At 33.4% G+C, this 115,343-nt stretch carries 96 protein-coding genes and 3 tRNA genes (1 of these 99 running past the window's edge); 59 read left to right on the top strand and 40 right to left on the bottom strand.

Features of this window, described 5'->3' with window-relative positions; all coding sequences use genetic code 11:
- The 12 genes from V7M80_RS02310 to V7M80_RS02255 form a co-directional block, all read right to left on the bottom strand.
- Positions 1 to 275 carry the beginning of an adenylosuccinate synthase gene (locus tag V7M80_RS02310; protein WP_333693750.1) on the bottom strand. Its footprint begins 1,000 nt before the window's first position, so 275 of the gene's 1,275 nt are visible here — the first part of the coding sequence; it begins with the start codon at positions 273 to 275; its stop codon lies off the left edge, out of view.
- Positions 276 to 314: 39 nt separating this feature from the next.
- Positions 315 to 764 carry a Fur family transcriptional regulator gene (locus V7M80_RS02305; RefSeq protein WP_333693749.1) on the bottom strand — a complete coding sequence of 150 codons (450 nt, stop codon included), beginning with the start codon at positions 762 to 764 and terminating at the stop codon, positions 315 to 317.
- Positions 765 to 858: 94 nt separating this feature from the next.
- On the bottom strand, positions 859 to 3,072 hold the full coding sequence (locus V7M80_RS02300; RefSeq protein ID WP_333693748.1) for a RelA/SpoT family protein: 2,214 nt from the start codon (positions 3,070 to 3,072) through the stop codon (positions 859 to 861).
- Between the two features lie 81 nt (positions 3,073 to 3,153).
- Positions 3,154 to 3,948, bottom strand: a complete 795-nt coding sequence (locus V7M80_RS02295; protein ID WP_333693747.1) for a TrmH family RNA methyltransferase — start codon at positions 3,946 to 3,948, stop codon at positions 3,154 to 3,156.
- A 98-nt stretch (positions 3,949 to 4,046) separates the two neighbouring features.
- A complete protein-coding gene (locus tag V7M80_RS02290; protein ID WP_333693746.1) occupies positions 4,047 to 5,357 on the bottom strand; it encodes an amidohydrolase family protein in 1,311 nt (436 codons plus the stop codon).
- A gap of 13 nt (positions 5,358 to 5,370) precedes the next feature.
- Entirely contained in the window at positions 5,371 to 8,361 is a 2,991-nt protein-coding gene (locus tag V7M80_RS02285; protein ID WP_333693745.1) for an amidohydrolase family protein, read from the bottom strand.
- An 81-nt stretch (positions 8,362 to 8,442) separates the two neighbouring features.
- Positions 8,443 to 9,777, bottom strand: a complete 1,335-nt coding sequence (locus tag V7M80_RS02280; RefSeq protein WP_333693744.1) for a DUF58 domain-containing protein — start codon at positions 9,775 to 9,777, stop codon at positions 8,443 to 8,445.
- Between the two features lie 12 nt (positions 9,778 to 9,789).
- Positions 9,790 to 10,797, bottom strand: coding sequence for an AAA family ATPase (locus V7M80_RS02275; RefSeq protein WP_333693743.1), 1,008 nt, complete (start codon positions 10,795 to 10,797; stop codon positions 9,790 to 9,792).
- Positions 10,798 to 10,803: 6 nt separating this feature from the next.
- On the bottom strand, positions 10,804 to 12,009 hold the full coding sequence (locus V7M80_RS02270) for a DUF4350 domain-containing protein (RefSeq protein ID WP_333693742.1): 1,206 nt from the start codon (positions 12,007 to 12,009) through the stop codon (positions 10,804 to 10,806).
- Entirely contained in the window at positions 12,010 to 12,750 is a 741-nt protein-coding gene (locus tag V7M80_RS02265) for a DUF4129 domain-containing protein (protein ID WP_333693741.1), read from the bottom strand.
- Positions 12,743 to 13,687 (bottom strand): hypothetical protein, encoded by a 945-nt coding sequence (locus V7M80_RS02260; protein WP_333693740.1) that lies wholly within the window; start codon positions 13,685 to 13,687, stop codon positions 12,743 to 12,745. Before V7M80_RS02260 ends, V7M80_RS02265 begins: the two co-directional genes overlap by 8 nt.
- Before the next feature lie 4 nt (positions 13,688 to 13,691).
- Positions 13,692 to 14,669, bottom strand: a complete 978-nt coding sequence (locus V7M80_RS02255; RefSeq protein WP_333693739.1) for a stage II sporulation protein M — start codon at positions 14,667 to 14,669, stop codon at positions 13,692 to 13,694.
- Between the two features lie 20 nt (positions 14,670 to 14,689).
- Between V7M80_RS02255 and V7M80_RS02250 the strand changes: the two genes are divergently transcribed.
- Positions 14,690 to 15,433, top strand: coding sequence for an RDD family protein (locus V7M80_RS02250; protein WP_333693738.1), 744 nt, complete (start codon positions 14,690 to 14,692; stop codon positions 15,431 to 15,433).
- Entirely contained in the window at positions 15,433 to 16,059 is a 627-nt protein-coding gene (locus V7M80_RS02245) for a trimeric intracellular cation channel family protein (RefSeq protein ID WP_333693737.1), read from the top strand. Before V7M80_RS02250 ends, V7M80_RS02245 begins: the two co-directional genes overlap by 1 nt.
- 2 nt (positions 16,060 to 16,061) lie before the next feature.
- Here the strand turns inward: V7M80_RS02245 and V7M80_RS02240 are convergent, their stop codons facing one another.
- Positions 16,062 to 17,861 carry a gliding motility-associated C-terminal domain-containing protein gene (locus V7M80_RS02240; RefSeq protein WP_333693736.1) on the bottom strand — a complete coding sequence of 600 codons (1,800 nt, stop codon included), beginning with the start codon at positions 17,859 to 17,861 and terminating at the stop codon, positions 16,062 to 16,064.
- Positions 17,862 to 17,938: 77 nt separating this feature from the next.
- On the opposite strand from V7M80_RS02240, the gene V7M80_RS02235 reads away from it, so the two are divergent.
- Genes V7M80_RS02235 through V7M80_RS02220 form a run of 4 tightly spaced genes read left to right on the top strand, consistent with a single transcriptional unit; the run spans position 17,939 to position 21,820 of the window.
- Positions 17,939 to 18,889 carry a FemAB family protein gene (locus V7M80_RS02235; protein ID WP_333693735.1) on the top strand — a complete coding sequence of 317 codons (951 nt, stop codon included), beginning with the start codon at positions 17,939 to 17,941 and terminating at the stop codon, positions 18,887 to 18,889.
- Entirely contained in the window at positions 18,886 to 19,974 is a 1,089-nt protein-coding gene (locus tag V7M80_RS02230) for a DegT/DnrJ/EryC1/StrS family aminotransferase (RefSeq protein ID WP_333693734.1), read from the top strand. The genes V7M80_RS02235 and V7M80_RS02230 overlap by 4 nt, the downstream gene beginning before the upstream one ends.
- The gene (locus V7M80_RS02225; protein ID WP_333693733.1) at positions 19,974 to 20,543 is read left to right on the top strand and encodes an acyltransferase; all 570 of its coding nucleotides are present in this window, start codon (positions 19,974 to 19,976) and stop codon (positions 20,541 to 20,543) included. The genes V7M80_RS02230 and V7M80_RS02225 overlap by 1 nt, the downstream gene beginning before the upstream one ends.
- Entirely contained in the window at positions 20,540 to 21,820 is a 1,281-nt protein-coding gene (locus tag V7M80_RS02220; protein WP_333693732.1) for an O-antigen translocase, read from the top strand. The genes V7M80_RS02225 and V7M80_RS02220 overlap by 4 nt, the downstream gene beginning before the upstream one ends.
- On the opposite strand, the gene V7M80_RS02215 is transcribed toward V7M80_RS02220, so the two are convergent.
- On the bottom strand, positions 21,817 to 22,950 hold the full coding sequence (locus V7M80_RS02215) for a glycosyltransferase family protein (RefSeq protein ID WP_333693731.1): 1,134 nt from the start codon (positions 22,948 to 22,950) through the stop codon (positions 21,817 to 21,819). The genes V7M80_RS02220 and V7M80_RS02215 overlap by 4 nt on opposite strands.
- A gap of 37 nt (positions 22,951 to 22,987) precedes the next feature.
- Here V7M80_RS02215 and V7M80_RS02210 point away from each other — a divergent pair, with 37 nt between their 5' ends.
- Both V7M80_RS02210 and V7M80_RS02205 read left to right on the top strand, forming a co-directional pair.
- Positions 22,988 to 24,070 carry a glycosyltransferase gene (locus V7M80_RS02210; protein WP_333693730.1) on the top strand — a complete coding sequence of 361 codons (1,083 nt, stop codon included), beginning with the start codon at positions 22,988 to 22,990 and terminating at the stop codon, positions 24,068 to 24,070.
- Between the two features lie 7 nt (positions 24,071 to 24,077).
- Positions 24,078 to 24,470, top strand: a complete 393-nt coding sequence (locus tag V7M80_RS02205; protein WP_333693729.1) for a sugar 3,4-ketoisomerase — start codon at positions 24,078 to 24,080, stop codon at positions 24,468 to 24,470.
- On the opposite strand, the gene V7M80_RS02200 is transcribed toward V7M80_RS02205, so the two are convergent.
- The 3 genes from V7M80_RS02200 to V7M80_RS02190 are packed head-to-tail and all read right to left on the bottom strand — an operon-like array spanning position 24,467 to position 26,981.
- Entirely contained in the window at positions 24,467 to 25,414 is a 948-nt protein-coding gene (locus tag V7M80_RS02200) for a glycosyltransferase family 2 protein (RefSeq protein WP_333693728.1), read from the bottom strand. The genes V7M80_RS02205 and V7M80_RS02200 overlap by 4 nt on opposite strands.
- A gap of 4 nt (positions 25,415 to 25,418) precedes the next feature.
- Positions 25,419 to 26,297: a glycosyltransferase family 2 protein gene (locus V7M80_RS02195; protein ID WP_333693727.1), complete on the bottom strand. Its 879-nt coding sequence runs from the start codon at positions 26,295 to 26,297 to the stop codon at positions 25,419 to 25,421.
- Entirely contained in the window at positions 26,298 to 26,981 is a 684-nt protein-coding gene (locus V7M80_RS02190; RefSeq protein WP_333693726.1) for a cell division ATP-binding protein FtsE, read from the bottom strand.
- 217 nt (positions 26,982 to 27,198) lie between these two features.
- On the opposite strand from V7M80_RS02190, the gene V7M80_RS02185 reads away from it, so the two are divergent.
- The 7 genes from V7M80_RS02185 (at position 27,199) to secDF (ending at position 40,565) form a co-directional block, all read left to right on the top strand.
- Positions 27,199 to 30,213: a tetratricopeptide repeat protein gene (locus tag V7M80_RS02185; RefSeq protein ID WP_333693725.1), complete on the top strand. Its 3,015-nt coding sequence runs from the start codon at positions 27,199 to 27,201 to the stop codon at positions 30,211 to 30,213.
- 22 nt (positions 30,214 to 30,235) lie between these two features.
- Positions 30,236 to 31,999, top strand: coding sequence for a TonB-dependent receptor (locus V7M80_RS02180; protein ID WP_333693724.1), 1,764 nt, complete (start codon positions 30,236 to 30,238; stop codon positions 31,997 to 31,999).
- A 63-nt stretch (positions 32,000 to 32,062) separates the two neighbouring features.
- Complete coding sequence (locus V7M80_RS02175) at positions 32,063 to 32,506, top strand: hypothetical protein (protein WP_333693723.1); 444 nt, start codon at positions 32,063 to 32,065, stop codon at positions 32,504 to 32,506.
- A gap of 164 nt (positions 32,507 to 32,670) precedes the next feature.
- Entirely contained in the window at positions 32,671 to 34,287 is a 1,617-nt protein-coding gene (asnB, locus tag V7M80_RS02170) for an asparagine synthase B (protein ID WP_333693722.1), read from the top strand.
- 221 nt (positions 34,288 to 34,508) lie between these two features.
- A complete protein-coding gene (gene gyrB / locus V7M80_RS02165; protein WP_333693721.1) occupies positions 34,509 to 36,449 on the top strand; it encodes a DNA topoisomerase (ATP-hydrolyzing) subunit B in 1,941 nt (646 codons plus the stop codon).
- A gap of 26 nt (positions 36,450 to 36,475) precedes the next feature.
- Positions 36,476 to 37,411, top strand: coding sequence for a malate dehydrogenase (gene mdh / locus V7M80_RS02160; RefSeq protein WP_333693720.1), 936 nt, complete (start codon positions 36,476 to 36,478; stop codon positions 37,409 to 37,411).
- 193 nt (positions 37,412 to 37,604) lie between these two features.
- The gene (gene secDF, locus V7M80_RS02155; RefSeq protein ID WP_333693719.1) at positions 37,605 to 40,565 is read left to right on the top strand and encodes a protein translocase subunit SecDF; all 2,961 of its coding nucleotides are present in this window, start codon (positions 37,605 to 37,607) and stop codon (positions 40,563 to 40,565) included.
- Positions 40,566 to 40,621: 56 nt separating this feature from the next.
- Here the strand turns inward: secDF and V7M80_RS02150 are convergent, their stop codons facing one another.
- Positions 40,622 to 41,383 (bottom strand): C40 family peptidase, encoded by a 762-nt coding sequence (locus V7M80_RS02150; RefSeq protein WP_333693718.1) that lies wholly within the window; start codon positions 41,381 to 41,383, stop codon positions 40,622 to 40,624.
- Positions 41,384 to 41,409: 26 nt separating this feature from the next.
- On the bottom strand, positions 41,410 to 42,588 hold the full coding sequence (locus V7M80_RS02145; RefSeq protein WP_333693717.1) for an acetyl-CoA C-acyltransferase: 1,179 nt from the start codon (positions 42,586 to 42,588) through the stop codon (positions 41,410 to 41,412).
- A 295-nt stretch (positions 42,589 to 42,883) separates the two neighbouring features.
- Between V7M80_RS02145 and V7M80_RS02140 the strand changes: the two genes are divergently transcribed.
- From V7M80_RS02140 to V7M80_RS02120, 5 genes are all read left to right on the top strand, one after another.
- Positions 42,884 to 42,967: transfer RNA gene (locus V7M80_RS02140), tRNA-Ser, on the top strand.
- A gap of 11 nt (positions 42,968 to 42,978) precedes the next feature.
- Positions 42,979 to 43,053: transfer RNA gene (locus V7M80_RS02135), tRNA-Pro, on the top strand.
- Between the two features lie 14 nt (positions 43,054 to 43,067).
- A tRNA-Arg gene (locus tag V7M80_RS02130) sits at positions 43,068 to 43,141 on the top strand.
- A gap of 219 nt (positions 43,142 to 43,360) precedes the next feature.
- A complete protein-coding gene (locus V7M80_RS02125; protein ID WP_333693715.1) occupies positions 43,361 to 43,849 on the top strand; it encodes a hypothetical protein in 489 nt (162 codons plus the stop codon).
- A 19-nt stretch (positions 43,850 to 43,868) separates the two neighbouring features.
- Positions 43,869 to 44,516, top strand: coding sequence for a M15 family metallopeptidase (locus tag V7M80_RS02120; protein ID WP_442902337.1), 648 nt, complete (start codon positions 43,869 to 43,871; stop codon positions 44,514 to 44,516).
- On the opposite strand, the gene V7M80_RS02115 is transcribed toward V7M80_RS02120, so the two are convergent.
- From V7M80_RS02115 to tsaD, 7 genes are all read right to left on the bottom strand, one after another.
- Positions 44,513 to 45,085 carry a hypothetical protein gene (locus tag V7M80_RS02115; protein ID WP_333693713.1) on the bottom strand — a complete coding sequence of 191 codons (573 nt, stop codon included), beginning with the start codon at positions 45,083 to 45,085 and terminating at the stop codon, positions 44,513 to 44,515. The two genes, V7M80_RS02120 and V7M80_RS02115, sit on opposite strands and share 4 nt — an antisense overlap.
- A gap of 2 nt (positions 45,086 to 45,087) precedes the next feature.
- Positions 45,088 to 46,269: a THUMP-like domain-containing protein gene (locus V7M80_RS02110; protein WP_333693712.1), complete on the bottom strand. Its 1,182-nt coding sequence runs from the start codon at positions 46,267 to 46,269 to the stop codon at positions 45,088 to 45,090.
- A 14-nt stretch (positions 46,270 to 46,283) separates the two neighbouring features.
- A complete protein-coding gene (locus tag V7M80_RS02105) occupies positions 46,284 to 47,372 on the bottom strand; it encodes an AI-2E family transporter (RefSeq protein ID WP_333693711.1) in 1,089 nt (362 codons plus the stop codon).
- Positions 47,373 to 47,446: 74 nt separating this feature from the next.
- Positions 47,447 to 48,403: a zinc metalloprotease gene (locus tag V7M80_RS02100; protein ID WP_333693710.1), complete on the bottom strand. Its 957-nt coding sequence runs from the start codon at positions 48,401 to 48,403 to the stop codon at positions 47,447 to 47,449.
- Positions 48,404 to 48,535: 132 nt separating this feature from the next.
- A complete protein-coding gene (locus tag V7M80_RS02095) occupies positions 48,536 to 49,177 on the bottom strand; it encodes a DUF4159 domain-containing protein (RefSeq protein ID WP_333694001.1) in 642 nt (213 codons plus the stop codon).
- 13 nt (positions 49,178 to 49,190) lie between these two features.
- A complete protein-coding gene (locus V7M80_RS02090; RefSeq protein ID WP_333693709.1) occupies positions 49,191 to 49,898 on the bottom strand; it encodes a 16S rRNA (uracil(1498)-N(3))-methyltransferase in 708 nt (235 codons plus the stop codon).
- The gene (gene tsaD / locus V7M80_RS02085; protein WP_333693708.1) at positions 49,898 to 50,920 is read right to left on the bottom strand and encodes a tRNA (adenosine(37)-N6)-threonylcarbamoyltransferase complex transferase subunit TsaD; all 1,023 of its coding nucleotides are present in this window, start codon (positions 50,918 to 50,920) and stop codon (positions 49,898 to 49,900) included. The genes V7M80_RS02090 and tsaD overlap by 1 nt, the downstream gene beginning before the upstream one ends.
- A gap of 179 nt (positions 50,921 to 51,099) precedes the next feature.
- On the opposite strand from tsaD, the gene V7M80_RS02080 reads away from it, so the two are divergent.
- The 5 genes from V7M80_RS02080 (at position 51,100) to V7M80_RS02060 (ending at position 59,063) form a co-directional block, all read left to right on the top strand.
- Entirely contained in the window at positions 51,100 to 55,548 is a 4,449-nt protein-coding gene (locus V7M80_RS02080) for a translocation/assembly module TamB domain-containing protein (protein ID WP_333693707.1), read from the top strand.
- A gap of 137 nt (positions 55,549 to 55,685) precedes the next feature.
- The gene (gene pfkA / locus V7M80_RS02075) at positions 55,686 to 56,672 is read left to right on the top strand and encodes a 6-phosphofructokinase (RefSeq protein WP_333693706.1); all 987 of its coding nucleotides are present in this window, start codon (positions 55,686 to 55,688) and stop codon (positions 56,670 to 56,672) included.
- Positions 56,673 to 56,734: 62 nt separating this feature from the next.
- Positions 56,735 to 57,742: a type I glyceraldehyde-3-phosphate dehydrogenase gene (gene gap, locus V7M80_RS02070; protein WP_333693705.1), complete on the top strand. Its 1,008-nt coding sequence runs from the start codon at positions 56,735 to 56,737 to the stop codon at positions 57,740 to 57,742.
- Positions 57,743 to 57,803: 61 nt separating this feature from the next.
- On the top strand, positions 57,804 to 58,655 hold the full coding sequence (locus V7M80_RS02065) for a BadF/BadG/BcrA/BcrD ATPase family protein (protein WP_333693704.1): 852 nt from the start codon (positions 57,804 to 57,806) through the stop codon (positions 58,653 to 58,655).
- A gap of 42 nt (positions 58,656 to 58,697) precedes the next feature.
- Positions 58,698 to 59,063, top strand: a complete 366-nt coding sequence (locus tag V7M80_RS02060; protein ID WP_333693703.1) for a methylglyoxal synthase — start codon at positions 58,698 to 58,700, stop codon at positions 59,061 to 59,063.
- A 2-nt stretch (positions 59,064 to 59,065) separates the two neighbouring features.
- Here V7M80_RS02060 and V7M80_RS02055 read toward each other — a convergent pair whose 3' ends face one another.
- Both V7M80_RS02055 and V7M80_RS02050 read right to left on the bottom strand, forming a co-directional pair.
- Complete coding sequence (locus tag V7M80_RS02055) at positions 59,066 to 59,449, bottom strand: RidA family protein (protein ID WP_333693702.1); 384 nt, start codon at positions 59,447 to 59,449, stop codon at positions 59,066 to 59,068.
- A gap of 3 nt (positions 59,450 to 59,452) precedes the next feature.
- A complete protein-coding gene (locus V7M80_RS02050) occupies positions 59,453 to 62,164 on the bottom strand; it encodes a putative LPS assembly protein LptD (RefSeq protein WP_333693701.1) in 2,712 nt (903 codons plus the stop codon).
- Positions 62,165 to 62,246: 82 nt separating this feature from the next.
- On the opposite strand from V7M80_RS02050, the gene V7M80_RS02045 reads away from it, so the two are divergent.
- From V7M80_RS02045 to V7M80_RS02015, 7 genes are all read left to right on the top strand, one after another.
- Positions 62,247 to 63,440: an N-acetylmuramoyl-L-alanine amidase gene (locus tag V7M80_RS02045; protein WP_333693700.1), complete on the top strand. Its 1,194-nt coding sequence runs from the start codon at positions 62,247 to 62,249 to the stop codon at positions 63,438 to 63,440.
- Positions 63,441 to 63,482: 42 nt separating this feature from the next.
- Positions 63,483 to 64,448 (top strand): MlaD family protein, encoded by a 966-nt coding sequence (locus V7M80_RS02040; protein WP_333693699.1) that lies wholly within the window; start codon positions 63,483 to 63,485, stop codon positions 64,446 to 64,448.
- A 6-nt stretch (positions 64,449 to 64,454) separates the two neighbouring features.
- Entirely contained in the window at positions 64,455 to 65,780 is a 1,326-nt protein-coding gene (locus V7M80_RS02035) for a (Fe-S)-binding protein (RefSeq protein WP_333693697.1), read from the top strand.
- Positions 65,781 to 65,858: 78 nt separating this feature from the next.
- Positions 65,859 to 66,305: an LNS2 domain-containing protein gene (locus tag V7M80_RS02030; RefSeq protein ID WP_026709953.1), complete on the top strand. Its 447-nt coding sequence runs from the start codon at positions 65,859 to 65,861 to the stop codon at positions 66,303 to 66,305.
- Positions 66,306 to 66,390: 85 nt separating this feature from the next.
- Positions 66,391 to 67,182 carry a (Fe-S)-binding protein gene (locus V7M80_RS02025; RefSeq protein WP_333693695.1) on the top strand — a complete coding sequence of 264 codons (792 nt, stop codon included), beginning with the start codon at positions 66,391 to 66,393 and terminating at the stop codon, positions 67,180 to 67,182.
- Positions 67,183 to 67,266: 84 nt separating this feature from the next.
- Complete coding sequence (locus V7M80_RS02020; protein ID WP_333693694.1) at positions 67,267 to 67,749, top strand: ABC transporter ATPase; 483 nt, start codon at positions 67,267 to 67,269, stop codon at positions 67,747 to 67,749.
- An 83-nt stretch (positions 67,750 to 67,832) separates the two neighbouring features.
- The gene (locus tag V7M80_RS02015; RefSeq protein ID WP_333693693.1) at positions 67,833 to 70,841 is read left to right on the top strand and encodes a glycoside hydrolase family 3 N-terminal domain-containing protein; all 3,009 of its coding nucleotides are present in this window, start codon (positions 67,833 to 67,835) and stop codon (positions 70,839 to 70,841) included.
- Here the strand turns inward: V7M80_RS02015 and V7M80_RS02010 are convergent.
- The 3 genes from V7M80_RS02010 to pyrE form a co-directional block, all read right to left on the bottom strand.
- Positions 70,838 to 72,193, bottom strand: a complete 1,356-nt coding sequence (locus V7M80_RS02010; protein ID WP_333693691.1) for a M28 family metallopeptidase — start codon at positions 72,191 to 72,193, stop codon at positions 70,838 to 70,840. The two genes, V7M80_RS02015 and V7M80_RS02010, sit on opposite strands and share 4 nt — an antisense overlap.
- 72 nt (positions 72,194 to 72,265) lie before the next feature.
- Positions 72,266 to 72,658: an SRPBCC family protein gene (locus V7M80_RS02005; protein ID WP_333693689.1), complete on the bottom strand. Its 393-nt coding sequence runs from the start codon at positions 72,656 to 72,658 to the stop codon at positions 72,266 to 72,268.
- Positions 72,659 to 72,714: 56 nt separating this feature from the next.
- On the bottom strand, positions 72,715 to 73,362 hold the full coding sequence (gene pyrE / locus V7M80_RS02000) for an orotate phosphoribosyltransferase (protein ID WP_333693687.1): 648 nt from the start codon (positions 73,360 to 73,362) through the stop codon (positions 72,715 to 72,717).
- 7 nt (positions 73,363 to 73,369) lie between these two features.
- On the opposite strand from pyrE, the gene V7M80_RS01995 reads away from it, so the two are divergent.
- Positions 73,370 to 73,966 carry an NUDIX hydrolase gene (locus tag V7M80_RS01995; protein ID WP_333693686.1) on the top strand — a complete coding sequence of 199 codons (597 nt, stop codon included), beginning with the start codon at positions 73,370 to 73,372 and terminating at the stop codon, positions 73,964 to 73,966.
- On the opposite strand, the gene V7M80_RS01990 is transcribed toward V7M80_RS01995, so the two are convergent.
- From V7M80_RS01990 to V7M80_RS01980, 3 genes are read right to left on the bottom strand one after another with little or no spacing between them, the layout of a single operon-like run.
- Complete coding sequence (locus V7M80_RS01990; RefSeq protein ID WP_333693684.1) at positions 73,963 to 75,696, bottom strand: M14 family metallopeptidase; 1,734 nt, start codon at positions 75,694 to 75,696, stop codon at positions 73,963 to 73,965. The genes V7M80_RS01995 and V7M80_RS01990 overlap by 4 nt on opposite strands.
- Before the next feature lie 4 nt (positions 75,697 to 75,700).
- Positions 75,701 to 76,156: a pantetheine-phosphate adenylyltransferase gene (coaD, locus tag V7M80_RS01985; protein WP_026709945.1), complete on the bottom strand. Its 456-nt coding sequence runs from the start codon at positions 76,154 to 76,156 to the stop codon at positions 75,701 to 75,703.
- A 2-nt stretch (positions 76,157 to 76,158) separates the two neighbouring features.
- Complete coding sequence (locus V7M80_RS01980) at positions 76,159 to 77,136, bottom strand: D-alanine--D-alanine ligase (RefSeq protein ID WP_333693682.1); 978 nt, start codon at positions 77,134 to 77,136, stop codon at positions 76,159 to 76,161.
- Positions 77,137 to 77,241: 105 nt separating this feature from the next.
- Between V7M80_RS01980 and V7M80_RS01975 the strand changes: the two genes are divergently transcribed.
- From V7M80_RS01975 to mce, 5 genes are all read left to right on the top strand, one after another.
- Positions 77,242 to 77,850 (top strand): PASTA domain-containing protein, encoded by a 609-nt coding sequence (locus V7M80_RS01975; protein WP_333693681.1) that lies wholly within the window; start codon positions 77,242 to 77,244, stop codon positions 77,848 to 77,850.
- Entirely contained in the window at positions 77,843 to 78,883 is a 1,041-nt protein-coding gene (locus V7M80_RS01970) for an RluA family pseudouridine synthase (RefSeq protein WP_333693680.1), read from the top strand. Before V7M80_RS01975 ends, V7M80_RS01970 begins: the two co-directional genes overlap by 8 nt.
- A gap of 75 nt (positions 78,884 to 78,958) precedes the next feature.
- Complete coding sequence (locus tag V7M80_RS01965) at positions 78,959 to 80,629, top strand: formate--tetrahydrofolate ligase (RefSeq protein WP_333693678.1); 1,671 nt, start codon at positions 78,959 to 78,961, stop codon at positions 80,627 to 80,629.
- 46 nt (positions 80,630 to 80,675) lie between these two features.
- Entirely contained in the window at positions 80,676 to 81,560 is an 885-nt protein-coding gene (locus V7M80_RS01960) for a phospholipase A (RefSeq protein WP_333693677.1), read from the top strand.
- 15 nt (positions 81,561 to 81,575) lie between these two features.
- On the top strand, positions 81,576 to 81,989 hold the full coding sequence (mce, locus tag V7M80_RS01955) for a methylmalonyl-CoA epimerase (RefSeq protein ID WP_333693676.1): 414 nt from the start codon (positions 81,576 to 81,578) through the stop codon (positions 81,987 to 81,989).
- A 2-nt stretch (positions 81,990 to 81,991) separates the two neighbouring features.
- On the opposite strand, the gene V7M80_RS01950 is transcribed toward mce, so the two are convergent.
- On the bottom strand, positions 81,992 to 82,246 hold the full coding sequence (locus V7M80_RS01950) for a hypothetical protein (RefSeq protein WP_333693675.1): 255 nt from the start codon (positions 82,244 to 82,246) through the stop codon (positions 81,992 to 81,994).
- Between the two features lie 197 nt (positions 82,247 to 82,443).
- Between V7M80_RS01950 and V7M80_RS01945 the strand changes: the two genes are divergently transcribed.
- The 5 genes from V7M80_RS01945 (at position 82,444) to V7M80_RS01925 (ending at position 86,686) form a co-directional block, all read left to right on the top strand.
- Complete coding sequence (locus V7M80_RS01945; RefSeq protein WP_333693673.1) at positions 82,444 to 84,087, top strand: FISUMP domain-containing protein; 1,644 nt, start codon at positions 82,444 to 82,446, stop codon at positions 84,085 to 84,087.
- Positions 84,088 to 85,083: 996 nt separating this feature from the next.
- Positions 85,084 to 85,839 (top strand): hypothetical protein, encoded by a 756-nt coding sequence (locus V7M80_RS01940; RefSeq protein ID WP_333693671.1) that lies wholly within the window; start codon positions 85,084 to 85,086, stop codon positions 85,837 to 85,839.
- A gap of 34 nt (positions 85,840 to 85,873) precedes the next feature.
- A complete protein-coding gene (locus V7M80_RS01935) occupies positions 85,874 to 86,266 on the top strand; it encodes a DUF5675 family protein (RefSeq protein WP_333693669.1) in 393 nt (130 codons plus the stop codon).
- A gap of 29 nt (positions 86,267 to 86,295) precedes the next feature.
- The gene (locus tag V7M80_RS01930; protein ID WP_333693667.1) at positions 86,296 to 86,517 is read left to right on the top strand and encodes a hypothetical protein; all 222 of its coding nucleotides are present in this window, start codon (positions 86,296 to 86,298) and stop codon (positions 86,515 to 86,517) included.
- On the top strand, positions 86,501 to 86,686 hold the full coding sequence (locus tag V7M80_RS01925; protein WP_333693665.1) for a hypothetical protein: 186 nt from the start codon (positions 86,501 to 86,503) through the stop codon (positions 86,684 to 86,686). The genes V7M80_RS01930 and V7M80_RS01925 overlap by 17 nt, the downstream gene beginning before the upstream one ends.
- A gap of 64 nt (positions 86,687 to 86,750) precedes the next feature.
- Here V7M80_RS01925 and V7M80_RS01920 read toward each other — a convergent pair whose 3' ends face one another.
- Complete coding sequence (locus V7M80_RS01920) at positions 86,751 to 86,945, bottom strand: hypothetical protein (RefSeq protein ID WP_333693663.1); 195 nt, start codon at positions 86,943 to 86,945, stop codon at positions 86,751 to 86,753.
- An 892-nt stretch (positions 86,946 to 87,837) separates the two neighbouring features.
- On the opposite strand from V7M80_RS01920, the gene V7M80_RS01915 reads away from it, so the two are divergent.
- The 3 genes from V7M80_RS01915 to V7M80_RS01905 all read left to right on the top strand — a co-directional run bounded on the left by V7M80_RS01915 (position 87,838) and on the right by V7M80_RS01905 (position 94,263).
- Entirely contained in the window at positions 87,838 to 88,626 is a 789-nt protein-coding gene (locus tag V7M80_RS01915) for a PKD domain-containing protein (protein ID WP_333693661.1), read from the top strand.
- Between the two features lie 90 nt (positions 88,627 to 88,716).
- On the top strand, positions 88,717 to 92,832 hold the full coding sequence (locus V7M80_RS01910) for a T9SS type A sorting domain-containing protein (protein ID WP_333693660.1): 4,116 nt from the start codon (positions 88,717 to 88,719) through the stop codon (positions 92,830 to 92,832).
- Between the two features lie 48 nt (positions 92,833 to 92,880).
- Positions 92,881 to 94,263: a T9SS type A sorting domain-containing protein gene (locus tag V7M80_RS01905; RefSeq protein WP_333693658.1), complete on the top strand. Its 1,383-nt coding sequence runs from the start codon at positions 92,881 to 92,883 to the stop codon at positions 94,261 to 94,263.
- A gap of 82 nt (positions 94,264 to 94,345) precedes the next feature.
- Here the strand turns inward: V7M80_RS01905 and V7M80_RS13155 are convergent, their stop codons facing one another.
- Positions 94,346 to 94,768: a DUF6943 family protein gene (locus V7M80_RS13155; protein ID WP_442902336.1), complete on the bottom strand. Its 423-nt coding sequence runs from the start codon at positions 94,766 to 94,768 to the stop codon at positions 94,346 to 94,348.
- Between the two features lie 1,767 nt (positions 94,769 to 96,535).
- Between V7M80_RS13155 and V7M80_RS01900 the strand changes: the two genes are divergently transcribed.
- Positions 96,536 to 96,835, top strand: coding sequence for an ankyrin repeat domain-containing protein (locus V7M80_RS01900; protein WP_333693656.1), 300 nt, complete (start codon positions 96,536 to 96,538; stop codon positions 96,833 to 96,835).
- Positions 96,836 to 96,837: 2 nt separating this feature from the next.
- Here the strand turns inward: V7M80_RS01900 and V7M80_RS01895 are convergent, their stop codons facing one another.
- Together V7M80_RS01895 and V7M80_RS01890 are read right to left on the bottom strand one after the other, a co-directional pair.
- Positions 96,838 to 97,470, bottom strand: coding sequence for a response regulator transcription factor (locus V7M80_RS01895; RefSeq protein ID WP_333693654.1), 633 nt, complete (start codon positions 97,468 to 97,470; stop codon positions 96,838 to 96,840).
- Positions 97,463 to 99,457 (bottom strand): tetratricopeptide repeat-containing sensor histidine kinase, encoded by a 1,995-nt coding sequence (locus V7M80_RS01890; RefSeq protein ID WP_333693652.1) that lies wholly within the window; start codon positions 99,455 to 99,457, stop codon positions 97,463 to 97,465. The genes V7M80_RS01895 and V7M80_RS01890 overlap by 8 nt, the downstream gene beginning before the upstream one ends.
- A 129-nt stretch (positions 99,458 to 99,586) precedes the next feature.
- On the opposite strand from V7M80_RS01890, the gene V7M80_RS01885 reads away from it, so the two are divergent.
- The 6 genes from V7M80_RS01885 (at position 99,587) to V7M80_RS01860 (ending at position 104,348) form a co-directional block, all read left to right on the top strand.
- Complete coding sequence (locus V7M80_RS01885; protein ID WP_333693650.1) at positions 99,587 to 100,096, top strand: hypothetical protein; 510 nt, start codon at positions 99,587 to 99,589, stop codon at positions 100,094 to 100,096.
- Positions 100,083 to 101,108, top strand: coding sequence for a hypothetical protein (locus tag V7M80_RS01880; protein ID WP_333693648.1), 1,026 nt, complete (start codon positions 100,083 to 100,085; stop codon positions 101,106 to 101,108). The genes V7M80_RS01885 and V7M80_RS01880 overlap by 14 nt, the downstream gene beginning before the upstream one ends.
- Before the next feature lie 67 nt (positions 101,109 to 101,175).
- A complete protein-coding gene (locus tag V7M80_RS01875; protein ID WP_333693647.1) occupies positions 101,176 to 101,964 on the top strand; it encodes an APH(3') family aminoglycoside O-phosphotransferase in 789 nt (262 codons plus the stop codon).
- A gap of 152 nt (positions 101,965 to 102,116) precedes the next feature.
- Positions 102,117 to 102,653 (top strand): DUF2975 domain-containing protein, encoded by a 537-nt coding sequence (locus tag V7M80_RS01870; RefSeq protein WP_333693645.1) that lies wholly within the window; start codon positions 102,117 to 102,119, stop codon positions 102,651 to 102,653.
- A 3-nt stretch (positions 102,654 to 102,656) separates the two neighbouring features.
- A complete protein-coding gene (locus tag V7M80_RS01865; protein WP_333693644.1) occupies positions 102,657 to 102,872 on the top strand; it encodes a helix-turn-helix domain-containing protein in 216 nt (71 codons plus the stop codon).
- A gap of 6 nt (positions 102,873 to 102,878) precedes the next feature.
- Entirely contained in the window at positions 102,879 to 104,348 is a 1,470-nt protein-coding gene (locus tag V7M80_RS01860; RefSeq protein WP_333693643.1) for an alpha/beta hydrolase-fold protein, read from the top strand.
- A 209-nt stretch (positions 104,349 to 104,557) separates the two neighbouring features.
- On the opposite strand, the gene V7M80_RS01855 is transcribed toward V7M80_RS01860, so the two are convergent.
- A complete protein-coding gene (locus tag V7M80_RS01855; protein WP_333693642.1) occupies positions 104,558 to 105,610 on the bottom strand; it encodes a trypsin-like serine protease in 1,053 nt (350 codons plus the stop codon).
- A 249-nt stretch (positions 105,611 to 105,859) separates the two neighbouring features.
- On the opposite strand from V7M80_RS01855, the gene V7M80_RS01850 reads away from it, so the two are divergent.
- From V7M80_RS01850 to V7M80_RS01825, 6 genes are all read left to right on the top strand, one after another.
- Positions 105,860 to 108,946 carry a T9SS type A sorting domain-containing protein gene (locus V7M80_RS01850; RefSeq protein ID WP_333693640.1) on the top strand — a complete coding sequence of 1,029 codons (3,087 nt, stop codon included), beginning with the start codon at positions 105,860 to 105,862 and terminating at the stop codon, positions 108,944 to 108,946.
- A 46-nt stretch (positions 108,947 to 108,992) separates the two neighbouring features.
- Entirely contained in the window at positions 108,993 to 111,176 is a 2,184-nt protein-coding gene (locus V7M80_RS01845; RefSeq protein WP_333693639.1) for a T9SS type A sorting domain-containing protein, read from the top strand.
- Between the two features lie 41 nt (positions 111,177 to 111,217).
- Positions 111,218 to 112,060, top strand: a complete 843-nt coding sequence (locus tag V7M80_RS01840) for a helix-turn-helix domain-containing protein (protein ID WP_333693638.1) — start codon at positions 111,218 to 111,220, stop codon at positions 112,058 to 112,060.
- Positions 112,061 to 112,303: 243 nt separating this feature from the next.
- Positions 112,304 to 113,446, top strand: coding sequence for a TlpA disulfide reductase family protein (locus V7M80_RS01835; protein ID WP_333693636.1), 1,143 nt, complete (start codon positions 112,304 to 112,306; stop codon positions 113,444 to 113,446).
- Between the two features lie 36 nt (positions 113,447 to 113,482).
- Positions 113,483 to 114,490 carry a hypothetical protein gene (locus V7M80_RS01830; RefSeq protein ID WP_333693635.1) on the top strand — a complete coding sequence of 336 codons (1,008 nt, stop codon included), beginning with the start codon at positions 113,483 to 113,485 and terminating at the stop codon, positions 114,488 to 114,490.
- Between the two features lie 4 nt (positions 114,491 to 114,494).
- Entirely contained in the window at positions 114,495 to 115,199 is a 705-nt protein-coding gene (locus V7M80_RS01825; protein WP_333693634.1) for a CPBP family intramembrane glutamic endopeptidase, read from the top strand.
- Positions 115,200 to 115,343 lie beyond the last annotated feature (144 nt).

Here is a 115,343-nt window from a genome sequence, read left to right as displayed (position 1 = left end):
TCCATTTGGAACTTTTCTAATCCTTCCAGTTCTTTTTGAAATACAACCGGATCAATCACAACTCCGTTACCTATGATATTTTGGGCATTGGGATGAAAAATACCCGATGGAATAGTTCTGAGAACATGTTTGATTCCGTCAAATTCTAATGTATGTCCAGCATTAGGACCTCCTTGAAACCGGGCAATTATATCGTATTTTGAAGTAAGTACATCTACGATTTTTCCTTTTCCTTCATCGCCCCATTGTAGGCCTAACAGTAAATCAACAGTCATTTTAGTTTGTGTTATTGTAGTTATTTAAGTAGTTATTTGTTATTCTTTTGAGGTGCTTTTTTTGCTTCCGTAGAGGTAAAGTGAATGGTTGTGTATGTCTATATTGAAGATTTCCTCTATGGTCTTTTTAATTTGTTGGATTCTTGGATCGCAAAATTCGATTACCTCTCCGGTATCGGTCATTATAATATGATCATGCTGTTTATCAAAGTATGATTTTTCATAATGAGCTTGATTTTGACCAAATTGATGTCTTCTCACCAATCCACATTCCAAGAGTAATTCTATTGTATTGTACAAAGTAGCTCTACTTACTCTGTAGTTTTTATTTTTCATTTTGATGTAAAGTGATTCAATATCAAAATGCTCTAAACTATCGTATATTTCTTGGAGAATAGCATATCTTTCCGGAGTTTTACGATGTCCTTTTTCTTCCAAAAATTTGGTAAAAACATTTTTTACAATGTCTTGATTTTTGTTATTTTCCATTGGATTCATGATATCTGCAAAGATACATTATTTTTATGTTTTTATATCTAATGCCCATTTTTTTGCTGTGAGTTTATTAACATAAATTGGCGAGTTAATTATTCACACGAACCACTTTGTCAATTCCGTCTATTTTTTTAATATTTTCTATAAGTCGTTTTAAAATGGTGTTATTTTGAACAACAACTGTAACTTGTCCATTAAAAATTCCGGCTTCTCCACTTAATGAAATGCTTTGAATGTTAACATGCATTTGGTTGGAAATTACTCTTGTAAGTTCATTGGTAAGCCCAAGTGTGTCCATTCCGGTAATTTTTAAAATGGCTTTAAAATCTTCTTGAGAAGAGTCTATCCATTTTGCTTGTATGATTCGATAGGCATAATTGGATTGTAAACTAATGGCGTTTGGACAATCTTTTCGATGTACTTTAATACCATCATTTATAGTTAAGAAACCAAAAACTTCATCACCCGGAATGGGATTACAACAACTGGAAAGTTTGTAATCCAACTTGTCTTGTTCTGACCCAAAAACCAGCATGTCAAAATTTTTACTGATTTCATTTTTTTGAATTTGTTCCGGAGCCACAGAGGGCGAACGTTTTATTTTTTTAAAAAAATTGATTAAAGTGTTGCTTTTTTGAGAGGCATAATCTTTGAGTTGTTGGTTATCGATCGTTCCAATTCCCACTCTGTAAAATAAGTCTAAGCTGGTTTTTAATTTAAAATAGTTTACGAGTTCATTAACTGTTGTTTCATTTAAGGTAATTTTTAAATGGCGTAATTTTCGGTTTAATAATTCTTTACCATCTTCGGCAATTTTTTTGGTATCCTCGTTTAAAACATTTTTAATTTTATTTTTGGCTCTTGATGTCGTAACATAATCTAGCCAATGGGAGTTGGGCTTTTGATTAGGTGAGGTTATTACTTCAATTTGGTCTCCGCTATTTAATACATGATTCAATGGAACTAATTTACCATTTACTCTAGTTCCGCGGGTGCGAACTCCAATTTCGGAGTGAATACTAAAAGCAAAATCAAGCGAAGTTGCTCCTTTGGGCAAAGATTTGATTTCTCCTTTTGGGGTAAAAACATAGATTTCTTTGGAATATAAATTTAATTTGAAGTCTTCTACAAAATCTACGGCATTGGTAGTTGAGTTTTCCAATGCTTCTTTTAAAAGATTTAACCAAGTATCTAAAGTGTTTTCCTCTGTAATACCTTGTTTGTATTTGTAATGAGCAGCATATCCTTTTTCTGCAATTTCATCCATGCGTTCACTTCGAACCTGAATTTCAACCCAACGTCCTTTTGGCCCCATAACAGTTATGTGAAGGGCTTCATATCCGGTTGTTTTGGGTGATGAAATCCAATCTCTTAATCTACTAGGGCTGGGTCTATAGTGATCGGTTACAATGGAGTAGATTTTCCAGGCAATGAATTTTTCGTCATGTGGTTTGGATTTGTATACAATGCGTAGAGCAAATTTGTCATACACTTCGTCAAAACTTACGCCTTGTGCCAGCATTTTTCGACGAATGGAATAAATAGATTTGGGTCTGCCTTTTATGGTATATTCAATGCCTTCTTCGTCTAAAGACTTTTGAAGGATTTGGGATATAGAATTAATATAAGCTTCTTGTTCCTCTTTGCTTTCTTTCATTTTGCTCACAATGTCAGCATAAACATCCGGCTCTGTGTATTTTAATCCTAAATCTTCTAACTTCGTCTTAATGTTATACAATCCGAGTCTGTGAGCTAGAGGAGCATATATGTAAAGGGTTTCAGAAGCAATTTTAGCTTGTTTGTAATCTGCCATTGATTCCATGGTTTGCATATTGTGCAAACGGTCGGCCAATTTGATTAATATTACACGCACATCATCATTCAAAGTCAATAACATTTTTCGGAAATTTTCAGCTTGCATAGAAATTTCCTGATCTGTTTTCACTTTGGCAATTTTGGTCAATCCGTCTACGAGTTGTGCAATTTTCGGATTGAACATTTTTTCCAAATCGGCTACAGTAATAGGCGAATCTTCAACAACATCGTGCATTAAAGCAGCTGCAATAGCTGTTGCACCCAATCCAATTTCGGAAGCCACAATTTTGGCTACAGCAATAGGATGGAAAATATAGGCTTCTCCCGATTTTCTTCTTTGGTCTTTATGGGCTTCAACGGCAACATCAAAAGCTTTACGAATAATCTTTTTGTCTTCGGCCGAAAGAGTTTGGTAACTAATACGGAGAAGCTCTTTATATTCTTGGGCAATAGCCTTATTTTCTTGTTCAATTTCAATTTCAGTCATAGCAATAGAATAACCTACTAAAAGTAGGGTAAAAATAATTAATTTGCAAATGGGATTGCAATTCGTCTGAAATATCTATTTTTAAATTGATTTGTTAAAACCCCTTTGTCTTTTTGCTTCAAAAAGAAGGATGGCTGCAGCCACAGAAACATTCATAGAATCTATTTCACCTTGCATAGGTATAATTATATTTTGGGTACTTTCTGTTCTCCAAATTTTGCTAAGTCCTGTAGCTTCTGTTCCCACAACAAGTGCAGTTGGTTTGGTATAATCTTCTACGTGATAGGGATTTGAGTTTTGAAGTGTGGCAGCATAGATTGCTATATGCTTTAATTTGAGAAAATCAATTATTTCTTCACTACTGCCTATTGCAATTTGATTGGTAAACAAGCAACCAACACTCGACCGGATTATATTGGGATTGTATAAATCGGTTTTCGGATCGGCAATAAGTATTGCATCAATATTCGCTGCATCTGCTGTTCGAAGTATTGCACCAAGATTCCCCGGTTTTTCTATACTCTCTGCAATAAGCAACAACGGATTGGCACTGAGTTTTATTTCAGACAAGGCATGTGTTTTTGATTTTGTTACCGCAATTATACCTTCTGTTGTATCTCTGTAGGCCAACTTTTGATAAATCTCACGAGTAATTTCTATACACTTTTCTTTGGGAAATTGGTTTAATTCAGTTTGAGTAAAGAAATCCCGAACTATAAAATAGGTTTCAATTTCATAGTTACCTTTATGAGCTAATTCAATTTCTCTTTTTCCCTCAATAAGAAATGTACCGGTTTGTTTTCTTACTTTTGATTTCTCTTGGAGTTGTAAAAGTGATTTGATGATCGGGTTTTGTATAGATGTAATTTGTTTCAAAATAGAACACTTTGGGGCGAAGTTAAATTATTTTTCATCAAATTGCCGATTTTTAGTTCAAAAAAAAGCACTCTTAAAAGAGTGCTTAGTATTGGGGTTTATTTTTTATTTTTTTTAGCCAATTTGTACTTGCCTTTGTAACGCTCATACAATTCGTTTTGGCGGTTGCCCAAACTTATAATTCTTCCATCTATAAAAGCAGCAACTAAGTTGTTGGTTTTCATATCTAATGCATCACCTTCCGAGATAAATAAAGTTGCACTTTTACCGGCTTCCAAAGAACCGTATAAGGCATCAATACCCAATATTTTGGCTGCATTTAAAGTAATCAATTGCAAAGCTATTTCTTTATCAAGACCCCAAGCTGCACACGTACCGGCATAAAATGGTAAGTTTCGTACTTGCATTCTTTCCATTTCGCCTTCGTTTTGAAGAGCAGTGAGCACACCGGCTTCTACCAACATTTTAGCATTTTTATAGGGTAAATTAACATCTTCATCCTCTAAAAGAGGTAAAGCATGAACTCTTTTCAACAAAACCGAAACACCATTACTTTTAAGTAAATCGGCTACTTTGTAAGCATAATATCCTCCAATAATGGTCATTTTGGTAATATTGTTTTTGGTTTTAAAGAGTAGAGCATCTCTGATTTCTTTTTCTCCGTCTGCATGGATATATAAGGTTTTAGTACCCTCTAGCAATCCTTTCATAGCTTCCAACGGAATATCCTTTAATTTGGGTTTATTTGAATGATAAGCTTTTGAATTATCAAAAAAGTCTTGAATATCTTTCAATTGGTTATCGTAATTTTTATTGGCTTCAATACTACCGGGTTCGGCCCACCATCCTCCACGAGAATAACTTCTGGGCCAATTCAAATGAATTCCGTCATCGGTTTTAATAGCGGCATCTTCCCAATTCCATGCATCCAACTGAACCACAGATGAAGTCCCGGAAATGCGTCCTCCTCTTGGTGTTATTTGAGCTAACAGCACACCATTTGGTCGAGCTGTTTCTGTAATCAAAGACTCAGAATTATAAGCTATTATACTTCGAATATGAGGATTCATTTCGCCAATTTCTCTCACATCATCCGATGCCCGTACGGCATCAACTTCAACCAATCCAAGCGTTGCATTGGGAGCAATAAAGCCCGGATATATATGTTTTCCGTAAGCATCTATCACTATATCGTGTTTGGCTGGTTTTGCAAATGTTCCATCAGAAATAGAAGCAATTTTACCATCTTTGATAGAGATTAAACTATTTTCTACAACAGTACCGTTACCCAAATGGGCTGTGCCTCCCATAATTAGGATGGTCTGAGTTTGTTCTGGAGCCGGAGTTTGCTGAGCTATTGCTGTAAATGTACTGCAAAGAAAACTAAGGTATATTGTTATTTTTTTCATGATTTAATTTCAATTAAAATTCTTCTAAAGTATCGCAGTGGTAATGCTTCACTTCTTTTCTTTTGGGCGTTTGGGTTTTCATTCCTTGATTTTTGGTTTCAAGAAGTAGTTGTATTAACTCCATTCGCTCTTTTTGAATCGTTTCGGTTAGAGTTTGTTCTTTTTCTAAATCGTAAAAAACGATTCCGTCAACTACCGTTTTTTCTACTTTGGAATAAATAGATAATGGACTTTCACTCCATAAAACAACATCGGCATCTTTTCCTATTTTGATACTTCCCACACGATCGTCAACTTGAAGAAGTTTTGCCGGATGTAAGGTAACGAAGTTCCAAGCGGTTTCTTCATCAACACCTCCATATTTCACAGTTTTTGCAGCTTCTTGATTGAGTCTTCGGGACATTTCTGCATCATCCGAATTGATTGACACAACAACACCTTCACCATTCATTAAGGCCGCATTGTACGGAATAGCATCTTTAACTTCAAATTTATATCCCCACCAATCAGAGAAAGTAGAACCTCCTACGCCATGCGATGCCATTTTGTCGGCCAATTTATAACCTTCTAAAATGTGGGTAAATGTTTGAATTTTAAAGTTGTATCTATCTGCCAATTTCATCAACATATTGATTTCAGATTGAACGTAAGAATGACAGGTAATAAATCTTTTTTTATTTAAAATTTCTACGAGAACTTCCATTTCAATATCAAATCTTGGTTTGATTTTGGTTTTACTTTTAGAAGCTTCATATTCTTTCCATTCTTGTTGGTAAGCCAGTGCTCTTGTGAAGTAGTCTTCGTAAACTTGTTCTACACCCATTCTCGATTGTGGAAATCTGTTGCGAGACATATCGCCCCAGTTGGATTGTTTAACATTTTCTCCAAGGGCAAACTTGATGTATTTGGGAGCACTTTTAACCAACATTTCATCAGGTGAGAACCCCCATTTGAGTTTGATAAAAGCGGCTCTACCACCAATTGGATTTGCCGACCCATGTAACAAATTTGCCGATGTTACACCACCCGATAAATTTCTATAAATATTGATATCTTCCGAATTAACAACATCTTCAATGGTTACTTCTGCAGAAGAATTTTGACCTCCTTCATTTACGCCACTAGAGATGGCTATATGAGAATGTTCATCAATAATACCAGCTGTTAAATGTTTGCCGGTAGCATCTATTACTTTAGCTTCTTTTACTGTAATGTTTTTTCCAATTTGAATAATTTTTCCATTTTGAATTAGTACATCGGTTTCTTTGAGAATACCGTCTTTTTCTCCAGTCCAAACGGTTGCATTTTTAAACAAAAGCGTTTCTTGCTTTGGTTTTTCTGTAAAACCAAAGGGTGCATTTGGATAGGTTAGAGGATACATATCCGGAATTTTACTAGACTTTTGGTTTGCTGCTTTTGGAGTAAATGTTTGGGTTCGTGTTGCTGTCCAATCTACTTGTTTGCCATCAGAGAAAGAGGCAATCCCACTAAATTTATCACCTGAAAAAGTTCCGGTAAGTCGGGAAAAACTATTTTTGGCAGTATCTTTCTCTTTAATTAAAAGCGTAATCCAAGGATCTGAAAATTGAATTTTTGTATCCAAATTTAAACTATCCACAGTAGTTTTTCCTTCCAATTTAGAAAGTTCACCTTCAATTTTTAATTCCCATTTTTGATTATTAAGCGAAACTTCATAAGTACCGCGAATATCTGGAGCATCGATTTTTTCTATACTGTAGCGTGTACCTTGAACCCAATTTTCTTGAATTTGGGTTTTGGTTTCAAACAAATCGCCATTGGTTACAATAAAATTGGCCAACATCCCTTTTTGAAGCGTACCTAACTGTTTACTCTGGTTTAATAATTTGGCCGGATTTTCGGTTAACGCAGCTAATGCGGTCTCTTTGGGTAACCCATATTGAACTGCTTTACGTAAGTTGGAAAGAAAATCTTTTGGATTTTTTAAGTCGGATGCTGTAATTACAAAAGGAATTTTTTGTTCGGCTAAGATTTTTAGGTTGAATGGAGCTTGATTCCAAAATTTCATATCACTTACACTTACCTGATAGGCCAAAAAGGGATTTGATACATCATAGGCATCCGGAAATTGAATAGGGATAATGAGAGTGGCCCCGGTTTTTTTGATTTCTTCAATTCTTTCAAATTCGTTTCCACTTCCTTTGATGAGGTAATTTACACCCATTTCTTTGCCTAGCTTTGCTGCACGAAGAATATTTAATTTATCTCCGGCATTAAAGATTTGGATTAAATTTTTGTTTTGGTTAAAATGTTCAAGCGTTACATCCAAGGTTTTTGAACTTCCCTGACTGTACCATGCCGCATCATGATAAACTTGACGAATTAAGGCCATACTTCCCATTAGAGAAGAAGGATAAGACTGTCTACTGTTACTACTTCTTCGAAATGTAAAATGTTGGGAAATTTTTGGGTTTAAAACCCGTACACTATTTTTTTCTGTATCATTTAGTGTCCAAAGAACTCCGGTTCCCGCAACAATTCCATCGTTTTGATGACTTAAAAGGGTTCCAAAACCTATTTCTCTAAGACCACCTGCTGTTTTTGAATCGTAATTTAAGTTGTCAAAAGCATTGTAATCGGCTTTGATATGATCGTTCCAATAGTATCCTTCTCTAGCCGAATCGTATTGAGGAGCTCCTCCGGAAGTTCGATTGGCTTGAGGCTTTTGAATACCAAATTCACTGTACAAATCTATAAACGAGGGATAAATGGTTTTTCCTTTGGCATCTAGTATTTGTGCTCCTTTAGGAAGGGTCACATTAGTTCCAATTTCTACTATTTTGTCTTTATAAATAAGTAGTGTTGCTTTTTCCAATTTTTGTGTAGACGATACATAAATGGTTGCATTTATTAAGGCAACAGGATTTTTGAATGTAGTAAATACTCCATCGTTTTTGGGAAAATACTCCTGACTATAAACCAGGCTATTTACAAGTAATAGAAGGTAGAGTAGTTTGTTTTTCATATAACTTTTAGTTGATTAAATGCTAAAAGTATAATAAAACCCTCAATTAAATCGAAAGAAAATGTTAAAGTAGATGGCGTATTATAAAATTCCGCGAGACTTTATTTCAAGGTATTTATTAATTGTATCCAAGGTTAAATTTTCCGGCTGAGTTAAAACAGAAAAAATACCGTATTTTTTGAGTTCGTTTACAATTAACCTTTTTTCAAAAGCAAATTTTTCAGCTATGATTTTATCGTAAACTTCTTGTACAGTTTCAGATTTTTGTTCGATTAATTGGTCTAATTCGGTATTTTGAAAAAAAACAACCACCAACAGATGACTTTTGGCAATTGCTTTTAAATAGGGAAGTTGACGGTGTAAACTATCTAAAGTTTCAAAATTGGTATACAACATTACTAAACTTCTGTGCGTTATGTTTTTTTTGATATCAACATACAACCTGCTGTAATCACTTTCATAAAAATCGGTTTTGATGTTGTACAAATTTTCCATAATCAATTGCATTTGCGATGATCTTTTTTCGGCGGCAACTCGATTTTCTACTTTTTTTGAAAAAGTAAACATTCCGGCTTTGTCGTGTTTTTTCAATATCACATTAGACAAAACCAGTGAAGCGTTTATGGCATAATCTAATAGACTTAATTTATTGAACGGCATTTTCATTACTCTACCTTTATCAATAATCATGTATACCGATTGGGATTTTTCATCTTGGAATTGATTTACCATTAGACTGTTTTTTTTTGCAGTAGCCTTCCAGTTTAAGGTACGCATATCATCACCTTGAACATATTCTTTTATTTGTTCAAATTCTAGGGTATGCCCAATTTTTCTAATTTTTTTTACGCCGTATTGAAAGAGATGATTTGAAAAGGCCATCAAATCATATTTTCGCAATTGAATGTAAGAAGGATAGGTGGGTACTGTTTGATCTTTGGCAAAAACAAATCGTCTGGAAACCAACTGAAATGGAGAAGAAGCATAGATATTTAGAGCTCCAAATTGGTATTCACCTCTACTTACCGGTCTGAGATGATAGGCAATATCTTTTACGGTTGAAGCTTTTAGCTTAAGAGGAATTTGAAAATCACGAACCTGAAATTGAAATGGAATTTCATCAATTACCTTAAGGTAAATGGAAAAAGTATAAAAATTTTGGATTGTTAAAGTAATTTGATTTTCATCTCCATTAGACAATTTTTCAGGACAAATTCGGGTAGCCGAAATTCCTTGTTGGGTTTGAAACAATAGGAGTATATCAAAAGCTAGAAAAGTAAGAATCAGTATCAAAAAATACCATGCCGGTGTATACAAAAAAGGAAAAAAGAAGCTCAATACAAAGAGTGTAATGTTTACTCCCAATGCATTGAAAAGTCTGTTTTTTAGATATAAATTTTTTAATACTTTTTTCAAAATATACTTTTTTTAGCGAGGAATTTCAACAGAATCAATAATTTGTTTGATGATTTCAACAGAGCTTACACCTTCCATTTCTCGCTCTGGAGTAACAATTACCCGATGTTGCAATACCGGAATGGCAGCTTCCTTGATATCTTCTGGAGTTACAAAATCTCTACCATTAAGAGCCGCAAACCCTTTTGAAGCATTAAGTATAGCAATTGACGCCCTTGGAGAAGCCCCAAGGTATAAAAATCCGTTTTCTCTTGTGCTTACTACCAATTTAGCTATATATTCAATAAGATGTGGCTCAACTCGAATTTGTTTCACCAATTCTTGGTATTTGGTGATGGATTGTGCATCTAATTGAGAATGGACCAAATCTAATTTGGTTCCCGAAAGTAAGGCGTGTTCTTTTTGTAAAATAATTACTTCGTCGTTGAGCTTGGGATAGTCTATACTAATTTTGAACAAAAAACGATCCAGTTGTGCTTCTGGTAAACGATAGGTTCCTTCTTGCTCTATTGGATTTTGCGTAGCAACTACCAAAAATGGACTTTGTAAAGTGTAGGTAACCCCATCCATTGTAATTTGACGTTCTTCCATAACTTCAAATAATGCAGCTTGGGTTTTGGCAGGAGCTCTGTTTATTTCATCAATTAAAATTAAGTTCGAGAAAATGGGTCCTTTTTTAAATTCAAATTCCGATTTTTTCAAGTCAAATATTGAAGTTCCCAATATATCTGAGGGCATTAAATCTGGAGTAAATTGAATTCTGCTAAACCCGATGTTCATGGTTTTTGCTAATAATTTTGCAGTTATGGTTTTGGCTACACCGGGAACACCTTCTAACAAGACGTGTCCGTTTGCCAATAACGCTACCAACAATTGGTCTATCATTTTATGCTGGCCAACAATTACGGCGTTTAATTCATTTTTTAAAAGGGTTAACGTTTCTTGTAGCGGTGCTAAATCCAAACGATTTTCAAAATTTACAGATTCCTCAGAGGGGTTGTTATTTGTATGTTCTTCCATGATGGGTTATTTTTTTGTGGGTTCAATAATTTTTTCAATAACAGAGTTCAACTCGATCAAGTCAGCTTCCGAGTTATTCTGGGTTTGTCTATGTTTTTTGATTAAATGTATAGCTTTTTCAATAAGTTCGAGATCTTTGCCGGTTTTATTATGAAGTTTTTGGCAAAAATCGGTATCCAATTTCTGAGTATCCAATCCGTATTCTTGTCTAATTTTTTCAAGAAAAAAGATACTCTTTTTTTCCATCATCGTGTTGTGATTTCCTTCTTGATAGTATAAATTTCCAATGGTTTTAATAAATTCTACCGTAGTATTGGGAAGCGGTTTCAAAATGGGTATTATTCGTTGGGTTCTTTTGGCTCTAAAAATCATAAAAAACAACATACTTATAAGAAAAAGATACCAAGCCCATCTCAAACCGGGTTGATTTAGAATGAATCGAAGAGGAGAGTTTGAAATTCCGGAGTTTAATCTTTTATTAGGGTACCAATATAAATTTCCTTTGGGTATATAAGATAAAACCGATTCGGTATAGGAGTAATTGTTTTTCTTCAGAAGATAATAATTGGTAAAAGCTACTGGTTGTAAGTGCAGCAAGACCTGACCTTTGCCGTAATTTATTTGGATAAAATTGGGATACAAAGTGTTTTCCAATTTTAGATTACCCAGTACTTGCGTATTTAGAGTATCGTAAGATACAAAAGCATAGCCATGGGCTCCGGTACTAAAGGTATATTCCTGGAAAGAGTTTGATTTCCCCTTAATATTCATCGAGATGTTATCTTGAAAATAGATATTTTGCAAATCAAACCGCAATGAATCTTTTAAATACTTAGGGAATGTTTTCATACTTAAGAAAGCGGTATTTCCTTGGTCTACAAAGGTTAAAATCTCATTACTTGAAGTTGGATCTATAGTGTAGTTTTCATCTATTGCCATGAAATTCCCAGAAATAGAATAACCTTCATCTTCGTCTTCGTAGTTGTAATGGGCATCAAAAAATTCAAACGGACTTTCATTTAACGTATAAATTGAGTCTTTAAAAAGAGCCTCTTTTTCTTGATTAAAAATAAAAAGTCCAAAAGGTGTTTTACTGTAAGATTCAAAATTTTCTGTCCAATCAATAGGTTTCGGTCTGTTACTATCTACCCATGTGATTACAGCAAACAGTAAAACCAAAATAAAAATATATATTTTAAGACTTTTATTCATTTAGATAGATTGGATTGTTTTTTCAAAAGTGGATTTAACTTTAGAAAATGCTTCATCATTCAAATCAAATTCGCCATACCAAATGTAGTCATACAAATAGGAAGCATAACTGAATTTTTCTTTTAGTTTTGGGTCTTGAATTTCGTAGCTGTACTCAGAATTGGTTTTTTCGGCATCCCATTCAATGATGTTTTTATCGGCCATTTTCTTTAACAACCATAAGTGATAATATCTAATACACACTCTTTTTTCGTTTGATTTTAATGCGTCTTGAATGAGTTTTTCAAAATCAACAGTGTGAATATTCAGTTCAATTTCCTCATAACTTATGATTTTCTTATCCGAAGATTTTCCAAAAATCCAGCTACCTTCTTCATTCATTATAGTTTTGACAATCAAGTAAATAACATAGATTATAAGAAGAACAGCTAAAGATTTTAAAAGAAAATCTACCAAATCCATTGAAGCATTTTCATCTGTCATGCGAAGGATTTTTCTAAAAAAGGAAGCCATCGATTCTTTAAATCTATCCCAAAACCCTTTTTCGGCTACTTGGGTTTCATAAATGAAATCATTTTGATTGTATTTGGATTGGAAATTTTCTTCAAAAACTTTTTCTTCATAAAGCCATAGTGTATCGGAGGATATTAAATTCTGATTACCTGATGATTCAAAATCAATATCCTGAGCACTGATTACAGAACTCACGAGTAGAAAAAGAAAGAGTACTAATTTATTCACTTTGAGATCCAATTAAATCAATATCGTTTAAAGTTGAATTCCCTTCAATTTCTTCTTGAATAGTATAATACACTATCCCACTATTCACTACCAATAAGTTATTCATTATGTAACTAATTAAAATACTGATACACATGACAATTACCATTATTATAGTAAACAAAGAGAAAGTATCTCCATTGGGTGCATCTCCATTTTCTATACTCGTAAACAAATTAAATACTCCAATAATGTAGGGAATAAGCGAAAAAAGGGTAGTTACAGCTTGTACTATTAAATACATGACAATAGTTGAACCCACTATGGGCCAAAACTTATTTTTGGTATATTCAAATCCCAATCGAAATGCCTCTACTGTAGAAGTTGAAGTGTTTAAATAAATATAGAACGAAAGTTGAATCCAAGCCATAAAAGCCGGTAATACAATGACCAATATGGGAATTCCAATGATGGAAATCATGAGTAAAATACACAACCCCAGAAAAAGAAGCCCAATTGTTAATCCAAAAACAATTAAAGCTACAAAAAAGCGACTAATTTTTGCAAAGTTTCCTTTTAAGGCAATCAAAATATCTTTTGTTGTAAAGTTAATTCCTTTTTTTTCTATGTAAAGTTTGAAATACAAAATAGGATAACAGTAGCTTAGTAATGAAACAAATAGGGTTAGGATAATAAAAAACAATACGACACCTATAACCAGAGGTAAATTATTTTCAAAATAGTGCTCCATATAATTTGTAGAATTACCCCCAATATTAGAAAACATAATTTCAAAATAAACTTTGAATACAAAGTATGACAACCCCAACAAAACAAGTAAAAAACCACCATTTATAATAAAATAATGGCGTAAAAAATGAGTCCCGTTTGTTCTGAAAAACAAAAACGTATCACTAATCAATTCACCTAATGTTCTTTTTTTATAGAGTGTAAGCATAATTTTAAGTGGTTTTTAAGCTAGAACTTAATTTTGAGTTAATAAATCTTGGGTAAATAAGATAATAAAAAGCAATACAACTTAATGTGCCTAATATGATAGTTACATTGAGCCAATTGGGCATTTCTTTAGAATAACGGGTTACAAAACCTTCTAAAAAACCGGCAGCAATGGTAAAGGGGATGGTACTCAAAAATATTTTGAGTCCGGTTTTAAATCCAATTTTAAAGGAATTAAAGCGAGAGTAGGTTTTAGGAAATAAGATGGATGCACCCAAGATAAATCCGGCTGCAGTTTCTATAACTATGGCAAAAATTTCCATAGAGCCATGAATCCAGATTCCCTGAACACTTTCCCAAAAAACACCTTGTTGGTAAAAGAAATATTGAAAAGATCCCAGCATGATGCAATTTCGAAGAAAAATATAAAAAGTACCTATGCCTAAAAAGAGTCCCCATATAAAACATTGAGCACCCACGTATAGGTTGTTCATTGTTATAGCAATAAAGCCACCCCAATTACTACCGCTTTTGTAAACTGCTACCGGATCTTGTTTAGAAATATTCTCTAATGTCATATTTACATAGGCGTCTCCCATTATCAATCGGACAAAATTCAAATCGTAATGAGCAGATAGAGCTCCAATTCCGGTTAAGATAAAAAATAAAACAAAGGCATAAGTCACATATCTACGGTATTCATAAACCAATAGTGGCACTTCTTCGGCAAAGAAATAAACGATTCGATTTCGCTCTGTTCGTTTGGTTTTGTATATTTTTTGATAGATTTGAGAAGCTAGATAATTGAGGTATACAACCGTTTTACTTTTAGGATAATACGTTTGAGCATAAGATAAATCGTTGACAAGATGTATATACAAACTTGCCATTTCATCAGGATTTTTCTTAGCTTTACCAAAAATTGCTTGTTCAAACTCAAGCCATTTTTCTTTATTTTGCTTTATAAATGCAATTTCTCTCATGGATTGCTAAAATATAAAATATGTCAGAATTATCTATAACTACAACCCAAAATGTGAATATAAATTTTACAGCAGCCTCTGTATCAGACAGAATGCTTGCTTATTTATTGGATTTGTTAGTCAAATTGGCTTACGCAACTGTTGTTTGGGGCATATTCTTTAAGTCCTTAGGATTAACAAAGTACATGGAAAATTTGGATACATGGTCTTTTGCCGCAATTGTAATTGTTCTGTTTTTGCCGGTTATTTTTTATTCTTTGATTCAAGAAAGTTTAATGGAAGGTCAAACCCTAGGAAAAAAAATATTGAAAATTAAAGTGGTAAAAATAGATGGCTATCAAGCTAGTTTTGGCGATTATATTATTCGATGGTTATTTCGAATAATAGATGTCAATCTCAGTTGGGGTGTTATAGGATTAATAACTCTTGTTGTAAGTGAAAAAACCCAACGATTGGGTGATATAACGGCCGGAACTGCGGTAATCAGTTTGAAAAATAATATTTCAATAAACCATACTATTTTAATGGATTTGGATCAGGCTTATGTTCCTACCTATCCCTTAGTAATCAAATTGTCTGATAATGATGCCCGTATTATCAAAGAAACTTACCAGAATGCTGTTGCCAAAAGAGATTTTGCTACTTTGATAAAACTTCGTCAAAAAATTGAACAAGTAACGGGAATCAAGAATATTTCCGGTAATGATACTGATTTTATCAACACGGTTCTTAAAGATTACAACTTTTACACCCAATCTATGTAATGAATTTGACCTTTGAAACTTCGACTCTTTTTTATGCTTTAGATGGCATTGGAACTCTGGCTTTTGCCATTTCGGGTGTATTAACAGCATTTCATAAAAAACTCGATTTATTTGGAGTCTTTATCATAGCTTTTGTAACGGCTGTGGGTGGTGGTACATTGCGTGATGTATTAATTGGAAGAACTCCGGTGGGGTGGATGACAGATTTGAACGTAGTTTATACTATTGTGTTGGGTTTTGCCATAGCAGTTCTTTTGAGAACTCAATTGGATAAGTTGCGGAAATCACTTTTCTTGTTTGATACTATCGGATTAGGAGTATTTACTCTAATTGGTCTTGAAAAAGGAATCAATAGTGGTTTACATCCTGTAATTTGTATTGCTTTGGGTACAATGACAGCATGTTTTGGTGGTGTAATTCGAGATATATTGTGTAATGAAATTCCAATAATTTTTAGAAGAGAAATTTATGCCACGGTGTGTATTGTTGGAGGTTTAGTCTTTTTTACTTTGAAATTTTTCAATCTGGATAATGATTTGATTTATGTTATGACTACATTAGTCATTATTTCAATACGGTTATTAGCTGTGCGTTACCATTGGTATTTACCTAAGATGGAAGTGTAAATTTATCGGGTAAGGTATAAAAAGCCCGTAAACGGGTTGGGGTAATCGGGATCGTTTAAATCTAATACGTAAAAATAAGTGCCGTCTGGGGCTGTAGCACCAGACCAACTTCTAAAATGAATAACTTCACCTTTCCAATTTTCGGTTTGTTGGTTTCCGGTCCATACTTTTATTCCCCATCTATTGTATATGGAAATACTGAAATTTAAGAAAACATCCCGTAATCCGGAGATGTAAAAACTATCGTTATACCCATCATTGTTGGCAGATATCCAGTTGTAGACTATAGGCGGACAGTTTTTAACTCGCAAGATTATGGAAATGAGGGTTTCACAATGTATGTTCTGAACTTTTACATAAAGTGTAATTTGGTTTTGAACTTCAAAAAGTCCTGTATGAGAAATTGGATTCTCGCCACTTAATGCTTCAGCTTCTGTGTAATGAAAAGTGAGAATATCCGTAGTTGTTGTTAATAGAGTCAAAGCGATTTCATTTAAATCAAAATTACCCTTACCAAAACCCAAATTGCAAGTTTCAAAATACCTGTTGGTTTCCAAAATAGGAGATACCCACAAACTCAGATTGGCTGAATCTGTATTGTTGTTTTCATTAATTTCCATTACAATTCCGGTTCCGTTGCCTATATCATCAACGCTAACAATTAATTCAAAATCGGAATCTATTGTGTTGGGTATATTTAAAACTACGGTACCGGATTCACTTCCACCAATGGGTATAATTTGTTGGGTTTGATTTGTAGCTATCAATTGCCCATTGGCATAAAAAGCAATGGGAGTTTGAGCTGGAAGGGGATTGGTAGCATTAACATTAAAAACTGTATAACTAACTTCAATCAAGCGGGAGTCACATTTTTGCTCCCATTGATTTATGACTACTGTAGCGTCTGGAATCTGACTGTTTAGTTTAGTAACTACAGCATTTATCATTACAAAATCTTGATCTGATGTGAGCGTAATCTCTGCCGAAGTATCTCCCGGTTGAATATTGTCTTGAATGGTATAAATATCCAAGTCCATATTGTATGTAGAACTGGAACCTGTTACACTATTCGTTCCATTAAACGCATTATTGGCCGGGTTAAGTGGGGGATTGCTCAAAATAGTGCCGTTAATACGAAGGGTTTCGTTTACAGCAATTCCCACATCGCCTTCCCATGCTAAAAAACCTATTTTGGCATCTTGGTTATCAATTACATTCAATGAACTTAGAGTAATTTCTAAGCTTTCAGGTACAGCTTGCAAACCATCGTAAAGATTGATTTGATTGAGCGGTAAATCCGGATTGGAATAAACCAAAATGATGGCCCAACCGGCAAAATTGGTTCGTCTTTGGAAATGAAGCGGTAAAAACGAAGTATTATCCAATCCCGAAAAAATGTATTCGCCATTACCATTTTGATTAACATAGTCTGTTATATCACAAAATGCACTAAAATAGGTAAACAAAACCCCATTGATATCTCGAATTAAACTAAATGAACGTTCGGCAACAAATTCGGTATCATTTAAAAATACTTCAAAATCACCATCTCCCGAACCTGCCCAATAAAGATAGGCTTTTAATAAAGTATCGTCAGAATTTAAAGAAATATTGGCTTGCGATTGTGTTAGGATATTTGGAAAAATTTGAAAAGTATTTTCTTGAGGATTTAAAGTATTGCCCACAAAAGTAAAATCATACCTACCATTGAATTGTTCAAACAATGAAACATTTTGACCTTGTACTGACAAGATGAAAAAATGTAGAGCTAGTAACAGAAAATAGTTGTATTTTCGTTTCATAATGAGGTAGGGTTTCCCTAAAACAGATTCTAAAGATACATTTTATCTCACAACTAAAAAAATTCTAGTAAAGCTTGATGGAAAAAGCAAGTCAATATCGAGTGCGAGATTATGCAACAACCGATTTCCTTAAATGGAATGCATTTGTTGCCAAGGCTCCAAATGCTACTTTCTTGTTTCATCGGGATTTTATGGAATACCATCAAGATCGATTCACAGATTATTCTCTGATAGTAGAAGATGATAATGATTGGGTTGCTGTCTTACCGGCCAACATAGTTGATACTATTGTATATTCGCATCAAGGGTTAACCTATGGCGGATTGGTTGTGAAACCGGAAATGAGTGGTTCTGAAATTCCGATGATTTGGGACTCCATTTTTCTATACTTGCAAGCGAATCATATTTCAAAGTGGATTTACAAACCCATACTTCATTTTTACAGTTCAAATCAAGAAGAAGTTTTGGATTTCCACCTCAATCAAAAAGGTAAACTTTTTAGAAAAGATTTAGGCATGGTAATTCATTTTAATGAACCTTTTACTGTTGCAAAAGCGAAACGCAAACACCATAAGAAGGCTCATCAAAAAGGACTCTTTATGCAATTAGAAAATGACCTAAAGCCTTTTTGGAACGAGGTTTTAATTCCTCGATTAATGGAAAAATACCAAGCTCAACCTGTTCATACTTTGACTGAAATTCAATATTTGAAAGAAAAATTTCCGGAAAATATTCTGCAATATTCGGCCTATTGTGAAGATCAAATTGTGGCCGGAATTACATTGTTTGTTTTCAAAAACGGAATTAAATCACAGTACGGAGCTACAACTTTAAAAGGGGAAGAAACCAGAGCTTTAGATTTTTTGTTTGTCAATTTAATTGAAAAATATAAAAAAGAGTTTGCTTTTTTTGATATGGGAACTGTATCTTCCAACGATAATAAATCAATAAATAAGGGTTTATTTGATCAAAAGAAAGAGTACGGTTGTGTAGCTTATGAACAAAAATTTTACGAATTTTCACTATGATAAAATTCTACGATTTACAAAAAATCAACCAGCGGTATGAGAAAGCTTTCCATGAAAAAACGGAACAGTTTCTGCAACGCGGTTGGTATATTTTAGGAGATGAAGTCAAATTGTTCGAAGAAAATTTCGCATCCTTTTGTCAGTCAAAACATTGTATCGGAGTTGGAAATGGTTTAGATGCTTTGGTGTTGATTTTTAAAGCCTATATCGAATTGGGAAAACTCCAAAAAGGCGATGAAGTGATTGTTCCGGCAAATACATATATTGCCAGTATATTAGCCATTATACAAGCTGATTTTATTCCCGTATTAGTTGAACCGAAGTTGGAAACCTATAATTTGAATCCGGATTTAATTGCTGAAAAAATCACTTCCAAAACCAAAGCCATTTTGGTGGTTCATTTATATGGTCAATTAGCAGAAATGGATAAAATTGAGGCAATTGCTAAGCAACACAATTTATTGATTGTTGAAGATGCTGCACAGTCGCACGGAGCCCATTACCCATTACCGATTACCGATTACCCAAAAGCTTACAGTTTTTATCCTTCCAAAAATTTAGGCTGTTTAGGCGATGGAGGTGCAGTTGTGACAAATGATGATGATTTGAATAAAATCATACGTGCCATGCGAAATTACGGTTCAGAGCAAAAATATGTGAATGATTTTATAGGCATCAATTCGCGTTTGGATGAATTGCAAGCGGCTTTTTTGAATGTTAAATTACCGGATTTAGCATTGGATAATCAAAAACGTAGACAAATTGCCAAACGTTATTTGTCCGAAATTAAAAACGATAAAATTGTATTACCTTTTTACGATGGTTCAGCAAATCATGTCTTTCATTTGTTTGTCATTCGTACCGAAAATAGAAATGAATTGCAGGAATATTTAAATGAAAATGGAATACAGACCTTGATTCATTATCCTATTCCACCACATCAACAAAAAGCTTTGGCAGTATTTAATGCGTTATCTTTTCCTATTACCGAAAAAATACATAGAGAAGTATTAAGTTTGCCCCTGAGTCCGGTGTTGACAAAAGAAGAAGTAAGTAGTATTATTCAAGTTTTAAATTCATATTAATGGGTGTTTTTTACAAAATAAAGGAATTCCTTTTCGTAGAACTTCGAATTTTAAAGTATCGAATTTTATCCGATTGTAAAAAGATAAAAGGAAAACCAACGCTTTATCATCCTTTATTATTAAAAGGCAAAGGAACAGTTCAATTTGGTGATCAGGTTCAAATAGGAGTAAAGGCATCGCCCTATTTTTACTCCCATTATGCCTATATAGAAGCAAGATTTGAATCAAGTCAAATTATTATTGGAAATAATGTAGCTATAAATAATGCCCTCTCCCTAGTTTCTTATTCAAAAATAGTCATTGGCAATAACGTTTTGATTGGGACTCATTGCAACATGATGGATAATGATGCTCATCAATTGCACAGTGAAAAGCGAAATGAGTTACCCGAGTCCTCTGAAATTCATATAGAGGATAATGTTTTTATTGGGTCAAATGTTACCCTTTTAAAAGGAGTTCGAATTGGGAAAAATAGTGTAATTGGAAACGGTTCAATAGTCACAAAATCAATTCCCCCAAATACTGTAGCTGCCGGAAATCCTATTCGAATTATTAAAAGTATACCGTGATAGATTTTTTAAAAAAGAATGCTTTACTCAAGGTTTTTTCATTGAATTCGGTTTCAGTGTTGGTTAACTTTGTGTTGGGTATTTTTTCCTTGAAAATTATTTCCTATTACTTAGGATCACCTGGAATGGCACTTGTTGGTAGTTATCGGAATTTTACAACTCTATTCAAATCGGTTGCAACTAATGGATTTTCGCAAGCCTTACTCAAATTATTCGTAGAAAATAAAGAAGATAAGAAAGAAGTTCAAATTGTTATTTCTACCTTTTTTTGGCTTTTTTTATTACTGTCTGTTTTTTTGGGAATTCTCCTTTTTGTATTTTCAGAATCCATTAGTTTTTTTATTTTAAGGGATGAACAATATGGTTTTTATATCAAATTATTTGGACTTGTTTTGCCGTTTTTTGCTTTACAAACGTATTTGACTTCTATTTTTAATGGATTGTTATGGTACAAAAAAATAGTTTTTGCTCAAATTCTATCCGCCCTAATCGTTTTTCTAATAACCGTTCTCTTAATTTACTACAAACAGTTACAAGGAGCCTTCATAGCAATAGCGGTAGCTGATGTAGTTCTATTTGGAGCTATTTTAGCAATTGCGATTCGCCACCAAAAAGGGATGTACTTTGATTTACAAAAAGTGATTTCAAAAAAATATTGGAGTGCTATTGGTAAATTCTCAAGTATGGCATTGTTCAGCGGTGTTATTGTACCTCTTAATTTCATTTTAATTCGCAATTTAATCATCGATTTCCATTCTATAGAAGAAGCCGGAATTTGGGATGCTGTTAACCGAATTTCAGGATTTTACATGATGTTTTTCACAACCGGTTTTTCATTTTATTATTTACCCAAATTGGCTTCAATTCAAACCCAATCGGCATTTAAATTCGAATTAGTAAATTTTTATAAAACGGTAATTCCATTATTTATAATTCTAATAGTTGGACTTTATTGGGTAAAAGATTTGATAGTAAAATGGGTTTTAACTTCAGAATTTCAAGAAGTTAATAGTTTACTTTTAGGGCAATTAGGAGGTGATTTTTTTAAGGTTCTAACTTTAGCTTTTGGTTATCAAATAGTAGTTAAAACGCTCATTAAAAGGTATTTTATTATCGAGATATTTTACAATCTCACCTTTTATTTGTTAGCTCATTTGTGGGTAGTTGAGTTATCGGCTAATGGAGCGGTACAAGCTTATTTTGTAGCCAACCTTTTGAACTTTTTACTTATACTCTTATTGTTCAGAAAAACACTAATTGGTTCAAAAGACTTTTAGTTCCACACTTCCAAATACTTTTTGGCAATTTTAAGATAATCATGTTCTTTTTCAATAAATACCCTTGCATTTTTACCAATTTCAATGATTTCTTGAGGATTTTCTACTAAGAAAGACAAATCAGAAACGAGTTGTCCTACATTGGGTGGTGCATGAAATGCAACCCGGTTTTTGATTTGGTAATGATTGTGAAATGCTTCTCCAGCTCCCGTAAACACGACTTTTCCTTTGGCCATAGCTTCTAAAGCATTATATCCTTGATCTTGAGCAAACACTTGGTCTAGAAGAATATGAGCTTTGTTGTAGAGCTGAATATATTCTTGATACGGAATATTTTCTGTACAAATGATTTCCACTCGCTCTCCATATTTTTGACGAATCTGGGCTAGAGCTTGTTCAAAATACACAATCCCTTTTTTGACATAATTATGCCGATTGATACCCAAGAAAATAACAATCTTGTCCTTTATTTCAGTAGACATAAAGGCTATTTTTGAATGATTAATGGGATTGGGAATGATTCCTAAATATTTTTCATTTCCCAAAAGTGGGGGTACATAGTCAAAATCTGTAGCAATAACCCCTTCAATTTTTCGAAACAAATATCTATGAAGTTTCATGTGTTTTGTTGAAACATATTTTAATATATGAGTATATTCTGTACTTACATTCGGATTTTCCAAATAAGGTGTTAGAATGGAATACGCTATTTTTTTATTTAACAGAAAAGATATACTAAGGGCATCGGCACCTGAAGAAAGTAAATATAAAGTTCCATTTTTTTGCATCAGTTTTCGGAGTAAAAAGATTTCGTAAACTGCTATAGTATTTATGGAAGATTCATTTATGAGTTGAACAACATCAAAACCTTTTAATCTGGAAAGAAGAAAATGAAATCGGATACCTTGTTCAATTTGGATAATATCAAATTTGAATAATTTATGAATCGCTTTTCGGAATAAACGAAAAGGGTTGCTAGCCAACCATTTAGCCCTATAGCTATAATCATTCGGATAATTTTTAAAACTATCGCCATCACTCACTAAAGTAACCTCATGACCAAGAGCCAGAAGTCCTTCTTTTAAGGAATTATGCAAGCGACTGTATTCTCCGACTAATAAGATTCGCATGAATCAATTATATTTGTAAAATTTAAATTAAAAACGATTGCAAGATAAGAAAATAAAAATTGCTTTATTGGGAACAAGTCTGTCTCATGGTGGTGTAAATAAAATGCAAGCTTTATATTCCATCGCATTTGAAAATGCAGGCTATGAGGTGCATCATATCTTGGTTAATCCGGAAATTGAATTTGATTATCGTGGAAAAGTATTTCATTTAAGTCCATACAAAAATGGAGTATTTAATCGATTGAGACGGTTTTTTATACTTCGAAATTTCATTAGAAATGAAAAATTTGATTTTTTAATAGATTTTCGAGGTAGAACTAAGCCGCTAATGGAGTTCTTGTTGACCAAATTCGTTTTTACATCTCGTTATATTCCTACCGTACATAATTACAAATTAGATTTTTACTTTCCAAAAAACAATTGGATTAGTAAATTGTTGTATCAAAAAACTTTTAAAATAGTAACGATTTCTAAAGCCATTGAAGATAAAATAATCGATTTGTATGGTTTCTCAAACGTTACTACTATTTACAATCCAATTGATTATGATACTATTCAGCTACTGGCGGATAAACCAATTTCGATAAATTTTCCTTACATCTTGGCGGCTGGAAGAATGGATGAGGACAACATCAAACAATTTGATAAATTAATTGAAACTTACGCACAATCCGATTTGGCCACATCGGCTTATCATTTGGTTTTTTTGGGAGATGGAGTTTTACGTTCTCAATTTGAACAATTAGTTGAGCGTTTACAATTGAAGGAAAAAATTCATTTTTACGGATTTCAATCGAATCCATATCCGTTCATGAATAAAGCACATTTTTTGGTTTTGTGTAGTAAAAATGAAGGTTATCCAACCGTTTTAACAGAAACTTTAGCATGCGGAACTCCAGTTATTTCATTCGATTGTGCCTCCGGACCCAATGAAATAATTAAATCCAATGAAAATGGTTTGTTGGTTGAAAATCAAAACTTTGAAGCCCTGAAAATTGTTATGGAGCGAATGATTTCGGATAAAGAATTGTATGCAAAATGTAAAAAAAATGCTCAAAATCAAAAAGATTTGCATTCCTTTGAACAGTTTATTAAAGATTGGAAAACAATTTTAACTTAACCTAAAGATGAATATCAAACGCATTCCAATTCCAAAAATTGAAGATCCGAGAGGGAATTTATCAGTTATTGAAAAAGAAGTAGTTCCTTTTGATATCAAAAGGGTTTACTATCTGTATGATGTTCCGGCAGGAGCAGAGCGGGGTGGTCATGCTCATATTCAACAACGCGAATTTTTAATTGCTTTGAGTGGTAGTTTTGATGTTATTTTGAACGATGGAAAAGCAGAAGAAACAGTTACATTAAATAAACCGTTTGAAGGTTTAATGATTAACGAAGGCATTTGGCGGGAATTAAAAAACTTTTCTTCCGGTTCAGTTTGTTTAGTGGTTGCTTCTGATGTGTTTGAAGAAGCAGATTACATCAGGGATTTCCAAGCCTTTTTAGATTCAAAAGCTTAATGATAGGCACTGGTTTGAATATTAAATAATTCTAATTTCTTTTTCAAATTATATAAAAACTGCAAAATAGGAATTGGAAGTTGAAATAGGAGTTGCGTTTTCCAATGCAAATTTTCTTTTGAAATAGCATTTTTATAAAAGTGAAAGGATTTTATATCACCAACCAATTTGTGTTTCAAAGCAAACTCTGTACGATACAAGTCCAAGTATTTTTTTAAGGAGGAATTAGATTGTTCTTCATTTGAAAATTTATCCAAAGTTGAAAATTTTCTTTCTACTGTTTTGCTCAACGAAATACGGTTTTCAGTTTCCATTTGATAATTTGCACTGACTTCATTATCAAAAGCAACCGGATATTTTAAAGCAATTCGAATCCATAAATCAGTATCTTCACCCGCTCCAAGGGTAATGTTTTCATCGAAATTGCCAATATCATCAAGAACTTTTTTAGGTACAACTACCGCACTGGTCCAAGCGATTCGGTATTTCATACTCGAATGAAAAAAATCCGGAACAATTCCGCTCCATTTTTCTATTGGTATTCCCTCAAAAACAGGCTGAATGATTTTTTTATCCGAATAATAAAATTGGTAATTAGTGGCTAATAATCCGGCTTCAGGGAAATTTTGGTATAATTGAAATAAAGATTGTAAATGATTCGGAAACCAATAATCATCTGCGTCCAAAAATGCAATTAACTTTCCTTTTGATTCATTAATCCCTAAATTTCTGGCTTGTGATACGCCTCTGTTTTCTGAGGAAATCAAGCGTAATCGTTCGTCTGAAAAACGTTTTACTTTTTCTTCGCTTTTATCCGTTGAACCATCATTGATTACAAGTATTTCATAATCCGTAAACGATTGATGAAAAACACTTTTTAGGGTTTTTTCAATCGCTTTTTCTTTGTTATAAAGCGGAATAATTATAGAAAAGTAAGGTTCCATTAGATTACTTTAGCGAACAAATATAACCCAAACGATACAAATCGAAATAAATTAATTTAGGATTGTTAGAGAGAATTTTATTTCGTAAAAATTTTTCAAATACATCAAATCCAATACGAAATATTGGTGCCAATCTCCATTTTTTTAAAATTATATAATAGCTTAATAATGCATTAATTTGATAAATATTGGGATAGTCCATCAAAAGTTTTTTACGTGAAACTACACTATCTAATGCTTTTTCAAAAAATACGATATTGTTTTCTAAACCTAGATGATATACTGTATTATCTATGGGGATTATATTTATTTTGCGTATGAATAATTGGTAACTGAAGTAAATGTCCATGCCATAAAAATTATGATTTTCAGAATAATTTAATTCTAAAAACAGTTTTTTTTCTATCATCATATTGCCGGAAAAGACAAATTGGTATGGGTTTTTTAATCGTTCTGAAATTGAACTTTCTTCTCTTTCTTTTCCGTAGGTATAACGAAGAATTTGAGAACTATTAGGTTTTTTATCTTCATAAATATGACCTCCAAAAAAAACGGAATTATTTGTTTTATGGGCTATATAATTTTCAATAAAATTATCAGCTACCGGCATAACATCGGCATCTAGAAATAACAACCAATCATACTGAGCATGTTCAGCCAATCGATGTCGGGTTTGCGTTCTGCCTAAATTGGTTGGATTTAGGCTGTAATTGCAAAAGGATAAAGATTCAATACTTCGGTTTTCCATCAGATATTCATCAGAAGAGCCGTCTTCCAATACTCGTATTTCAAATGGAATTCCAGAACGGGAAACTTGTTCGTGTAACTTTTGAACAAGATTTTTAATAGAACAATTATATGTTGGAATTAGAATAGAAATCATCTAAACCGTTCTTTGCACTACCTCAAAGATAGTGCTGTCTTCACATTTTAAAGTCTTAGACGGGAATTTCATAATCAACGCATAATCATGGGTAGCCATGATAATCGTTTTTCCGTTTTGGTTGATTTTACGCAATACTTCCATGACTTCCACACTGGTTTGAGGGTCTAGATTTCCAGTGGGTTCATCGGCCAAAATCAACTCGGGGTCATTCAACAAGGCTCGAGCAATTGCAACTCGCTGTTGTTCACCTCCGGATAGTTGGTGTGGCATTTTGTGAACCATAGATTTCATACCTACTTTTTCTAAAACTTCATCAATTTTGAATTGCATTTCGGCTTTTTCTTTCCAACCGGTGGCTTTCAATACAAACTCCAAATTTTCAAAAATACTGCGGTCTGGAAGTAATTTAAAATCTTGGAAAACGATGCCTATTTTTCTTCTCAAATACGGAATCTCTTTTTCTTTGAGTTGTTTTAAATCAAAATCAACTATATTTCCTTCGCCACTTTTTAAAGGTAAATCGGCATATAAGGTTTTCATAAAACTACTTTTCCCGGTTCCTGTTTTCCCAATTATGTAGATAAAATCGCCCCGATTTACTTCTAAAGAAATATTTTGAAGCACCATATTTTCATCTTGAAAAATAGTTACATTTTGAAGCGATACAATAGGCTGTGACATGCTGTTGATTTTAAGTTGGGTAAAAGTAGTAACAATAACAAGTTTTTCAAAATTTTATTTCAAATAGTATTTCCATTCTACTTGAGGCATGAATTTTGATAAGTGATTTTGAATTTTTTAAGAATTGTTTACAAACTTGTTCATAATAAACTTAATTCTAAACCCGTTTGTAATTTTGTGAAACCCTAAATTTGTTACTTAAACAAAATCTTGTCTTATGCGAAATAAAAATTGGATTTTATCTCTTTCTTTTCTGTTTCTTCAGTTTATTTCTTATGCCCAAAAAACGGAAATCTATACGCACATTTCTGCCGAATACAACAGAGCGGTAGAATTGTATAAAGAAAAACAATACCTCTCGGCTCAAAATTTGTTTAAAAAGGCTATAGAGCAAGAAGTTTCTGAGGATATAAAATCAGATTGTGCCTATTATATTGCCAATTGTGCTATTCGTTTGAATCAACCCAATGCAGATGTTTTAATGGAGTCTTTTGTAGCAAATTATCCTACGAGTTCCAGACACAATCAAGCTTTTATTGAAGTGGCTCATTATTATTTTGATGAAGGAAAATATCCGCAAGCTTTACAATGGTTTGAAAAAGTAGATGAAAACAGCTTATCGAATGCTCAAAAAGAAAAATATTATTTTCAAAAAGGATATGCCAATTTCTCAGGAGGAAAAAAGAAAGAAGCTACAACGTACTTTAATCGTGTGGTGAATTCTAAAGAATACGGCTCTCAGTCCAAATATTATTTAGGATATATGGAATATGAAAAAGACAATTACCAGCAAGCCAATCAATATTTTGACCAAGTTGAAGGGGAGCAGAAATACAAAGAAAAAATGTCCTACTACCAAGCAGATATGAATTTTAAGTTGGGTAATTTTCAAAAGGCTATCGATTTAGGTTTAGCCGCAATGCCTAAAAGTGATGCTCTGGAAAAATCGGAACTTAATAAAATTATTGGAGAAAGTTATTTCAATTTAAAACAATACGACAAGGCAATTCCTTATTTAAAAGAATACAAAGGGAAAAAAGGTAAATGGACCAATACCGACTTTTATTTATTTGGCTATTCGTATTACAAGCAATCCGATTATGAAAATGCAATTGCTCAATTTAACAAAATTATAAATGGGAATGATAGTGTTGCTCAAAATGCCTACTACCATTTAGGTGAAAGTTATCTAAAAACAGATAAAAAACAGCAAGCACTTAATGCTTTTAAAAATGCTTCTGAAATGAATTTTGATTTAAAAATTCAAGAAGATGCCTATTTGAATTATGCAAAACTGAGTTATGAAATTGGAAATTCATACCAATCGATTCCGGGCGTTTTAGCTTCATTTTTAGAAAAATACCCCAATAGTCCCAATAAACAAGAGGTAGAAACGCTTTTGATTAATTCCTACATTACATCCAAAAATTACAAAGGGGCTCTTGAATTAATTGAAAAAAACAAAAGCTTTAGCAACAAACAAGCTTATCAAAAAGTTACTTTTTACAGAGGTTTAGAATTGTATACCGATGGAAATTATGCCGAAGCTATGAGTATGTTCAAAAAATCGATAAACGAACCCAGAGATGCAAAATTTACAGCCAGAGCTCTTTTTTGGAAAGGTGAAACCGAATACGTTTTGGATAATTTTAGTGAAGCTCTTCTATCCTTCAAACAGTTTTTAGGCTATGCAGAAGCCAAACAAACTCCAGAGTATAAAAATATCAACTATCATATAGGTTACACTCATTTTAAATTGAAAGAATACGAGCAAGCCGCTTCACGTTTTCAAAATTACATTGATACCGGAAAAGAAGATAAAATTCGTTTAAATGACAGTTATTTACGTATGGGTGACAGTTATTTTGTGACTTCAAAATACTGGCCTGCTATGGAAGCCTATAACAAGGCTATAGAAATGAAAGGTGTTGATGCAGATTATGCAGCATTTCAAAAAGCTATTAGTTATGGATTTGTAGCCCGAAATGAGAAAAAAATTGAAGATTTAAATCTGTTTTTAAAAAACTTTCCCAAATCACAATACCGCGATGACGCTCTTTTTGAATTGGGAAATACTTACACCAACGAAAATAAAACTGAACAAGCTCTCAAAGCATACGATCAGTTGATTTCCGAGTTTAGAAACGGTTCTTTTGCCGCAAAAGCTATTTTAAGACAAGGTTTGTTGTATTACAATTCAGACAAACCACAACAAGCGTTGACCAAATTTAAGTTGGTAGCCTCAGATTATCCCAGAACTCCCGAAGCTTTGGAAGCCGTTTCAACTGCACGCCAAATTTATATTGATACCGGAAAAGTAGATGAGTATGCCTCTTGGGTAAGAACATTAGATTATGTAGAAGTGTCTGATGCAGAGTTGGATAATACAAGTTTTGAATCGGCAGAGAAGCAATATTTACAAAACAATACCAAAGCAGCGATTGCCGGTTTTAGCAGTTATGTTACAAAGTTTCCCAATGGAATTCATGCCTTGAAAGCCAATTTTTATCTCGCTCAATTGTATTTTGCCGATGGTTTGGAAGCCAATGCAATACCTAATTATCAGTTTGTAATTTCTAAATCTCGAAGTGAATATACAGAGCAAGCCTTGGCTCGCTTATCTGAAATTCATTTGAAAAGAAAAGAGTTTGCCTTGGCCATTCCGGTATTGATGCGATTGGAAAGTGAAGCCGATTTTCCTCAAAATGTAACTTTTGCTCAATCTAATCTTATGAAGTCATACTACGAGCAACAAGATTATACTAAAGCAGTTGCTTATGCCGAAAAAGTTTTAGCAAACGCCAAAGTAGATGACAAAGTGAAAAGTGATGCTCAAATTATTATTGCTCGTTCTGCTGTAAAAACAAACGATTGGGTTAAAGCAAAAGCAGCGTATGCCAAATTGCAATCTATTGCCAAAGGAGAATTGGCAGCAGAAGCATTATATTATGATGTATATTTTAAAAATAAAGAAGGCAAATTTGAAGCTTCAAATACAGCAGCCCAAAAATTAGCCAAAGATTATTCCGGATACAAATATTTTGGAGCTAAAGGTTTGGTAATTATGGCCAAAAACAATTATGCCTTGAACGACAGTTTTCAAGCTACCTATATTTTGGAGAGTTTGATTAAAAATTTTACGGAGTTTCCGGATGTGGTAGAAGAAGCTCAATCCGAATTAACCCGAATCAAAGCCGAAGAATCCAAACGAAACGCTTCAATTCAAAACTAAACTTTCAACCTAAGGAAATACTATGAAAAATAGATTTTTAAAACCCCTTTTACTTCTCACACTTGCATTGAATTTTTCATGGGCAGTGGCTCAGAAAAAAGATGAAAATATAGGAACAGAAGTAGTTAATGTTGTTAAACCCTACTCGGCAACTATTTCAGATGCTTTCAAGGTAAAAGAAACCCCGTCATTGGAAGACGATGAGAATACCAAAATGGAAAACATTCAATATACCATTTTTTCATTTCCAGTAGCCTCTACTTTCACACCAGCCAAAGGAAGGGCAGCCAATGTAGACAAGACCAAAAAGGAAAAGTTGTTTTCCAATTACGCTTCATTAGGATTTGGGAATTATGGAAGAATTTTAGGCGAATTGTTTGTAACCGAAAAGATAAGTAATTCTGATTATTTTGGGGCTATGTTACGGCATCATTCTTCACAAGGTGGCATTGAAAATTTAATATTAGATGATAAATTTTACAACACATCATTAGATGCTACTTATGGAAGTATGCAAAAACATATGACTTGGACGGCAGATATCGGATACCAACATCAAATGTATAATTGGTATGGTTTAAATCAAGATTATTTTGCCAATACTTTAGATTATTTTGCTAATAAAGATGTGGCTCAAACGTATCATAATTTCTATCTAGGCGGAAGTATTTCTTTTGCAGAAAGTTTTTTTACCGGAGCTCAAATTAAGTTTAATCGTTTTTGGGATGCTTATGGTTCAGCCGAGAATCGATTTGTAGCCCAACCTTCTTTTGCATTTGATTTGATGGATACTCAAATTAAAACCGATGTGAGTTTAGACTATGTTTCGGGTAGTTTTGATAAAAATTACTTTGACGGACCAGCCATATCTTACGGATTTGCAAACTTTGGTTTGAGTCCGTCTTTTAATTACACTAAAGACGATTTGTCTCTGAATGTGGGTGTATCTTTGTTTTACAGCTCAGACTTAGAAAATAGCGACAGCAAGTTTTTTATTTACCCTAATATTTCGGCATCCTACAAAGTAGTTGGTGATTTGATGATTATGTATGCAGGGGCAGAGGGACGTTTAAACCAAAACACTTATAGAGATTTTACAAATGAAAATCCATTTTTATCTCCCACACTTTTTATAAAACCCACCAGTACTCCATATGATGTTTTTGTGGGGCTAAAAGGAAAACTAGCCAGTACAGTTAGCTACAATTTAAGGGCTTCCTACAGTATGGAAAATGATAAAGCTATGTTTGTAAGTAATGCCAAACCGGGTGAAACAATACCTTTCCTAGATGCGGTCTCAGAACAATACCAATATGGAAATTCTTTTAGTGTTTTCTATGATGATGTGAGAACCTTGGGCGTTTTTGGTGAAGTTAAGGCAGATATTACCCCTAACTTCTCATTAGGATTAAACGGAACAATCAATAGTTTTTCTCCCAAAAACAATGAAGAGGTTTTAAATCTTCCAGCCCTTAAAATGGGTGCCTTTACCGATTTTTCCTTTACCGAAAAATGGTATGCCGGAATGCACTTGTTTTTTGTAGGTGAAAGAGATGATTATGAAACGATTGTACTTTCTAACGATGTGACTAATTTTACAAGATCCAAAATAACACTTGATAGCTATTTAGATTTCAATGCACATGTAGGGTACAAGCATAATGAAAGACTTACCCTTTTCCTGAAAGGAAATAATTTATTCAATCAAGCTTATGAACGATGGAATAATTTTCCAACTCAACAAATTCAAGTGGTTTTAGGTGCCAATTATAAATTTGATTTTTAAAACAAAACGTATAAATTCAATCCGCTTTACCCAAAGCGGATTTTTTATGGGACAATTTTTGACATGAAATTACAATGGGTTAATGCTTACCGAGATTTAATTGATTCAAAAATTAAATCCATTCAAGTTGAAATTAAATCGCTTACAGACGATGCTCAAAACGATGCAAAAAGTTCATCGGGTGACAAACATGAAACCGGATTAGCAATGATGCATTTGGAACAAGAACGGCTGTCAAAAAAATGGCGGGAATGGATGGTGTTGAAAGAGCAATTAGAACGAATAGATTTCACTAAAAAATCCTCAAAAGTTGAAGTAGGAAGTTTGGTCAAATTAAATGATTCTTTATATCTAATAGCTGTAGGTTTACCGGTTTTAGAAATCAATCACCAAAAGTGCATTGGAGTTTCACCCAAAGCACCCTTAATTCTAGAGTTGTTAGGAAAGTCAGAAGGGGAACAAATTTCGTTTAACAACCAAACTTTTACCCTAACTGAATTATTTTAACTTATAAATTCAAACATTTTAAGCTTTTACTTTATTAAATAGTTAAACATTTATATTCATATACTTTTTTTAGTTATAATTTTAAATCAAAAATTCATTAATGATTTACATATTGAAACATAATACCCATTTTTGCTTTATCAATATAAGTAAAAATGTAAATTATGTGTGGAATATTAGCCATTATAGGAAAAGGAAAAGATCAAGATCAAGTTAAAGAACTCTCCAAGAGAATGTCTCACCGTGGTCCGGATGAAAGCGATATGCATGTCACAGAAAGTGGACATATTTTAGCTCACGAGCGTTTGTCTATTATCGATTTAAATACCGGAAAGCAACCCATACAAGGGACATCATCAGCGTGGATGGTTCATAATGGTGAAATCTACAATCATCAAAAATTAAGAGAAGGTATATTGAAAGATCATACTTTCAGAACTACTTCAGATTCTGAAGTGATTGTTCACCTTTATGAAAAGTTTGGTTATGACTTTTGCGATAGGTTAGACGGCATATTTGCTTTTGTTGTCATTGATGGAGACGATTATATTGCAGGTAGAGACCCGCTAGGAGTAAAACCATTGTATTACGGAATTGATGAAAGAGGCCGAATGTATTTTGCTTCAGAAATGAAATCTTTAGCCGATCAATGTAAAACATTCTCAACATTTCCTCCCGGTCATTATTACACACCCGAAACGGGTTTTGTAAAGTACTATCAGCCCAAATGGGAAGACGAGGCTGCAGCTGTAGAAGAATTAGATTTAGAAGCCATACGAGAAACCCTTTCCGAAGGTGTCCGTAAAAGATTAATGAGTGATGTGCCCATTGGTGTTTTACTTTCCGGTGGTTTAGACTCTTCTTTAACCTCCTCTATTGCGTCAAGATTCATGAAAGATATGGGTAAAAAATTACACTCTTTTTCCATAGGATTGGATAAAGATGCTCCAGATGTAATTGCAGCTAGAAAAGTAGCTCAATTTTTAGGAACAGAACATCACGAAATTCATTTTACTATAGAACAAGGAATAGAAATTTTAGACCGATTGATTTGGCATTTAGAAACTTACGATGTGACTTCAGTTCGTGCGAGTACGCCCATGTATTTCTTGTCTAAGGCTATAACAGATAGAGGTATAAAAGTGGTACTATCGGGTGAAGGTGCCGATGAAATTTTTGGTGGTTATCTCTATTTTAGAAATGCACCCAGTGTATCCGATTTTCAAAAAGAAACCATAGAAAGAGTTCAAAAATTATTCACAGCCGATTTGTTGCGAGCAGATAAATCTACCATGGCACACGGATTGGAAGCAAGGGTTCCTTTTTTGGATAAAGCCTTTTTAGAATTAGCCATAAAAATTAAACCTGAAGAAAAAATGCCACAAACCTATCAAGGTATTGAAAAATATATTCTGAGAAAGGCTTTCGATACCCCAGAAAAACCCTACCTCCCGGATGAAGTATTGTGGAGACAAAAAGAGCAATTTTCTGATGGTGTGGGCTACAATTGGATAGATACATTAATTGAGTTTTGTGCTTCTCAAGTTTCGGATAGCGATTTTGAAAAGGCGGCAGAATTATTTCCATACAATACGCCACTAACCAAAGAAGCCTTTTATTATCGTACCATTTTTCATAAACATTTTCCTCAAGTAGCTGCGGCTCAAACGGTTCGAAAATGGATACCCAAATGGCAAGAAAACCAAGATCCCAGTGGAAGAGCCAATACGGCTCATGTTAAAGCAGATCCTACAATTTCAAAAATGGATATACCCGTTTAAATTTTCGTATAGGTTGCGTTTAGTTTGTTTGTTAAAGCGTTCTTTCGGGAACGCTTTTTTTAATTGTAGTACTGGACTATTTTTTCATGCGATTTGGTGTTCATTCACATTCAATTGTTAATAACTTATAGGTATAATGCATCCTAATTTATTAGAAAATCCTTTGCCAATACTTATATTTGCGTGTTAGACTAAAAATACATTTATTCCATAAAAATAATATGAGCGACGAGATTAAAAAGAACAATTATTCAGCAGATAGTATTCAGGCTTTAGAGGGGATGGAACACGTGCGTATGCGTCCTTCAATGTACATTGGAGACACCGGAGTGCGAGGTTTGCATCATTTAGTTTATGAAGTAGTAGATAACTCAATTGACGAAGCTTTAGCTGGACATTGTGATACCATTTCTGTTATTATAAACGAAGACAATTCTATAACAGTTGAAGATAACGGTAGAGGTATTCCTGTAGATATTCATAAAAAAGAAGGAGTTTCAGCCCTTGAGGTTGTAATGACAAAAATTGGAGCCGGAGGTAAATTTGATAAAGATTCCTATAAGGTTTCCGGAGGTTTACATGGAGTAGGTGTTTCGTGTGTAAATGCCCTATCCGATCACTTGAGAGCCACGGTCTTCAGAGAAGGAAAAATATATGAACAAGAGTATGAAAGGGGAAAAGCTCTTTACCCGGTTAAACAAATTGGTGAAACAGGGAAAAGAGGAACTATGGTTACTTTTAAACCTGATGTTACCATTTTCACTCAGACAACAGAGTATTCATACGATACTCTAGCAGCCAGAATGCGTGAACTTTCATTTTTGAATAAAGGGATTACGATTACTTTGACTGATAAGAGAAATAAGGATGACAAAGGCGAAGTTGTTTCAGAAACGTTCCATTCAAAAGAAGGATTAAAGGAATTTGTCAAGTTTTTAGATGGAAACAGAATTCCTATTATTTCTCATGTAATCAGTATGGAGCATGAAAAAGGGGAGATTCCCGTTGAAGTAGCCTTGATTTACAATGAAAGCTATTCCGAAAATATCTTTTCCTATGTAAATAATATCAATACTCACGAAGGAGGTACGCATTTGCAAGGATTTAGAATGGGACTTACTCGGACCTTAAAAAAATATGCAGATAATTCCGGGTTGTTGGAAAAATTAAAATTTGAAATTTCCGGTGACGATTTTAGAGAAGGTCTTACAGCCATCATTTCTGTAAAAGTATCTGAGCCACAATTTGAGGGACAAACGAAAACAAAACTTGGAAACAGAGAAGTGGTGTCTCCGGTAAGTCAGGCTGTTTCTGAAATGCTTGAAAATTATTTGGAGGAAAACCCTAACGATGCCAAAATAATTGTTCAAAAGGTTATTCTAGCCGCCCAAGCTCGTCACGCAGCCAAAAAAGCTCGTGAAATGGTGCAAAGAAAAACCGTTCTTGGAGGTGGAGGTTTACCTGGTAAGCTTTCCGATTGTTCTGAACAAGATCCAGCAAAATGCGAAATATTCTTGGTAGAGGGTGACTCTGCAGGAGGAACTGCTAAACAAGGAAGAGACCGAAATTTCCAAGCTATTTTGCCCTTAAGAGGTAAAATTCTGAATGTTGAAAAAGCAATGCATCATAAAGTTTTTGAAAACGAAGAAATCAGAAATATATTTACAGCACTTGGTGTTACCATTGGTACTGCCGAAGATTCAAAGGCTTTAAATTTAGAAAAGTTACGTTATCATAAAGTGGTTATTATGTGTGATGCCGATGTTGATGGAAGTCATATTTCTACTTTAATACTTACTTTCTTCTTCCGATTTATGAAAGAACTTATTGAGCAAGGACACGTTTACATAGCTACACCGCCTCTCTATTTAGTTAAAAAAGGGAATAAGAAAGAATACGCATGGAATGACGATCAAAGAGATTTGATTAATCAAAGAATGGGTGGTTCGGCCTCAATTCAACGATACAAAGGTTTAGGGGAAATGAATGCAGAACAGCTTTGGGAAACTACTTTGAATCCCGATTTCAGAACTTTACGTCAGGTTACCATAGACAGTTTGACAGAAGCCGACAGAATTTTTTCTATGTTGATGGGAGATGAGGTACCACCACGTAGAGAGTTCATTGAAAAAAATGCAGTTTACGCAAAAATTGATGCATAATTAACAACAAATAAATAACACACAAAATGAAAGTTACAATCGTAGGAGCCGGAAACGTTGGTGCAACTTGTGCCGATGCTATTGCTTACAGAAGAATTGCGAGTGAAATCGTATTATTAGATATTAGAGAGGGTTTTGCAGAAGGTAAGGCACTCGACATCATGCAAACACAAACTACTTTGGGATTTAATACCAAAGTATCAGGAAGTACAAACGATTATAGTAAAACAGCAAATAGCGATGTAGTTGTTATAACATCGGGTATACCCAGAAAACCGGGAATGACTAGAGAAGAGTTGATTGGTATTAATGCCGGAATTGTAAAATCGGTAGCAGAAAGCCTTTTGCAACATTCTCCAAACGCTATTGTTGTAGTTGTATCCAATCCAATGGATACCATGACTTATTTGACACTAAAAGCTACCGGTTTACCAAAAAATAGAATTATTGGTATGGGTGGGGCTTTGGATAGTTCAAGATTTAAAACCTATTTATCTCAAGCTTTAGATAAGCCTGCAAATGATATTCAAGGAATGGTTATTGGAGGCCACGGCGATACAACTATGATTCCTTTAACACGTTTAGCATCCTACAATGGAGTTCCGGTTTCTGAATTCCTTACGAAAGAAGAATTAGAAAAAGTTTCTGCAGATACTATGGTAGGAGGAGCTACTTTAACCGCATTATTAGGAACTTCTGCTTGGTATGCACCTGGAGCTTCAGTTGCTTACTTGGTAGATAGTATTCTTAACGATCAAAAGAAGATGATTCCATGTTCTGTCTATTTAGAAGGAGAATACGGTCAACAAGATATTTGTATTGGAGTACCTTGTATCATAGGTAAAAATGGAGTTGAAAAAATAGTTGATGTTCATTTAAACGATGAAGAAAAAGCTAAATTTGCTAAAAGTGCAGATGCTGTAAGAGCTATGAATGGTGATTTAAAATCAGTATTGGCTTAATCAAGTTAACAATTTTATTAAAAGACTGCATTTTATGCAGTCTTTTTTTTAGATTAATGCGTAAATTAATTGGTTAATCCTATTCATAATTATATATTTGCACGTTTTATAAAATTGAAATGAATTGTTAAAATTCGTTTATTTATTGTAAATCAAAATCATAACCCACAAAAATTAATTAATTCGAGTAATAATGCAGAGTAAAGGACTTATTAAATTTTTCGCAATTCTATTTGCATTGGTATGTATTTACCAACTTTCATTCACTTTTGTTGCCAATAAAGTTAAGGCAGATGCAAAAGCGGCTTCTGGAGGAGATGTTCAAAAAGAAATCAAATACCTCGATTCTATTGGTAGAGTTGAAGTATTAAATTTAGGATTTGCCTCATTTACCTTCAATGAAGTTAAAGAAAAACAAATCAACAAAGGTCTTGACTTAGAAGGAGGTATCAATGTAATTCTTCAAATTTCTGTGAAGGATATTCTAAAAGGATTGGCAAACAATTCTCAAGATCCGGTTTTTAATAAGGCTTTAGCCGATGCTACTACCAATTTAAAAGGGAATCAAACTTATATTGATGCATTCTTTGAAGCTTTTGATGCAGCTTCCAATGGTAAAGTAAAATTAGCTTCACCTGATATCTTTTTCAACAAAAATTTAGATGGAGAGATTGACCTTAAAATGTCTGATGCTCAAGTGAAAGCAGTTATCAAAAGAAAGGTTAACGAATCCGTTTTGAGTGCGTTTGAAGTATTAAGAAAGCGTATTGATAAATTTGGTGTTACTCAACCTAATATTCAACAATTGGGTGAGTCTGGAAGAATCTTGGTTGAATTACCAGGGGCAAAAGACGTAGACCGTATTAAAAAATTATTGCAAAGTACGGCACAATTGGAATTTTGGGAAACCTATAAATTTGAAGAAGTTGCTCCCTATTTAGGAAGCGTAAATGAGGCTTTAAAAGCAACTGAAGTAAAAGTAGAAGTTAAAGAAACGGCCCAAAAAACAGGTATCGATTCACTTATAACAAATACTTCCAAGGACTCATTGGCCAATGCCACAGGAAACAATCCTTTGTTTGATAAAATGTTATCTTACGGTGGTGGACCGGTTCTTGGTTATTTTGCACCAAAAGATACTGCTGTAATCAACGGTTATCTGAATAGAGATTCAAGTAAAGCACTTTTAACTCCGGAAATGAGATACGCTCGTTTTGTATGGGGTAAACCTACTTCAATTACAAATGATAAAAAAGAACAAATTGAAGCGGTAGAATTGTATGCTTTAAAATCAGACCGAAGTAATCAAGCTCCAATTAGTGGTGGAGTAGTGGTTGATGCCCGTGAATCTTTTGACCAATTTGGTAAGCCATCTGTTACAATGCAAATGAATGGTAAAGGGGCAAAACAATGGGAAGAATTGACAGGTAAGGCTTTTACACAAAAAAGTAGTATCGCTATTGTGCTAGATAATATCGTTTATTCGGCACCTGGAGTTTCCTCAGGACCTATAGCAGGAGGACGTTCAGAAATTTCAGGAAATTTTACTATTGACGAAACAAAAGATTTAGCCAACGTTCTTAGAGCAGGTAAATTACCGGCGGCTGCCGATATTGTTCAATCTGACGTAGTTGGACCTTCATTAGGTCAAGAAGCTATTGATAACGGAATGTTATCTTTTATAATAGGTATGTTCTTAGTTGTCCTTTGGATGATTATGTATTATGGTAAATCGGGTGTTTATGCCAATATTTCTTTGTTGGTGAACATATTGTTTATCTTTGGAATATTAGCCAGTCTTGGTGCTGTATTGACTTTACCGGGTATTGCAGGTATTGTATTGACTATAGGTATGGCAGTAGATGCTAACGTAATTATTTTTGAACGAGCCAAAGAAGAATTAGACTCAGGTAAAACATTAGATGAAGCTGTAAATTATGCATTTACTTGGAAAGGAGCAATGTCTTCTATTTTTGATGCCAATATAACAACAGCCTTAACAGCATTAATCTTATTGGTTTTTGGAACAGGTCCAATTAAAGGATTTGCCACTACTTTATTAATTGGTATTGGAACCTCATTATTTACTTCTATTTTTATTACTCGATTAATCTTGGATTGGAGTGTAAATAAAAACCACAAATTGACTTTTTCTACACCAATGTCTCACAATTGGTTTAAAAATATGAATATTGACTTTTTGTCTAAGAAAAAAATTGCTTATACTATTTCAAGTGTATTAGTAATAGTTTCTTTGGTTTCTTTATTCTTTGTTAATGGATTGAATCAAGGTGTAGATTTTGTAGGAGGTAGAACTTTTCAAGTTAGATTTGATAAAGAAGTTAAAGCTTCAGAAATTAGCAGTTTGCTCACAAAAGCATTTGAGACCAATGTTGAAGCCAAAACTTTTGGAACCGGTAATCAGTTGAAAATTACAACCAAATATAAAGTTGCCGAAGAAGGTGAAGGAGTAGATAAAGAGGTGAACCAAAAATTATATGATGGTCTAAAATCGTATTTTCCAAATACAAGTTATGATGAATTTGTAACAAACTATGATGGAAAAGAATTGGGTGTTTTACAATCAACTAAAGTAGGACCAACTATTGCTGAGGATATCAAAACGAACTCTTATTGGGCTGTTTTAGGTTCTTTGTTTGTTGTGTTTTTATATTTATTAATTAGTTTTAGAAAATGGCAATTTTCTCTTGGAGCTGTAGGTGCTGTTTTCCATGATGTAATAATTGTATTGGGTATTTATTCTATATTTTGGAAGTATCTACCTTTCAACATGGAAATCGACCAAGCTTTTATTGCAGCTATATTAACAGTTATTGGTTACTCATTAAACGATACAGTAATCGTATTTGATAGAGTAAGAGAATTTTTAGGTTCTCACGAATCAGGTAATTTTAATACAATAGTAAATAAAGCATTGAATACTACAATTAGTAGAACTATCAATACTTCATTAACTACACTTATCGTTTTGCTTGCCATCTTTATTTTAGGTGGTGAAACCATACGAGGTTTTGTGTTCGCTATTTTGGTAGGTATTTTAGTAGGTACTTATTCCTCGTTATTTATTGCAACACCTATTATGGCAGATACGATAAATAAATCGGATATGAAAAAACAAAAATCAGCTGAATAATATTCAAACAAAAAAGACCAACTTAAAGTTGGTCTTTTTTTTAGCTATTTTATTCTTTAAATAATTTTCTTTATAACCCGAAGTTTATGCGTATGTCTGTTGGTTTCGGCATTATAAATCCCCAAATGATCCAAGCGATCTATTCTTACATTTCCACTGGCATGTATGATATAATTATCTTTCATGACAATACCAACATGTATAATTTTACCTTCGTCATTATCAAAGAAAGCTAAGTCTCCGGGTTCACTTTCTTCAATAAAGCTCAACGCTTCTCCTTGTGTAGCTTGTTGAGAAGCATCTCTAAAAAGCGAATATCCATTAATTTTGTATACCATTTGCGTAAAACCGGAACAATCTATGCCAAATGGCGATTTTCCTCCCCACAAATATGGAGCATTTAAATACAGAAAAGCCGTTTTGAGAAGTTCGGTTTTTGGTTTAATTCCCGTAGTCTTGAGTCCTTCAAATTTAAAATTAGTTGAATTGACAGATTCAATATTTAAAAACGAAAGGGATGAACCTAAGGGAATTGGCAGTAAGGATTCCATATCACCTGTAACAAACTCTACCAGGTCATTACTGTAAATTTCTCCGTTTGTAACTAATTCGGTAAACTCGCTTTTTGAAATGAATCTACATTGTTTAGAATCAATCCATCCTTCGTATTGGTCAAAATGTAATTTAATTTTTAACCATTGTTTTTGTTGTTCTAAAACTTCAAAAAATTCACCAAATAATAGTTGAGAAACTTGTTCGCTTCTGTCATTGGGTTCATTTCGCAAAGGAATAATAGCTAAATTACAAATTCCGTACATTCAGGAGAATCTTTATTTTTAATGTATTAGTCTTTTTCAATTACAATAGCAGATGCACCACCACCTCCATTACAAATGGCTGCAGCTCCTAACTTGGCATTGTTTTGATGTAAAACATGAATTAGAGTTACAATGATGCGTGCACCGGAGCAACCCAGCGGATGCCCAAGAGAAACAGCACCACCATTTACATTAATTTTTTCGGGTTTCAAATTGAGTATTTTGGCATTGGCTAACCCAACTACAGAAAACGCTTCGTTAAATTCAAAATAATCAATTGAGTCAAGTGTAATTCCGGCTTTAGCTACTGCTTTTGGGAGAGCTTTTGCCGGTGCAGTGGTAAACCATTTGGGCTCCTGAGCAGCATCTGCATAACTTTTGATGTATGCCAAAGGTTTTAGACCCAATGCTATCGCTTTTTCTTCACTCATTAATATCAAAGCAGCAGCTCCATCGTTGATAGTTGAAGCATTGGCAGCAGTCACCGTTCCGTCTTTTGTAAAGGCGGGATTTAAACTTGGAATTTTATCTAATTTAACGTTGGTGAATTCTTCATCTTTTGAAACAACAATTGGCTCACCTCTTCTTTGCGGAACAGATACCGGAACAATTTCTGCATCAAATTTGCCTTCATTCCAAGCTTTAGCCGATTTTTTATAGGATTGTATTGCAAATTGATCTTGGTCTTCACGTGTAAACCCGTATTCAGTAGCACACAAATCGGCACATACTCCCATAGCGTTATTGTCGTAAGCATCGGTTAATCCGTCTTTTTGCATACCATCTATCAAAGTGGTAGGGCCAAATTTAATTCCATTTCTCAAATGTGTGTAATGAGGAATCAAACTCATATTTTCCATACCCCCAGCAATTATAATTTCGGCATCGCCGGATTGAATGGCTTGAGCGGCTTGCATCACCGCTTTCATTCCTGAGGCACAAACTTTATTAACAGTAGTACAAGGAACTGTATTGGGTAATCCCGCTAGCAATGCTGCTTGTCTTGCAGGTGCTTGTCCGGCTCCAGCCTGAACAACTTGCCCCATTAAAACTTCATCTACCAAATTGGGGTCTAGATTGATTTTAGAAAGTGCACCCTTAATGGCTGCCGCACCTAAATGTGGAGCAGAAACGGTTGATAATCCACCCATAAAACTTCCTATAGGTGTACGTACAGCTGATACTATTACTACTTTTGAGCTCATGATACTTATTTAGTTTGTTTGTTTATTTTGCGAATTTAACCATTTTGGAGCTATTTTTAGTAGAATAATTTCATTTTTTCAATAGATAAGGGTTAATTTTTAAACATCTAATTTGTTTCATTTGTATTTAATAATTCAAACAATTTCATTTTCTTTAAATTTGTATGTATCTGACTTTAAACCCATTTGTTGCAAAAACAAAAAAATTAGTAAAAAAACACCTGAAATAGTTGTAAAGTTTAGAATGTTAAGTTACATTTGCAACCGCAAAAAAAGTCAAGTTCTTTGCAGAATAGGAGAGGTGCCGGAGTGGTAACGGAGCAGATTGCTAATCTGTCATCGGGTAACCGATGCCAGGGTTCGAATCCCTGTCTCTCCGCTTTTTTTTTTCGGGGTGTAGCGTAGCCCGGTTATCGCGCCTGCTTTGGGAGCAGGAGGCCGCAGGTTCGAATCCTGCCACCCCGACGATAACAATTTTAGGTCTCGTAGCTCAGCTGGATAGAGCAACTGCCTTCTAAGCAGTAGGTCTCAGGTTCGAATCCTGACTGGATCACATTAAAACCATTCATATTTTGAATGGTTTTTTTGTTTTTTATCCCTGTATAGCTTGCCGTTTTTTATTTTTCGAGGTATTCATCGATTAAATTTACTTTTTAAGTAGAATCGTTTCCTATTTGGAAAGAAAATCCTAAATTTCGACGTTTTTCAAATTGGTATTGTGGCCCCAAACTACTCTATACAATTTTTTACTTTATTGAAATAAGGTTGTACTATGTCACCCGAAGAAAAATTAAACTTTATTAACCGATTGAATGCACTTGAGCTCTTGCAGAAAAAAAATCTGGAAGAGATTGACTGGTTAAAAAAATACCTAGAAGAAAATCCCAAACTCGTTTCCTCTTGGATGGATTTGAGTGAAGTAAATGGCTTTTATATTGATAGTTTTTCAAAAATTGAAGTTTATGAAAATAGACCAACTAACGAGGAAAACAAAAATGTATTTGCTACAGAGGCTCAAGCTAAATCAGCATTGGCAAAAGCCCAATTGTCTCAATTATTGAAATCTTTTCAAAGTGGTTGGCATAATCATCTAGACAATTATGTTATTTTTCCACAACAAAATGATGGGGTTTTTACAGCTTATTTTGGAATTTCGGTACTTCCTCAGTTTTTAGCTTTTAGGTCTAGAGAAAAGGCTGTTTTATTTTACAACCAACATCAAGAGCTTATCCATCAATATTGGTCTGAGTTTTTAGATTAGTTTTAATTTAAAAGGGAATATGAACATTAAATCATTTTATTTTTTTTGGTTTTCTATTTTAATGAGTTTGACGTTACAAGCTCAAAGTACTGAGAAATCTCAAAATCAACCTGTTCATGACACTACATTTGTTAATCTAACGGAATATTCATCAGCATTTATTTTAGATTTACGATATGCCACTGAAAATAATTTTTTAAAAGCAAAGGTTTACGATTGTGCCTCATGTTATTTGAGATTTAAAACGGTTAAAAAATTAATTGAAGCTCAAGATTTATTAAAAGAAAAAGGTTACAAAATAAAGCTTTTCGATTGTTATCGTCCTTTAGATGTTCAAAAGAAAATGTGGCAAATTGTGCCTAATCCAATTTATGTTGCCGATCCCGCCAAAGGATCTATTCACAATAGAGGAGGTGCAGTTGATATTACTTTGGTAGATGTGAATGGACAAGAGTTGGATATGGGTACTGAATTTGACTACTTTGGTTCAGAAGCTTCACATGATTATTTGAAACTAAAGCCGGAAGTTTTGAAAAATAGAGAAATGCTCCGCAATGTAATGGTACAAGTTGGATTTAAAATGTTTCAATCCGAATGGTGGCATTATAATCTTCCTGTTGAACCCGGCTTCTCAGTAGCCAATTTTAAGTGGGATTGTAAAGATTAATTATCTACTACACAGTGTAAGAAATCAATAAAAAAATTAGCTGGACGACTAAATGTTTTTAAGATTTCGGAATCTAACTCTTTTTTAATCATATAGTCTTTTGTTTCGGTGCTGTATTTAACCCGAATCAGTTCAATAGGACTTTTCTGAAGTTCTTCTATGGTATTCTTCAAAAAAAGAAAATTAGCGGTTACAATCCGTACATTTCGTTCGTCATTTCTAAAAAAATTACCGCAGTTTTCGGTTTCGGTGTGAAGTAGCGTAATTATTTTACCGTTTTCTAGTTTCAGGTAGATTTTAGAATTGGGATCTATACAAAGAGCTTTTATAAATTCATTATTTTTTTGAATGTTTTGTAAAGTTAAAAAAGGGACTCCATTGCTATTGGATAGCGAAAAGAACAAGAAATTTTCGTTGTTTCCAAAAACACGTTCATACATTAAAATCTCTTTTGTGGTTCGTAATGTACCTAAGCTATCTGTAATGTTTTCTGTAAAATCACATTTTTTTTGGGACCATAAAGAAGTTTGAAAAAGGAGAAAACAAACGAAAAGAAATCGGAATACCATTATTATATTTTTTTGCAAAGTAAAACAATTTTTAATTCATTCCCATAGGTTGTAAAAAAACAATAGTCGGTTCCGCCATCATTGATTTTCCACTTCTTTTTCAAATTCTCTACAGTTTCCGGAAAATTCCGGGTGGTTATATTGGCTTTTGTGTTTTGTAAAAAGGTTTTCATATTGTTTTTTTGGTAATCAAAAAAATGATTTATTTCGAAAACGCGACCACAAAAGGGTACAAGTTCGTTTGAAGTGTATAGGTGGGAATTGGGATGCAGTTTATATAAATTAAAGGCCAAAGCCAATTCTTTAAAGCCCCCCGATTTCATAATAGCAGCATTGGGTTCATATAAGTATTTTAAAGGTTCACTGTAGATCGGTTCCGTTCGGTTTTGATTTAAATAAAATTCAAAAACTTCCTCTTTTTTGTTATTCAAGTTAATGGTTTTCAAAAGGGGGTGACCGGTAAAATTTTTTTCTAAAACCCAAAGTAATTCCTTTACTTCATTATTCAATGCCACAATATGGATTTCTTTACAATTTTGAATTTCTTTTAAACCGGCCGAAATGTCTAACAAAGGAGCTGTTTTTAAAAGAATATTTGAACTGATTTCAAAATAAGTTTCCAACATTTCCGGAACATTGGGTTCACAATCTTGTAATAGAAAAACTTTCCCTTTACTAGAGTTTCTTCGAGAAGGATCAATATAAATCCAATCTGTTTTTTCTTTTATATTGTGAATAAAATCATTACTGTTGCCTTTATAAAATTTTACGTTATTGATTCCAAGATTTTTAAAATTCGAGGCAACAATTTCAGATAAATCCAGGTTTTGCTCGCAATGAAAAACAGATTTAATTTTTTGTGCAAAGTAATAGCAATCAACCCCAAAACCTCCGGTTAAATCTATTAATGTATCACCTTGAACCAAAGAAGCTTTATATCGTGCGGTTTCCTCTGAAGAAGTTTGCTCTATTGAAATTTTGGGTGGATAAATTATTTTTTCTCTTGAAAACCATGAAGGTAATTTTGTTTTCGACTTTTCTCGGCTTTCAATTTGTTCCAGAATTAATTTCCAATCAATTTCCGGAAATGGGTTTTTTTGTAAAGCAATTTCGGATATAGGAATACCTACTTTGGATTTAATAAATGATTGAACTGCATCTTGTAGCAAATAATCTTTTGACATTGAGGAAAGGAGTTCTAAATTTTTCGTGTAATAACTTTCACAATTTTATTATTTGGAAAAAATTCTTTAGCCAATACTTTTATAATGGTGTAAAATGGAACAGCAATTATCATTCCTGTAATTCCGGATATAAATCCGGCAATTAAAATTACCAAAAATATTTCCAGAGGGTGTGATTTAGTACTATTTGAAAAAATGAGGGGTTGATTTACATTGTTGTCTATAATTTGAACGATAAAAAAACCAATTACTACGTAAATCGTTGTGGGAAGCATTTCGGTTTGAAAGTCTGATCCAATTCCACCAATAAGCGTAAGAGTAGCAGCCAAAAATGTCCCTATTAATGGACCTACGTAAGGTATGATGTTTAAAATAGCACATAGAAACGCAATGATTAAAGCATTTTTTACATCGAAAACGGCTAAAACAATAAAGTATAAAATAAAAACAATGAAAAGTTGAAGTAACAATCCTATGAAATAGCGGGATAAAAGATGGTAAATTTTTTGAATCGAGTTTAAAATTTCATCTTCAAACTTGTCAGGAATTATTTTTTGAAAACTTATCCAAAATACAGTTTTGTCTTTTAGTATAAAAAATGTAATAAAAAAAACAGTTGCTATTCCAATGCCTATTGAACTCAGGGTGCTAAAGAAATGATTTAAAATTGAAGGGATAAAATTAAAGTTTAAGGTTGAGGCAACATCCAATTCTTTAAAGACACTTTCTAACGCTAAATCATGCTGATTGAGGTATAATATGAAATCAGAATAAATAACACTGAAATTATGCTGTATTTCATCGCGGTTTAGTAATGATAAACTTTGAACTTGAGTAGAAATCAAAGGAACAAACAAAAGGCTAAATAGGATTAACAGGAAGACAAAAAAGAGTAGTGTAATTACAACTGCCCAAAAATTACTGAACTTCATTTTTTTTAAAAGTTCTACTATAGGATTGCAAATCAAAGAAAATACCAATGCACCAATTAAATAAATTATAACCGTTTGAATGGTATACAAAAAATACAAACCTAAGCCAATTAAAACCAATATCCCTAGAGCTCGTAATAGGCCATTAGCAATTATTTTTGAAGTTATCATAACCAATTAAGTTTGCATAAAAATAAAAAAACTCGCCATTAAAAGACGAGTTTTTATAAAATATTTGCAAGAACTTATTGAGCAAATGAATTTCTTGGACCTCCAGCAGCAAATATGGCTAACATTCTGCTTTTTTGACCGTTTGAAAACATATACATACAAGCATCATCAGAATAATCCATATAGTTCATTGTCATTTCTCTTGGAGTTCCTGAGCAAGTTGAAAAATGAGGTTGAGATGGGCATCCATAGTTTGGACCATTGTGTACAGGTGTATCTGCCACAAAGTCATTTCCACAAGTTGCATCACCCCAAATATGGCGTAAATTCATCCAGTGTCCTACTTCGTGAGTAGCTGTTCTACCTTTGTTAAATGGAGCTGTTGCCGTACCGGTATTTCCAAAATATCTAGAGTCGATTACCACACCGTCTGTAGATAAACTTCCACCAGGGAATTGGGCATAACCTAATATTCCACCTCCAATAGTACATACCCACATGTTTAGATTTGTAGCAGGACTTGTAGCTGCAATACCTCCTTTTCTGGCGTTTTTCATATCGTCTCTTGTGCCCCAAGATGTTTTTGTAGTAGATTTTCGGATTACTTGTTCTAGAACAAAACGTATTCCAACATTGGCTTTAACACCAGAAAAATCAGCTGGGACTAAATTAAAATCAGGGTTTTGTCCGTTAAAATCTTGATTTAATACATCAATTTGTGATTGTATTTGAGCTAAAGATATATTTTCTGCAGCTGTACGATAAAGTACATTTACAACAACCGGAATTTCGATTACTCCGTTTACCAAACGATTACTTGCAATAGCTTCTTGCGTAAAAGTTTCAATTTCTCGCATTCTACTTCCCAAACTAGGGTCACTCTTCAGTTGTTCATCCAGCACATGCATAGATCCACAACCTCTTTGTGCAGCAAAGTGAACTGCACTTTTTTCGTCTAACTTAGTAGATTCCTCTTTGGAGCATCCTAATACAAATAGCAGGGCAGATGCTAAAACTAAGATTTTTTTCATAATTAATTAAAATTTCGTGGTTAATAGTTAAAATATGTTAATTTATTGCAATTTTATACATTATTGAATGTGTTATAACGACACATTCAAAAAGTTATTAACAATTTTAATTAAATATGTTATTTTTTAACTTTAATTATTGAAAATGTAATAAAGTATATTTGCACCCATTTTTAAAGCTGTTTCTCTTACATTGGGTGGATTGTTGTGAACTTCTTCATCTTCCCAACCATCGCCTAAATCGGTTTCAAAGGTGTATAGGAGAACCAATCTGTTGTTTATAAAGATTCCTAAAGCTTGAGGTTTTTCATTTTCATGTTCGTGAATTTTGGGGATACCGTTTGGAAATGAATACGGTTTTTGAAAAATGGGATGATTTTGAGGTATCTCAACTAAATTTTGATTGGGAAATAATTTTTTTATTTCCCTTCTCACATAAACATCCATACCATAATTGTCATCAAAATGAATAAATCCGCCTGAATTTAAATAATTTCTCAAATTCATAATTTCGGCATCACTAAAAACAATGTTTCCATGTCCGGTTGCATGTACATATGGATAGGAAAACAGTTCTGAACTACCCGGCTCTACAGTTCCCGGTTTGGGATTGATTTTGGTTTGAATGGATTTGTTACAAAATTTAATTAAGTTGGGTAAAGATGTTGGATTGGCGTACCAATCACCTCCACCATTGTATTTAAGCAATGCAATTTCTTGCCCATTGCTTAGAGTTGAAAATCCTAAGAATACTAAAAGGATGATTTTTTTCATCACGTATTTGGTTCTAATTTTCATTTTTTAAATTTAAAATGTGACATCCTACTACTGCAGCCGTTTCGGTACGTAATCGGGTATTGCCCAACGAAACAGGAATAAAGTCGTGTTTTATGGCTGTTTGTATTTCATCTGATGTAAAATCGCCTTCTGGACCTATCAATAAGTGATAATCCATTTTTGGAAGGCACTCTTGGAAAAGCTGACTCTTGTCTGACTCTTCACAATGAGCTATAAATTTTTGCCCTTTAAAAGGCTTCTTCAGGAACTCAGATAATTTGATTGGTTGATTTAGACGTGGCAAAAAATATTGATTGGATTGTTTCATTGCTGCCAAAATAACTTTTTCAAAGCGTTCGGAATTAATGGCTTTTCGTTCAGAACGATTACAAAAAACAGGGGTTATTTCTTGTATTCCAATTTCTGTTGCTTTTTCTAAAAACCATTCAAAACGATCATTCATTTTGGTGGGAGCAACTGCCAAATGAATTTTAAATTTTGGAGCTTCATAGTTTTTTACTTGCAAAACTTTTACATTACATTTGGTATCGGAAATAGAAATTATTTCAGTCTCAAATAAACTACCTAATCCATTGGTTACAAATAATATATCGCCAATAGCCTTTCGTAATACTTTATGTATATGTTTGCTTTCTTCTTTCTCAAAAGTGAAGCTCAAAGAAGAATTTGATGCGGATGGATTATAAAATAACTGCATTACATTTCAATTCGGGCTTTCGAAACCACATTTGTACTCTCAAATTTTTGATTCATGAATTTGTAATATCCAACAATTCCAATCATAGCTGCGTTGTCTGTTGTATATTCAAATTTTGGAATGTAAGTTTTCCATCCGTATTTTGTTTCGGCTTCTTTTAGAGTGTTTCTTATTCCCGAATTTGCAGAAACACCACCTCCTATGGCAACTCTATTGATGCCGGTTTCATGTACAGCCAATTTTATTTTATCCATTAGGATATCAATTATGATTTGTTGTACTGATGCACAAATATCATTGAGGTTTTGAGTTACAAACTCCGGATTTTGTTGCATGTTTTTTTGGATAAAATATAATATTTGTGTTTTCAATCCGGAAAAACTAAAATCCAATCCGCTTACTTTAGGTTTAGTAAATGCAAATTTTTTTGAATCTCCCAATGCGGCATATTTGTCAATTAAAGGCCCGCCCGGATAGGGAAGTCCTAAGATTTTAGCGGTTTTATCAAAGGCTTCTCCAACCGCATCATCTGTAGTTTCACCAATAACTTTAAAGGAAAAAAAGTCGTTTACTTGAACAATTTGTGTGTGACCGCCCGAAATGGTGAGGGCTAAAAATGGGAATTCCGGTTTATCATAACCGTCTTCATGAATAAAATGTGCCAAGATATGTGCTTGCATGTGATGCACGGCTAGTAACGGAATTTCTAATGCCATGGCCAATGATTTGGCAAAAGAACTTCCCACCAATAGCGAACCCATTAAGCCCGGTCCTTGAGTAAAAGCTATAGCGTCAAGGTCTTTTTTATCTATTCCTGCTTTGCGTAAAGCCATTTCTACAACCGGAACTATATTTTGCTGGTGTGCTCTTGAAGCCAACTCCGGTATTACTCCACCATATTCTTCATGTATAGATTGTCGGGCTACAAGATTGGAAAGAACGCTATCATTTTGAAGTACGGCTGCTGCAGTATCATCACAGGAACTTTCTATAGCTAAAATATTTACTTTTTTTTCTGACATAAAAAGGCACGAAAATTGAATTATATTTGTTACTTGTAATAGATTAAATAAATCTTGATTTTCTTCAGTTCATTTAACTATTTTTGTTTGTTGTAAAAATAGCAAATTACAAGCATGTTATACAAATTTTAATACCAACACCAATTAAAAAGTTTCGTAAAATACTTATACGCCTCTTCGTGGGTTTTTTACTCCTAATTCTACTATTAGGGTTCACTCTTTCTTTACCTTTTGTACAAACTAAAATTGGCAGTGTAATTACCGAAAAAATCAACAATGATTTTGGAACTGATATTACCATACAAAAAGTTTCGGTTACGGTTTTTGGTGGTGTGAAATTGAAACAAGTGTTGGTAAGAGATCACCACAAAGATACTTTATTTTATATTACCAGATTTAAAACATCAATTTCGGACTACAAGAGATTGTATGAAGGTGACTTATTATTTGGATCGGCACAAATGGATGGTTTTTTATTCAAATTGAAACACTATAAAAACGAATCTGAAACCAATTTAGATCGTTTTGTTGCTGCATTTGATGATGGAAAACCTTCCTCGGGAAAATTTTTACTTAAAGCCGATCGAATTGACTTGAAAAACAGCCGTTTTATCATGCTGGATGAAAACAAAGAAGTGGTTAAAGATGTTGATTTTTTAGACCTAAATGCCACTTTATTGGATTTTAAAATTAAAGGATCAGATGTAACTTCTTTAATTCAAAACATGTCTTTTAAAGATTTTAGAGGATTGAAAGTTAATGAATTGGATGCAGATTTTACTTATACCAAAAAAAATATTATACTTAATAATCTTAAGACCAAAACCTCAAATTCATCTCTTGAAGGTGCGGTAGTTCTGAAATACAAACGTGAGGATTTTTCAGATTTCAATAATAAAGTGGTGTTTGATGTTCAATTGGATAATGCTGTAATTTCAACAAATGATATTTATTATTTTTATAAAGAGTTAGGAAGAAACAATTCTTTTGTTTTAAGTACTCATTTAACAGGAACCTTAAATAATTTTACAGCCGAAAACTTAAAACTGGTTGATCAATTTAACTCTGAAATCTATGGACAAGTAAACTTTCAAAATTTGTTTTCCAAAAATGATCAAAGTTTTTATATGGAAGGCTCATTTGAAAAAGTTACTTCAAATTACCAAGATTTAATAAGACTTTTGCCCAATATTTTGGGAAAATCACTACCTAGTTCTTTGGCTAAAATGGGTCAATTTACAATTACCGGAACCACACAAGTTTCTACACAATCAATTGTTGCAGATATAGATATGCAAACTTCTTTAGGCGGTTTGGAATCAAATTTAATTATATCGAATACCCAGAATATAGACAATGCCTCTTATGAAGGAATGGTTAAACTCAAAGCATTTGACGTAGGGACTTTAATTAATAGAAAAGATATTGGATTGGTTTCGCTGGATGCTAAAGTTAATGGAAAAGGATTTACAGAACAATATATAGATACGCGTATCAGAGGAGCTCTATCTTTACTTCAATACAACCAATACAATTATACCGGAATTGTAGTAGACGGTAATTTTAAAAAGCCCATTTTTTCCGGAAAAGTCAATGTCAACGATCCCAACTTATTCATGGAATTTGATGGAGTAGTAGATGTTTCAAAGAATGAAAATATTTACAAATTTACGACTCAAATAGATTATGCCAATCTACACGCTTTGCAGTTTATGAAAGACAGCATCTCGGTATTTAAAGGAAAAGTTTACAGTAACCTGATTGGGAATAGTATAGATAATTTACACGGAGAAGTTTTGGTAGAGCAAACTTCTTATCAAAATGTAAAAGATATCTATATTTTTGATAATTTTAAATTGGTTTCTTCTTTTGATGCCAATAGAGAGCGAACTATAACCATAAATTCTCCAGATATAGTAGAAGGTAAAGTAGTTGGAAAATTTGATTTTTATGATGTGCCGGATATCATAGAAAATGCATTGGGTAGTATTTATACAAATTACAAGCCCAACAAGGTAAGAAAAGGGCAATATCTCAAATTTAATTTTTCGATATTCAATAAAATTGTAGAGATTTTCTTCCCTTCCTTAACCTTAAGTCCCAATACATTTGTTAGGGGTAATATGAATTCGGATACCAATGATTTTAAATTGAATTTTGAATCTCCCGAAATTTCTCTCAATGAAATTAAATTTGAAAAAGTAGCCGCTTATTTGGATAACAAAAACCCATTATTTAATACCTATGTTAGTGTCGATTCGTTAAAATCAAAGTGGTATAAAATTGCCGATTTCAATTTGATAAATGTAACTCAAAAAGACTCAATGTTTATTCGAACCGAGTTTAAAGGAGGTAAAAAATTGGAAGATTATTACAATATAGATGCCTATCATACTCTTGATGAAAACTCAAATAGCGTAGTTGGATTTTTAAAATCTGAATTGAATTTTAAAGATTATCTATGGAATTTGAATGAGACCAATAACAATAGAAACAAAATCATTTTTGATAAAGAATTTAAAAATTTCAATTTTGATGCTTTGGTTCTTACGCATCAAAATCAAAAAGTTTCACTCAACGGTCTTTTAAGTAAGAATGAAAAAGATTTGTCATTAGCTTTTGATAATGTAAATCTCGGAAAAATAATTCCCGATATAGATAATGTTATGGTAGAAGGAAATTTAGACGGACAAATAAATTTCAAACAAATTTTTACCAATTATGAGCCCTATGCATCTTTGGATGTGAATGACCTAAAAATTAATTCCATTGCTTTAGGAAACTTGAGTTTAGATATTACCGGGACCGATGATTTAAAGTCGTTTGAGGTATCTTCTTCCTTACGTAACAAAGATTTAGAGAGTTTTTTAATTGACGGTTTGGTAACTTTTGATAACCAAAATCCAAATCTAAATCTGGACTTAAAGCTAAATAATTTCAACATTGGAGCTTTTGGAGCCATTGGTGGTGAAGTTATTTCGAATATAAGAGGTTTGGTTTCAGGTAGTGCCAATTTTAAAGGAAATCTTTCAAATCCGGAAATGAACGGACGTTTGTTTTTTAATAATGCAGGTTTAACAGTTCCCTATTTAAATGTAGATTACCAACTCCAGCCCAATGCTATAGTCGACCTAACCGAAAGACAATTTTTAATTCGCAACATTGAGTTAACAGATACAAAATACAAGTCTAAAGGAACTTTGTCCGGAAATATACGTCACTCTAATTTATCCGATTGGAAACTCGATTTGGAAGTAAATTCAAATTATTTGGCTGTATTGGATACAAAAGACTCAGATGATGCCTATTATTACGGAAAAGCTTTTATTTCTGGGAATGCCTCTATTACAGGCCCAACAAATGCTTTGTTGATAGCGGTTAATGCCAAGTCTGAAAAAGGTACTGCTATAAAAATTCCTATTTCTGATGTGCAATCCGTTGGTGATAAAAGTTTTATTCATTTTGTTACTAAAGAAGAAAAGTACAATTTGGGAAGTAATTCATCACCCGGAAGCAGAAATTACAATGGTTTAGAATTAGTTTTTGAGTTGGATATAAACAAAAATGCCGAAATTGAAGTTATACTCGACAAAGAAACCAATCACAATATGGTGGGTAGAGGGGTAGGTATATTGTCACTGCAAATAAACACTTTAGGCAAATTCAATATGTTTGGAGATTTTATGGTTGAACAAGGAGTTTATAATTTTAAATATAGAGGATTAGTTAGTAAAAAATTTGACGTAAAAAAGAATGGAAATATAGTTTGGGAAGGCGATCCTATGAGAGCGAGACTTAATTTGGAAGCGATTTACGAAACTCGAGCCAATCCCGGTATATTGCTTAACAACACCACAGTAAACCAAAAAGTACCGGTAGAGGTTGCTATTGCAATCAATGGTACCATTACAAATCCGGAACCCGATTTTAATATTAATTTTCCAACCATAAGCTCTGTTCTAAAATCTGAAATTCAAACCAAATTGGACGATAAAGATACGCGGAATACTCAGGCCTTATATCTTTTAGCATCGGGTAGTTTTTTAAGTCCGGAAGGTGGAGCTGTAGGGCAAAATGCATTGTATAACAATCTTTTTGAAACCGTTAGTGGTGTTTTTGATAATATATTCAATGACGAGGAAAGCAAAATCAATATTGGTGTAGGGTATGTTGCCGCCGATAGAACTCCCGGTAGAGAAACAGATGGAAATGTGGGAGTAACCACATCGTTTAATTTAAATGATAGAATATCGGTAAATGGTAATCTTGGTGTACCCATTGGAGGGATTAATGATGCTGCTGTAGTAGGTGATGTAGAAATATTGTATCGGGTAAACAAAGACGGAACTCTTAATATGAGAGTTTTCAATAGAGAAAATGATATCAATTATATAGGTGAAGGTATAGGCTATACTCAGGGTTTAGGGGTTTCGTATCAAGTGGATTTTGATACCTTCAAAGAATTAATATCCAAAGTTTTCAAGAACGCCAAAGTTACAGAAGAACAATCTAATTCGGATGAATTTCCGGATTCCGATTTTGCACCTGAGTTTATAAAATTTACAGAAAGAAAAAAGGTGAAAACTTCACAACCCAAAACAGATCCTTCAAGAGCTCCTGAGGAGTAGTTATTTAAACCTCAATTTCCACATTTATAAAACTTATTAACGAAAACGTTTGATTTTTGGTTAATTTACCAATTATATAAATTCGTGTTATTTTAAGTCGTATTTCTTTGCTAACTTTACATTATAAACATATAAAAATGAATAATACTATAAAAAAAGTAGGTGTTTTAACTTCCGGTGGCGATTCACCCGGAATGAATGCAGCTATTCGTTCTGTAGTGAGAACTTGTGCATACCACAATATTGAATGTATCGGAATTTACAGAGGGTATCAAGGAATGATAGAAGGCGATTTTAAAGAAATGGGGCCGCGTTCCGTTAACAACATAGTGAATAAGGGAGGTACCATTCTTAAATCTGCTCGTTCCAAAGAATTTATGACTCCGGAAGGTAGACAAAAAGCTCATGCAAATTTAATTAAAGAAGGAGTTGATGCTCTGGTAGTAATTGGTGGAGACGGCAGTTTTACCGGAGGTTTGGTTTTTAATAAAGAGTTTGGGTTTCCTGTTATTGGAATACCCGGAACGATAGATAATGATATTTACGGTACCAGCCATACTTTAGGATATGATACCGCACTAAATACTGTTGTAGAATGTATTGATAAAATTAGAGACACAGCCAGTTCACACAATCGCTTGTTTTTTGTTGAAGTAATGGGAAGAGATGCCGGTCACATAGCCTTAAACGCTGGGATTGGAGCTGGAGCAGAGGAAATTTTAATTCCGGAAGAAGATTTAGGTTTAGATCGATTATTGGAATCTTTACAAAAAAGTAAAGCCTCTGGTAAATCATCCAGTATAGTAGTTGTGGCCGAAGGGGACAAAATGGGTAAAAATGTTTTTGAACTAAAAGATTACATCGAACAACATTTTCCCGAATACGATATCCGTGTATCTGTTCTTGGTCACATGCAAAGAGGTGGAGCTCCATCTTGTTTTGATCGTGTACTTGCCAGTAGATTGGGAGTTAAAGCAGTTGAATCTCTATTAGAAGGCAAATCGAACTACATGGTAGGCCTTCTTCAAGACGAAGTAACACTCACTCCCTTAGAAATGGCAATCAAAGGACATTATCCTATAGATATGGAACTCCTTAGAGTTTCTGATATCATGTCAACGTAATTAAAAAATTGTATAATAATCTGCCTCTCGTTTTTTCGAAAGGCCATAAACAAACAAACAAAATGTCAAAAGTAAAATTAGGAATTAACGGATTCGGAAGAATTGGAAGAATTGTTTTTAGAGAAACATTCAATCGTGACAATGTAGAAGTAGTTGCCATCAACGACTTATTAGATGTTGAGCATTTGGCTTATCTTTTAAAGTATGATTCAGTTCACGGAAGATTCAATGGTAAAGTAGAAGTAAAAGACGGACAACTTTATGTAAATGATAAATTCATAAGAGTTACTGCCGAGAGAGATCCTAAACTAATTAAATGGGACGATGAAAAAGTAGATGTAGATATCGTTGCAGAATGTACAGGTATTTTTACAACTCTAGAAACCGCTCAAGCTCACATTGATGGTGGTGCCAAAAAAGTAGTTATTTCTGCCCCTTCTGCAGATGCCCCTATGTTTGTAATGGGAGTTAATCATCAAAGTGCAACTGCGGCTCATACTATTGTTTCAAATGCTTCTTGTACAACCAATTGTTTGGCTCCTCTTGCCAAAGTTATCAACGACAATTTTGGTATTGTTGAAGGGTTAATGACCACTATTCACGCAACCACTGCTACCCAGTTAACAGTTGATGGTCCTTCTCGTAAAGATTTTAGAGGTGGAAGAGCCGCTTTGTTAAACATTATTCCTGCCTCTACCGGAGCCGCAAAAGCTGTTGGTAAAGTAATTCCGGAATTAAACGGAAAATTAACCGGAATGTCTATGCGGGTTCCAACTGCTGATGTTTCTGTGGTTGATTTAACCGTAAAAGTTGCCAAAGAAACTTCTTATGATGAAATCATGGCAGTTTTGAAAAAAGCTTCTGAAAATGAATTGAAAGGTATTCTAGGTTTTACAGAAGATGACGTTGTATCGCAAGATTTCGTGTCAGATCCAAGAACTTCAATTATTGATGCCAAAGCCGGTATTGGATTAAACTCTACCTTTTTCAAATTGGTTTCTTGGTATGACAACGAGTATGGATATTCAAGCAAATTAATTGATTTAGCTATCCATATTGCCAAATTGTAATTTTTTCAAATCCCGTTTGATTTTTATTCAAGCGGGATTTTTATAACTAAATCATAAAGAAATGAAATTATTAGTTGATGGAGGATCTACCAAAGCCGATTGGATTGCAATTGATGATGAAGGTAAGGTTCTTTTTACTACACAAACTTTGGGTTTAAATCCGGAAGTTTTAACTAAAGAACAAATTATCAGTAGACTGGATGATAAATTTGATATATCTCAAAACAAACAAAAAGCCAAACAACTCTTTTTCTATGGTGCCGGTTGTGGTACAGACAGGATGAAGAATTTTTTGAGCGAAGTTTTCAAAGGATATTTCAAAAATGCCGAAATAACGGTTCATGAAGATACCTATGCTGCTGTTTATGCCACTACACCTAAAAACGAAGAAGCTATAGTTTGTATTTTGGGTACGGGTTCCAATTGCAGTTTTTTTGATGGGAAAGTATTGCATCAAAAAGTACAATCTTTGGGCTATATAGCCATGGATGATGGCTCCGGAAACCGATTTGGAAGACATTTATTGAGAGGGTACTACTTTAATAAAATGCCCAAAGAATTGGCTCTTGAGTTTGAATCCGAATTTAATTTGGATGCCGATTATATAAAAGCCAATTTATACAAAGAACCCAATCCTAATGCCTACCTAGCAACTCTTGCTAAGTTTATTATTAAACACAAAGAAAATGATTTTTGTAAAAAAATTATTTTTAAAGAACTCAAGAAATTTGCCAAAAATTATATAATGCAATACGATAATTGTAGGGAAGTTCCTGTTCATTTTGTGGGTTCTATTGCATTTTACCTTAAAGATGAACTTACCGAGATTCTAACCAATTACGATATTAAAATTGGAAATGTATTGCGTAGACCAATCGATGGTTTGATTGCCTATCATATCCTAAATAAATAAGAACAAACCACGTTTTTACGTGGTTTTTTTATCTAAAATCATATGGAAATTGCTATTATTGCTCATGATGGAAAAAAAGCAGACATGGTTCAATTTTTGAATAAAAATCGCGAATTTTTAATTCAAAATACCATTAAACTTATTGCTACCGGAACTACTGGTTCAAAAGCAGAATTGGCCGGATTTAAAGTTAAAAAAATGCTTTCAGGACCTCAAGGAGGTGATGCTCAAATAGCTGGTAGAGTAGCCGAAGGTAAAACAAAAATGGTTCTTTTTTTTAAAGACCCTCTTTCGAGTCACCCTCATGAGGCTGATGTAAATATGCTAATACGTGTTTGTGATGTTCACAACATACCGCTTGCAACCAATGAAGCAACTGCCCAGTTGTTGTTAAATGGAATCCGTTAATTTTAAAATTTAACGGCTATAACCGAAATTTCAATATTAACATTTTTTGGTAGACAAGCTACTTGAACCGTTTCACGTGCCGGTGCCGTTTCTTCACTAAAATAGGAACCATAAATTTGGTTAATTCTACCAAAATTATTCATATCCATAATAAAAATCGTAGATTTTATAACATTTTCAAATGTCATATCTGCGGCTTTCAAAATAGCTTCCAAGTTTTTCATCACTTGAGTAGTCTCAGATTCAATCGAATCTATAATTAATTCTCCATTTTCAGGATTTATAGCAATCTGACCCGAAGTATACAGGGTGTTGTTTACCATAACCGCTTGGTTGTAGGAACCTATTGGTGCAGGTGCTGCTGTTGTGTGTATTATTTTCTTCATAAGTTATCGTAATTGTCTATCTGGTAAAGAACGTTTTTCCCACTTAATATCACTAAGTACGGAAGATTTTATGCCTATGAAAAATCCCCAAAAGGCATTTTCTCCATAGGGTGACCAATTGAAATCTATTCTCCAACTTAATAAATCTCTTTCAAATCGAAATTGAGTAAAAGTTACTCCTTGTTGCACAAAATCATATCCGGTAGAAACCCCCATTTTCCAGCGGGGAGTTAAATCAACATTCCCTGAAATCATTACCGAGTTTCCGGTTATTTTTTTCTCTCTGGAATTATTTCCATATGTCAAAGAATAAGCAAAAGTTAAGTCCCATGGTAACTCAGCGTTGTAAAACTGACTGACTTCTCCGGATTCCTCTGACGCGTCAAACTGACTCTCTCTTCTGTCGCTAAAGTCTGTATTTGTTCCAAATAGATCGTCTTCTCGACCCCCATTTCTGGCTCCTTGCGTGTTTTTCTTTTTTTCCTTTCCACTACTGGATAAGGAATAGTTTACTGTCATATTAGCACTTGTCATTCGAAATAAACTACCGCCATTATCAATGTTCCATTTTTCAATTCTTCTTCCTGCTGCATTTATGGCATAGGGGTCTAGTGTTGCCGCAAAGTTCACATTCATTTTGTTATCAAAAAGAGTTGTACCACCACTCATTCGCATAGGTGCCCAACGTAGAGAATCAGCTGCCATGTTGTAACTCGTAGAAAAGTTTAATTGGTTGAGTAACATCACTTTTTTGGGCTCTGTTTTGGTACTGTCTTTATCTGTCATTTTAGCTTCAAAAGTGTTACTCAAATTGAATCCTATAGAATTTGCATAAGAGCTGTTTGGAGCACCAAAAATACCGGTTTCAAATCGCGAGTATTGAGCGGTTCTTCCCGAAGCATCTAAAGCATAGGTATCATAGTATTGCTCAAAACTGGGCGTATAACTATGAGAAATTGAGGGACGCATTACATGTCGGATGGCTTGAATTTTTTTGGTTTCACCAAAATTAAATGTTCCATAAATAGTGGTTCCAACGCTTGTAGAAAAGGAGTAGGTTCTAAAAGCATCAAACCCATTGACGTCTCGTGTAACTACCTGATTTAAATCGGTGTCAAAGTTACGATTGATGGTTTTAAAATACCATACCTCATTGTAGTTGGCACTGGTAGAAACACTAAAATGTCTGAAAACTTTAAAGTTGGTGCTCAACGGAATGGAGTGTTGAAACCCACTTTGAGCATCTCTAAACATTTCCGATTTAAAAAATAGTGAATCTGTAGTAGTAATTCGGTTTTCGCCTCTCAAATTGTACTGAAAGTTAATATTTCTCAAAAATCCTTTTTTGACTCCGTTTTTGGGTGCAAAAGGAAAAATTCGATCTACACTCGCTTGAAGAGTGGGTAAGGTCATATTTATCTCTTGAGTTCTGGTATTTTGATTGTGTGTTGCCGAAAGTGAAAGATTCACTTGGGGAACAGAATTGAAGGTTTTGGCATAAGAAATTGACGAACTCAAATTGTTATTTAGAGTTGACCCCACATTGATTTGATTGAGCGACTGTTGAAAAAATCGACTACTTCCAAGGTTTACTGATGCCGAAAATCGAGAGGATGGATTGGATTTGGCATCCTGTGAATGAGACCATTGAATGTTGTAGATGTTTGATTTGGTATAATCCGGAAAGCCACGCTCACTTTGTATTAAATTTTCAAAACGAATATTAAAATTACCATTGAACTTATATTTTACGGCATAACTTGATTGAAATCGGAGGGCATAACTTCCATTGGTGTAATAATCTCCCAAAATTGCTAAATCGTAATAATCACTCAAAGCTAAATAATAGCCCCCGTTTTGTAAAGAATAACCTTGTCGTCGTGTATCTTGAAATGTAGGTACAATTATTCCGGAACTACTCTCCTCTGTCATGGGAAAAAAAGCGAAAGGTACCGCAATTGGAGTAGGAACATCGGCAATTACCATGTGGGTCAATCCCGTTACCACTTTTTTCTTGGGTACTAATTTAATTTTATTGGTATAAAAGTAATATTCCGGATTGTCAATGTCTTTAGATGTTGTGAATTTGGCACCTTGTAAGAAGTAAACCGAATCATTTTCTTTTTTTGTTTTTTCAGCCAATACTCTAAATTCACCTTGATCTGAACGGGAATTCCATATTAATGCCTTTTGTGTTTTGTAGTTAAATCGAATGGAATCGGGTTCTACCACATTTGAACCCTGTTTGAAAACAGGTCTTTGTGTAAATTTACCTGTTGAATCTTTTATTCTACCAGCATAAACTTCTTGTTTTTCGTAATCCAAAATTATAATGCCGGCTTTCAACTCTATATCTTGATAAAATAACTCAGCTTTATTGTATAAAGTGACTTGCTTTTTCTTTTGATCTATTTTTCGATAGTCAAGTGCATTGTAAGTTACCAATCCTTCCAAAAAAGCTTTTTTTGAAGGTTTCTTAAGTGTATCTTTTCGAATCGTATCGTTTAATTTTACAGTATCATTTGGATTGATTATCAGGCTGTCTTTACTTTTAACCGCAGGAAAATTACCGCCTTTGGGTTTCAAATCCTGACAATAACTTTTTGGTAATCCTACTGTTAGGAAAAATACTGATAAAACGATATGAAATAAGTTTGTACGCAAAGGTTTTAATGCTATTTTTGTAAAATTATGGCTTGGTTTTTGGAGTGCCAAACTTACACAATATTTTTGGTCAAAAATAAGTAAATAATAAAATTTAAAACGTAGAGTTTTAATTTAAATTAACTTTTAGAGTATGTACGATTCAAATAAATTCAAATTTCTATTTCTTACTGTTTTTTTACTGATAGTTTTTTCAGGCTTTTCTCAAAATAATTCCAAATTCAAAGTGGTTCTCGATGCAGGTCATGGAGGTAAAGATTTTGGAACCATTCATCATGGTTATGTAGAGAAAAAGATTGTTTTGAATGTTACTTTATTGGTAGGTAAATTGTTGGAAAAACATAATGATATTCAAGTTGTTTACACCCGAAAAACCGATGTTTTTATAGAATTGAAAGAACGTGCCAATATTGCCAATAGAGCTGATGCCAATTTGTTTGTGTCCATTCATTGTAATGGGGTAAACAATTACGAACCTTATGGAACCGAGACTTTTGTAATGGGTCTTACCCGTAATGCTACAAATTTAGAAGTTGCCAAAAAGGAAAACAGTGTAATTACTTTAGAGTCGGATTATAAAGTTAAATATGCCGGATTTGATCCTAATAACCCTCTTACTTTAACCGGATTGAAGTTGATTCAAGAAGAGAATTTAGATCAAAGTATCTCATTGGCGAGTAAAATTCAAGATAATTTTACCAATAATTTAGGAAGAAAAAACAGAGGAGTAAAACAAGCTCCAATTTGGGTTTTAGATGCTACTGTTATGCCGGGTATTTTGGTTGAATTGGGATTTGTATCCAATAAAAAAGAAGGCGAATATTTGAACAGTGATAAAGGTCAAGAAGAATTGGCTAAAGCAATTGCAGAAGGAATTTTAAAATACAAAAAAGAATATTACGGCACTGGGAGTTCAGTAACAGAAGATGATAAACCTTCTAAACCTTCTACAGAAACTTTACCAAAAGAACAACCTAAGGTTATTGCAGAAACTCCAAAACCCAAATCAGAGGTGCCAGTAGCCGTAAAAGAAGAACCCAAAGTTGAAGTTAAAGAACCAGCTGTGCAAACCGGTGTAGTATTTAAAGTTCAAATATCTGCTAGCGGCAAATTGCTGGATTTGGTTCCTCAAAATTTTAATGGGTTAAGTCCTATTTCAATGCTCAAAGAAAATGGTTTAATCAAATATTTCTTCGCAGAAGAAACAAGTTACGAACAGGCAAAACGCAATTTGCAAGAAGCCAAATCAAAAGGTTATGAATCTGCCTTCATTGTGGCATTTCAAAACGGAAAAAAGATTAGCATTCAAGAAGCATTAAAAAAATAATTTGTCCTAAATTTATTTTAAATTTGTAAAAAACACACGATTTTGAAAATAACTAGAGAAATTAAAACCGCAATATTAGTTCTATCATCTATTTTAATTTTCATTTGGGGATATAGTTTTCTCAAAGGAACTGATTTACTTACCTCTCACAAAACCTTTTTTGTATTATATGATGATGTAGAAGGGTTAATGCCATCAGCTCCGGTAACTATTAATGGTTTGATTGTAGGAAAAGTAAAAGAGGTTAGCTTTTCTGATAATACCGGAAAGATAAAAGTAGAATTGCAAATATCTTCAGATTTTCCTATTTCAAAGTCGAGCATTGCACGAATATATGAACCGGGATTGATAGGTGGTAAACAAATTCAAATTGTTCCAAATTTTCAAGATAAAAATTTAGCCGAATCAAATGAGTATTTAACCGGAGGAGTTAAACCGGGGTTAACCGATTTAGTTACTGAAAAACTTACGCCTCTTCAAGACAAAATTGAAAAAATGATGGTTAATGCTGATTTATTATTAACCAATTTAAATCAGGTTTTGGATGATAAGACCAAGCAGAATTTGAAAAATAGTATTGCCAATTTAGATCAAACACTCAAGGAGTTCAGTGAATCTTCTAAAACAATCAATACCTTGTTAGCCGAAAACAAGCAAAAATTAAATCAAACTACCTCAAATTTGGAAGTTGCTTCGTCAAACTTTGCTAAGATATCCGATTCTATTGCCAAGTCTAATTTGAAGAAAACCATTTCAAATTTAGAAACTACTCTGGCAAATGTTAATCAAATCATGTCTGATGTTCAAGCCGGAAAGGGCTCTATGGGTAAACTGGTAAAAGATGATGCTCTTTACAACAATTTCTCCAAATCTTCCAAAGAATTAGAACTTTTGTTACAGGATTTACGTTTAAATCCTACACGATATGTAAATGTTTCTTTGTTCGGTAAGAAAAACAAACCTTACGTAGCACCCAAAGAAACCGATTCAACTCAAACTAAAAAATAAGTTTTTATGAGTTATTTAGATAATATTTTATTTGCGATTCTTTTAGCAATTGGATTTGGATATTTTGCCATCAATGTCAAAAAATTAATCCGAAATATCAAATTAGGACAAAATGTAAACCGGAAAGACAACCCGTCTGAGCGATGGAAAAATATGGCTATGATTGCTCTAGGCCAATCCAAAATGGTAAAAAGGCCTATCGCCGGAATACTTCATATAATTGTGTATATTGGTTTTATAATCATTAACTTAGAGTTGTTAGAAATCATTATTGATGGTCTTTTTGGAACACACCGAGTTTTTGCATTCATGGGAGGATTTTACGATGTTTTAATCGCTTCTTTTGAGATATTAGCCGTTTTAGTGGTGGTTTCTGTCATCCTTTTCTGGACCAGAAGAAATGTAATCAAATTAAAGCGTTTTATCAGTTCTGATTTAAAAGCATGGCCCAAAAGTGATGCCAATTATATTTTATATTTTGAAATCGTATTGATGTCTTTGTTTCTTCTAATGAATGCAGCAGATCTTTGGTTGCAACAAATGGACGTGCATCATTACAACGAAGCGGGGAGTTTTCCGGTGAGTCAATTTATTGCACCGCTTTTCAATGGCCTTTCAGAGGGAGTTGTTATAGTAATTGAACGTGCCGCTTGGTGGTTACACATTTGTGGGATTTTGGTTTTCTTAAATTATTTATATTTTTCAAAACATCTGCATATCCTTTTAGCTTTCCCAAATACGTATTTTGCCGATTTAAATGCGAAAGGAAAGTTTGATAATTTAGAAAGTGTTACCAACGAAGTAAAATTAATGTTGGATCCTAGTGCCGATCCTTTTGCTGCTCCTGCCAACCCTGATGCAGTTCCGGCTAAGTTTGGTGCCAGTGATGTTCAAGACTTGAATTGGGTTCAATTACTTAATGCCTATACGTGTACAGAATGTGGTCGATGTACTTCCTCTTGTCCGGCCAATCAAACCGGAAAGAAATTGTCTCCACGAAAAATAATGATGGATACTCGTGATCGATTGGAAGAAGTGGGTAAAAACATCGATGCCAATAAAGGTGTTTTTGTACCGGATAATAAATCCTTATTAAATGATTACATCACTCCGGAAGAACTATGGGCGTGTACTTCTTGCAATGCGTGTGTAGAAGAATGTCCGGTTAATATCAGTCCGTTATCTATTATAATGGACATGAGAAGATATTTGGTCATGGAACAAAGTGCTGCTCCCATGTCGCTCAATGCAATGATGACTAATATAGAAAACAACGGGGCTCCATGGCAATACAATCAAATGGACCGATTAAATTGGAAAGACGAACAATAATATAAACCAAACAATTTCCCATATATGTGAGGCTTGGGGAGGTGTTTAATGCATGTGAAACAAATTAAAATTTAAAAAATGAAAGCGGAAGACATTGAAAAGAAATTACAAACGGTGACCGAAAATGGTCAACATTTAAGCCCAATTTTACCTCCGGGAATTAAAAATTATTTGATTGATATTGACGGTACCATTTGCGACGATATTCCAAACGAGGAACCCGAGCGAATGCTGACAGCAGAAGTGTATCCGGATGCTTTGAAAACATTGAACAAATGGTATGATGAAGGTCACATCATTTTCTTTTTTACATCCAGAACCGAAGCTCACAGAGAATATACCGAAATTTGGTTAAAAAAACACGGATTCAAATACCACGGAATGGTAATGGGAAAACCTAGAGGAGGCAATTACCATTGGATTGACAACCATTTAGTAAAAGCCACACGTTACAGAGGAAAATTTACCGACTTGGTTGAAAAAGAAGTAACTATTCAGGTTTTTGATGACGAACATCATGAATAATTAACGATTTTTAGATTAGTAGATTTTTCGAACAATAGAATAATCCTAAAGTCTAATAATCTAACCATCTAACAATCTATAAAGCATGGCAGAAAATCTAGTAGTGCCAACTATGGCAGAAATGATGGCTCAAGGCAAACAACCCGAAGTTTTATTTTGGGTGGGTTGTGCCGGTAGTTTTGACGATAGAGCCAAAAAAATTACCAAAGCTTTTGTACGGATTTTAAACCGTGCCAATGTTTCTTTTGCCGTTTTAGGAACAGAAGAAAGTTGTACCGGTGATCCGGCAAAGAGAGCCGGAAACGAATTTTTATTTCAAATGCAAGCCATGATGAATATTCAAGTGATGGATGCTTATGAAGTAAAAAAAATTGTGACGGCTTGTCCGCACTGTTTCAATACATTAAAAAATGAATATCCTGAACTTGGCGGAACTTATGAAGTGGTGCACCATACTCAATTTTTAAAATCGTTACTAGATGAAGGACGTTTAACGATTGAAGGAGGCCAATTCAAAGGAAAACGAATTACCTTTCACGATCCTTGCTATTTAGGAAGAGCCAACAATGTGTATGAAGCACCTCGCGATTTGATTCAAAAACTGGATGCTGAATTACTAGAAATGAAACGTTCTCGTGCCAATGGTTTATGTTGTGGAGCAGGAGGAGCCCAAATGTTTAAAGACGCCGAGCCCGGTAATAAAGAAGTAAATATCGAACGTACCGAAGATGCATTGGAAACTAAACCGGATATTATTGCAGCGGGTTGTCCGTTTTGCAATACCATGATGACTGATGGTGTGAAAAATAAAGAAAAAGAAGCTTCAATTAAAGTCATGGATGTGGCTGAGTTGATTGCAAACGCTCAAGATTTATAAATCAGGTAATGGGTGATAGGTAATGGGTAAAAGGATTTTTTCTAACCTATCACCAATTCCCCATAACCCTTTACCCAAAAAATAATGTACATTCCTTTTGAAAACCTTCCGGAAGAATCTCGAATTTGGATTTACCAATCCAACCGAAAATTTTCGGATGATGAAGTTACAGAAATAGAAAACGATTTAATAGCTTTTGTTGAAGACTGGTCTGCTCATGGCACGTCTTTAGAAGCTTCTTTTACCATTCAATACAATCGATTTATCATTTTGGCTGTAAATCAAGAAGTACAGCAAGCCACCGGATGTTCTATCGATAAGTCGGTAGAGTTCATTCAAGCCTTAGAACAAAAATACAAGGTAGATTTGTTAGACAAAATGAATGTAACCTACCGTCAAGGCGAATATATCACACACAAATCTCTGCTTGATTTTAAACGCATGGCCAAAGAAAAAGCGGTTTCTTCGAACACCATTGTTTTCAATAACTTAGTTAATACTATTGAAGAATGGAAAGAAAGCTGGGAAGTCCCCGCTGCCGAGAGTTGGCACAGTCGCTTTTTTTAAATTACTTTCATCACATAATAATTTTAGCTTAAAAAACTGCGTTAGGCCTAAAAAGGCATTAAAATTGATGTCTTTGAATAATTATGAATAGCAAATATTTTAAAATAGTTCCGTTGATTTTAACCTTGATTGTGGTTGTTAATTGTGCAACCAATAAAATCAAGCAGAAACCTTTGGCTATTCATGAACCAACCCAAACGCATCAAAAAGATACTTTACCTAAATTAGAATATCATCATTCTACCTCATTTAATTATACCGTTCCAACTACAGACGAAAAGAAATGGGTGGATAGTATTTATAACGCTCTTTCTTTGGAAGAAAAAATAGGTCAGCTTTTTATGGTGGCGGCTTATTCTAATAAAGATTCGGCTCATATAAAATCGTTAGATAAATTAATCACGGAACAAAAAATAGGTGGATTGATTTTTTTCCAAGGCGGACCCGTTCGTCAGGCAAAAATGACCAATCGTTTTCAAAAATTATCAAAAACGCCTTTGTTTATTGGTATAGATGCCGAGTGGGGACTGAGCATGCGTTTGGATTCGGTATCAAAATTTCCTTGGAACATGACTTTAGGAGCTATTCAAGACTTGAAGCTTATTGAAGAGGCAGGGAAACAAATGGCACTTCAATCCAAACAACTTGGTGTCCATTTTAATTTTGCTCCGGTTTTAGATATCAATACCAATCCCAAAAATCCGATTATCGGAAACCGTTCTTTTGGTGAAGATAAAGAACGAGTAACTGATAGAGCCTTGGCTTTGATGATTGGGTTACAAAACAATGGAGTTTTTGCCACAGGAAAACATTTTCCGGGTCATGGAGCTACTTCAACCGATTCACATTATACTTTGCCGGTTATCAATTTTACGCAAGAACACATTCGGAATGTAGAATTGTATCCGTATAAAAAACTTATCAATAAAGGATTAGCCAGTGTAATGGTTGCTCATCTTGAAGTACCTGCATTTGAAACACGTAAAGGATTTCCTTCTTCCATTTCAAATGTAATTGTGACCGATTTATTAAAAGAGGAATTGAATTTTAAAGGATTAATTTTTACCGATGCCTTAAATATGAAAGGAGCGAGTAATTTTAAAAGTCCAGGAGATATAGACTTAGCCGCTTTTCAAGCCGGAAATGATATTTTGTTATTTCCGGAAAATGTACCGGTTGCCGTAAAAAAAATCAAAGAAGCGTACGAACAAAATTTGATTACCGAAGACCGACTTTCGTTTTCCGTAAAAAAAATATTGCATTACAAATACAAAGCCGGATTAGCTAAACAGAAGTTGATTAACGAGAAAAGTTTAACCAACTCTATAAATTCATCTGAAACGGATGCCCTTTTGGATAGATTGTATGAAAATAGTGTAACTGTAGTGCGAAATAAAGCTACAGTGATACCTATAAAAAATATTGAAAAAGATAAAATTGCTTGGGTTAAAATGGGTGATGATAAACCCGGTGTATTTCCGGAAATACTAAAGAATTATTCTGAAGTAACTGAAATTTCAAATCCGGTGTTAGATACACTTTTGATGCAATTATCCGATTTTAATAAAGTTATAATTAGTTACCACAAAGCCGATGGAGCTTGGCGTAAGCATGATTTTTCAGCAGAAGAAGTTCGTTGGATTACTGAAATTGCCAAACGAAAAAAAGTAATTTTTGCTTCATTTGTTAAACCTTATGCATTATCCGCTTTTCCTTCTTTTGAAGATTTAGATGGTGTTATTGTGGCTTACCAAAACAATGAGTATGCACAAAAAGCAGCGGCTCAATTGATTTTTGGTTCTATTCAAGCGAAAGGCAAATTACCGGTTTCAGTCAATGAAGAATTTAAAGTCAATTGGGGATTATCTACAGAAAAAATAAACCGATTAGGATTTACTCATCCTCAAAATGTGGGATTAAATCCTAAAATATTGCAACGTATAGACTCGATTATGCTAAAAGCAATAGCCGGAAAAATGACGCCTGGTGGACAAATTTTAGTGGCTCGAAAAGGAAAAGTGGTTTATCAAAAAGCATTTGGTTTTCACACCTATGACAATCAAGTTCCGGTTAAGAATTCGGATATTTACGATGTGGCTTCTTTAACCAAGATTGTGTCAACTCTTCCTAATATTATGCAATTGTATGATAAAAAGAAAGTTACTTTGGATACAAAATTAGGGGATATGTTACCTATTTTTAAAGGCACTGATAAGGAAAATATCAATTTTAAAGATTTGCTTTCACATTACGCTCGTTTGCAAGCGTGGGTTCCCTTTTACAAGCAAACGTTGACAGTTGATAAAAAACCCTCGGATGTTTATTATAAGAAACTGTACAGTGAAGCTTTTCCCTATCAAGTGGCAGAAAATTTATATTTGAGAAAAGAATATCAAGATACGATTTTGCAAACTATTGCAAACAGTAAATTGTTGCCTAAAAAAGAATACAAGTACAGTGATTTTACATTTATAATTTTAAAACATTTTATCGAAAAATCAACCGGTAAGGCATTAGATGAATTAAGTGAACAACAGTTTTATGCCAAAATAGGGGCCAATAATACACTTTACAATCCGTTGAAAAAATTTGATATGAGTGTTATTCCGCCCACAGAGGAGGATAATTATTTTAGATACCAAACCATTCAAGGCTATGTACATGATATGGCTGCTGCTATGGAAGGTGGAGTAGGCGGACATGCCGGAATTTTCTCCAATGCAATGGATATGGCTAAAATGATGCAACTTTTTCTTCAAAAAGGGAATTATGGCGGGCAACAATTTTTCTCTGAAGAAACCTTTGATGTATTCAATACTTGCTATTACTGTCCGGAAGGCAACCGACGCGGCATTGGCTTTGATAAGCCGCAATTGGGTAAGGCCGGTCCTACATGTGGTTGTGCTTCAATGAATAGTTTTGGTCATACCGGATTTACGGGAACTATGGCTTGGGCCGATCCCGAAGAAGAATTAGTATATATTTTCCTTTCCAATAGAACCTATCCTAATGCCGATAAAAATTTATTATCTCAAAATAACATTCGAGAAAATATACAGCAAGTAATTTATGATGCAATAATTCGCAACTAATTTTTAGTTCTAAATGTATTGCGAATAATATCACTTGGAAATACCACTAAACTTTCGTGTCCGTCTTTTCCAACTGCTGCTACTCCAAAATAATAATTGTCTATCACGATTCCTTTGAGTTCAAAAGCATCAACATTACCAACAAAGCGACTAAATTCCCATTGTGGAGAAGTAGTGTTTCGCCAATAGATTTTATAACCTATTACATTTTTATCTTTTGATTTTTCCCAACGTAATTTGGTATTAGGTTCTACAATTCCTCCAATTAACACTTTGGTAGGAGCTGCAGGAGCCCAAGCCAAGTTGGCTAAAATTACGGCATTTACAGCGGTTAATTTTGCCACATAATCAAAGTTTACGCCCTCTAAAACATCACCGTAGGCAATTCCATTTTCGGTTCGTAAATTTTGATGTTGTCTATTGTAATTTTCATGTGCTTCCATAATTCGGATACCGGCATAACCCAAATCATTAAAAGGGCGATGGTGTCCGCCTCTACCAAAACGGTCCAATCTGTAAATCAGTATCGGATTCATTTCGGGCATGTAGGTTTGTATCATCTTATGAGAATAACGGGCCAATTGACGGGATATTCCATCCACTTCGCCTCCATAAAATCTACGCTGGTTACGTTCTCTTTCGGTTTCAGTAGGAGGTGTAGGTTCTGAAAATATTCTGAAACTTCGGTTGTCAATTACACCATCAACTCCTTCAATGTTGCCAATCATGTCATTATTTAAAACACCAATAATTTCCCAATTGTTTTTTTTAGCAAATTCGGCAAATCCTTTACCGCCAAACAATCCTTGTTCTTCACCGGCCAAGCCCAAATAAATGATGCTGTTTTCAAAAGTATATTTAGACAAAACACGAGCAGCTTCAATTGTTCCTGCCATTCCGGTGGCATTATCATTGGCTCCGGGAGCATCACCTTCATAATCCATGGTGTCCGAATTTCTGGAATCGATATCTCCAGTCATAATGATAAACCGATTGGGATATTTGGTACCTTTTTGAATGGCAACCACGTTTACTATCCAACTGTCTTTGGGAACACGTTCCCCTACATTGGTAGTTACAAAGTCTTTCTGGTAAAATACTTCCAAACAGTTTTTACATTGTTTGGATATGGATTCAAATTCTGATTTTATCCAACGTCTGGCGGCTCCTATACCTCTTGTGTTTGAAACCGTATCGCTAAAGGTATTTCGAGTACCAAAATTTGCTAGAGTAGTGATATCTTTTTGCAATCGTTCTGTGGAAACCGATTCAATAATCTCGTATATTCTGGAATCGGTTTGTGCAATAGCACTCAATGAAACAAAAAATAGTAGTAGGGATAAAAATTTCATGTCCTTTTCTTTCAAAGATACAAATTGTATTTCCTTGAAATGAAAAGGACATGATAAAAAGAAATAATGTTATTATAATTTGTTCATATGGGCCGCAAGCGTCTCAATAAATTTTGAGATTGGACCTTTGATCATCATGGCCATCATAGGATTGAATTCGCCATCAAAAACCAATTGTACCTCCGAACTATTTTCATCTAAAGCTTGAATATTTCCGGTTAATGTAAAGGGTAGTTTGTCTGAAGCAGCTCCCAAAACAACTTGAGTTGGAGCATTTTTTTCCTTCATTTTCAATTTGATTTCCGGCATTCCTTTTAATCCAAATATAAAAGAATCTTCTCCGGTTACTTCAAATTTGGCAATGGTATCCGGCATTAATTTTTCAAAATTGCGTACATCACTCAAGGATTCAAATAAGTACTGAGCTGATTTTTCTACGGTAACTTTTGGGCTTTCTAAATTCATTTTTTTTATGTTGTCTGTTGACTCTTGTCTGTAAACGGGTAATTTATTTTCTATTCTCAAACCTCCACACCCCAAGTAGATGGGCTTACACGCCATTCTTGTAAAGTATGTTGTTCTTCTTCGGTGATGTATTTTTTGGCAACAGCCAATTCTAATAAATTGTCATAATTAGACAACGTATGCAACGTTACATTTGCTTTTTTGAAGTTTTCTGTCGAAACATCAAATCCGTAAGTAAATATGGCAACCATGCCTTTGACATTAGCACCAGCTTCTTTTAAGGCTTCAACAGCCATTAAACTACTGTTTCCGGTACTAATTAAATCTTCCACAACTACCACATTTTGTCCTTTTTGCAAAAAACCTTCTACTTGGTTTTGACGACCGTGTTTTTTGGGTTCCGGACGAACGTAAACAAAAGGAAGTCCCATGTATTCTGCAACCAACATTCCAATACCGATAGCACCCGTGGCAACACCGGCAATAACATCGGGTTTTCCAAATTCTTTTTCTATGTGTTTGGAAAATTCCTCCCGAATATAATTTCGAATCGGTGGAAATGAGAGCGTTACCCGATTATCACAATAAATTGGCGATTTCCATCCCGAAGCCCATGTAAAAGGATTTTTGGGATTTAATTTAATTGCGTTTATTTGTAAAAGCAATTCGGCTGTTTTTTTAGCTGTATCTTTATTAAAAATCATACTACAAATGTATAAAGTTTTTGTGAACGACAAGCCACTTTTTTTGACAAATCAGATACAAAAAGAAACTGATTTTCAACTTTTTTTATTGGATAGTGTTGATATAAAAGAACTTATCATCAAAATTTTTAAAAATAAAGTGGACAAAGCTTTTTTATACCATCCGGATGAAAAAGAAATCCTCAAAAAATTGAAAGCTAAAATTCCGGTTGAAAAAGCCGGTGGCGGATTGGTTTTTAATGATAAAAATGAAGTTTTATTCATTTATCGCAATAAAAAATGGGACTTACCCAAAGGTGGAATTGAAAAAGGCGAAGAAATTGAAGATACAGCCCTACGTGAAGTAGAAGAAGAAACCGGAGTAAAAAATTTGAAAATCACGCGTAAATTGACAAAAACCTATCATATTTTCAAACGCAACGGTCGCTATAAATTGAAAATTACCCATTGGTTTGAAATGAAAACTTCTTTTTCCGGAAAAATGACAGGGCAATTGGAAGAGGGCATTGAAAAAGTAGAATGGGTCAAACCCGAAAATATTGCTTCGTGTTTGACCAATTCCTATGAAAATATTAAACTGTTATTTGAGAAAGAAACGATTTAATTATTTAAAATTCTATAAACCGGGTAGGTAAGGTGAGTGGCCTCATAATAAGCCGAATTTTTATAAATCCAATCCAATTGAGCTGAGCCATTTTCAGCAAATGCTTTGTCTTCGGCTTTTTTCTTTTCCAATTTTTCCTTTAAAGATGGATTTTTCTTTAAAATCTCAACAGCCAAATCTTCGAATACATACGCAGAATAACCTTCTTTTTGTTGCAAAACCGCATCAAAAAAGTTCCAATTGAAAAAGGAGTCCGGAGCTTCAGGTTCTAATGTTTCCAACAAATATTTCACCCCAAATTGTTGAGTGGAAATGATATAGTCTCCTTTTTGGAATGAAACTTTTTCTATGGATTTAGTTACTGTTGTATTCGAATGTTGATAATGCCCTTCATAAGCATTTGAACTCGTCTTGTAATCTGCAATTTTATATTTTTCCACTTCAATTATCGTGTCGTTTTTCAATTGTGTCATTTCAATTTGATTGAGTTTTAACAAATCCAGAACATTCCACCACGATTTCGGAATGACATAGGCTGAGGGAATAGTTACGCTTTTGGTGGGAACATAAGAAGTGTAATAGGGTATTTGCTTTTTAAAGGGTTTCTTTTGATCATAGTACAGACGGTCTTTTCCGGATATTTCACTTTTTTTGTATCCGGATTCAAAACCTAAAAATTCTATTTGTTCCACTTTTGTACTGTCAATTTTCCACTGCAGAGGATAAGATTTTCCGAAAGAAAAGGTCTTTGCATTATCCTTTTTTAACGTTTTAATTTTTTTAAAATTAACATCGGTAAATTGTATAGTTTCCAACATAAATTCATAGGTCACTTTTACGCGATCTTCATATTTTTTGAGCATGTGTGTTTCCGGCATATAACCTATTGTATGAAATAAAGAGGTATAACCGGTTGAATATCTGGGTAAATCCATCATTTGTGAAAACCCTTTATCCGGTGTTGCACCATAAACCGTAACATAGGGAATACTTTCAATTTTCTTTTTCAATAACTGTTTTCTAATGGACGGTGTCATTTCATTTTGTAAAAAGAGGCCTATATCTGGACCTAATTTTTGATGTTGGGTTTGAATATAAGTAAACACATATTGGTAATCGGCACCATTGCTTACGTGATTATCAATAAACACATCCGGTTTTACAAGATGAAAAATTTCGGCAAAACTTCTAGCATTTTTGGTATCTGATTTTACAAAATCACGATTCAAATCATAATTTCTGGCATTTCCTCTAAAACCATAGGCTTCCGGTCCGTTTTGATTGGCTCTTGAAAAGGAATTTCGATTTAAGGTTCCGCCTATGTTATAAAATGGAATCATCGCAATAATCGTATTTTTGGGTGTTGGAATTTTTTGTAAAACCAAATCCCGAAAAAGTAGCATCGAAGCATCCACACCATCGGGTTCACCAGGATGAATGTTATTATTAATCAATAAAATGGCTTTCGATTGATTTTTTGAAAGATCAAAATTGCGATCCGGATTATACAGCAAAAGATGTAAAGGCTCACCAGAATCGGTAAGTCCCATTTCTTTGATTTCTAATGTGTTGTATTGAGAAGCTAATCTTTTGTAAAAAAGCATCGCTTCTTCATAAGTCGCGGTTTGATTTTTATTTCCTTTTTCATAAGGAGTTTGCCAATTGGAATTTTGAGCAAAAACAAAAAAGGGTAAAATAAATATGAAAAAAGCCAGTTTTGATTGGAACATAAAGTTATTTTATTTTTACTGATTCGGGAACTAAAACCGTGAAGTCGCCACCGTTTCTGATAACATCGCGAACGATGCTTGAGCTTATATACGAGGTTTTTGAGGCCGTCAACAAGAAAACAGTTTCAATTTTTGATAAACGTCGATTGGTATGGGCAATAGCTTTTTCAAATTCAAAATCGGCCGGATTGCGTAAACCACGCAAAATGAACTCCGCTTTTTCTTTTTTGCATAAATCGATGGTTAATCCTTCGTAGGTAATGACGCGAACTTTGGGCTCATCTTTGAAAGCTTCTTCAATAAATTTTTTACGTTCATCTAATGAAAACATGTATTTTTTTTCAGCATTTACACCAATAGCAACAATGACTTCATCAAACAATGAAATACCACGTTGTATGATATCAAAATGCCCTAGGGTAATCGGGTCAAAAGAACCGGGGAATATAGCTTTCTTCATACTTAATTTGGTTTTAAAGCCAATTCAATGGCATTATCAAACAATTCCGTTAACGAAATTCCGGCAACTTTGGCTTGTTGTGGCAAAATACTCTCGGTTGTCATACCCGGAATGGTATTCATTTCCAGCATGTAGGGTTCGTTATCTACGATAATGAATTCACTTCGAGAAAAGCCTTTCATTTTCAAGACTTCATAGGCTCTTTTGGCAACTGTTTCTACTTTTTGTTTCAATTCATCGCTTATTCGGGCCGGAGTAATTTCTTGCGATTTTCCCAAATATTTGGCTTCGTAATCAAAAAAATCATTTTCTGATACGATTTCTGTGATAGGAAGAACGGTTACTTTTCCTTTGTAATTAATTACTCCAACCGAAACTTCAACACCATCTAAAAAACTTTCGATGATGATTTCGTTATCTTCTTTATAGGCATTTTCTATAGCAGGAAGAAGTTCCTCAATGGTTTTCACTTTCGAAATTCCGAAACTTGATCCTGATTTGTTGGGTTTTACAAAACAAGGTAAACCAACCGTTTTGATAATTAAATCGGCATCAATATCATCGCCTAAATTCAAATAATAGGAAGTTGCCGTTTTGATTCCGTACGGTTTTAACACCGAAAGCAAATCTCTTTTGTTAAAGGTTAAAGCCGATTGGTAATAATCGCAACTCGTTTGAGGAATTCCTAATAATTCAAAATAGGCTTGCATTAAGCCGTCTTCACCGGGTGTACCATGAATAGCATTAAAAACTACATCAAAAGTTAATTTCTTCCCATCAACATCTACAGAAAAATCATTTTTATTTATGGGATATTCAGAACCGGAATCGGTTACATAAACCCATTTTTCTTTGAAAATATGAATTTTAAAAGCCTTGTATTTTGTTTTATCTAAATAGGAGTAAACAACGCCGCCGCTGGTAAGCGAAATTTGATATTCACTGGAATATCCACCCATGATGATGGCAACATTTTTCATTTGATTGCGTTTGAGAGGTTAGGTTTATGTTAAACAAAATTATCATTATTTATTGAAACAAAAAACGGTTTATAATTTTATATCTTTGCAACAAACAAAATAAATATGAGTCTAAGAGCTTATCTAACAAGTAAAATATTCTTCAAACAAATGATTGCTGCAATTTCTATTGTTTTAGTGATTGCATTTGTGTTCTTTAATATGTTATCTTATTTTACCAATCATGGTGAAGAAATTACCGTACCCGATTTGAGTAAAATGACGGTTGAACAAGCCGAAGAAAAGTTGGATAGTTATGACTTAGACTTTGTAATTTTGGATACATTAGACTATGATAAAGATTTTCCAAAGTTTGCTGTGGTTACTCAAGAGCCTAAACCCGGGGCAAAAGTTAAATCTGGACGTAAGGTATACCTAAAACTAAATGCAGAAAGTTATGCTCAAGTAGTTTTACCGGACTTAATTGAAAAAACTTTCCGTCAAGCTGAGCCCACATTGAAATCACTCGGATTAGAATTAGGTGAGATTACTTACAAGCCATACCTTGGGAAAGATATGGTTTTGGAAATGCGACACAATGGAAAAGTGGTAAAACCCGGAACTAAATTAATGAAAACTTCAAAAATTGATTTGGTTTTAGGTGATGGTAAAATTGCATTTGATGAAAATGAAATAGATAGTTTGCTTCAAAAATATGAAGAGGGAAATGAGTAAATTAGATTTGAATCCGGAAAATGAAATTGAAGAAGAATTATTTGAGCATCATAGGTTTGAGGTTCCTAAAGGACAATCCCTGGTTCGAATTGATAAATATTTAATGCAAGTTGTTGAAAATACCACTCGAAATAAAATTCAACAAGCAGCCAATTCCGGCAATATTTTAGTAAATGATGTCCCGGTTAAGTCAAATTACAAGGTTAAACCCTTTGACGTTGTGCGTTACCTTATGGCACATCCACCCTATGAATATTTATTAGAGCCGGAAGATATCCCTTTAAACATTGTATATGAAGATGATCAATTACTGGTCATTAACAAAGAGGCCGGAATGGTGGTACACCCGGGTCATGGTAATTACAGTGGAACTTTAGTTAATGCATTGGCATTTCATTTTGAGAATTTACCGATGAATAGTTCCGAAAGACCAGGACTAGTTCACCGTATTGATAAAAACACATCGGGTTTATTGGTTATAGCCAAGACCGACCATGCCATGGCATATTTGGCCAAACAATTTGCCGATAAAACTTCAGAGAGAGAATACATTGCCTTAGTTTGGGGGAATCCATCTGAAGATGAAGGAACCATTCGGGGGTATATTGGAAGGCATTTAAAAGACCGAATGCAAATGGCTGTTTTTCAAGATGAAGCTTATGGGAAACCAGCCGTTACCCATTACAAAGTATTGGAACGTTTTGGTTATGTAACATTAATTTCCTGTAAATTAGAAACCGGACGAACTCATCAAATTCGGGCTCATATGAAGCATATTGGACATCCTCTATTTAACGACGAACGTTATGGAGGAAATGGTATCCTCAAAGGAACTTCATTTACCAAGTACAAACAGTTTGTTGAGAATTGTTTTAAAATTTTACCACGTCAAGCATTACATGCCAAAACATTGGGTTTTGAACATCCAATCAGCAAAACATTTATGAGATTTGATTCTGAAATCCCAAAAGATTTGATGGAATGTATCGAAAAGTGGCGTACCTATTCAAAATCGCATCAAGAATTCGAATAATTATATCAAACCTGCTAATTATCATGTTTTTCTAAAAGTTTTGTTGTTAATTTCGGAGTATAAAATGGAAAATTTATGCTCACCGATATTCAAATTGCACAACAAGCCAAATTGGTTCCAATTGGGCAAGTAGCCCAAAAATTGGCCATACCTTCTGAAGATTTAGAATTATATGGAAAATATAAGGCTAAACTTCCTTTACATCTCATCAATAAGGAACAAATTACCCAAAGTAAATTGATTTTGGTAACCGCTATGACACCCACACCTGTAGGTGAAGGTAAAACTACTATCTCTGTGGGATTGGCAGATGGGTTAGCCAAACTAAACAAAAAAGTAGTTGCCGTTTTGCGTGAACCTTCATTGGGTCCTGTTTTTGGGATGAAAGGCGGAGCAGCCGGAGGAGGTTATGCTCAAGTTGTGCCTATGGAGGACATAAACTTGCATTTTACGGGTGATTTTGCTGCCGTTGAAAAAGCGAATAATTTGTTATCTGCATTAATAGACTCCAATCTTCAAAGTAAAAGCAGATCTTTAAATTTAGATCCGAGAACCCTTACATGGAAACGAGTAGTTGACTTAAATGACAGAGCTCTTCGAAAAATTGTTATTGGTTTAGGAGGGTCAGCAAATGGAATTCCCAGAGAAGAGGGGTTTTCTATTACTCCTGCGTCTGAAATTATGGCCATTTTATGCTTGTCGGAAAGTATAGCTGATTTGAAAAATCGTTTGGCGTCCATTTATATAGGCAATACGTTTTCCGGAGAGCCTATTTTTGCCAAAGATCTCAATGCAGTTGGAGCAATGGCCGTTTTGCTAAAAGAAGCTATTAAACCAAATTTAGTTCAAACTTTAGAAGGGAATCCGGCTATTTTACATGGAGGGCCTTTTGCAAGTATTGCTCAAGGAACCAATTCGGTATTGGCTACAAAAATGGGATTGTCTTTGGCTGATTATGTTGTAACCGAAGCGGGTTTTGGGGCTGATTTGGGAGCAGAGAAATTTTTTAATATCAAATGTGTTTCCTCAGGTCTCCAACCTAAAGCTGTTATATTGGTTGCAACAATTAGGGCTTTGCGGCATCATGGAGGAGTAAGTTCATCTGAATATGATATTCCAGCATTGGATAAAGTAACTTTGGGTATCAAAAATCTTCACAAGCATATAGAAAATTGTAAAACTTTTGGATACACGCCAATTGTTGCTCTAAACTATTTTCCCAATGATTCAAGTGAAGAAATAGAATATGTTCGTGAATATTTCAAAAATATTGGAATCAAAATGGTAGTTGCCCAAGGATTTGCTGAAGGGGGTACCGGTATGATTCCATTAGCTCAAAGTGTATTAGAACATCTGGAAGAAAGCAATGAAACATTAAAACCTTTGTATGAATCAGATTGGTCTACACAAGAAAAAATAGAGACTATTGCTTTCAAAATTTACGGAGCTAATACAGTTTTATACACCGAGAAAGCCAAAAATCAATTGAAATTGATTGAGAAACTTGGATTTTCTAAGCTTCCCGTTTGTATTGCCAAAACACCAAAGAGTTTTTCAGACAACCCGAATCTAATTGGAGTTCCCGAACATTTTACAGTAACCGTGAGAGAATTTGAATGGGCAACCGGTGCCGGTTTTTTAATTCCTATTATGGGCGATGTAATGCGAATGCCCGGTTTACCCCTTTATCCGGCCGCAGAGCATATCGATTTGACAGATGAAGGATTGGTCATTGGACTTAGTTAAGTTTTGGAATTAATTTAATTCCTATATTAGTGCCAAATTGAAAAAGATGAGGCTTTTTATATTGATAACTGGTTTGTTTTTTGGTCATACTACATTGTCGCAATCATTATTTTCTAAGTCGGATGAAATAATTTATAAAACTTATTCTCAAAGATGGGAGTTGGATTCTATTGATAAGCAAGGCACATTTAAACTGGTGTCCTACAAACCCATTTATATAACTGCCGGACGATGGTCAAGTAGGCCAAATAACCAACCTCGTAGTGAAAATCCCAATTACTCCTCAGCTGAAATAGAGAATTTTAATCCGTTGGAAGCCAAATTTCAATTGAGTTTTAAAACAAAAATTGCTCAAGGGTTATTTTGGGGTAAAGCAGATATTTGGTTAGGTTATACCCAAAAAGCTCATTGGCAAATTTACAATACCAATATTTCCAGAGCTTTTAGAGAACTCAATTATGAACCCGAGTTGATATTGGTTTATCCCTTGCATTTTTCATTTCTAGGTGGACAGATTCGGTCGTTGGGAGTAGGGTTCAATCATCAGTCTAACGGTAGAGACTTGCCTTTATCTCGAAGTTGGAATCGAATTATTTTTCATTTGGGCTACGAGTCAGATTCGTGGATTGTAACTTTTAGTCCTTGGATAAGATTAAAAGATTCAGATGATGAAAACCCAGAGATTACAAATTATATTGGTAGAGGTGAGCTTATGGCATCCTACTCATACAAAAGACATCAATTTTACACTCTTATTACCCATCCTTTTACTAGTTTGAATAGGGGAAGTATTCAATTAAACTATGTGTTTCCGATTAAAGGACACCTTCGAGGACACGTTCAGGCATTTGATGGATATGGGGAAACTATGATAGATTACAATCATCGTCAAACCACTTTAGGAATTGGCGTTTCATTTGCAAATTGGTAATTAAAATTAAAAAAAATGAATTTATCACACATTGAGCACATTGGTATAGCAGTAAAAAGTTTACAAGAAGCTATTCCGTTTTGGGAGGAAAAATTAGGTATCCCTTGTTATAAAATAGAAGAAGTAGAAGAGCAAAAAGTTAGAACTGCTTTTTTCAAAATCGGAGCCTCCAAAATTGAGTTGTTAGAATCGACTGATCCAGAAGGGCCCATTGGAAAATTTATAGAAAAAAGGGGAGAAGGTATACATCATTTGGCCTTGGCAGTTAGTAATATTCAAGAACAATTGGATGAATTAGAATCTAAGGATGTAGTTTTAATTGACAAAAAGCCTCGAAAAGGGGCAGAGGGGCTGGATATTGCTTTTCTTCATCCCAAATCTACTCATGGAATACTATTGGAGCTTTGTGAAGACAATCAAAACAAATAGAGCTAACTTATTTTTTTAGGTATTTTTTGATTGTATTCAACCAAATATTTTTCAAGTAATTCACCTTCCTTAAAAATTTTTTTCATTATAATTTTTTGATTGCTTTCAAAAAAATGTACTTCTACATAAAAACTACCCACACTAAACAACTTTTGATGTATGGGTGGTTTTTTTATTTCTGCAACACATTTTCCATTTGAAAAGATATACTCAAATTGTTCTGAATCTGATAAAGCTAAGAAGGATGTTATTTTCAATTTAAGAAGCATTTTATCATTCAAATATACGAAAGGTTTCAAAAAATGCGAATTACAATTTCTTTTGAGAAGTTTGTTTTTTGAGATTCAGTGCTTTATTTTTTAAAACCTACAGGAATTTTTGTTAAAACAGTCGTAATAATTGGATTTTTCATTAACTTTTTTTTAACTTTACTGTACCCTAATCTTGTGTCAAAATGAAATATGTAAACCTACAATCGGTAAGATTAACCGCTGTGTTAACTTTGCCCTATCTTTTCTTCGCGTGTTCATCCGATGAAGAAACAAAATCTCAAAAAATTTCTATTGCTTCTACGGAAATTTCGGTCTCTGATGTAACCTACAATTCAGCAAAAGCTACTATTGCTTTTCAAATTCAAGGTTCTCCACAAATTGTTGAAAAAGGATTGGTTTGGGGAGATAATCCCAATCTTAATTTTGAATCAGCATTTAAATGTCAAAGTACAGATGAATCACTGAATATGTCTTGTGTAATTACGGGGTTAAATCCCATTACACAATATTATACTAGAGGTTATATAGTTACTACAAAAGGAATTTTTTACAGTCAAGTAAAGACTTTTGTAACTTCTAATACTACATTGGCATTGATTAAAAACTTTAACCTTACCGAAGTTACTCAAGATAGCTTTAGAGCGAGTGCCGAAATAGATTCTGATGGAGGAACTGCGATAACGGCTAAAGGATTTGTTTGGTCTAACCAAAACAATCCTACTTTGGAAACCCAAAATCAAACCAACTCAGGTGAAGGATTTGGTGGATTTTCTTCACTAATAAATCAATTACCTGCTGCGACTCAATTTTATGTACGTGCCTATGCTATCAATGCAAATGGTGTGCATTACAGTGAATCTAAAGTTGTTACAACCTTACCCGGATTGCCTGTTTTACAGACTCAAGCTATTACAGCTATTACTTTTAATAGTTCGGTTTCCGGAGGTTATTCTATTACTGATTCAGGTAGTCCAATTGCAAACAAAGGAGTAGTTTGGAGTACTAATCCAAATCCTACGATTTCCTTAAATACCAAAACAAACGAAGGAACCGGAACATCCAATTTTACTTCTCTTTTACAAAATTTACAACCTTCAACTCAATATTATGTAAGAGCTTATGCCACAAATTCAGTTGGAACAAGCTATGGAAGTCAACTTACATTCACAACGTCACAAATACCAACACCAGTTTATGATGGTGATGGAAATGTTTATCAAACGATTCAAATTGGGAATCAAATATGGCTTAAAGAGAATTTGAAAACGACTCGTTATTGTAATGGCGATTTAATTCCGAATGTTTCATCAAGTTCTCAATGGAGTTCATTAACTACACCGGCGTGGAGCAATTATAACAACAGCTCTACAAATGGCTCTGTATATGGAAAACTATACAATTGGTATGCTATAGAAGATAGTAGAAATATTTGTCCTTGTAATTATAGAGTTGCAACTGAATCCGATTTTGTTGTTTTGGAGAATTACTTGATAAGTTCGGGTTACAATTATGATGGATCCCATTCTGGCAATAAAATAGCCAAGTCATTAGCGTCTAAAGAAAATTGGTCAAGTTCTTCAAATACAGGAGCACCAGGTAATAATTTAAATTTGAACAATTCAACTTTATTTTCAGCACAACCGGGTGGCTATCGTCTCAATGATGGTACTTTCTTGAATTTGAATTATAGTGCTTACTTTTGGGCATTTTCCACTTCTTCAACTTCTCTAGGTCAACACCGAGCTATAAGTAATGGTATGCCAAATTTGGTTTCAAATTCGGTAAATAAAAAAATTGGATTTTCAGTGCGTTGTATTAAAAATTAAATTTTTCACGAATATATTTTAGGCCCTAACTTTTTTATTGAAGTTAGGGTTTTTTATTTACAATATTTTTCAGGTTAAAAATTGAGATTTATTTTTCAATCCTCAAATTGAAGTACGGTTTTTCTAATTAAAGGTATACTTATTTTAAATGTATACCAATCCAGATACTTAAAATTTAGTTTATTTAAAGAGAAGAGATACTTGAATAAACAAAAAACCCTAACTAATTGAAAATCAATTGTTAGGGTTTTAATTCTGCGGAGAAAGAGGGATTTGGATATCCGTTTCAACGAATTGTATTACAGTAAGTTAAAATTGAATTTATAATTAGGTAACCGATTTTACCACCCTTTTTAAATCGTAAATAATTCATTTCATTTGTGAATAACAAATATACTTATTTGAGATGAAAAATCAAACTTAAATTCATTAAACATTGCCAAAAATTGAACTAGTAACTAAAGTATAAAGTAATCAGTTAGATTAAAATTGAATTCTATTTGCTTTCTTTTTTAACCAAAAATTAAGTGAGTTACTTGTTCATATTTTATGCCAGTATATGTACAGAACTCTTCAATCGTTAAAAACTCATTTTCGAGCTTATTGAGGTCTTTTTTTATTTTTTGCATCAATCTCGTACTTTGACGATAACTCTTCCCTGTTATTCGCTGTATGTCTTTAGGATAGATGCACACCCTCTGATTATTCAATTTCATACTTTATCCATGCCTTTGATTAGGCTTTGACTTGCTTCTGACTAGCAGAAAATATTCTGCAATTTACTTATATTTTTTTAAACTGATATAGTGAGTTTTTATGCTCATTATGGACACTTATGTCGATTTTGGACATATGGTACACTGCTGATTTTTTCTTTGGCGAAATGTAATGTAATCTTTGTCTGGATCATTTGAAACTGTTGCAACAAAATTTAGAATGATGGAGTAGTGAGCGGTTTGTACAAGCAAACCTAATGAAGAATTAAATTTTATTTTTATGGCTAGACAGAAAGGCATAATTAAATTAAAAGGTACTATCGGTGATATTACCTTTTACAAAACCCAGGATGGGCATTTGGCTAGAGAGAAAGGAGGAATTGATGCAAGCCGGATTGCCAATGATCCTAATTTTCAACGAACTCGAGAAAATGGAGCGGAATTTGGGCGAGCCGGAAAAGCCGGTAAGCTTTTGAGAAACTCACTGCGAGCATTGCTTTTGAATTCATCAGATGGAAGAATGGTGAGTCGATTAACTCAACGAATGATGAAAGTAATTCAAGCTGATGAGGTGAGTGAAAGAGGTTTACGAAATGTTATTGATGGTGAAGCCGAACTGTTAGCTGGTTTTGAGTTTAACATTCGTGGCAAACTAGGAACTAGCTTGTTTGCTCCATTTACAACCAACATTAACCGGGTTACCGGTGAATTGAGTGTTGATTTGGCTTCGTTTATACCTTTGAACATGATTGCTGCACCTTCGGGAACGACTCATTTTAAAATTGTATCTGCCGGTGCAGAGATTGATTTTGAAGCTGAAACGTATGTAGTAGATAATGCTGTTACAGCAATTATGCCTTGGGATGCTGAACCAACTGTGGCAATCAACCAGGTGAATACGGTTACACCTAACAGTACAAAACCGTTGTTTTTGGCTCTTGGGATTGAATTTTATCAAGAGGTGAATGGTAAATTGTATTCTCTGAAAAATGGTGCATTTAATCCTCTTTCTTTGGTACAAGTAAGTGGAATATAAACTTAGGTTAAAATTAGAATTCAGAAATTTTAGTATGGTATTATTTTTAACCCGAACTTATTTCCCTGATGGAACTAATGGGAAACTCGAATGCGAAGGCAAATTGATTTGTAAAACAATTGAGTTGCCATGGAGACGAAACGAAACGAAGGTTTCCTGTATTCCTGAGGGGAAATATTTTATAAGAAAGCGATACAGTTCCAAATACAAGTGGCATTTGGAAGTTATGGATGTACCAAACAGAAAGTTCATTCTTATTCATCCTGCTTACAATGCACTCAAGGAATTGCAAGGCTGTATTGCTCCTGTAACCCAACTTTCTGGACCCGGACTTGGTTTGATGTCTCGCAATGCTTTTACTAAATTGAAAGACATTGTATATCAAGCTTTGGATGCTCATGAAAGTGTTGAATTAGTTGTTCAATAAATCCTTAAACGGATAACAAAATGAAAATTATGAATACAATTGTAGAGAGAGCGACAGCTCCGACACCTAAGTTCTTTAAAGTTTTGCGTACTATAGGATTGGTATTGGCTTCGGTAGGTACTGCTATTCTGACAGCTCCAATAGCATTACCGGTAGTTGTGACTTCCGTTGGTGGTTATATAGCTGTAGCCGGCGGTGTAATTTCTGCTGTAAGCCAATTAACAGTTGAGAAAAATGAGCAGTCCCAGTAATCCTACTTTAGTGGGAACTGCCGGAGGTACTTTTTTGAGCGTAGTACCCAATTTGAATTCTGATGATTTGATTAAAACGGTTGTCTTAGCAATTGTAGGAGCTGTGGTGAGTTTTTCAATTTCGGTACTACTCAAATTTATTACCAAGAAGTACAAAAAAAAGGTTTAACTCTAGTTGTGGTGACCTCTGAGTTGAACAAATTTTAAGCCCAAACCGAAAGGAATGGGCTTTTTTATTCTACTGTAACTTTTATAGAGAAGTCGAAGGTTTTGTTGTGACAACCAGGACAATAATTACCCATTGGATTTATATAGTAATTGCCATACTTGAACTTATTGAGGTATTCCGGTTGCTCGGATTGTAGTTCCGGGTTTGAATAAATTTTGTATTGAACCGGATCATACATTTTATAGTTTATAGTTTCCATCTTTCCGGATTTTAAATTTATAGCTGGGCCCAAACAAACATTTTGAAATTTTAGACGACCTCCTCCAAATTTAAATCTTTTGGAGAAGCTGCAGGTATTACATGTGCCTATCATTTCGTGTTCCATAATGAATAGTTTACTAAAGTTAAGTGATTTTCAAAAATACCTTTTTAATTGAAATAGGTTTCATGTTTCAAAAATGATTATTAACAAACTTTTTTAACTTCATAATTATTCTATAAAAACAAGCTTTTTTAGATACTGATTGTAAAAGCCCTATTATTCTTTTAGAGTCTTTGCTTTTTTTTTAAGAGATTGATTTAAAGTTTCACTTCCAGTTTACAAATATCCCATTTTCTAGTATTTTTATTTAAATGTCATCACTTTAACGGATATTTCGATCACTTTGTGCTTAGAATTGGAGTTTTTTATAAGAAAATACCTTTATTTTTATTGGTTTTATTCATGTCTCTTTTATAAAGTTATTAACACCTCATTTTATACTTACTAAAATTCCTAAACATTACCTTAAAATGTAAATTTTTCTATTGTAATTCAGACTCTTTTTTAATTTATAAAATGTAGTCCAATTCCTTTATTTTATTTAGGATTCCTAAAATGTAAGAATAGTTTAAATACCACAAAAAACATATTACTTTACCGACAGAAAAGTTCGCTATTTTTTTATCTATTCCCTCACTGTTATAAACCGAAATATAAGAAAATTGTTAATAAAAATATTTAGTTATTTTTTGTAGTAAAAATCCTTTGCTACATTGGCTTTGTCGATGAAATGTATTAAAAAACAGCAAGATAGCACGGTTTTGACTTGAAAATTGTTTCTTTCTTATTGTTATATTTGGAAATGTCTAACTAAAAACACCCAACCATTATGAAGGAAATTACGTTGTTTATCAGACGGAGAGCCCGTTTGAATTTACGGTTTTTTACCCCTTTTATACTTGTAAGTTTTTTATTGCTTACTAGTATAGTTAACTCACAGAATAATCCTATATCTATCCTTTTTGGCGGAAGTGTAGGATGTCAAGTTTATGCTTCCGGAGAGCCACCCAGAGACGAGAAAGAACCTCTGTTTTTGGAGGATATAGGGGATAGCAATTGTTTTCGGATTTGTGAGAATCGAATCATTTATTATTCTTTGCAAAATTTGCCCCCCAACAGTACGGTAGTTTGGAATGCAATCGGAGGAACTGTTCAAAACACAACTACAGATGGAACCGAAGTTTATTGGGGTTCTGCCGGTATGGGTAGTTTGCAAATACAGATAACAACCGGGACGACTGTATTGAACAAGACTCTATGTTTTGAGAAAATTATAGGTCCCAGAGCTTCGTTTGAGGTTGTACCATTTGAACCCAATGAACAGAACTATATTTTAGGTTGTATTGATCAAACTTTATATTTTACGAATACTTCTCATGCCAATGGGGGTAGTGCTATTGTTTCGTATCATTGGGATTTTGGTGATGGTGTAACCTCATCTGCTGAAAATCCAACTCATGTTTATACTGCTGATGGTTATTATGGTATAAAACTAACTGTTACAAATGCTTGTAATTGTACTCACACTTACTCTTTGATAGCCGAAATTGGAAAAAGAGGTTTTGATATCAGTTGTCCCTCAATTGTGTGTGAAGGACAACGGGCAACTTATTCATAGCCTTTTTCAGGGAGGGAGTATTGTAGAGATAACTTTAATTGGAGTGTAGTAGGAGGGACTATTGAGAATATCAATTTTGAAAATGGAGATTTGACTGTCGTTTGGGATCAAGTAGATTCGAGTGGATTTGGGTATGTTACATTCGACCCCAGAGGTTGTAATGTTGACTGTTATAGTCCAACAACTATTAGGGTACCTGTAATACAATCGAATGGAACAATAGTAGGGCCTCAATCAATTTGCGTTAAATCTTATGCACGGTATGAACTGCCACAATGGCCAACAACCGATATTCAATGGGAAATTATTGGGAATGACTCCAATAATTTAGCTGAAATTATCTTAACCGATCAACGGAATGAAGTTATAGTTTATCCCTATGTTCCGGATACTTTGATATTAAAAGCTACTTACATTAACACGTTAACCGGTTGTAGTGGTGTAGCTACCTTTGTTATAACTGTAGAACCTCGAGTTGAAATCATGGGCGACACGCAATTTTGTGTGGGTTCTGTAACTTGGTTTACCACTGGCTCGGGACAACCTGCCGAGTGGACTTTATTTGATGCCGATGAAAATCTTATAGCTACACAAAGTGGTACCCATCAATTTCAATATCAATTTAATACCCCCGGGAATTACGTTCTATCGACCTCGGGATCTGTGATGTGTGAAGGAGAGCAAAAAACCATAACTGTTTATCCTCAACCCGATTCGGTTCAAGCAACTTCTATATTGGGTAACCGAATCATTTGTCCGACACAACCATACACTTACACGATTTCTAATGCCGATCCAAATTTTACGTACACTTGGAGTGTTCAAAACGGAAGTTTTGTTGGTTCGAATCAAGGTACCAGCGTAATCGTTAGTTACCAAGCGTCTGGCCCTTATTCTTTGAGCGTAGTTAAACAATCGATTTCACCCATAGTGTGTAATTCCAGCCCTACGGTTCTCTCAATTGAACTGCAAACGGTACCGGTAACCGTAATGAGTGAAAACAATGTGAGTAGTGTATGTGCGAATACTTACCAAGACTTTTTTGCTTATCAAACGGGTACATCTCAATTGTATACACAAGGCGAGGTGTATACCTGGAGTTTGTCTGATACCGGAATGGGTAGTGTTACTTCCGGTCAAGGTACTCCCTCTGCTTCAATATTGTGGTATAATGTAGATACTCCAACGGTTGTAAATGTTATTTTGACTATTCAAAAATGTACTTTACCCCCGCAAGTATTTAGCTATACTGTTACTGTAGTACCGATACCTTTGATTGAAATTACGGGTCCTACAGAAGTGTGTTCGGGAGCCTCTTTTCAATTGCAAGTAGCCTCTTTAAATGGGGTAGCTTTGGACCCGATGTCTATAGTAACCTGGAATGGTAGTGGAAGTCCTATACAAGGGGGATTAACCCATACTTTTAATTTTCTTAATAATGGAAGTTCTAATATTGGCCGAACTATTACGGCTACCATTGAAACCCCTAATGGCTGTACAGTAAGTACTAATGTTGCCGTATTTAATGTTACTTTGCTACCCGGACCCCCTGCAAGTTTGTCTATTTTTAGTGGTGGAAACTCCTTTTGTGATGAAAATGATATTAATACTTTGTTGGAGATTGGGACCTCTATTGCCGGTTTGAATATTACTTGGTATCAAGATAATGTTATACTTAATCCTCAACCCATACCGAATACTCAATTATTGGTTACCTCATCCTTGGGCTTTGGTAGTTATAAATTTCGTGTTGTGGACAGTAATGGTTGTGTTTCTTTTTCGAATACCGTACAAATACGCCAAGATTGTAATGAAACGGCTGAATGTATTTTGGATCCAATGCCCGTATTGACTAATTTGAGTTTTAACGATTGTGGGATTGTTTATTTGAATGGGTCTACTACTGTGCCCCCTATTGGTGAATCGTATAAAATAGTTGGGCCTAATTTCAATCAAAATGATTACACCGCCTCTTCTTTTGTAGCTGAGGCCGGCGAATATCACATTGATTACAAGGCTCTTTACCAATGTCAAAATCCACCTTTTAACATGGTAAACCTCAGGGATTATAAAAAAGTTACCGTGCCCTATGTTCCAAAATTTTCGTATCAAAAAATTTGCAATCAGAATACCAATTTTACTTTAACTTTTTTTGATGAGACCAATTTTTTTGCTCCCGTTTACAATAGAAGTGTGATTTATTTTATACGTGAATCGCATTTACCTTCCAGTAGCAATGTTCTTGTTACCGGAACCAGTATTTCGAATTTGGGTAGTGGAAGTTATATTATTACCCAAGTAGTTCAAGGTGTATTGGATGGTGTTTTACAAGCTCCCTGTAGCTATGAATTGGAAATTGAATTGCAGACCATGTCTGATGGAATTTTTCCCTTTGTATCAAATGTAATAAAATGTTATAACACTTCTGTAGAGTTTGAAGTATTTGAATCTCTTCCTAGTGATACATTTTCATGGACCTTTGATGAGAATGCTCAAAGTACGCTTAGAGTTCCTCAACGTGTATTTACAACAAGTGGTCTTCATACTGTTCATGTCGTTGTAACCAGTGCTATGGGATGTTCCCGAGCGTTGACTTTGGATGTTTTTATCCCTGAAAAATGTTTTAATGGAGATGTTGCAGTTCAGCCCAATCCCCCCAGTGTGTGTGACGGTCAAGGGGTTACTTTAACCTATCAACCTGCAGCAGGTTCTCCTGATTTGTGTGCGGTAGACACATATGTTTGGATGAATGGATTGCAAGCCGTTACCCCCGCCGTAAATGCTCCTCAGTTGGTAGTAACTGAACCGGGTTCGTACTGGTTGAAATTGTTTTCTCAAAATCTATGTGAGTATGCTACACCCAGTCGTATTAGTCCTGTGTTTAAGCCTTTGCCTACTTTGCACCTGAGTGCAGCAGCTACGGCATGTTCCGGGGAAACCTATGAAGTAAAAGCTAGCACGAATGCCACCGCAATCAGTTGGTATTTGAATGGGATATTGCAACCTGTACTATCTAATGTTATGCAACCCAGTTTTTACGATTTACCAACCGGAACCAATATTATAGAAGCGGTTTCGACATTGAACGGATGTAGTACCAGTTCGAGTTTGACCGTGGAAGTGATGCCAGCACCGACTGATTTGGAAATCTATCCCCCGCAATTGGAAAGTTGTAGCCCTTACCGCTACAGATTAACAGCCCATACCAGTACTCCTAATGCTCATTTTATGTGGAGTGACGGTCAAACCGGTTCTACTATATACGTAGGTGCCGGAGGCCCGTATCGCGTAACTGCTACTATAGGCGGTTGTAGTGTATCGGCTCAAATAGATGTGCCGAAAGATCCTGCCGTTTACAGTTGGATATTTCCATCCGGTTGTTATGATGCCTGTAAAGAAAACCTAGGTACATTGATAGGACCCCGCGTATTGTTGCCCTATTGGGATTGGTCTTTTAACAATCAAATTGAATTACAAGGTCATGATAGTTTTCCTACGCCCTTTGATGTAAATCAAACCGGTGAATATACCTTTACCTTGGATACAGGTGGTTGTGCTTTGACCACTGAACCTTTGTATTTTAAAGAGTTGGAATGTGATAAATGTAAAATTGAACGCATTGTACCTGTTAAAATTATCAAAAATGAATCTAAATTTTGTAGTTTTACGATAGAGTTGCAAATTACCAGTGCGGATGACTTTTTTGCGGTATTGAGTTCGATGGGAGGTGATGTTATTGTGAACCCCTCCGCCTTTACGGTTTTTGCCGGGACGCATACCTATTTGTTTACTGTTATACCAACCGGGGCTTATACGGGAGGAGTTTATTCTTTTGAAATAGAGGGAATAAACAAAGATGGTAAACCTTGTTACTCTAAATTTAATTTGGATTTGCCCCCGTGTGAATCGGAGGAGTTTATGCGAAATGTAAGTTCTACGGAACGATTGGATGTTCTTACACCTTATGAAGTTCAGTTGTATCCTAACCCTACTCAAACTCAAGTTACGTTACGTTATCAAGGGATTGAAGGTGCGGTTCAACTGTATGTTTATGACTTGACCGGCAGACTTATGGATACTGCTACTATTGAGAACGGTAGCGGATTGTTGGAATTGCCTACCGCTGCCTATCCAGAGGGTATGTATTTGGTGGTATTGCGACAAAGTGGGAAACTGCTAAGTCAACATAAATTGATTAAAAATTAATAACCTTTTAGGCCGCTTTCGGGCGGCCTTTTCTTTAAATTACTGCTTATGAAAAAAACTACGTATTTGGTATTATTAACGCTATTTCCATTAGTGGGATGGGGGCAATGTTTTGTGAAATTTGGAGGCGGAGAAAACAATATTATCGCTCAAAAGAGTGATGGAACGGTATGGTTTTGGGGCTGGGGAGCCAATGGGCAATCGGGATTGGGCAATAGTCAGAATCAATTGTTACCCGTACTTTATGGTAATTTGAACCAACCCTGGTTGGATTTTAATGCCGGCTATCAAAACACATTTGTTATAGCCCCCAACGGAGCTTTGTGGGGAAGTGGCGGTAATGATTTGGGCCAGTTGGGAGTTGGAACAGTACAAGTTCAATACAATTCACCGGTTCAAGTAAGCCCGGGTACGAGTTGGCGGAGTGTGCATAGTACCGCTCACACACTAGCCATACAGAGTAATGGGAGTTTGTGGGGATGGGGTCAAAACAATCGAGGCGAAATGGGCAATGGTACGTGTTGTAACAATCAATTGAGCCCTATACAAATAGGAACGGCTACCGATTGGAAACAAGTACAAACGAGTATCAGTGCTGCATGTTTGGCTTTGAAGGAAAACGGAACCCTATGGGGTTGGGGCGGAAATGCGGGACGATTGGTGAGTACCCCGAGTAATCTGGTTATAAATTATCCTACTCAAATAGGCACCGATACGGATTGGGCGTACTTGAGTATAGGAGCTTCACATGCTTTGGCGTTAAAGCAAGACGGTAGTTTATGGAGTTGGGGCAGTAATCCTCAAGGAGCAAACGGCACGGGTTCGAGTTCAAACGTACCGCAAAGAGTTGGAACAGATACATGGATACACATATCAGCAGGACTACAACATTCATTGGGCGTAAAAACGGATGGTACTTTGTGGGCTTGGGGGCGTAATGATTTTAGTCAATTGGGAGATGGTACTACAACTTCACGAGCGGCACCGGTTCAAATAGGAACGGATACGGATTGGGTTGCTGTAGCCGGAGGCGGATTGCATAGTGTTGGATTAAAATCCAATGGTTCTTTGTGGTCATGGGGAAGAAATGTGTATGGCCAATCGGGTAATGGTACTACCACACAATCGCCTATACCCTTATATGTTCCGGTTGAGGGATGCGTGTTGCGTGTAGGTGATTTTCAGCAAATTCCATTGGTTGCCTATCCCAATCCTACGGCAGACCTTGTTTCTTTTTCGGTTCAAACGGAATTGGATTCCCTAGAGTTGGAGGTTTATGATATGATGGGAAAAAAAGTTTTACAAACCGAATTACCAAATGGAGAGTCGCCTTTTACCGTTTCTTTGGGGCATTTGCCTCAAGGCGTATATATTGTTACATTAGTTCAAAACCAACGTGTGCTGGGACGACAGAGAATTGTGCGGGAGTGATTTTGGATTTCAAAATTAATAGATGCCCCAAAAGTTGATTACTTTGGGGCATTTTAATTTTTTAAGGACTTTCTATTTTGTATTATTTCTTAATGTACCGGTAAATTATGACTCTCCGGAGGTCGTTTATAAGGTTCAAATTTTCTTGAAATTGTTTCTCCTTAGTCTCGAGCAATTTTAGTGCTGCAATGGATTTTTTGTGCTTTTCAAAGTCTTCCATGAGTTCGGATGATTTTTGAATTAGATTCTTTTGGAATTCCTTAATTCGGATGTAGGGTATAACGGACCCCATTAGGAATTGATGCCAAAATTTGGCTCTCCAGAGAGTCAAACAAATAGTTTCCATATTGTCTCGGTCCTCTATGGAGTAAAACAGGATAACATAACAATTTGGGCAGGGTATTTTCAGCACCTTTCCAGAGTTGTTTCCTTTGTTCAGGATAAAGAAATGCGGTTGTTGGTAATACATTCCGTCTTTGTGGTGTTTTAGGCTAAAACTAATCATATAATGGCTTTTAAAGATTTCTCGTCAGGACACACTTTTCCCATAAAATTTTTCAAAAGAAAAAAGAGAAAAAAAGAAAGCCATTTGTTCAAGTGAAGGGTTTCAAAAAAGCAAGTTTTTTAAAAAAAATACTACCACCCCCTGAAGTTCATAAGGATTGTAGCATTTGTTTTTATTCGGAGTTTTGATTGAAAACGGTTTGGGGTGGTGGAGATTTTTTTTAAAACCCAAAGGGCTTGAACTTGCTTTTTTGATAACCCGAAACTTATATTAGCTGCCTTTTTTTCCTTTTTCTTTTTAAAAATTTCTATCGTTAGTTTTCTTGCGGAGGCGGGTCGGCAAGGGTATATTTCTGGGGATTGAGCAAAAAAACCGCTAATTCAAATGTGATGCTTTTTGAGCAAGCCCCAGAAATATACTCTTGCATTTGTTTGTGTTTTTCTGGTGCCTGATGGTGTTGTGGAAATCTAAGTTTGAAGCTGTTGAATCGGAGAGGGGCGGCACCTGAAAAAGACAATGAAAAAACTTCCTAGTGAAAAGGCAGAAGCGAGAGCAAGTGTAGGTTTTCAGGATTTGTGAGCACAACTTTTGTAATTGCTTTTCTTGGTGCTGATGCCGGTGATGGATGTCAATAGAATAACGATTTTAGATTTACAAGTTCATAGGAGCTGAGTGGCATCTGCACTGGGAAAAGCAATTGGAGTACTTTTAATCTGGCAAATCCTGAAAACCTACTCTTGCTGGGTTATTTGTGTTTTTCTGGTGCCTGAAGGTGTTGTGGAAAGTTATGTTTGAAAGTGTTGAATCGGAGAGGGGCGGCACCTGAAAAAGACAATGAAAAAACTTCCTAGTGAAAAGGCAGAAGCGAGAGCAAGTGTAGGTTTTCAGGATTTGTGAGCACAACTTTTGTAATTGCTTTTCTTGGTGCTGATGCCGGTGATGGATGTCAATAGAATAACGATTTTAGATTTACAAGTTCATAGGAGCTGAGTGGCATCTGCACTGGGAAAAGCAATTGGAGTACTTTTAATCTGGCAAATCCTGAAAACCTACTCTTGCTGGGTTATTTGTGTTTTTCTGGTGCCTGGTGGTGTTATGGAAATTAAAGTTTGAAGCTGTTGAATCGGAGAGGGGTGGCACCTGAAAAAGACAATGAAAACACTACCTATTCAGGCTCCTAAAGAAAAGATTTAATCTAAGCGTAAATTGAAACGAGATAGTACGAGGAAGTTCAACTGAAAAGGGTAGATGTGACCCGTGAAGCCACGTTTTTTGGTAGCTGGGTGGTGCGAGGAAAGCTGCCAAAAAGTGTGGCTGGAACGGGGCACTCGCGGGTGGGGTGAGCGGCTTTTTTACATAATGTTATTATGGTCTCAATTGAGCCATAATGCAACATTATGTAAAGAAGCTTTGGGAAAAGTTTTTGTTGCCGGCTACTGATTTCTATCGGAGACCTTAACGTCTGGCATACAAAAACTTTTTTGAGCGTTGGGAAGCGGTGGCGAAGTATGATTTGACTATGAACATGATTAAAAATTATAAAAAAGTTTGTATCATATGTTTTTGAATCTTCTCAAAGTAGTATAATTAAAAAATTGTTAGTAACTTTTGACTACATTTTACTTCATTCGTTATATTTAATTACCTGAAAACAGGTATAAATAAATTACTATAATGGATTATTTTTGCACAAATACTTAAATTGATTTTTTTACAATTATTCTTGTATTATTTTGTCTTGTTTCAATGTAATTAAAAACTAAACTGATGAGTCACGGAGATTGGAAAGACATGTTTAAAGCAGTTCAGGAAAATAATATTGATATAGTAAAATTTCATATCTCAATTGGTACAGATATTAATTTTCAACATCCAAAATTTTTTACCTCTGTATTGATAGAAAGTATTCGATTAAATCATCATTCCATCACAAAATTATTGATTGAAAATGGAGCAGATATCGAATTAAAAGAGTCTTATTCAAACAAGAATGCCATTCAGATAGCTAAAGAGTTAAATAATCAAGTGGCTATTCAAATTATTTTGTTTTATTTGAATAAAAAATAAATTTAAATTAATCCGTTTTCTGACAGGACGTTAATTAATTCTACGACATTATTTACTTGAAATTTTTGCAATAAATTTCTTCTGTGGGTTTGAACGGTTAAGAAACTTAGAAATAATTCATCTGAAATTTCTTGTGTAGATTTTCCTTTTTTCAATAAAGTTATTATTTCTTTTTCTCTTCTTGTTATACTTGGAATTTTCTTTATTTCATAGTCAGAAACTTTATCCATCAGTTTCTGTACTTCATTGCAAAAAACTAATTCACCATTATTTATTCCATCTAATGCATTTTTAAAATCTTCAATGTTAGCACTCTTTAACATGTATCCATCAGCACCGTTTTTCATCAGCTGTAAAATAATCCCTCTTTCAGATTGACTTGTTAAGGCAATGATTTTCAACTTTGGATTATTTTTTTTTAATTTTAAGCACAATTCTATTCCATTACAATCTGGTAGAAAAATATCTAAAAAAACAATGTCTACTTTATCAATATTTTTATATTCTACTATTTCTTTTCCCGTATTAAAACTATCAACTACCTCAACATTTTCCAGAGAATTAAAAATTAATTTTAATCCTTCAATTAAAATGTGATGATCATCAACTACTACTGTTTTGAAAATATCACTCATCGTTACAATTTATATAAAGTTCAATATTGATGCAAGTACCCTCATTTGGATTTGATATTAAATCCATTCTTCCTTCCAATAATTCAACTCTGTTTTTTATACTTTTTAAACCAATTCCTTTACTGTTTTGGAGCTGATTTACATCAAATCCAATACCATTATCTTCAATTGTAATTAAAAATAAATTTTGATTTAGACCACAATCTACCGTTATTTTAGATGCATTTGCATGTTTGATTGCATTACTAACTAATTCTTGAACAATTCTATAAATTGTTATTTGATGTGTTTTGATAATTTGATTACTTAAATTTGAAGAATGGTAACTTATTGCCGTTTTTTTTGAGTAGAAATTAAAGCACAAATCATTTAACGCTTGGTCTAAACCTAATTTTAATAGAGTTTCAGGAATTAGATTATAAGCAACTTGTCTTAATTCTATTACATTATTTTCTAATAGCTGGTATATGTTCTTTAATTCATCACTTTTTATTTCTTCATAGATTTTAGAGATTCTCATTTTAATTGAAGACAAATTATTGACAAAACCATCATGTAAATCTCTTGCAATTCTTTTTCTTTCATTTTCCTCCCCTTCCATCATTGCATATAATGATATGATTTCTTTTTCATTTTTTAATGCTGTTATTTTATGATTAAGAGCCAATTCTTTTTCTTTGTTTAGTCTTTTAATTTTTACGAATCTCAACCAAAAAATAACTAATGTTACTAAAAGCAAAGTCAAGATTAATAACGTAATGATGAATTTTAATTTAATATTTATTGCTGTTTGTTTTGCCCTTTCTTTTTCGAATCTAAGTTCATCTATTTTTTTTGTGTTTTCTACTTCATTTAATTCTTTTTCTAAATATGCTGACCTCTCTTGAAATTGACTTTTTTGAATACTGTCATGCAATGAAATATACTCATCATAAGCGTTCAATGCTTCAGGCAACTTATTTAACTTTTTAAAAATCATTGCCATCTCTTTTAAATAATCAACTTTATCCTCTACATTAATGCTTTTATCTTGTAACAATTTAGATAAAATTTCTTCGGCTTCACTATATTTTCCTAGTTCTTTAAGGGATAGTACTTTCATCAAGTTAAGTCGATTCCTCATTAAATAGTCTCCAGTAAATTCACATTTTTTTATCCCATAGTTAAAATTGCTAATTGCTTCAAAGTAAAAACCCTGTTGATGTAAATAAAAACCACTTGAATAATAAAAAGCACTTTGAAAATCAGAATTTGGATAATTTTTAATAATTCCTTTAGCCTCTTCTATTGCTTGGAATGCTAAATCAAATTTTTTAAGAGAAACTAATATTTCTGACTGTAACAACAATAACTGAGTTAACAATTCATCATTATCCAGCCCTTTATTTTTAAATAGTTTTATTGCATCATAAATAAATTTTTCTCCTTTTACATAATTTTTTTCATTGTAAAATTTGATAGCTATGGATTTGTAGGAATGAACAATCATTTCGTAATCATTAATTTTTTTTGCTAATGGCAACACCTCATTAAGCAAAATGTTTAACGATTTTGTTTTGTTTTTATCGTTATAATATATCGATTTATTCAATAATATATTTGTTCTGATTTTATGCACCTCATCAATGTTATATTTTAAAAGTCTCTTATCAGCAAGTTCCAAATGTTTAATATACGCGTCATAGTTATCTTCCAGCATATAAAAGCCAGCGTATCTAAAAAAAATTAAATCATTAAGGAAAGCATTATTTTTACTGTATTTTTTCGCTTGGTAATAAAACTTTTTAAAATTCTCTTGGTCTCTATTTAATAAATATTCTTTAGTAAGTTTTAAGGAAAGAATTGCCCGCAAACTATCATTAGAGGCTAAGCTTAGTTCTCTTTTTAAACTATCAATAACTTCTTGTCCATTAATGGTTTTGTATGGATTTTGAGCATCAACCGTATTGAAAATAGAAATGAAGATTATAAAAAAAATTTTTTTCATTGAGACTATTATTAATTTACAAAAATATACTTATAAGTATTAGTGTTAATTACCTGTTTTCAGGTATTTTCCTTACATTATATTTATCTTTTCTTTGATTTTGAATCAAATATAATATACAAGTTTAATATGAAAGCAAAGTTACTTTACATTTTGACACTAATAAATATTGTTTGTACCAGTGTTTATTTTTTTTCTTTTCGAACTCCAACAGAAGAAAGTTCAGTAATTGATTTTCAAAATAAGATACTTAAAGTACATGGATTAGTGGTTGTAGATTCTTTGGGGATTGAGCGGGTTATAATAGGTTCATCTTTGCCTACTGCACAAAGCAGTTTTGGGAATAGATTATATCCAAGAGAAAAGGGTTCAGGAGTTAGTGGTTTAATGTTATATGATTCTGAAGGTCAGGAAAGAGGGGGGTATGTAACTGATGATGATTATGGTAATATTTTTTTAACATTGGATTCAAAATCAAATCAAACCTTTATTGCTGTTGCAGAACCAAATGGGTCTACAGGTATACAATTATATGATAGAACCGGGAAAAATAAAATAAGTTTGAGTACAACAGAAGACAAAGCGAACATTGAAATTAAATCTAATGACAAAAATATATTAATTTATGAAAAAGAGTAATGAATTTATATTTGTACTGATTTTTTTGAGTTTTAAAATGTTAGCTCAAAATGAAGGTTTGTTAATTGACAAGATGACAGCAATTAATCCTACTTCATACACTGATGTTGTTTACGTCGGGTCAAGGGACACAGCTGTAATTTCAACTTATAGTGGAAGGTTATCAAAAATCATTAAAAATCAACCCGGTGAAAAGATTATAACAAATCTTAATGATGAAATTTATTCATTGGCTTATAATAATAAAAGAAAAGAAATTGCTGCCAGCACAATGGAGGGAGGTATTAAAATTATAAATTTAACTTCCGGAAAAATCATAAAAACTATACCGCTCAAAACAACTTGGTCTAATTTAATTTTATATTCAGATGATTTCAATTATTTGCTTGCACATGATGTAAAAGGGAATCGATATATTTGGGATGTTACAAAGAATTACAAAACAATTGAATTTCCTTCAAAGATTCCGAATGGTAGGATATTTCAAATGACAGATGAATCATTGTTAAAAATTATTACCAATAAAAATTTATATACATGGAATTATAATGAAGATAAGCTACAAAAGATTGATTCTATAAATATTAAACGATTTGGCGATATAGATGAGCATGGTAATATTCTATCAGTTGATTTTAATACTTGTTATTTATTTGAAAATGAAAATAAAAAAAATAAATTTGAGGTAAAACATCCGAATTGGTTACGGTATTACAAGGATTTTCCTAAATATGAGATCTATAAAAAACAAAATCCAAACGATTTTACTGATGATGGATATTTAATTATGGAGGGTTATCATATGCAGTTAACTATGGTAAGATTCATAAAAGATAAGATATGTACTGCAAGTATTGATCGCTCAATTCGAGTATGGGACAAATCAACCGGGAATTTGATTGATTCGCTTACAGGCCATAAAGGAACTGTTAATAAAATCAAAGTAAATAACAATAATGACCAGTTAGTTTCTGTAGATTTGAAGGGAGGTATAAAATTTTGGGATTTTTAGAAATTATCTATTTTATACACAGATAATGATAAAATATTCATAAAGATTCCATAAACATATTTTTAGGATGTTGTATAATGAAGATTTTAAAACTCTATTTGGTACCAGTTTTTTTCACTTTTGCCTGGAAAAAACTGATGTATATCAAATAAACGATGAGACATTTAGAATTTCGTATACTGAAAAGGATAGCTTTATTTTAAAAAAAAGAATAAAGACAAACAAAATCACTTCATTAAGGAGTGATTTTTTAAATTATAGATGGTTAAAATCCAAAGTTCCGGTACCAAAAGTGGTATTCTTGAAAGAAATCCAAAACATTGAATACCTATGTTTAACTGAATTGCATGGCAAAACGCTTGATTATTGGATTGGTAAAATTGAACCCAAAAGAATGGTGAGTATTTATGCAAAATCTTTAAAGTATTTACATTCCATTCCTATCAATAAAAAAGCTCTTTTTCAAGATCTTACGGACAAATTAAAAGTTGCTAAATTAAATATTGAAAGTGGTATTGTTGATTGTAACGATTTACAACCGGAGTATAAGAGCTATAGTTTAGATCAATTGTATATAACTCTCTATGATTTGAAACCCTCCCACTTCGATTTTGTTTTTACACATGGTGATTATTGTTTTGACAATTTGATTTTTCAGAATAGTGAACTATGTGGTTTTATTGATATAGGTAGGGGAGGAATTGCAGATAGGTATCAAGATATTGCATTGGCAATTAGAAACATTAAAGATGTTTATGATAATTCATTAGTAGATTTATTTTTTGAAGAATATGGATTACTATATCCTGATGTAAAAAAAATTGAATTTTACACTTTACTTGATGAGTTTTATTAGATTTTATGCATTTGCACTAACCTTAGTGTTTTTAACTGTTTTCAAATTCTATTGATATATGAGTAATAAATATATATTTAAAAAAAATAATAATTTATTGTTTATTAATAAATATTTGTTATTTTTGTCGCGTAATTTTAAATTTTTAAAAAATGACAAAAAGAAACAATTTAATATGGAAAGCCATACAAACAGTTTGTTGGTTTATTTTTGCCGGTTATTGTGTTCAATCGGGGGGCTTATTATTTAATTTTATTTATAGTTTATTTCGGCCAATTGCTACTCATGACCTTTATCTTGGTTTAGATTTATCTGAATTATTTATTGAAAATAAACCAATATACATAGTAGTTTTATCTATCATTATAATTTTATCGGCATTGAAGGCTTATGTTTTTTTTGAAGTACTAAAGTTTTTTAAATCTGTAAATATAGAGAATCCATTTAGCAATAATGTTCAATTTATAATTTCCACTATTACCTATCAAACTTTTTATATTGGAATTATAAGTTTACTATCAAAAAAAGTTGTTGAAAGATTAATTTCAAGGGGTTATACATTTGGATCGATTGAAGATTATTGGCATGATGGTATTGCTTATTTATTTTTTTCTTCAATTTTATTTGTCATCTCATTGATGTTTAAGCGAGGTATTGAATTACAAAATGAAAATAACTTAACAATTTAAGCTATGCCAATTATAGTAAATTTAGACGTAATGATGGCTAAGCGAAAAATTTCGCTTAATGAATTATCTGAAAAAGTAGATTTGACTTTATCAAATCTTTCTATTTTGAAGACTGGAAAAGCTAAAGCAATTAGATTTAGTACATTAGAATCAATATGTAAAGCTTTAGATTGCCAACCGGCTGATATATTAGAATATGTAACTGAATCACCAAAATAAATCAACATGAAAACATTATTAACAACTTTGTCTATCATAGTTTTTAATTTGTGTATAAACGCACAGCAAACTACAAGTATTATTTCTGGTAAAAAAGAAATAATTCATTCAAAAATTCTAAATGAAAACAGAACCATTTGGGTATATACACCTAATCTTACTAATCCAAATATTGATAGTTTAAAACAATATCCTGTTTTATATTTATTAGATGGAGAGTCACATTTCTTCTCCACTGTAGGTATTCTTCAGCAACTGAGTCAAGCTAACGGGAATGGGATATTACCAGAGATGATTATTGTTGGTATTGAGAACACAAATCGAATGCGTGATTTAGTCCCTGCATCAGATGAGAATGGCTCTAATAAATTTTTACAATTTATATCTGAGGAATTGATACCCTATGTAAATTTAAACTATAAAGCTGCACCATATAAATCAATATTTGGTCATTCCTTAGGAGGCTTAACTGTTATTGATATTCTTACAAATTCACCTAACACTTTTGATTCATACATAGCGGTAGATCCCAGTATGTGGTATCAAAATGAATTCTATTTAAAGCGTACATTAGATAAAATTGGTAAAAGTGAATTGAAAAGGAAAAAATTATTTGTAGCGACCGCAAATACTCTACCAAAAAAAATAAGTTTTTCAAAACTAAAAAAAGATAAATCACCCGAAACCCAGCACATTCGTTCTATATTAAGATTGGATAATTATTTAAAAAATATCAAGAATGGTCTAGACTATCAACAAAAGTATTATGAATTTGAAAGTCATAATTCTTTACCGTTAATTGGTGAATATGATGCTCTTCGATTCATTTTTAATTATTATCAATTTGAATCCAACGAAAATGACTTTAAAGATTCTACCACATTAATTGCTACTAAATTAAAAAATCATTATTCAAAAGTATCTCAAAATATGGGTTACAAAAATGCGGCACCTGAGGCATTCATCAACTATTTGGGCTATGAAGCATTAAACAAAAAGCATTATGATAAAGCAAGAGCCTTGTTTGAATTAAACATCGAGTGGTATCCAGACCGTACTAATGTTTATGATTCATATGCTGATTATTTTTTATCCATAAAGGATACAGTCAATGCTATTAAAAATTATCAAAAATCTTTACAGATCAATAGTAATGTTGAATCACAACGAAAATTAGAATTATTAACATCGACAAAAAATACCACTATTTCAAAAATTGATTTAAGTAAATATGTCGGTGTATATATTTTAGAAAACTATAATATACCTATAGAGATATTACTACGCGAATCGAGATTATTTGCCAAAGTTCCCGGTCAAAATGAAGATGAATTTGAATTAGTTGATGAAAACGTTTTTACTGTTAAAGGAAAGCAAGGATATAAAATCACTTTTTATATGGAGGAAAATAAACCTATTCGTTTTACATCTGTGCAACCTAATGGAGTTTTTACAGCAGTATATACTGGGAAGTAAAATAAAATTAATGTTGGGTGTAGAATATTTTATGTGATTATGCATTGATTTTTAGTTTTTTTGACATTATTATTTAATTAATGTACTTGCTTTTATTTAGAGTTTACTCATTAAACCAGAATAAGAACATCTTTAGTAAAAAAGTCATTTTGACATAGTGAAATAAATACACCCAACATGTAATTATAATGAAGCTTACAAGTTATTATTTAGGATTTTAAAAACTTAGTAGTTTGAATACTGTAATAGCTATTTGTAAGCTTTGTTATATATATACCTTTACTCAATTTTGAAATATCAAAAGTTTCAAAAGAGTTTGTTGTTTTTGTATTATAAGTCAAAAGTAATTTTCCTGATATATCGTATACGTGGACCAATAATTCTTCAAAATTATTTTGTATGAATAGTTTATCATCATTTGCATAAATATTTATTTTATTGAATTTATTATCCCCCACATTAAGAGGATTAATAACACTATTTATCCAATTTAAAAAATTAATTACCTTGACGAATCTTCCGGGTTTATTTAAATCGGTATATTCACCTTCGCCATGGCTTACTACACCTAGTAACTTAGGAATATTATTTTCTATTATAAAGCTAGGTCCGCCACTATCTCCAATAGCCGCTCCTGTTGCTACTTCGCCATCAGTATAGCCAATACAGAAATAAATATCTGTGTTGGTTGGTTGCCCACCCGGATTACCCGTACATGGTTTAATTTTTGAAATCACCCACTGTAGAATACTTGCTCCCATGCTCCCATTGCTTTGCGAAGTTGAACCCCATCCTGCGATTAAAATATCATTTTCAAAGTCATAGAGATTTTCATCATTTAAATTAGGTAATAAAGCCGGATTTATCGTTGTAACCGGAGTAGACAGTTTGATTAGAGCAAGATCAATGTCTTCGGTTTGATACCCTGGATGTTTATACACCTCTAATGCTGTTCTAACTTCTCCACCATTTGGATTTATGGGACCAGAAGAATTTATTGAGTTGAATCTTAGACTTGACAAACTAATGTCATCACCAGTTTCAAAGTCAACACAGTGACTGGCTGTTAATACCCACTGAGGAGCAATCAAAGTTCCACCGCAAAGATGACCAATATCAAAAATTTGATAATTGTAATGCAAATCAACAACCCAAGGGAACTGACCTTGATTAGCGTTTTGGCCACCAATTATCATTACTGAGTTTTGACTGTAAACAAAAAGAACTTTGCACAATAAAAATAAAAGTAATAGCTTTTTCATAGTTTTCATTTTAATTTAGAATATTTTTTCTACAAAATTATAGTAAGAAAATTGAGAAAAATTGTAAAAAAAAGACACTCTAAGTCATTAAAGGATTTTTTTAGATTCTTAAAATAAATTAAGCTATTATTAAAGCAACATAAATAAGAAAGTATACTAATCATTAGAATTGAATTAGTAGCAATAATTACCTTTTTTCAGGTATTTTTTTTTGGCTTTAATTCAAATAATTTTACCCTAAAAAAAGTTATGAAAAAGCTAAAAATCATTTTTACATTAGTATTTTGTCTATGTTTAAAAACTACTATTGGACAAGAACTGTACACAAAAGAGAGTACTAATTATAAGGGTTTTAATTTAAGCCAAGAGTTCGGGTTATTATCAAAATACACTTCGAGTAATTCAAATAATTTTAATTCAAATTTTCGTACAAGCCTAAGTAATAATAATAATGTTACAGACTATGATTTTCTTGGCAAAATAGCAGCTTCAATGAGCATTGCAGAGGCATTTTGTTCTGATTTAGAGGGGAATATTTATATCACAGGAAAAAGTGGGAATATTGAAACTAAGTCTGGCGATATTACGGTTATCAAGGTTAATTCTTCAGGAGAGATTATTTGGACTTTACAATTACCTTCTACAGAATTTACAGTTAATTCCGGAACCTCCATTGCAATTGATGAAAATGGTTTTCTATATGTTTTGGGGTATACTTGGAATCAAATGAGTACAGACATCGTTTGTATGAAGATAAGTTCTTCCGGAGAGATGATTTGGCAAAGATTACTAGGCGAAACTTCAACTTTTCAATTGCCTACTGCACTTCATATTTCTGAATCAGGAGATATTTTAATTTCAGGTATATCCTATCAAGAGTCCAATGTAACTTACTACATTTCAAAGTTAAACTCGGAAGGTTCTCTTTTATGGCAATATATTGATAATGAGTTTCCGACTCAAACATGGAATGAACCTGTAGCAATTTCTACCGATAATAATAACAATGTAATTGTTACTGGAACCGGCTTTGATGATGGATTAGGAAGTAAAATTGTAACAATTAAATTCAGTAGCTCGGGTAGTGTTATTTGGAGAGTTCTCAAGAATAAAGATATAGTAGTTGACAACGAATTAATTGCGACTGATATTTTTGCTAAAGATCTAGTTGTTGATGAACAAAATAATATTTATATAACATCCAATTATTCAAAAGAAATTTTAAGACATTCACTTACATTGAAATATAATTCCAATGGTTTTGAAGATTGGGATTTTATTCACGAGTCTTTAAATGAGACGATCATATTAGAGAATGTAGAAATTCAACAAGGTCAACTTTTTGTGGGAGGATATCATTATCAGAATAATGAAGATGGTTTCATTTTGTATAATTTGAATATTAATGGATCCCAAAATTGGGTTCAAAATACAATAGAGGATTTATATTTTCAGAGTAGTTTTACTATGACTTTTTTTAATGAAAATGTATTTTTAGATGCTGTATATATGAATTTGGAAACTGGTGATAGTTATCTCAGATCTAAAAAGTATCAAATTTCTTCCGGTGATTTAATTCAATCGAATGCTTACTCATTTAACAATGTTCAATCGGGATTTTCTTTAAATAATTTTGTTAAACCCGTAATTAGCGATAATTCGAAATCTGTAGTATTTTCTCCCCTTTATTCTGAATTGGGTAATATTATTCAGGTAATCCAATTAGATAGTTTGCAAATCAATGTTAATTGGGATTTAAAATATTCACCTCAAAATTCATTAAGAGCTAACATTTATGAGACAGTAAGCGATTCAAATAGTAATACGTATTCTATTGTCAGTAAGTTTTATGTAAATCCAGACAATTTAAATACAGTATTTCAAAAAAGTTATATTGTTAAATATAATTCGTCCGGTAATTTGGAAGATAGTATAGAGTTAGATGATTCAGAGGGATTAACTACCATTAAATTATCGATTGATCAAAGTGATCATCTGATTTTTTTAAAAAGAAATTCTTCATCTGAAAACGTTTCACTCATCAAAATGTCTCCAATTTTAGATGAAGTATGGAACATCAATTTTCCTCTCAATAGTAGTTCCTCTGAAAAAGTTTTACTTGACAGTCAAAATAATATTTACATTATAACCTCTGAACCGAGTAGTATCCAACCAGAAAGTTCAAATGTAGCAATCAGAAAATATAGTAGTATCGGTGAATTACTGTTTGTTTCAATTTATCAGTCAACAGATGTAAATATTTTACAATCAATTCCTACAAATTGTAAGTTGAATACTAATGGAAATCTTTTAATTGCTGGATTATCTACTGATGGGAGTTCAGCAGGTTTTAATTTTAACTATCAACCTTTTTTACTTAATGTTACCTCTGGAGGTAGTTTAGTGTTTTTTGAGCATTTTCCAATAGCCAATACGACATCAACATATGTAGATTTATTATCTTTAGGTGATGAAACACTCTTAGTTTCAAATACAGAAAACATTTCATCTGGTATTGTTGAAGTTTACTCTTTTAAAGTAAATTCTACCGGGATTACCACAACATCAAATAATTATTCAATAAATAATACTAATATTTACATGCAAAAGATTTTGCATTCAACTAGTACAAATAGGATTTTTTATGTGACAACTAATCTTTCAACTTCAGATTCTAATATTCAATTAACATCATGGGATGAAGACGGTAGTCTTTTAAATACATTTGATTTTGAGAGTAATATTTTTTATCAAGATGCTTATTTGGATAGCCAAAATGTTTATGTTTTAGCACAATCGCAAAACAATCTTAACTTCCCATTTAGATTATTAAATTGGATAGGACCTTTTATTTATTCGACAGTTACTAAAGTCACGCATGATTTAAATTTAAGTGAGAATTTAAATTTAGTAGGAACAAATTATTCTTTGTTTGAACCGAAGCAATTCATACCGTTATCGAATTTAAATTTATTAATTTCAGGAAGACTCTTTCATGAGGAATTATTTTTTGAAGGTTTACAGTTCTTTAGTATTCCTTATGAGCCTGAATTAAACATTCCTTCTGTTCCAGAAGAAGTTAAAAATATTTTTTATTGTTACCCAAATCCTTCTAAGAGCAAGGTATTTATTGCCTCCACTGTAAATAATGAAACTATTTCAAAAATTTTAATTTATGACATAAATGGAAGATTTATAAAGGAATTTAATGAAAATGATTACCAAGTAAATTCAAATCCTATTGAGTTGGATATCTCTGATTTACGATCGGGGGTTTATTTGTTGAGGGTTTTAAATGAATCATCCACACATGGGGTAAAGTTGATTAAAGAATAATCAGCCCTAATAATATATCATTCTTTGTAAATTAAAAAAAATAAACATGAAAAAGAGAATTAGTTATTTGTTATTAATCACCTTTTATTCTATTGGTGCTTTTGCTCAAGATTGGTCCTTTTACAAAGCATTTCCTGTTAATGTAACTCCGCTAGATATTGATATTAATAGTTCAGGAACGCTTTATATGTTGACAACAGATGGAAGAATATTTTATAAGCCAATAAATCAGGAATGGAATTTAATGACCGATCCAAGCGGATTTGGACCAATCAGTCCCCAAGAGATTACAATCAATAAATCTAGTAACACTCTCATTGTTGCAGAGGGATTGGGTGGAGGGATTAAAAGGACATCAAATTTTGGAAATTCCTGGCAAAGCAATTTCTTATTTACCAATCCGATTTCCGGTCTACATGAAAGTGTGTATGAGTTATCAAATGTTACGGCAAATAACACTTTTTATAGTCAGATCATATTAGGAGATTTTGTAAATAGGCTTGGTAAGTTTACCAATAATGGTCAAAATATAGAGTTTATTCAATATGATCCAAGCAATAGTAGCGAAAAGGCAATTACAGAATTACATGTAACATCTAATAACACTCTACTTATTGGCACTTGGAATAATGGAATTATTATTTCAAACAATGGAGGTCAGTCTTTTCAACAATCTAATTTTAACCAACATCAAATATATAAAATTACTGAAGATAATTTGGGAAGGGTTTATGCACTTGGTTATAACCTTGCTAATGATGAGTTGTTTTTAATTCACTCTATCGATTATATCAACTGGAGTTTTATGGATTTACCAAACAGTTCTGAGCGATTTACTTGTCTATTTTATGATTCCACATCTCAGTTTTTGTGGATTGGCAGTGAAACTGGTTTATATCGAAAACAAACTAACTCCTCTAGCGGAACGCAGTGGAGCAGTGCTGTTTTTAATAATAGTACTCAAAATCATGTTGCTATTATTGGAGATTCAGCAGGAAATGTTTATAATTTTTCATTTGAAAGTAATGCTCAAAAATTAAATTCTAACGGAAATAGTTGGTTAAGTGATAATGATGGTTTTACCGGAACTTCTAATTTTATTCGATTTGGGGCTAATAATAAACTTTTTTCGGCCAATATATCCAACAATTCTATATCATCTTTGGAAAATCAAAATGCAAATTGGTCAACACGTTATTTAGGAGGAAATAGTAGTGGTGTTAACAACTTTTTTTCAACAACTGAGGGCAAAATATATGTAAATCTTGGATTATCTTTAAAAAAGTCTATCGATAACGGTATAACATATAGTGATATAACACCTTTGCCTCTAAATAATTTCATTAGTAAATTTTATTTAGGTGAGAATAACACTTTGTTTCTAGTAAAAAGTAACGAAATCAACAACCTTTACATATCATTAGATGATGGTGCATCGTGGTCTTTATCAAACACATTTGCAGATCCAATTGATGATATTGCTCAAGACAGCAATGGTGTTATGTTTGTAACAGTAAGTAATTTTGATGTTTTTTCCGGTTTTTATACCATTTATTTTTCATCAAATAATGGTCTATCATGGAATAGTGTTGTTAATACTATTCCAGTAGAGGTAGGAGCAGTTTCAGACGTTTCCGTTTTTTCAAAATTTCAAAAAACTTACATAACTTATGGAGGATATCTCTATTTGTTTGATTTTCAATCCAACACTCTTTTTCCTATAAACTCTCCAAATAATACCCCTCTATTTGAAGGAGGTATATACATAGATAACGCAAATAATTTCTATGTTTTTGCTGATTTTTTATATAAGTCCACAAATGGGGGAGCCTCATGGTATAGTTTGTCTCGGCCAACATCGATGGTTGCACCTTATTTTGTTGATAGTGTAGTTTTTGATAGTAGCAACAATCCATTTATAGTAACTAGTAGTACTGCAAATGCAGAACAAAATGGAATTTACCGCGTATTTGATAATTTAAGTTTAGATGATTCCAAGCTTGATGAAACTTTTGTAATTTATCCAAATCCAGCTAAAGAATTGATTAGTATTTCAAATTCTGAGGCTATCAAAAATGTTACATTCTATGATATAACCGGAAAAAGAGTTGATATAAATTTACTTTCTAGCAATGTATTTGAAATATCAAATTTATCAGATGGAGTTTATTTTGTAAAGCTTATTGATACAAGTGATCAGATTCGATTTTTGAGATTTATCAAGAATTAAGATAGATTTTAAATTTTAAACAAATACTTAAATAAAATAGAATGAATTCAGATCAATTTAAGTCTTTTACACCGAAAAACGAAACTTTAAAAAAATACATATCAACGATTTATTTTCACCAGAGTGAACATATTCAAGCGATCGAAAAAATTGTTTTTTTTCCGAACACACATAATGCTTTAACAATTTATAAAAATGCCACATGTGAATTAAAATCATCAAAGCCGAAACACATTAGAATAAAAAATCATTCAAACGATAATTATTTATTTTTTTATGGGGGTATTCAAAGTAACTACGTTGTTTCTGAAATTTATTCCCCTTTTGATAAAATAGGTATCGTTTTTAAACCTTTAGGAATCAATTATTTTTTTAAAAAACCGAACTTAGGCAAATCTGTACAGAATAATTTTTGTTTTCCTGAAATAGAAGAAGAAATGATGCCGATAGTAGATTCTATCTACCAAACCGATAATATTGAAAAAAGATTAGATATGCTGGAAGAATTCTTTTTGAATCGATTTAATTCATCATTTAATGAATCTGACTTATCAAAAGCCATTGAAGCCATTGAATTCTCAAATGGAACTCTAAAAGTAGGTGAAATTGCAGAAATGTTAAATATTGCTCATAAAACATTGATAAGAAAATTTAAAAAACATTTGAATTGCACACCCAAGCAGTATTCAAAAGTATATAAATTCAGGCGTGCACTTTCTAATTATCAAAAGAATAAAAAATTAACAAATTTGGCTATTGATATAAATTATTATGATCAATCAAACTTTATAAGAGAGTTTAAAGACTTGACTGGTATAAAGCCCTCTGTTTTTTTTAAAAATATTCAATATTTAGGGCATGATATTTATTGGTTTAAATTTTAAATAAATTTTTTTTGTTAATTTTTAGTTAGTTTTTTTTGCAAAACAAAGGTTAGTATTTGTTTATCTAACCTTTGTTTATTTTATCTGTAAAGAGTAAATCATCTTATAAACTAAAAGTTTTACTAAATGGATATTAAAAATAGATTTTTTTCTAGCCTTTATTTGTTTTACAATTTACCTAATTACAGGTATTTTTTTTGAATAGATATCTATTTAAATTGTTACATTAAAAAACTTTACTTTATGAAACCTTTTATTTTATTTTTACTAGTTTCTGATTTATTTACTTTCAATATCTTAAAAGCACAAAACAATCAAAACAATAATATTTCATTTGTTTTTGAAGGTGTTGTAACTGGTTTTGAAAAAAACAGCAAGCTTTACATAGACTATCATAGCGATAATATAACAAAGTCAAGCGACACAATTACTTTAAAAGATAATTATTTTATTTTTCATGGGGACTTTCCTGCCAACCAAATTGTTTTGGAGGCTATTATAAGAACAGAGGATTACTCCGATTACAGATACCTTTACATTGATAATAAAAAAATTAGGTTTATTGCAGAGAAGCAAAAGTTTTTTGATGCCGAAATAATTGGGTCAGAAACTCATTTGGCTGAAAAAAAATATAAAGATTTAATTAGGTTGGAGCAATCACAAATGGACTCATTATCTGCACTGTCTTTTAAATTGCCAAATAATGATACAAAAGAAGTATGGGATTCAATTTTTAAAATAAAAACTGAAATAGACAAAATAAAAGAGATGGTTCTAAAAAATTATACCATTCCCTTTATTAAGAATAATACAAAATCATATTACAGCCTTTTATTACTTAATACTTATCACAATAGTTTTGGTAAAGAAACCACCGAAGATCTTTATAATAGTCTACCTAAAAAATTTCAAAACCATAAAATAGGATTAGAAATAAAAAAATTTATTCAATTAAATAAAGAAATTAGTATTGGTAACCCTTTTGAAGAAATTATTCAAAAGGGTGTAGATAATAAGTTGTATAAGCTTTCTGATTTAAAGGGGAAATTTATTTTATTAGAATTTTGGTCTTCTAATTGTGGTCCTTGCAGAAAAGAAAATCCAAAATTAAAGGAGTTGTATGATAAATACCATGGTTTGGGGTTTGAAATTTACGCAGTTTCAGCCGACGTATCCGATATAATGTGGAAGAAGGCAATAGAGAAAGATAAATTAGAATGGATAAATGTTAGCGAATTGAATGGTACCAAAAACACAGCATTTTTAACTTACGGAGTTAACGAAATGCCTACTAACTATTTAATTGATCCTAATGGGATTATAATTGGTAAAAACATTAGAAAACACCAACTTGAAGCAAAACTTCTTGAGATTTTTAAATTTTAATCTTCTTATAAATAAAATAATTTAATACTCTACATTATGTTTTTTGCAAAAAAAATCAAAATCGGATTATTGATTTGTTTATTTCAATTTTCTGCTAGTGCACAATCTAACTTCTTATCTTTAGTAGATATCCATAATATTAAAAATGATAATTTTGGTAACATTGAAGTGGGTGTCTTTAAGGCAAAAAATATAAGAGACAAGCCTTTAGTTTTATTTTTAGGTGGATCTTCATTAGAGCCCGTTTTTAGATATAGTTTAGCGGACAAACAAGTGTTTTCTCCTTATTGGGGTTTTGCAAAATACAAAGAGGATTACCACATTGCATACATAAATATTGCAGGGCTTCCATTGTACGATACAGTACCAGATAACAGAACCATGTATAAAGTTGATAGTACTGCCTATAAATATAATACTCTAGATTGGAGAGCTGAATCTGCATCTTTTGCAATTGATCATTTAATTAAAAAATTAAAACCAACAAAGGTATATGTTATCGGACACTCCCAAGGTGGACAGGTGGTTCCAAAAATCGCTGTATTAAATAAAAAAGTAGATAAAATTGTAGTAATGTCAGCAAATGCTCTCGATCATATTTATGACTTAATATTAATTACCAGACAAAAAGCTATTAATAATTTCATGAGTCAAGAAGAAGCTCAATATGTTGTTGATAGTTTATTTAATGTGCAAAAACAAATTTATTTGGATCCCAAAAGTTTGAAGAAATCATTTTGGGGTGGCACCTACAACAAGTGGTATAGCTATTCAAAAACAACACCACTTGATAATATGCTATTACTAAATATCCCCATCCTATTAATAGCGTCTGGTAGGGATGTAGATGGTTCATATATTGCCAATACAGATTACGCCATGTTAGAGTTTATTAGAAAAGGTAAAAATAATTTAACCTATAAAGTATATCCAAATTTTGATCATATTTATGTAGAGGTCATAAGAAAATTTGGGAATGACACGGGTTACGAATTCAAAATGGATGAAGTAATAAAGGACATATTTTCTTGGCTTAATAAATAAATACATGAGAATTTTTACAACCATTTGTATAGTGAGTATTGCCGCTTTTTCACTACTATTAAGTCGTCTTTTAACAAGTAAATATAATTTCCAATTACACCAAAACCAATACATCAACGGATTAGCAAAACATCAGTGTTTTGCGTTACTCATTGCTATTGTATTTATCGCTTTGTTTCTTTGTAAAAATCCTGCTAGTAAAGAGTTTTTTCAAATTGGAGAACTTTCTAGTATAGCAGAAAAGGAAAAGTGGATCGGAATTAATGGCAATTCTACATGGCTTAAAAACGGTTTACAATTATTGTTTTTTATTAGTTTAGCCACCGGTATTTTTGTTGGATTGGGAGTTATGAATTCTGGTAGTATATCCAATTTCCAATTGTCGTTTATCCCTTTCATTTTGCTTTTTTCTTTAACAAATTCATTTGCCGAAGAAATTATTTTTCGTTATGCTATCATTGCCGGTCTCGAAGATTATTATCCTAAAGGCTTAATTTTAATAACTTCTGCAATTTTATTTGGCATCCCACATTTTTTTGGTAATCCAAGTGGTATAGTAGGGGTTATTATGTCCGGATTATTAGGCTATATTTTGTGTAAAGCTACGCTAGAAACAAGAGGGCTATCTATAGCTTGGGGAATTCATTTTGTTCAAGATATTATCATTTTTACCGGGTTATTGATGATGAATAGTTACTCAACTAGTTAAAGACTTTAGCTTTTTGTAAATTAAAAGATTTTTGTTCCTAGTTTTATTACTTATTTACATTATTAAATTACCTTAAATCAGGTATTTATTTTTTAAAATAAAAAATCTACATTTGATTTTCTTTGTTAATTATAAGTCTAGAAT

Origin of the sequence: Flavobacterium sp., from assembly GCF_036759525.1 — a bacterium.
Classification (GTDB): domain Bacteria; phylum Bacteroidota; class Bacteroidia; order Flavobacteriales; family Flavobacteriaceae; genus Flavobacterium.
Note: the sequence above shows the minus strand (reverse complement) of the source record. Positions and strands in the feature narration are given on the sequence as shown.

What these genes read in the sequence shown, in the direction of transcription:
- V7M80_RS02175 (WP_333693723.1), top strand. Translation starts at nt 32,063, where the DNA reads ATGAAATTACAATGGGTTAATGCTTACCGAGATTTAATTGATTCAAAA.
- mdh (WP_333693720.1), top strand. Translation starts at nt 36,476, where the DNA reads ATGAAAGTTACAATCGTAGGAGCCGGAAACGTTGGTGCAACTTGTGCC.
- V7M80_RS01840 (WP_333693638.1), top strand. Translation starts at nt 111,218, where the DNA reads ATGAATTCAGATCAATTTAAGTCTTTTACACCGAAAAACGAAACTTTA.
- V7M80_RS01875 (WP_333693647.1), top strand. Translation starts at nt 101,176, where the DNA reads ATGTTGTATAATGAAGATTTTAAAACTCTATTTGGTACCAGTTTTTTT.
- V7M80_RS01890 (WP_333693652.1), bottom strand. Translation starts at nt 99,457, where the DNA reads ATGAAAAAAATTTTTTTTATAATCTTCATTTCTATTTTCAATACGGTT.
- V7M80_RS02305 (WP_333693749.1), bottom strand. Translation starts at nt 764, where the DNA reads ATGGAAAATAACAAAAATCAAGACATTGTAAAAAATGTTTTTACCAAA.
- V7M80_RS02245 (WP_333693737.1), top strand. Translation starts at nt 15,433, where the DNA reads ATGAATTTGACCTTTGAAACTTCGACTCTTTTTTATGCTTTAGATGGC.
- V7M80_RS01825 (WP_333693634.1), top strand. Translation starts at nt 114,495, where the DNA reads ATGAGAATTTTTACAACCATTTGTATAGTGAGTATTGCCGCTTTTTCA.
- V7M80_RS02025 (WP_333693695.1), top strand. Translation starts at nt 66,391, where the DNA reads ATGGCAGAAAATCTAGTAGTGCCAACTATGGCAGAAATGATGGCTCAA.
- V7M80_RS01895 (WP_333693654.1), bottom strand. Translation starts at nt 97,470, where the DNA reads ATGAGTGATATTTTCAAAACAGTAGTAGTTGATGATCATCACATTTTA.
- V7M80_RS02015 (WP_333693693.1), top strand. Translation starts at nt 67,833, where the DNA reads ATGAATAGCAAATATTTTAAAATAGTTCCGTTGATTTTAACCTTGATT.
- secDF (WP_333693719.1), top strand. Translation starts at nt 37,605, where the DNA reads ATGCAGAGTAAAGGACTTATTAAATTTTTCGCAATTCTATTTGCATTG.
- V7M80_RS02195 (WP_333693727.1), bottom strand. Translation starts at nt 26,297, where the DNA reads ATGATTTCTATTCTAATTCCAACATATAATTGTTCTATTAAAAATCTT.
- V7M80_RS02285 (WP_333693745.1), bottom strand. Translation starts at nt 8,361, where the DNA reads ATGAAAAACAAACTACTCTACCTTCTATTACTTGTAAATAGCCTGGTT.
- V7M80_RS02235 (WP_333693735.1), top strand. Translation starts at nt 17,939, where the DNA reads ATGGAAAAAGCAAGTCAATATCGAGTGCGAGATTATGCAACAACCGAT.
- V7M80_RS02105 (WP_333693711.1), bottom strand. Translation starts at nt 47,372, where the DNA reads ATGATAACTTCAAAAATAATTGCTAATGGCCTATTACGAGCTCTAGGG.
- V7M80_RS02215 (WP_333693731.1), bottom strand. Translation starts at nt 22,950, where the DNA reads ATGCGAATCTTATTAGTCGGAGAATACAGTCGCTTGCATAATTCCTTA.
- V7M80_RS02290 (WP_333693746.1), bottom strand. Translation starts at nt 5,357, where the DNA reads ATGAAAAAAATAACAATATACCTTAGTTTTCTTTGCAGTACATTTACA.
- gyrB (WP_333693721.1), top strand. Translation starts at nt 34,509, where the DNA reads ATGAGCGACGAGATTAAAAAGAACAATTATTCAGCAGATAGTATTCAG.
- V7M80_RS13155 (WP_442902336.1), bottom strand. Translation starts at nt 94,768, where the DNA reads ATGATTAGTTTTAGCCTAAAACACCACAAAGACGGAATGTATTACCAA.
- V7M80_RS02230 (WP_333693734.1), top strand. Translation starts at nt 18,886, where the DNA reads ATGATAAAATTCTACGATTTACAAAAAATCAACCAGCGGTATGAGAAA.
- V7M80_RS01865 (WP_333693644.1), top strand. Translation starts at nt 102,657, where the DNA reads ATGCCAATTATAGTAAATTTAGACGTAATGATGGCTAAGCGAAAAATT.
- V7M80_RS02065 (WP_333693704.1), top strand. Translation starts at nt 57,804, where the DNA reads ATGAAATTATTAGTTGATGGAGGATCTACCAAAGCCGATTGGATTGCA.
- V7M80_RS01945 (WP_333693673.1), top strand. Translation starts at nt 82,444, where the DNA reads ATGAAATATGTAAACCTACAATCGGTAAGATTAACCGCTGTGTTAACT.
- V7M80_RS02270 (WP_333693742.1), bottom strand. Translation starts at nt 12,009, where the DNA reads ATGAATAAAAGTCTTAAAATATATATTTTTATTTTGGTTTTACTGTTT.
- V7M80_RS01870 (WP_333693645.1), top strand. Translation starts at nt 102,117, where the DNA reads ATGACAAAAAGAAACAATTTAATATGGAAAGCCATACAAACAGTTTGT.
- V7M80_RS01880 (WP_333693648.1), top strand. Translation starts at nt 100,083, where the DNA reads ATGAAAAAGAGTAATGAATTTATATTTGTACTGATTTTTTTGAGTTTT.
- V7M80_RS01915 (WP_333693661.1), top strand. Translation starts at nt 87,838, where the DNA reads ATGAAGGAAATTACGTTGTTTATCAGACGGAGAGCCCGTTTGAATTTA.
- V7M80_RS02120 (WP_442902337.1), top strand. Translation starts at nt 43,869, where the DNA reads ATGAACATTAAATCATTTTATTTTTTTTGGTTTTCTATTTTAATGAGT.
- V7M80_RS01885 (WP_333693650.1), top strand. Translation starts at nt 99,587, where the DNA reads ATGAAAGCAAAGTTACTTTACATTTTGACACTAATAAATATTGTTTGT.
- V7M80_RS02190 (WP_333693726.1), bottom strand. Translation starts at nt 26,981, where the DNA reads ATGTCACAGCCTATTGTATCGCTTCAAAATGTAACTATTTTTCAAGAT.
- gap (WP_333693705.1), top strand. Translation starts at nt 56,735, where the DNA reads ATGTCAAAAGTAAAATTAGGAATTAACGGATTCGGAAGAATTGGAAGA.
- V7M80_RS01830 (WP_333693635.1), top strand. Translation starts at nt 113,483, where the DNA reads ATGTTTTTTGCAAAAAAAATCAAAATCGGATTATTGATTTGTTTATTT.
- asnB (WP_333693722.1), top strand. Translation starts at nt 32,671, where the DNA reads ATGTGTGGAATATTAGCCATTATAGGAAAAGGAAAAGATCAAGATCAA.
- V7M80_RS02115 (WP_333693713.1), bottom strand. Translation starts at nt 45,085, where the DNA reads ATGGTATTCCGATTTCTTTTCGTTTGTTTTCTCCTTTTTCAAACTTCT.
- V7M80_RS01930 (WP_333693667.1), top strand. Translation starts at nt 86,296, where the DNA reads ATGAATACAATTGTAGAGAGAGCGACAGCTCCGACACCTAAGTTCTTT.
- V7M80_RS02125 (WP_333693715.1), top strand. Translation starts at nt 43,361, where the DNA reads ATGTCACCCGAAGAAAAATTAAACTTTATTAACCGATTGAATGCACTT.
- V7M80_RS02200 (WP_333693728.1), bottom strand. Translation starts at nt 25,414, where the DNA reads ATGGAACCTTACTTTTCTATAATTATTCCGCTTTATAACAAAGAAAAA.
- V7M80_RS01965 (WP_333693678.1), top strand. Translation starts at nt 78,959, where the DNA reads ATGCTCACCGATATTCAAATTGCACAACAAGCCAAATTGGTTCCAATT.
- V7M80_RS01860 (WP_333693643.1), top strand. Translation starts at nt 102,879, where the DNA reads ATGAAAACATTATTAACAACTTTGTCTATCATAGTTTTTAATTTGTGT.
- V7M80_RS02275 (WP_333693743.1), bottom strand. Translation starts at nt 10,797, where the DNA reads ATGGAAGAACATACAAATAACAACCCCTCTGAGGAATCTGTAAATTTT.
- V7M80_RS02095 (WP_333694001.1), bottom strand. Translation starts at nt 49,177, where the DNA reads ATGAAAAAAATCATCCTTTTAGTATTCTTAGGATTTTCAACTCTAAGC.
- V7M80_RS02300 (WP_333693748.1), bottom strand. Translation starts at nt 3,072, where the DNA reads ATGACTGAAATTGAAATTGAACAAGAAAATAAGGCTATTGCCCAAGAA.
- V7M80_RS02090 (WP_333693709.1), bottom strand. Translation starts at nt 49,898, where the DNA reads ATGCAGTTATTTTATAATCCATCCGCATCAAATTCTTCTTTGAGCTTC.
- V7M80_RS01940 (WP_333693671.1), top strand. Translation starts at nt 85,084, where the DNA reads ATGGCTAGACAGAAAGGCATAATTAAATTAAAAGGTACTATCGGTGAT.
- V7M80_RS02035 (WP_333693697.1), top strand. Translation starts at nt 64,455, where the DNA reads ATGAGTTATTTAGATAATATTTTATTTGCGATTCTTTTAGCAATTGGA.
- V7M80_RS02180 (WP_333693724.1), top strand. Translation starts at nt 30,236, where the DNA reads ATGAAAAATAGATTTTTAAAACCCCTTTTACTTCTCACACTTGCATTG.
- V7M80_RS02185 (WP_333693725.1), top strand. Translation starts at nt 27,199, where the DNA reads ATGCGAAATAAAAATTGGATTTTATCTCTTTCTTTTCTGTTTCTTCAG.
- V7M80_RS01900 (WP_333693656.1), top strand. Translation starts at nt 96,536, where the DNA reads ATGAGTCACGGAGATTGGAAAGACATGTTTAAAGCAGTTCAGGAAAAT.
- V7M80_RS01990 (WP_333693684.1), bottom strand. Translation starts at nt 75,696, where the DNA reads ATGTTCCAATCAAAACTGGCTTTTTTCATATTTATTTTACCCTTTTTT.
- V7M80_RS02055 (WP_333693702.1), bottom strand. Translation starts at nt 59,449, where the DNA reads ATGAAGAAAATAATACACACAACAGCAGCACCTGCACCAATAGGTTCC.
- V7M80_RS01975 (WP_333693681.1), top strand. Translation starts at nt 77,242, where the DNA reads ATGAGTCTAAGAGCTTATCTAACAAGTAAAATATTCTTCAAACAAATG.
- V7M80_RS01920 (WP_333693663.1), bottom strand. Translation starts at nt 86,945, where the DNA reads ATGGAAACTATAAACTATAAAATGTATGATCCGGTTCAATACAAAATT.
- V7M80_RS02145 (WP_333693717.1), bottom strand. Translation starts at nt 42,588, where the DNA reads ATGAGCTCAAAAGTAGTAATAGTATCAGCTGTACGTACACCTATAGGA.
- V7M80_RS01905 (WP_333693658.1), top strand. Translation starts at nt 92,881, where the DNA reads ATGAAAAAAACTACGTATTTGGTATTATTAACGCTATTTCCATTAGTG.
- V7M80_RS01970 (WP_333693680.1), top strand. Translation starts at nt 77,843, where the DNA reads ATGAGTAAATTAGATTTGAATCCGGAAAATGAAATTGAAGAAGAATTA.
- V7M80_RS02005 (WP_333693689.1), bottom strand. Translation starts at nt 72,658, where the DNA reads ATGAATTTAGAAAGCCCAAAAGTTACCGTAGAAAAATCAGCTCAGTAC.
- V7M80_RS02045 (WP_333693700.1), top strand. Translation starts at nt 62,247, where the DNA reads ATGTACGATTCAAATAAATTCAAATTTCTATTTCTTACTGTTTTTTTA.
- V7M80_RS02255 (WP_333693739.1), bottom strand. Translation starts at nt 14,669, where the DNA reads ATGAGAGAAATTGCATTTATAAAGCAAAATAAAGAAAAATGGCTTGAG.
- V7M80_RS02100 (WP_333693710.1), bottom strand. Translation starts at nt 48,403, where the DNA reads ATGAAAAAAATCTTAGTTTTAGCATCTGCCCTGCTATTTGTATTAGGA.
- V7M80_RS02240 (WP_333693736.1), bottom strand. Translation starts at nt 17,861, where the DNA reads ATGAAACGAAAATACAACTATTTTCTGTTACTAGCTCTACATTTTTTC.
- V7M80_RS02030 (WP_026709953.1), top strand. Translation starts at nt 65,859, where the DNA reads ATGAAAGCGGAAGACATTGAAAAGAAATTACAAACGGTGACCGAAAAT.
- V7M80_RS01855 (WP_333693642.1), bottom strand. Translation starts at nt 105,610, where the DNA reads ATGAAAAAGCTATTACTTTTATTTTTATTGTGCAAAGTTCTTTTTGTT.
- V7M80_RS01850 (WP_333693640.1), top strand. Translation starts at nt 105,860, where the DNA reads ATGAAAAAGCTAAAAATCATTTTTACATTAGTATTTTGTCTATGTTTA.
- pyrE (WP_333693687.1), bottom strand. Translation starts at nt 73,362, where the DNA reads ATGATTTTTAATAAAGATACAGCTAAAAAAACAGCCGAATTGCTTTTA.
- tsaD (WP_333693708.1), bottom strand. Translation starts at nt 50,920, where the DNA reads ATGTCAGAAAAAAAAGTAAATATTTTAGCTATAGAAAGTTCCTGTGAT.
- V7M80_RS01835 (WP_333693636.1), top strand. Translation starts at nt 112,304, where the DNA reads ATGAAACCTTTTATTTTATTTTTACTAGTTTCTGATTTATTTACTTTC.
- V7M80_RS01925 (WP_333693665.1), top strand. Translation starts at nt 86,501, where the DNA reads ATGAGCAGTCCCAGTAATCCTACTTTAGTGGGAACTGCCGGAGGTACT.
- V7M80_RS02250 (WP_333693738.1), top strand. Translation starts at nt 14,690, where the DNA reads ATGTCAGAATTATCTATAACTACAACCCAAAATGTGAATATAAATTTT.
- V7M80_RS02110 (WP_333693712.1), bottom strand. Translation starts at nt 46,269, where the DNA reads ATGTCAAAAGATTATTTGCTACAAGATGCAGTTCAATCATTTATTAAA.
- V7M80_RS02020 (WP_333693694.1), top strand. Translation starts at nt 67,267, where the DNA reads ATGTACATTCCTTTTGAAAACCTTCCGGAAGAATCTCGAATTTGGATT.
- V7M80_RS02225 (WP_333693733.1), top strand. Translation starts at nt 19,974, where the DNA reads ATGGGTGTTTTTTACAAAATAAAGGAATTCCTTTTCGTAGAACTTCGA.
- V7M80_RS01935 (WP_333693669.1), top strand. Translation starts at nt 85,874, where the DNA reads ATGGTATTATTTTTAACCCGAACTTATTTCCCTGATGGAACTAATGGG.
- V7M80_RS02260 (WP_333693740.1), bottom strand. Translation starts at nt 13,687, where the DNA reads ATGCTTACACTCTATAAAAAAAGAACATTAGGTGAATTGATTAGTGAT.
- V7M80_RS01980 (WP_333693682.1), bottom strand. Translation starts at nt 77,136, where the DNA reads ATGAAAAATGTTGCCATCATCATGGGTGGATATTCCAGTGAATATCAA.
- V7M80_RS01960 (WP_333693677.1), top strand. Translation starts at nt 80,676, where the DNA reads ATGAGGCTTTTTATATTGATAACTGGTTTGTTTTTTGGTCATACTACA.
- pfkA (WP_333693706.1), top strand. Translation starts at nt 55,686, where the DNA reads ATGAATAATACTATAAAAAAAGTAGGTGTTTTAACTTCCGGTGGCGAT.
- V7M80_RS01995 (WP_333693686.1), top strand. Translation starts at nt 73,370, where the DNA reads ATGTATAAAGTTTTTGTGAACGACAAGCCACTTTTTTTGACAAATCAG.
- mce (WP_333693676.1), top strand. Translation starts at nt 81,576, where the DNA reads ATGAATTTATCACACATTGAGCACATTGGTATAGCAGTAAAAAGTTTA.
- V7M80_RS02010 (WP_333693691.1), bottom strand. Translation starts at nt 72,193, where the DNA reads ATGAAATTTTTATCCCTACTACTATTTTTTGTTTCATTGAGTGCTATT.
- V7M80_RS02205 (WP_333693729.1), top strand. Translation starts at nt 24,078, where the DNA reads ATGAATATCAAACGCATTCCAATTCCAAAAATTGAAGATCCGAGAGGG.
- V7M80_RS02150 (WP_333693718.1), bottom strand. Translation starts at nt 41,383, where the DNA reads ATGTACGGAATTTGTAATTTAGCTATTATTCCTTTGCGAAATGAACCC.
- coaD (WP_026709945.1), bottom strand. Translation starts at nt 76,156, where the DNA reads ATGAAGAAAGCTATATTCCCCGGTTCTTTTGACCCGATTACCCTAGGG.
- V7M80_RS01845 (WP_333693639.1), top strand. Translation starts at nt 108,993, where the DNA reads ATGAAAAAGAGAATTAGTTATTTGTTATTAATCACCTTTTATTCTATT.
- V7M80_RS02060 (WP_333693703.1), top strand. Translation starts at nt 58,698, where the DNA reads ATGGAAATTGCTATTATTGCTCATGATGGAAAAAAAGCAGACATGGTT.